The sequence below is a fragment of the Coprococcus sp. AM97-35 genome (genome assembly GCF_027697525.1).
Lineage (GTDB): Bacteria > Bacillota > Clostridia > Lachnospirales > Lachnospiraceae > Allocoprococcus > Allocoprococcus comes.
This window is the reverse complement of the sequence record NZ_JAQESL010000004.1, coordinates 95,816-209,809: the sequence shown is the minus strand read 5'-3', so window position 1 is coordinate 209,809 and position 113,994 is coordinate 95,816. Positions and strand designations below refer to the sequence as shown.

The following is a 113,994-nucleotide window of genomic DNA, read 5'->3' as shown; positions in this document are numbered from 1 at the left end:
GGACTTCCGGAGTATGTTGATTTCAAAGAAATCATTGAACCACTTCGTGATCTCTTCAAAGATGAAGTCCGCAAGGCAGGTCTTGAACTTGGACTTCCGGAGAAGCTTGTATTCCGTCAGCCATTCCCGGGACCGGGACTTGGAATCCGTATCATCGGAGAAGTAACGGCTGAAAAAGTACGGATCGTACAGGATGCAGATGCAATTTATAGAGAAGAGATTGCAAACGCGGGACTTGACCGCAGCATCGGACAATATTTTGCAGCCCTGACCAACATGAGAAGCGTTGGTGTTATGGGTGACGAGAGAACTTACGATTATGCAGTTGCACTTCGTGCAGTGAATACGGTAGATTTTATGACTGCTGAGGCAGCGAAGATTCCGTATGAAGTACTTGATAAAGTAATGAGCAGAATTATCAATGAAGTTCGTGGGGTTAACAGAGTATTCTATGATCTGACGAGTAAACCGCCGGGAACGATAGAGTTCGAATAGTTGACGCTGGGCTACAAAGCCTGTAACCACGGGGCTTTGCGGCTTTGGGTGTTTGAAATTGCATTATCATTGCATTTTTATATTTCTTTGTGATACATTGCAGTATGCTGATTACTGGTATAATTAGCAATACTTTGAGAAGCTGACTGGTAGCTGAGAACCCCGGTCAGCTTCTTTGCAATCTCAATATTGGTGTTTGGATACAGATGACCATAAGTTCCTAGTGTCGTCTGTATTTTTTCATGTCCAAGACGCTCTTTAATCAGCAGTGGATTTTCGCCCATGCTGATAAGCAGGGAAGCATGCGAATGTCTCAGGGCATGAATTTTGATTCTGTGGACACCAGCTAAATTTGCCAATTTCTCTAATGCTCTTGGAAGCGTTGTTTTGCTGGTGGGTGTACTGTTATAACTCAGTACGAATCCACAATTTGGTAAAACCTTTGCCTGGACCGCCTTCCATTCTTGTAATTCCTTGATGGTATCAGCATCAATATAAATGGTACGGTTGCTTGCCTGCGTCTTAGGTTCAACGAATTTGTAGTCATTCATTGTTTTATAGTACAGTGTTTTACTAATAATCAGCATACCTGTTTCAAAATCAATATCATCCCACTGTAAGGCGGCAGCCTCTCCAATACGCATTCCAGTCATAAATAAAAGCCAGAACGAGATGAAGAGATAGTGCTCGTAGTAGTCACCTTTGTACAGCAGGGATATTACCTTCTGAAACTCCTCCAAAGTCCAGAAGTCGATCTTTACTTTTTTAGATTTGATATTGCCGATCATGCGGGCAGGATTCTTCTTTGCAAGTCCGAGGATAATCGCCCGGTCAAAAGCTAAACATAACATTCCCTGAACAATGCGTACATAGTTTGGACTGAATTGTTTTGCCAACTTGAGCTGCCAGGTCTGTACATTTATCGCTTCTATTTCGGACACTTTCTTCTTGTAGAAATAGGCAAAGTGTTTTTGAATGGTCGAGTAACGATTCTTGTAGGTACTTTCTTTCACCTGAGTTTTGTACCACGGAAGATAGATTTCTTCAATAAACTTTTTGAAGGTAATGTCTTCCTTCTTATCAGCTAATTCTTCCGTTGATGCAAGAATCAATTTGGAATACTCGGCACGGGCTTCTTTTTTTGTTGAGAATCCGCTGCGGTATTTTTGAATCTGTTTTCCGGTTACAGGATGATATCCGAGGTTGGCTCGAAAATAATAAGTGCCGTTTTCTGCTTTTTTAATTGGATCTTTTGCCATGATTTCACTCCTTACTAAAATGCAAAAAGCACGATCATTCTTGCTTATCGGGCAAAGTAATCCCTAATAATTCTTCAACGGCTTCTTTTGGAACCCTGTCTAATTTTCTGGATTGATAATAGGTATGCCCCTTTTCTACCATAAGTTCCTTTGCTTTTTTGATAATATCAGCAGCAAAGGAAGGACCGTAGCCTAATTCAATCAAATCCCTTTTTGTTACAGTTATCATGAATCTCCTTTCCACAGACAGGGAATCAACTTGATACCTGTCTATTATTATATCAAATTTTGAGTAAAAGTTCTCTAATAAAAGCGCTATAAGCTAAAATCCCAAAAGTCTATGTTATTCTTTCAGAAGCCAGTTCCTATGCCCGTTCCGGCCACGTAAAACGGTGTTACTTTGTAACTATTAAGCTGCAGGCGTGCGAAGATGCAAACTATCTGCAGTCACCTATATCAATCTCCCGAAAGATTTCTTTTGTTTTCAAGGTACGGCGAATGGATATATTACCCATTCAATTAAGGAATAGGGGGCTTTTCTTTAAGATTGAAAAATTTTAAGAAAAAATGATAAAAATAAAAGCTGCCTTGATTTGGCAGCCACGGAAATCTATTTGCGTTTTAGAGCCAGACGATTCAGCATGGAAATGAGCGCAAGCATATCCTCGTCATCGAGTTGTTTCATCAGATCAGTTGCTTTGTCAATCAGAGGAAGATTGTGCAGCTCTGAATCGAAGAACTGTTGAGGAGTGACTTCCAGATAGTCACAGATATCCAGAAAGCTCTGCATGGTAGGCAGAGAACGTCCGGAAGTGAGGGACTGGATGTAGCTTTTATTTTTGCCAAGATCCAGACTCATCTGATATTCAGATACATTTTTCTTTAAACGCAGTTCGCTGATGCGTTCTCCAATAAAGTTTTTATCCATACATTTACACCTCTCTTCCACATTTTAAACTATTTACTTACAGCAAATTACGGAATAAAATAGAGATATATTTGAAATATAGTGATTATTCCGTAATATAACCGTAATTTACTAAAATGATACAAAAAAAGAAATTATGGATGATAGAAAATGGATTTTGGGGTATGATGATAGCAAAGGAAGTGGATGTCTGTGCGGATTATAGGAAATGAGCAGGAAATTGAATGGGCGAAGGAAGCACTGCGGAATCAATGTAACGATTGTCCCTACTTGGACTGCTGTAATGAAAAGGCGAAAGAGGAGTCAAAGCAGTGTGGAACGGTTCGGTTTGGCTGCCGGGAGTATCTGAAAGAGAAGATTGAATTCGTAGTAGAAAAATAGATGTAGTATTTTGAACAAATATAAACACCATATATAGTATAAGCCTGAATTGACATGAGGAATATCTTGTGCTAGTATACTGATATAGTTTATTTTATGCACACCCTTTTTGGGGAGTTTCGGGATTCATAAGAATCTCCAAACTTACGGGAAACAGCAGGAGCTGATTCCTGGCATAAGTAGTTTATGTTTGTAGTGAGTGTCACGGTATGCCTTTTTTGGCTGCGTGGCACTTTTGTTTTTTCAGGAAGAAACCAGACTTTTAAGAATGAACAGAGAAAAGACTCTCTTTTCATTCTTTTTTTGTGCTTACATTTAGGTTTCGGCATAGTTGCATGCCACAACCAGCTTCGGCTGTTGATGGATAAATATTATTTTAAGAAAGGTGGAATAAGAACATGAATGAAGCAAGAGTGTATGCAGATGGATTTGAGAGATCCTTTGCAGAAGTAAAAGATCTGCTGGAGTTTCTGGCAGAGAGAGGAAGAAATGCCAAATGGATCAGAAAGCCAACGAATACGTTACGGCTGGCACCACTGGAAAAGGAGGCTCAAAATCTGGATGCGGCAGATGCATCCATGGAAGAAATTTTGGAGGATACAGAGAAGAATACGCAGCTTATACTGAAAATGAGAGGAGAATCCTATCCGGTACGTGACTGTGCCATCCGCACCATTTTAAGCCGCGCAGGTGTCAATGGAGACGGGCTTCGCAAGCTGGATAAGGCAACATATGCGAAGGTAGTCAATTACTGCCTGCGGGTTGCAAAAGGGGATGCCCTGATTAAGATTGCGGACGGAAAGGTTTCCGCAGTACATGGCGGGGATAAACATGATTATTGCATCCTTGATATGAAAGCCATGTTTGAGACAACCTGCGAATATCTGAATCTGAATTTCAAAGGCAGTGTTTACATGGAGGGCTCTGGTATCTATGACCATTCCATTGTATCTGCCATGTGGAAGCTCGGAGGAAGTCAGGAACTTCTGGATACTTACCGAAAAGCACTGGATGCACACGGAATGGATGAGAAGATCCTGTCACCGGCACTTCGTTTTACCACATCTGACGTGGCAGCGAGCGGTGCAAATCTGTATCCGATGCTTTTGACAGACGGACCAAACGGCGTTATCAGTCTGGGAAGTCCAATCAAGCTGGCTCACGATAAAGGGGCAACGATTCTGGACTTCCGGAAAAATCTGGAGCAGGTATGCGCCCGCTATGTGGATGCGATGAAGAATCTTACTCAGCTTATGGACATTGAGATCCGTAATCCGGTGAACTGCCTGAAGCTGCTGATGAAGGAACTTGGCATTAAACAGAAGATCCGGAATGAGGTGGTGGAGCTATTTGTATCCCAGAACGGGGAAGGTGCCTGTACGGCACATGATCTTTATTATGCCATGAATGAAGCCTCCTTTTTTGCAGCCTGTGAAGGAATGTCCGGACAGGGCATCCTGAAGCTGGAGGAGGATATTACGAAGGCGCTTATAAAAGACTGGAAAAAATATGACGTTTATGGAGCAGTCAAATGTTAGGAGGAATTGGAATGAATAACAAAGCAGAGTATACACCGGAAAAGGTTGTGGATATCAGTAACCTGTCAAGAGAAGACTGGTTGGAATACCGCAAAAAAGGAATCGGCGGCAGTGATGTAGCGGCAATCATGGGGATCTCTCCATTTGCCACTATCCGGGATCTGTTTTACAACAAAACAGGTGTGCAGCCGGTCATTCAGGAGGAAGAGGAAAGCAACTGGGTTGCCAAGGAAGTCGGACACCGGCTGGAAGATCTGGTGGCAGAAATCTTTTCCAAAAAGACCGGACTGGAAGTATTTCCGGTACGTGTCATGTTCCGGCATCCATTATATCCGTTCATGCTTGCAGATGTGGATTTTTTTGTTCGTATGCCGGATGGGACATTTGCGATTCTGGAATGTAAAACCTGCAATTATAATGCGAAAGATAAGTGGGCTGATGAGGGTATTCCAGCTCATTATGTGCTGCAGGTAAGGCATTATCTGTCTGTGATGAATATGCAGAAAGCCTTTATCGCATGCCTGTATGGAAATAACGAGAATGAGTTTGTGTATCGCACCATTGAGCGTGATCTGATTGAGGAAGAAGACATCATTGATCAGGAAACGTATTTCTGGCAGGAACATGTATTGAAAAATGTAGTACCGCCGCATAACGGGAATTCCGATCTGGTTCTGGCAAATATCCGTAATTATGGTGGTTTTGCAGACAAATCTATTCCGGAAATTGTGCTTTCCGGTCTGGAATCAAAAAATCTTGAGAAGTATCTTACCCTTTCGGAGGAAAAGTCACAGTTGGAAAAACGGAAAAAGGAAATCGAAGCAGAACAGCGGGCAATCAGTGTTCCTTTTGTGGAACAGCTGGGGCAGGGCTGCAAGGCAGTGCTGGAGGACGGTACGAACCGTTACCGTATTACCTATAATCCGACCAGACGTACTTCGGTTGGGAAAGACCAGATGGAGAAGCTGAAAAACCAGCATCCGGATATCTATGAGGAATATACAAAAACAACGGAGAGCCGTACTTTCCGAATTAAGAAGGAGGCGGCGTAATGAGAAAACTAAATGAACGGATGCGGGTAAAAAGCTGGAGGGATATAAACAATGAGGTGCAGATTTAAACATAAGATTTTCCGGAATGAGGAGAATGGGTATACGATTGCCATATTCACCACACAGGATACGTCTGTCCCCCTGTCAGCCAGAGACAAATATCTGGCATCCCGGAATATCATCGGCTTCTCAGCGATTGGATTCGGTCTTCCGCTTACAGACGAGATTGAGCTTGAGATGGAAGGCAGATGGGAGAGCGGGGAGCATGGAACCCAGTATCAGGTGGAAAATTTCATGGAGGTTGTACCACGGACAAAGGAGGGTATCTTAGGATACCTTTCTTCCGGTGCAGTCAAAGGCATCGGTCCCAAGATGGCAGATACTATTTTCCGGAAGTTTGGGCTTCAGACGTTGGAAATCATGGAAAACAGTCCGAAAGAACTTTTAAAGATCCGTGGGATTTCCGAGAAGAAGCTTTCTGCTATTGTGGAGTCCTATGGAAAAAACCAGGTGTTCCGGGAACTGATGACGTTTCTGGCGCCTTTTAAGGTGACACCCAAAAAAGTGAATATGATTCTGAAGAAATTCGGAAATGAATCGGTGGATATTATCCGGCACCGCCCTTACATGCTGAGTGCAGTCAAAGGCTTCGGGTTTCTGACTGTGGATGCGATCGGAAGACAGTGCTGCTGTGCACTCAATGATCCCATGCGGATATCCGGGTGCATCGGACATATCATGAATCAGGCAATGAAAGATGGACATCTGTTTAAGCAGCGTCAGGAGGTTATCAGGGAAGCACTGGAAATGCTGAACCGGGATCTGCAGGTCATGGCAGTATCGGAGCAGGATGTCAGTCAGGTGCTTTACCGGCTGGTGCTGCAAAAAAGCATTGTAGTGGAGGAAGAACGGATCTATTCTATCCGGCAGTATGAAGAAGAAACGCAGACTGCTTCCATGATAGCGAGACGGCTTTTGGAAAAGCCGGTTCCGTTGTCCATTGAACTGGAGCTGGAAAAGGCACAGAAGACACTGGGGATCACGCTGTCAGAAACACAGAAACAGGCAGTGCGGATGGTGTTTGCACATCCCATCAGTATTATTACCGGAGGTCCCGGAACCGGAAAGACAACGGTTCTCAAGGTGATTCTCTATATCCATCAGGCGTTATGCAGGTCAGAGGTACAGCTTATGGCTCCGACCGGACGTGCGGCAAGACGTATGGTGGAGAGTACCGGCTGTGAAAATGCATCCACGATGCATCTGGCCCTGGGGCTTTTGGGAGATGATACGGATTTTGAACCGGATTTTGAGTACCTGTCTGCCGGATTTTTAAATGTAGATGAGGTGTCCATGGTGGACATGCATCTTGCCTATGAATTTTTCCGGCGGGTAAGCAGACATGCCAGAGTCCTTTTAGTCGGGGATAAGAACCAGCTCCCATCGGTAGGAGCCGGGGATGTGTTCCGGCAGATGATTGCCTGCGGGCTGATTCCGGTCACGGTACTGGATCTGGTTTACCGACAGGGCGCTTTGAGCAGCATCCCTTATAATGCAAAACTGATGCAGGAGAATAAGACTAATCTGAGCTTTGGGGAGGATTTTCAGTTCATTGCCTGCAAAGGAGCAGATGAGGCGGCAGAGATTGTCCGGAGGATTTATCTGGACGAGATTGCAAAAAACGGCATGGATCAGGTACAGATCCTGACTCCGTATCGGAAACGCAGTGCTGCCGGAGTGGATGAATTGAACAAATCTCTGGAGGATTTTGTAAATCCGCCAATCGCAGGGAAGAAGGAACTGCATATCGGCAGTCAGGTGTTCCGGGTTGGCGATAAGATTTTACAGAATAAAAATACCGAGATGGCGAGTAACGGCGATCTGGGCAAGATACTGGACTGTATCACGGATGAGGATGGAAATGCCAGGGCAGTGATCGGATTCCCGGACGGGCGGCAGGTGCAATATGAAGCTGACCAGATGGAAATGCTCGAACATGCCAACGCAACAACCATCCATAAGGCACAGGGTTCCGAATGTCCGGTTGTCATCATCCCTTGGGTAAAAGCCTTTTATATGATGCTGAAGCGCAATATTCTCTATACCGGAGTGACCAGAGCGAAAAGCAAGGTTTATCTGGTAGGGGAATGGGCTGCAGTCTGTCAGGCAATCCATACGGATGACAGCGGGACAAGGAACACCATTCTGAGTGAGCGGATCGTACAGTATTACGATCAGTATCAGAGTGAACAGAAACCGGAAATGGAGCAGTTAAAACTTGTTGTTTAAAAATATTTTTCAATTTTTGAAATAAGCGGACTATTACTCTTATATAGGGGAACGTCTGCTTTTCTAAATGAAAGGAGCAGAGAATGAAAGAATTATTGTATAAGAAATCAGAGGCAGTTGCCGCTTTAAACCGTGTGGATGGCTTCCATCCGATGGAACTGGCAAGAAAGATTGGAGAAGAAGGGCAGGAGGAGCAGCTTTATCTGGATGTGAAATACCGGAAGCTCTGGTTTCGTCTGGTCAATCCTGCAGGAAAGATCATCAGCCGGATTATCACTTTCACAGAGAATATGGCAGTTGTGGAAGCACGTATCTATCTGGATAAATGTGATCAGGAAGACAATTATGTAGCCAATTCCTTTTCACAGAAATTCCGGAGCGATGATCCGAAGTTTGGAGACAAATTTCTGGAAATGGCGGAAACAGCAGCCGTAGGAAGGGCATTATCGGATGCTGGATATGGTGTGCAGTTTGCGGATGTGGGAGAGGAAAATGATCCTGCACAGGTAGATGCCGGAATTCCATATCAGAATCCACAGATGCCGGATTCAGATGCCATGGCAAATGCTGCCATGTCGGATTCGGGTGTCATGCCAAAGGCGGCTATGCCAAATTATGGAGAGATGCCAGGCCAGTCGGAATATGCAGGTCAGCAGATGATGAATCAGTTCTATCAGCAGGCACAGGCGGCGGGAAGCACCATTTACCATGGCAGTGGACAAATGCCTGGCTACGGTTCCGCTCCGGCTGCCTCTACGCCGCCAAAGACCGGACAGATGCTGCAGGGAGCATTACAGAATCTGGATACGTCCCTTCCGGTAGAAGAACTGATGAAACACATGAACTATGAAATGGCAGTCGGGACTGTGATTCCGGGAAAGGGAAAATACGGCGGAAAGACCATGGGACAGGTGGCAGTTGAAAGCCCGTCAACGATCCAGTGGTTTGCCGAGCAATATTCCGGACCGAACAATCTGGTTCCGGCGGCAGCAAAGGTAATTTTACAAAAAGCAATGCCGATGGCTGGTTAAGGAAGAACCCCGCAGAGAGCTTTTTTCTGTGGGGGAAAGGAGGAAGAGACCGGGATGTATTATGATATGTCTGGGTTTGATTATGGAATACTGGATGTGGTGCAGGTGCTGCATCTCAGAAAGCGGCGGGGAAACTATTATGACTGCCCGTTTTGTGGAGAGACGCATGGAAAACTCAATATCAATGTGGAAAAGAATGTATTCCGGTGCAACCGCTGTGATGCGTCCGGGGGGATGCTGAAGCTTTATGCGGATTTGCACAATGTTACACTCTCCGAAGCAAATCAGCAGATCCGGGAAGCATTAGGAAAAGGAGAATACCGGACGGATTATATCAAAGCAACGCCGGTACAGGAAGAAAAGGCAACGGCAGAGCTTGCACCCATAGAGGAAATCCATCGGACGTATCAGAGAATGCTGTCCATGCTCACGCTTAACAGGAAGCATCAGGAGGATCTGCAAAGACGGGGATTAAAACCGGAACAGATCGAAGCACAGCGTTACCGGAGTGTCCCGCTGTTTGGAATGAAGAAGCTGGTCAAAAGGCTGGCAGAAGAAGGATATAGGGTGAAAGGCGTGCCGGGATTCTACCGGGATACAGACGGAAACTGGACGATTAACTTCAAAGCAGAAAACTCAGGAATCCTGATTCCCATAGTTTCTTTGGACGGGTTCATCCAGGGTTTTCAGATCCGGGTAGATCATGTGACTGACACGAAAAAATATATCTGGCTGTCCAGTGTCAATTATGACCAGGGAGTTTCCTCTGGAAGTCCGGTACATGTCATCGGTGATCTTCATGCTGAACGAGTCTATTTGACAGAAGGGGCGTTAAAAGGAACTATCGCCCATTATCTATCCAGTGCGACCTTTGTATGTGTTGCCGGAGTGAATCAGTATCGGAATTTAAAACCAGTGCTGGAACGGATGAAAGGTTATGGGATGAAACAGCTTTTGGAGGCGTATGACATGGATAAGAAGATGAAAGTAGCCTGTAATCATCATGACAGTAAGTGTGCGGTCTGTTTTGAGCGTTCCCCTGTTATCTGCCAGCATAAGGCGGAGAAACGGAGGATTATCCAGAACGGTTGCAATAAGGTCTATGAAATCTGCCGGGAGCTTTCCCTGCCGATGAACCGGATGGTCTGGGATATGGACGAGAGCGGGGAGTGGAACGGGAAACACAAGGGGATTGATGACTATTTAGCCGCCATCAAACAGAAGGAAGGAGCCGGGGCACAGACTTCGGCTCTTCCGAAAGGAGAATAATCATGAGAAAAAAAGGAAATACGGTTCTTGCAGGACTCATTATCTGCCTGTTGCTTGTTTTTCTCGCAGCGGCAGGAAAACTCTTTGGTGCTTATCTGAAGTATCAGAAAGGGGACGTAAGTTACGAGAAACTGCAGGAATATGTTCAGGAACCAGAGGAAGAAGAATCACCGGAGCCTGAGAAAGAAAAGGAGGAACCTAAGAATAGGTATCTGGAAATTGATTTTGCAGGTTTAAAAGCGGTTAATCCGGATGTCATAGCGTGGATTCAGATTCCGGCACTGGATATCAGTTATCCAGTGGTACAGGGGAAAGATAATGCATATTATCTTCATCACCTTTTTTCGGGAGAATCCAATATCAACGGGAGCATCTTTGTGGACTGCCATAATCAGCCGGACTTTACGGATCAGAATACGATCGTGTACGGGCATAATATGAAAAACGGGAGCATGTTCGGAACTCTGGATAAGTACCAAGACAAAGAGCTATTTGAACAACATCCGGAGTTTTATCTCTATTTGCCGGACAAGATCCTCAAGTATCGTATCTTTTCCTGCTATGCGGGAAGAACCGGAAGTGAGGGATATAGGTATCATTTCCCGGAAGCGGAAGATTTTCAGACGTTTCTGGATACGGTGTCTTCTTATAGGGATTATGATACCGGCACCGAGCTGTCGGCAACGGATCGGATAGTTACGCTGTCTACCTGTGTCAATTCCAGACGGAATTATCGCTATCTGGTACATGGAAAATTAAGCAGTGAGATCATCACAGAGGAATAAAAGAATCGTGCTGGTGTGAGAAGAAATTTCTTATGCCAGCTTTTATTATGGGAGGAAATGTAATGGGAACAGCATTGGTTATGGAACATGCAAACGCACTGGCACAGATGATAGTCAGTGAAAAGGACAAGTTATTTGATGAAAGAGTGGAGGCTCTTGTAAAACTTTATAGAAGGGCGGAATTTTATCTGAAGCAGGGATTTCTGGAGAGCATCGTCTGCGAGTTCCATCGGAAGAAAGTGGAAATGATTATGCAGGCGGAAACAAAAGGAGAGATTACGGAAATACTGAAGTTATCAAAACCGCATTTTGACGGGAAAAAATTTGTCTATACCTCTCCGTATGCTGTGGAAGAGGAAGAGCTTCTCCTTTGGTCTCTGACATCACTGCAAGGTCCACTCCGGGATGAAGGGTATCGAAGATATCGGGAATTATTTGAGAAGTGCCTGCCGGAGATGGCAGAAAAGATTCCGGCGTAGAACAATGGCATAACAAAGGAACGAAAAAACTATCTTTTATTTTACTGTAATTTCACTCTTTATTGAATCTGCAATACTTTACAAAGTTTTTTACGGAAAAATGCTTCGGATTAATATACTTAACACCAGTATCTATCAGCTTAAATTTTGAATAACCAAACACCAGTGTTTCATTATTCACAAAAATCGTCATCTATCCAGAAAGCAGGTAAAATATGTTCACAATAATCAGAGTATTTTCTGCATTCAATACATTCTTCATCTAAAGAATCTACGCCGACATAATGAATATGATAATCTACAGTATCGTTTACAAATCTTTCAAGGAAGATGTTCAAAACAAAGGCTACTCTATCATCACAATAAACATAACCAATTAAATTCTTATGAATGATACAGTAAACGAGATAAACACAGCGTGTATCAACGATGCAGTTGAAATTGTATCCAGATTAAAGCCTATTTATACTTTAAAGCATGCACGGAGACAGCAAGAAGACCTATTCCTGTACGGAAGAGGTCTTCCTGTCCTTATACTAAAGTTAATTGGTATGCTGAAGTCCCGCAAAAGCAACATTTAATTTACCTCCAGATTACCGCTTTTAAGAGATAGATAATCGGAACTTCCGCTAAGCAGATAGAAAAAATATTCCCCTTTTTCATCTGGTGAGAAACTATATTTTCCACTCAGTTCATCGAACACTTCTCCTTCATACATTATCCCGTCTTTTACATAACCGATAATCAAATCTTGGGATACTGTAATGTCTGATTTATATTTATCAAACGAAATGACTATATTATCTTTATCAGTTAGTTCCCATCCCTTTCCATTGTCTTGTGTAAGTACACAAAGTGAATTGTTGATTAGAATTATTTCTGGAATGATATACATTTCATCTGATTTATCAGTAGGAATCTCTACTATTGATGATGGTATGAAATTAGGCATCAGACTGCTTTTAACAATTCTGCTTTCAGGAAATTCTGATGAAGATTTGGCTAATTCCTCAATATCAACAACTTTCCCCTTTTCATTGGTATATACACCGTCTTTTAATATGATGTAGCTTCTATCATTGGTTTCTGTCCCGATTAAATGTCGATTGCTGTCATCAATTAAAGCCGATGTTAACAGATGACTGATTGCAGCATATACAGGCATACACAAAAACACTGAAACCACAGTTACAATAATTGCAGTTCTATAAGTGAACTTTAAAGGCTTATGTTTTGAAGCTGTTTTACAAAATACATTTTGACGTATCTTTTGTTTGGAATATTTTTTCAGTATTTTATTGCAATCATGAAAATACACTTCCTCAATAAAAGATTCATCAATTTCACTCATTAACTCATTCAAAGAAAATTTTACAGTCTTCATATCTAAATCCCTTCTTTTCCATTTTTAGTTTTAATTTTTTACGTCCGCGTAACAGTTTGGATTTTACTGTAGATTCTTTTAATCCGGTTTCTTCTGCTATTACAGCGATTGTCTTAGTGTAATAGTAGTACGAGATAAAACATTTTCTTTCGTCAACTGATAGTTCATATATGCTTTCTTTTAAGCATTTGATTACTTCTTCTTTTAACGGCCCGTATTCAATATGTTCGTTCGTTCCAACCTGAAACGCATCTTCGTAATTTTCAAAATGCATCTTAGAGGTTTTTCGTAATGCGTTTTTTGCCATGTTTCTTGCGATTGTTCCTAAATAGGGTTTGAATGTGCTGTAGTTATCTGTATCTCATTCCTTTAGATAACTATAAAACAACGAAGCCCGTTAGCCCTTGTGGTTAGCGGGTTTTCGCTGTTCTGTACTTGTTGCAAAATCCGCTTCGGTCAAATCTCGGTCAAATAATTTTCTAAAGAAATGTTGCACCTTTTCTATTCTCTTTCTTATTCTTGTTCTGATTATATGATTTCCTTATACAAATTCTGTAATTTATCCATTTCCGATTTTGCTTTATCATCTGTGACGTGCGTATACAAATCCAGTGTGATTGCTATGGAATAATGTCCGAGGAATCCTTGTACTACCTTTGCGTCAATCCCGGCTTCAAAACAACGCGTTGCAAAAGTATGACGAAGTGCATGTGGATAAAAATGCGGAATCGGTATAAACACTGTCTTGTTTTTCTCTGCCTGCTTTTTTCGTTCCTTATTGATAGATTTTTCTATCCAGTCTAACGTCACTTGAAAGGTGTGTTCTGTAATCGGTTTTCCGTTCTTTCCAACAAACACAAGATTTTCAAATCCCTCTAATGGTTGCCATTCACTAGCTGACAACTGCATTTCTTTCAACTGAATCCACTGACGTTTTAAAGCCTTATACACACTGTCCTGCATGGGAATCGTCCGTATACTGTTCTTTGTCTTTGGTGTCTGGTACTTGAATACATACTTCTTTGTTTCCTTATCTTTGATATACACCAACGTTTTATTTACAGAAATTTCCCGTTTCCGAAAATCTACATCATCCCATGTAAGCCCAAGCAGTTCTCCGCCACGCATTCCCGTTCCGAGTGCTACCTGTATGAGATTCTCGTGTATTCTCTCCTTTGCGTGTTCCAATACTTCCCGTTGTTCTTTCACAGTCAGTACCCGTATCTGTTTTGTCTTTGTTTTGGGAACTTCCACTCCTGCACATGGGTTGAATGTAAGAATCCTGTTATGCACTGCATATTTGAACATAGCATTGAGAATATTATACACATCCCGTATAGTCTTTGTGCTGTAATCATCATCTGCCATATTCTGAAGCAGACGTTCCAAAATAATCGGATTAAAATCTGCCACACGTTGTTTTCCTATCTGCTTCTTTATGTAACGTCTGTAAAAATCATCATAACGTACTTGTGTACTCTCCTTGATAGTCCGCTTCTTATGGGTATTCAGCCAGATATCAAACCATGTATCCAGAGTGATATTATCGCCCTTTCCTTTCAACCCATGCTTGACTTCATAGCGTAAATCTTCCATTTCTTGAACTAACTTTTTTAAGTCCGCATTATCTTTTGTATACGTTTCTCCTTTGTAATAAAACCGCCCTCTGTAAATTCCGCTTTTTCTCTGCATAATTCCCGGCGGTAATGGATTTCCTTTTAAGTCCTTGCCCAATCTGCACGCTCCTTTCCGTGCAAGGACTATCAGAACTGGTCTGACAGTATTATATGCTTATTTGTGTTTATACTGCAATTACTTCATATTTATTTTTCAGATTATGCCCTTCGTTTTTCTTCAAAAACTGGTCTAAAACCTCAGAGCGTATAAGAATCTTATTTCCAATCCTTATGACCGGAATCTTCTGCCATGTAATCAGCTTTCGCAGATTATTTCTTCCAATTCCCGTATACTCTGACGCTTCATTCACTGTAAGGGCTTTCTTTGTCTGTATCGTTTTCTGTGTATGTTCTGTCAAAGATTCTCCTTTCTTCTTCCCTCAAAAGGAAAGATTTTTTATAGTCCTCATATATGCGTTGTTGTTCTTCGTTCATCTGCCCCCGTTCTATTAGCTGGCGGATATAATCTCTGTTATCCAGTTTTCCGATTTTATCCATTAGCTTTAAAGAGGGCGAAACTGCTACGTTCAGCCACTGCCATGTTCGTTCCAGTGTCTTTTTCTCTGGATTCATGGTCAACTTTATCTTCCCTACATCCTGCATGAGTTCTTCCCACGGGGGATAAGTAGGATAAAGCCGTTTTCTTGTAACCGTGCTGTTTTCCGGCTTCTGTAAAAACCGCACTTTCTCGTTTAATACAGACAACGCAATCCGTGCCACATCCCTGTCTTTCAGAAGTTCTTCTACTAATCTGACCGCTTTTTTGTGCCGGAATCGAAGTTCATATCTGTTCCAGTCCGGGTTGAGTTCTTTTCCGAACTTTTCTGCCTGTTCATATCCCTTTTCATAGAATGTAATCCGAAAATCACTGTGTTTACTGCCGAGATATAGTGTTTTTCCCTGCGCTTCTATTTCATCCTCTTTCAGTCTATCAGAACGATTCTCTGCTGTATCACGCAACTGACTAGATATCAGCCCCTCGTTTTTCAGACGAATCAATTCCGGGATAGACAGATAAGGCTTTGTATCGTCGATTGCCAAGTCTATCCTCGGAAAATTCACCGGGTATCTGCAAACTCTTTCCAGAAAATCAAACCATGTTTCCTTATTCATCATAAGGAAATTTTCATAATTCCTGCACCCCGAACCACTCATAAGAATCTGAAATCCCTCATACTGTGCATTTCCTGTCGGTTTCAGAATCTTGATATTGTCAAATCTTGCTATCAGTTCGTGTCCAGCAATTCCTTTTTCCTTACCATGCAGTTCCATAAAACTCAGTGGAATCCGCAAGATATCTTCTATGATTATGAACACGTCTACACCTTTGACAGTAATCTGACACCAGTCAATCAGTGCTGTCAAATCTTCTTTCTGACGAGTTACCCCCCTGTTAGTATAGGGGGGTTCTGAAATTTTCATTACCTCTGTTATCATCATCCCTGCCTTTCGTAGTATGCCGTGGCTTTCGCCACGTTCCCGGAACTTCTCTACTCCCTTTGCTCCTTTCACGCTGTACGGAGCAGTCCGCAGAGAATTTCCGGGAACAGTCTCTACACGTTTCCTTTTCCGGTAACAACACGGATACCCTTGCAGGAGATTCTGTCCACCAATACCGGGAAGTTTCCTCTCTGCACATAAGGGGCATATACCGCTTCTTCTAGTTCTACCACTGTGTAAGGCTCTACCTTTGGAAGTTCTGTTGCTTCCAGACGGATATCTACGCTGTTTCCAAGTTTCATGCTTCCGAGGTGAAGTTTCAATGCTTCCACTTCCTCGGTTTTCTTCCGGGTTTCCTTATCATACTTGTAGCAGTAGTCTGCTCCCATGTAACGGAGTTCCCCGAACGCTTCTCTGACCTGTTCTTTTGTCAATGTAATCTGCATGCTACATTTCTCCTTTTTTGAAATCATGGTGAATGAGTGTCTGGTAAGTGTGACAAGTCCTTTTCATATCCACGTCTATATTTATTTCATTACTTTTCTCCTTACCTCTTAACCTCATCATAGACCTGTTTTTTCTTCTTGTCAACAATTATTTTACTTTTTCCCTTACTTTTTATTTTTGTATTTCAAACGCTTAACTATATCTTTTTATAACTTATTATAATTTTACCCTTACATTTATCCTTATCTTGTGTTATGATGAAAACAGAAACGAGGTGTGCATATGTTTGTGAATAAAGAAGCAGTAGGAAAACGAATTTTACAGATACGCAAGAAATACGGTTACAGTATGCAGAAGTTTGGGGAAATCATAGATAATGCCCCGAAAGGCTCTGTAAACAGTTGGGAAAAGGGTGTGAATCTTCCCAATGAGAAACGCTTGAAGCAGATTGCCACGTTGGGCAATATGACGCTGAATGAACTTCTGTATGGTTCATTTAAAGAATATGTAGATATGCTTATCACAGAAAAACTGGGGATTGAACTGCCGGAAGAATTTACCAGAACTTTCTATTCTCTTTTAGAGCAGAACGGATTTACCTACGGGGATGATATCGAGATTGTCCGGCTTGTAAACGGCTTTCTGACTTATCATAACCTTACAACAAAAGAAACCGCCATTTTCTATCAGCCAACTGCATACTCCGGCGATTATTTTGACGGTATCATACAAAAAGCGGATTCTTCCGTTCTGGTCTGCCGGGCATATGCAGATAAGGCAAACAACACCTTACATATCATTCCGGCTTTTGAGAATGGACAGACTGAGGAAGTAGCAGACTTCTTTCATGCACTGAAAAGCATAACCGCTCCACACAACAACAATTATTTCACTTCCGGCTTTCTGACACTCGGACTGGCATTGAGAGATTCCAAAGTAATTATCTATGGAATTGATGAAAAACAGGGAACAGCACAGGTAATCCCTTACGAATATGATTGCGAATCAGACGCTTATATCCAGAATGAACATCTGTCATATACCAGACAGGATAGCTTTTTCCGAGAAGCCACGAAAGAAGCGGTCTATTGGAAAATGCAATCCGACAGAAGTAACCCATAAGATAAACAAGAGGACTTGCAAGGTTTGTGACCTTTCAAGTCCTCTTATGTATCATGATGGTATTGGCTGTGTCCGTTCCGTAAAGGACTGCCCTACGGCGTCTCGGCTTCGCCTTGTTCCTTTACCTCACTAATAATAATGTTCTGATAGCAGAACTCTTACTTATACTTTTATCTTACTATTCTTTCAATTTTTACCGTTTCACCATCAATATTATACTTAAAAAAATAAAATTTAATAACATTTCCTTCTGATACTTGTTCTAGATCACCTTTACACTTAGTACAATCTAAACTAACTTTTGTCGTATCAAAAAATAGACTACTTTCTTCCTTCTCATTTAGTTCTATTAAAAGTGTATCAAAAGTTTTCTCTACAACAACCCCACTCAAATGAAACCAATGAGAATTATCATCTCCACTAGAACGCAACTCCATATTTTGACGATTCTCCTTAAAAACATTTCCTTTTACGCCAAGCACAATTAATACTATTGCAAGCAAAAGTATGATTAACAAAATCAATCGTTTCTTATCCATTAAATGTAGTCCCCGATATGTCTGTCCAACTATCAAAATCAAAATTCAAATAACGTACTGTATCCCCCCATCCATCAAATACCATCAATGTATGTACTGTATTTCCAGAATTATATGCTCGCAAAGTTGCATATCCCTCTGCTGCCATTGAATGCCCCGCACGTTCTCCAGTATCACTGCTAATTATACCACAATGGACAACTGCTATATCTCCTCTATCAATGCAATTAGTGAAAAAATTATAATTGGGACTATAGTCAGTATTTTGTGTTACAGAAACATTCTTTCCAGCACAAAAGTCCACAAATCCAGGTCCAATATTGCCAATAGTTGTTGAACCATATGTTATTCCTCCACTCTCCGATGAAACTGTCGTTCCTGTTGAATCCCAAATATCCATATAATCACCTGCAATATCTGTATAATCAACAGCATTATAATATGCACCACATGCTAATAATGCACTAACTGCACATGCATAATGTCCTGTTACACTTTCTATATACGGCTCATTAAAGGAAATAAATTCTTGAAGATGATTTGTTGAAACAAGCGTGTAGTTTTCATAAACTTCATCAATATCTAGCAAAACCTCATCCCAAGTAGCTGGGTCTTTTCCCCTACTCTCATTCAAGGACAGTACTGTTTTTTCTAATGTTTCACCATAATTCGTTCTAATCTTTCCCAAATTATCAACAATACCATATTCAAACGGAGCTATTTTATATATTTCAGAGGTATTTGCTTTTTCACTAAATACATTTGCTTCACTTTGATAAATCACCTCATATGGATTTGCTGAATTATTACCAAATGAGTATTCTGATATCAAAGATTCACACGTAGTATCAAAAACTACATATCCATATGGTTTGTTTTCTAAATTGTAATTTACAATATATCCAATAGCTTGACCTGTTGTATCATAAAATTTTCTCGGATTATTAGCAACAATATTGCTATTTTCTCCTATTCCCTTTGCAAAACGTTCTGCCATCTGTATCGCCAAATCATCCGTAACATTTACAACAGAAGTATTCTCCGATGCATGGACAGGAACTATTGACATAATAGTCAATATAAAGATTGTCAAAAGTGAAGCAAATCGTTTAAAAATTTTTCTCATAAATATCCTTCCTCCTTAGATTATATATTTACTTTAATATTATATCTTATTCCCTATTTTGTCTATATTTTTTTATGTTTATTTCAAATATTTCATTCTATTTTATTTTTATCAAACTATTTTCAAACAAATCCAAACAAAGAATCTCGGGGCAAATTTCGGTCAAATCAGGATAAATAAATATAACACTTTATATGTAAGTCAATTTTAAAAAAGCCTGTAATTCCGGGCTTTACAACACTTTGTAACACAATATAAACCAGTTCGATAATCCCTAAATCTGCACTGTAATTCCATAGAGCTACAAAAACATTAGACACGACCTCCTCCTTGTCTTCATATGGCAAAGCACTTCCAATAATATTCTCGACTATGTATACAACATATCTGTAGTATTTGTTCATACATATTTTTAAAGCGCGCTCATCTTTATTTTTTAGTTCGAGCATCAGTTGTTTCTCATCTATGTTAAATAACATGCTTCTACCTCATAAATTCAGTGAATACTATAGCAGTGGTTTAATAATGGGAATGTGTATTTTCAAAAAAGGGAACCGAGAAACCAAGTTAAAAAGCTTCAATTAAAATCAGGATAAGTACTCACCAGCACTTGAAATATTTTCCACTATTAAAATGTAATAGAAAATGATTTGATTGTAAAGGCATCAGAGAACAGATTAGTTACCATGCCGTAATAGTAATCTGTTGCCTGTGTCGTAAATCCTGAACGCAAACCACTTGCTGTAATCTCACGCACAAATTCTGATGAAGGTCCAGCTACGTATGCGCGTACTCTTGAACGATGAAAAGCAGAACGGCTCAAAGTGTAATTTATAGTTATGTATCTGCCGCTATTACAATAAAGTCCCATACTGTTATTTGATGGTGTTAATATGGCGACTTCGCCATTTTTCAATGTGATTCCGCGCCAAGTATATCGGGCATATGCATTTGGAATAACACCTTCTTCAACAACTTTCTGCAGGCTTTCGTCAGCAAACACAGTGTACTTCCATTCAATCATATTAGGGTCATCTGTAAGCGGCTCTGCTGCAAAAACATTAACACTTAGCGACAGCATCATAACGAGTGTTAGGATAAAACTGATTATTTTTTTATAAGCCTTCATATATGTACACGACTCCTTTCCAAGGTTCCCTTTGTAATAAGATACACAGTAAATATTGTAACGGTTGCATTTATTTAAAAAATTAAAAAAGATAATTTTTAATTTTTGTTTTTTGAATTTTTTGATTGGTAAAATAAGAAAATGGATTATAAAGAGTTGCACTCTAGGTACCTCCTACGTACAGAATAAGTATCAAATACAAAGGAGTGAAATCATTATGATTAAAAAATTAAGAGTAGCCGTGGATCACGGGAACCGGAACATGAAAACCTGTCATTTTATCTTTACCACAGGACTGACGGAACAGGATAAAAAGCCTGCCAGGGGAGAGAAGTATCTGAAATATCAGGGAAAGTATTATACCCTTAGTGAGAAGCGGATTCCGTACCAGAGGGACAAGACGCAGGACAGCCGGAACCGATTCTGGATTCTGACCTTATTTGCCATTGCAATGGAGCTGGAGCAGAAAAGCCAGATCCAGCCGGAGGATGTCATTCAGGTGGAACTCCCGATTGGGCTTCCGCCGAAGCATTTTGCAGAGCTTTGTGAGAGATATGAACGCTATTTCAAAGGGGACGGGAAGGTGCAGGAACTGTGCTTCAACGATAAAGTCTATCACCTCTGTATACAGAATGTAATGGCGTTTCCGCAGGATTATGCAGCCATGATGACGAGGATGATGGAAATCCGTGAGATTCCGAAAGTCGTAGGGATTGATATTGGCGGATTTACTTCTGATTATCTTCTGATGAGAAGTGGCAGACCGGATATGGATTATTGTGATTCTCTGGAAAAAGGTGTGATTACCATGTATAACGATATCATTTCCAGTATTAACAGTGAATATGACATGCTTCTGGAGGAGGCAGATATCGACAGTATCATCAAGGGAAAAACGCAGTATTATGAGGAAGCTGTTGTACAGGCAGTAGAAACCATGGTTCAGAATTTTGTTACCGATCTTCTGAACAGCATCCGAGAGCGGGGCATTGATACAAAATCTACTTATACGGTGTTTATCGGCGGCGGAGCAGTGCTTCTGGAACGATTTCTGGAGCAGGCAGACCGGTTGGGAAAACATACCTTTATCCGGGATATGAAAGCAAATGCCGATGGATATGATCTTTTGTATCGCATGACACAGGCTGGAGTGTGATTTTATGGGAAAGAAAAATCCGTTTGTATTCACTATTGGTTTTGATAAGTCGGATCCAGATCACGTGTATGTGACAGAACTTCTGAATACGACAGAGAAAAAAGCAAAACTGATCGTTGCGGCAATTCTGGCATATACGGGAAGAACGGATGAGACAGGTAATGGCAGTATAAGCATGGAACCGGATATGCTCCGGCCAATGATGCAGCAAATCATCCGGGAAGAAGTAAGAAAGGTATTGGAAGGGCAGGACGTTTCTAAGATAAATAGAGAAATGCCCACAGAAGTTGATTTGATGGAAGAAGAACCGCTGCGGATGGATCAGACTATGAGACAGAATGTAGTGGATGCTATCAGTGCATTTCGCAGGGCATAAAAAAGCAGGAGAGATACACATGCTTATGGCAGTGTACTCTCCTGTTCTTTGTATCAGAATGGGAATAGACAGAAAACTCACAGACTATTCACAGATTACTCACAGATTGTCTTTGTATAATGTGTAGATGATGAAGGATACGGGAGAGCCTTAACTTAGGTTCTTGAATCCATCCAGAAGTCCACGCAGTGTAGAAAGGGCAAGCTGTTTCTGCTCCTCCGGGCAGGAATTTAGTTCTGCCATGATTTGCTGCATGGTAGAATCCGGGTTCGTTTTCTGGTTAGAAAATATAGCATCTATGGAAATATGTAAGTAAGTTGCCAAGGCATAAAGTGTTTCCAACTGTGGATTGCCAATATAGTTTTCAATATCAGAGACAGTCCGTAAAGAAATCTTTGCCTGTTCCGCAAGGCTGTTTTGCGAAAGATTGCGGCGGAGACGTTCTTCCCTGACTGCATCTCCCAATAATTTTTTCACCATCTATATCACCTCACTTAATGCATATATTTTATCGTAGATTAACACTATACGAAATGCGTTAAAGTGCGTTATGATAAGCAGGATAACACATGCACAAATAGAGAAACATGGAAGTAAGTACGACAGACATGAATGGACAGCATAAGATAAAAGCCAAAGAGGAACTGAATCTGTTAAAAAAATCTTATCCATACAATGTGTCGGAGAGAAGTTAGAATATGCAGTATATGAGATACTATCATCGCATATCCTACACAATTACATAGAAAGAGAAGTATCGGCTGGACTACGAATAGAGTGGTCCAGCCTTTCTTTTTTTCGAAAAAATGAAGGCAGTGTCACGTTTTGTTGCCGCTCACCGCCATCCTCGGAATTTTTTGGAACGTGATAAAAAATTTCGGAGGATAAAACAAATGAACAAAAAAACATATACAGGATCAAAGATACAAAATCACTTTACAGCATATCTGATACAGTTTGTCCGTGGAAAACGACATGATTATCTGGAGAAGAAAATCCAGATGGCTGATGCAGAAGAACTGTTGGAGGATATTGGACAGATGGAGGCAAGAATTGTAATCGAAGAATTGCTGGAGAACCAAACGAGGGAGCAGCTTTTATTGCAGGAGGCACAGGGGAAATATCCAGAATGGAATAAGATGTCAGATGAAAGACTGATGAAAGCGCTTCATACGCTGCGGGATGAAGAACGGAAGCTGATTTACCAGCATGTGTTTGAAGAACGTACTTTTGAGGAAATGAGCAGGCTAAACGGGTTATCAGAGGAGCGATGCAAGGGTATTTATTATTATGCAATCCGGAAGATCCGCAAGGTGATGGGAGGTGAAAACTAATGAATTTTGAACGATTACTTTTAAAGGCAAAAGAAGGAAATGCAGATGCGGTACTGAAGATTTTAGAGATATATAAGCCGCTTTTAATTAAGAATGCGATTGTGAATGGCAGATTTGATGAAGATCTGTATCAGGAACTGGTAAGTACATTGCTTCAGTGTATCCAGAGATTCCAGATAATTGAGTAAGTTATCTTAAACAAAGGCTGCAATCACTCTCAGGGGAGTAACATCCTCTGGGAGTGATTGTTTTTTGAAGGGTGATATTGCCTCAGTTCGAAGCGGCAGACGGTGTTGATCTATTATGTTGCCTGATGCTTTAATGCTCTTTTGTTGTTGCCAGTTCTTTATGAAGATGTAGAGCCATAAACACAGTAACAATAGCAGAAATTACATCGGCAATCGGTTGTGCATATAGTATTCCATTTATGCCCCAGAATGATGGGAGCAACAGAATGATCGGAACAAAGCAAATACCTTGTCGGCAAGCCCCAAGAACGAATCCGGCGGTGCCTTTTCCAAGTGCAAGAAACAGAGAAGAATACACTGTGTAAAATCCAAATACGAAGAAGGAAAATCCATTTGCCATTAGCGATTTTTGACCTACAGAAATCATCTCTGTATTGCCTTCTGTAAATTGCGAAATAATCTGTGTGGAAAATAGGGCTATTGTCAATCCCACAACTACACAAAATATTGTTGACCATAAGATAGAAGTTTTAATTGCTTCCCTGAGCCGATCAAACTTTTTGGCACCATAGCTAAAGCCGGCAATTGGTTGGAAACCTTTTAAGAAGCCGAACACAACCAGAGTTCCCATTGAAGTGATTCTTGTAACAGCGCCCATTCCGGCGATAACAGCATCTCCATAGATATTAGCTTCCCGGTTTATGAATGCGATAGAAAGGCTTGTAAGAAGCTGGAAAGTCAATGTGGGTATACCGATTTTCAGAATTTCAGTTATGATCTGCTTAGAAGGACAAAATTCCTTAATGGAAAATGTAAAAGCGCTTTTTTTCTGTAATGCATAAATTAAATATACAAGAGTAGAAGCCATTTGAGAAATTGCTGTAGCGATTGCCGCACCAGCAACCCCCATGTCGAGAGTATAGATGAAAATAGGATCTAAACCAATATTCAATACAGCTCCTAATAATAATGCACACATAGTTGTTTTTGCGGCGCCTTCACTTGCAACGATATTGTTCATCGTTACATTAAATACATTGAAAATACATGAAATAACATAGATTCTTCCATAAGAAAGGGCGTATGGCATAATCGTGTCTGTTGCACCTAACATGGTTAAAATAGGTTTCAAAAAAATTGCAGTTCCGATAATAATAACTGCGCCAATACAAACACTGCTGTATAATGCAGTACTGGCGACTTTACTTGCAGCTTCCCTATCTCCTCGCCCTAAAAGTCTTGATAAGTAGGAGGCGGCACCATTGCCAAACATCAGACCTAAACCAACAACTACTTGTCCTAAAGGAAACGCAATGGAAATTGCACCCATTTGACTCTCGCCAAGTCCTCCTATGAAATAAGCATCCACCAAATTGTAGAGAGCGTTAATAAGCATACCAATCATTATCGGTATACCAAGAGCCATTAGTGCTTGGGGAACAGGTGCATTTCCTAATAAATCCATTTTGTTGTTATTCTTGTTCATTTCAAATACTCCTTTCAATTAAGAATATAAATTATAGTAGTATAAATTATAGTATACTACGTGAGAGAATACTACTATAATTTATAGTAGTTGTCAAGCGTGTATCCTGCAATTTCCTTGACAAGAGGTATAAAATCAAATACTATAAATTACAGTATATATAACCGTAAGTATTTTATAGCTTTCGTGGATATAGAAAGTGGGTGAACTATGGCTACAATAGATTTAATTGTGTTAGGAATATTGAAAAAGGAACCGATGGGAGCCTATGATATTCAAAAATTAGTGGAATATCGTAATATATCAAAATGGGTAAAAATCAGTACACCATCCATTTACAAAAAAGCAATTCAGTTGGAGGAAAAAGGCTTCATTAAAGGAGAAATTGTGAAAGAAGGTAAGATGCCTGAAAAAGCAGTTTATTCATTAACAGATGAAGGCGAAAAAGAATTTGTAAAGCTTATGATGGAAACAGCCTCTAAACCCATTCACTTTTTTTTAGATTTTAATGCAGTAATTGTAAATTTGGATAAGTTACCGCCTGAAAGTCAACAATCATGTATTGCCAGTATTGAGGAAAATATTGAAATATTAAAAACTTATCTGGAGGAAAATCTTCGAGAGAAAGAGAATGATCCGGAAATCCCTAAGACTGGTATGGCAGTATTGCAACAGCAGATAGTTTTGGCGGATGCTATTGAAAAATGGATTATTTCTCTAAAAAAAGACTTTTGATGAAGAAGTCACTAGCTGATTTCTTATTAGGTCTGCAGGATTGGGAAGAAACAGGGATGGATGCCGACCTATGTTCCGGCTTTGTAGCCAGAACATAGAAATTTTCTTAGTGGGGAATCTCCCTCAAACCCGGTGCTCCTTATATCCTGCAGATTAAACTTCAAATTTATACCCATATCCAACTACTGTTTTTATGTAATTCTTGTCGCTGGAATACTTTTTTATCTTCTTGCGTATTTGAAAAATAGTGTTTTCCACGGCGTGGAAATAACCATTTGCTTTTTCATGCCAAACTGCTTCATAAATCTGTTGTTTAGTAAAAGCCATCCCTGGATTAGAATATAGCATATAAAGTACATCAAATTCTTTTACAGAAAAGTTAATGTCTTTTCGTACTATTAAGCCGTAGGTCGTAAAGGTCTGCGACTTTAACTTTACCCGGAAAGGAGCTGCCACATATATAGGCAGTGCTGTAATTTTAACAGTAACGGTCACCAATCTATGGGGATGGCTTGTATATCCGGCTGAAATGCTAAAAAATCAGTGGTTCTTATTTATCACTTCACTCTGCCCCGGTAATTATGTGTTTGCCGTTTCTGGCTCTTGCAGCTATTGCGATTCTACTGGTCTATTACCAGACTATTTGCAGGTAAAGCATTGCTCTGGTTTTGAATTTGAGTTTTGGCAGTCTAATAATAGCATTTTAGATTAGCTGTGATAAGGTGAAACAGATTAGGAGGAAAGTAAATTGCATTACAAAGACAAAAACCTACAGATAGATATTCGCTGTCATACTGTTTTTATGAATGATCAAAAGATTGAATTGAGTCTGAAAGAATTTACGGTACTAAAATATCTAACAGAACATCCTGGCTGGGTATTCTCTCACGAGGAGATTTATCGTAATGTCTGGAAGGAAGAACCGATTGACTGTGCTAATGCGGTTATGTGCTGCATTAGCCAGCTTCGTAAAAAGTTAAAAGTAGATTCACGGAACTGGAATTACATCCGCACCGTCCGAGGTGTGGGCTATAAGTTTCAACCACTCTCAGGGGAGTAACATCCTCTGGGAGTTTTTTGTCATATTTGTTGCACTTTTCGGCTCTGGTACGTACAGAAATAGAAAAGAAACATATCCCAAAATGTATACATTTTAGAAGTACGTTCCGGAAAGAGGGATTATATTTCAAAAAGGTTACACACACAGTTTTGAAATATACCAATAAAAGTGTGGATATTTTGGGACATGGAAAGGAGAAATGTGGATGCAGATATATGGATATCACCGTACCAGTACAAAGGAGCAGCATCTTGACCGTGGCATACAGGAAATTGAGCGGTACTGTAACGAGTATGAGATGGCACTTACGAATATTTTTACGGATCAGGAGACAGGGAAGAATTTTAATCGTCCGAGATATACCGTTTTAGTGGAGGATGTCCTGCGGCCGGGAGATATTTTGATTGTTACAGAATTGGACAGACTGGGAAGAAACAAGTATGACACCATGCAACAGATCCAGCGGATTAAGAACATGGGAGTGCGGCTTATGGTTCTGGAACTGCCGACTACGCTTATGGATTTATCTGTGATGGATAATGCGATGGCAAGGATGATGCTGGAAACAATCAATAACATGATGCTGGAGCTTTATGCTTCTATGGCGCAGGCAGAGCTGGAGAAAAAGGAGAAGCGACAGCGGGAAGGGATAGAAGCGAAGAAATTGCGGGGCGAATGGGATGATTATGGAAGACCAAGTGTGATGAAGCAGGAAACTTTTGATGAGAACTTTCAAAGCGTAGTTTCTGGAGAAACGACACCTACACAGCTTCGTAAAAATTTGGGAATGACGCACTCAACTTTTTATCGCTATCGAAAAACTTTTTATGAAAAATACCCGGAACTTTCAAATTCTGCAAATTAAAGTCCTATTACTTATATAGACCAAAGAATTTCAGGAGGAAAGAAATATGAGTGAAAAGAGAATAGGTACTTTAATTTATGATCCATCAATGGGAAGATTTGATATCCGGTTTGGGATTGAATCTTATTATGGAGGTCTTCATTGCGGAGAATGTTTTGATGTGAAGGTAAAGGATGCATGGATTCCGGTTCGGATTGAAATGGATGAAGACTGGTATCTGGTAGGGCTTCCTAAGACGAGTCTCAGTGGACTGACGGTTCGAATGTAGGAGGAGCATATGATGGAAGCTAAAAAGAAATATGAAAAGCCGGCATTCCGATTGGTGACAGATTTGGGGAGTATTTTGGAATGTCTGTATGAGGTATATGGAACGGATGGAACGATGTTGATTGCTGGGAACAAGTTATCGGATACGGTAATCTATCCGTTTATCCGCATGATTAAAAAGAAATGCAAAGCAGTGGATGCGGAAAAGCTGAATCTGATGCTCTGGAAGATTTATATGGTAAGTTCGAGAAAAGAAGAATTTGTGACGGCTGCTAAGAAAGAGCTGCAGCCTTATTTGACCAAGAAAGATGAAAAACAGATTGACACCACATATGACACCACATATACTATAGATAGGAGGCATTAAAGATGTCGAAATGGGATAAACTATTGACAAGAATTTGCTCATTATCGAAAGACCTTCGTTTTGATGAACTAAGAAAAGTATTAGAAAGTTATGGATATGAGATAAATGCTCCGAGAAGTGGGAGCAGCCATTATACATTCCGTAAAGCGGGATGCCAGCCGATAACAATACCGAAACACGAACCAATCAAGAAAATTTATGTTGAAATGGTAAAGCAGATTGTAGAAAGTGAGGCGAAAAACGATGAAGACACTGAATGATTATTTGGCAATGTCCTATCGCATGGAAATTGTGGAAGATAAGGATGAAGGTGGATTTGTGGTTTCTTATCCGGAACTGCCGGGATGCATCACCTGTGGAGAGACGATAGAAAGGGCAGTTGAAAATGCAGCGGATGCAAAAAAAGCATGGTTAGAAGCTGCACTGGAAGAAGGGATTGAGATTCACGAACCGGGAAGCCTGGAAGAGTATTCGGGACAGTTTAAAATAAGGATGCCACGCAGCTTACACCGGGATCTGGCGGAACACTCAAAAAAAGAAGGCATCAGTATGAATCAATACTGTATATATCTTCTTTCAAAGAATGATGCGCTGTTAGTAAAATAAATATACAAGAATATAGATGAAAAGAGCCGTCCGGATGGGCGGCTCGAAGTATTCTTTCTTTGATTAAAAATGATATTGTTCTAGCAGATAGATAGGAAGTGTTTGTACGTTTCCAACGGTTCCGCCTTTGGTATCACCTTTCAGATATAGTAGTTTATTGGCCTTCCCCTGTTCCAATGCCTTCAAGGCAGTAGATGCAGTTCCCTTACCGGCTTTAACTTCAATCAGATAGCGGATGTGAGTTTTCAATGTCTGAGCTACAAAATCAATTTCACCACCTTTATAAGTAGCAAAAGCCGGTGTCTCAAAGATAATTTCTTCCGGGAATTCCTGGCGTTTGGACAAGTTAATGTAAACATAGTTTTCGTTCAATGAGCCATCCATAGTTGATACAGTAGCACCAGTTCTGGAGAGATAATAATATGCAACTCCAAGATCCATGAAGAAGCAGCGGCTTCCCGGTTTGAAATTCAAGATGTCCAGTTCTGTGATTTTGCCACAGAAACCGATGATTCCAGAATGGTAAAGCCAGTTGATAGCACGATAGCAGGTTGCTTTAGAAAGATTACTGGAGTAATTCTTTGTAACGAGCTTTTGCAGTTCTTCACTTATACTGTCCTCATCTAATCCTTTCTTTTCACGAAGCAGAATACGGCAGATGCTTAAAAAGATGTTGGTAAAAACACTAATATCTGTGATGTCATCAAAGTACCGCATAGATTCGTTTAAGAAAATGCGGATGATTCTAACAAGCTCTTTTTGAGCTGCTTCCACGTCTTTTGTGTTAAGGTATGTTTCCACAACCTTTGGATAGCCGCCAATCTGTCTATAGATGTCGTAAACATTCTTTAATTCGTCATATAGTTCCGGTACGGTGTCATCTGCATGATCCAGTGGAAGTGATAGATACTTCTGAAAAAGCTGGTCATCCAATGCTTCCAAAAACTCTTTAAAGGAAAGGGTATAAATACGGATACTGGTAATATCTCCACTGGAGAATTTGAATTCCGGTTCCAGTACACGTCCCAGATAACTTCCAGTTACAATGAAATGCGCTTGAAAATAGCGGGTAAATTCTCGGATACGGTTGAATATCTCTGAGGATTCCTGAATTTCATCAATAATGATGACTGTATCGTTGGTATCTTCAAAATCCGGATCGAAGAGTTTAAAAGCATCGTGAAGCGGCTGCTCCGGTCGTTTTGTACCGGGAGTCCAGTCTGTGGCTTTTTTGTAACATTCCATAAATTGTTTGCCGGACAAATCAAACAGGTTAATGTAGATCTTGTGCCTGAAGTTCTCATCCGCAAATTTATTGATAATATATGTTTTTCCGACCTGTCTGGCACCATTCACTTCCAAGGTGCTGTGGACGGTATCGTTTTTCCAATCCAGAAGCTGATCGTAAACTTTTCTTTTCAGATACATGGGAAATGCTCCTTTCTTTCAACTGTTCCTATTATATCAAAATATGAATGGATAATATAGAGGGTAATTTCTGATAAATGATGAATTGTCTAGTCTGAGCAGTTCTTCACGGGTATTCCGGTTTCTGTCATTACTTTTTCGTACTGAAGAAGCTGTTCCCAGGTCAGCCATTCCGGTTTCTGATCTGTGGGAAAACCATTCCATAATTCTTTCATACGGGCAATATGGTTTTGAACGCTATGATTGCATAGGATAGACGGACTGCGATTTCCGTAGCCCAGATAGTATTCACAGTCAGACTGTAATTTACTTAACATCCGGTACTCGAATTCATAGGAACTTCTTTGATACGGAGCCGGATGAAATGTGTACTCCTGCTGTATGGGATGGGAAGGTTCTCCATCAATATGGTTAAAAGATAAAGAATAAAGATTCGGTTCAGGCTCTTTGCCAAGGTCAATATCCTTCCACAACTTTCCGAATTGGTCCTTATATACCGGACAGGAAAAATCATCCATGCCAGTATACTCAAGCACTAATTTTGTTTTTGCATTTTCATTCATTCTATTAGACCATCCTTTCCTTTATTGCAGACATTGAGGTATATTATTGGGCGCTGTTTCTGCATTCCACTGCAGCTTCGCACGTACATCCATCAGGATGATTCCTAACTGGTTTTCTCCGCAGTTATTGACTTTGCCCCAGAAATAGTCACCCCAGTTGTTTCCTTCAATAAGTGTGGACTCTCCGGTTGCAAGAAGTTTATCCCGGAGTTCCGGGTTCTGCATGAATTTGCACATGCAGATTTCATACATGAGCCGGACTTTCACTTTTTCCCAGTCCGGGCGTAATGTAAGATCTCTGCCGAGTTTCTTTGCATCAGAAGGATTATGCATCCGAAAAATACAGAATTTGCGTTGCTCTCTCGCAGAGAGTGTTTTCTGCGCTTGAAAAGCAGCTTCATTATTTGCATAGGTTTGTCCCATGTAAGAGACCGGTGCCGGATAGAAATTGCTTAGAAAAGCATAATCTCCCCGAAATTCATTGATCTGTGTAGGTATACGCTTGCTTGTATTTGTTTGATTCATTATAAATTCCTCCTTTGTAAAAGAGGTGCGGCCTTTCAGCCACACCTCAAAATAATTCTCATCTATTGCAGAGATGGTTATGCAATCATCTCCAAAAATTCAGCTTCTGTAAGAATTGGAATACCAAGGCTCTGGGCTTTTGCCAGTTTGCTGCCGGCTTTTTCCCCGCAGATCAGGTAATCGGTTTTCTTTGTTACAGAGCTGCCAGGTTTGGCACCAAGCTCCAGAATCTTATCGTTGATACCGTCTCTGGTAAAATGCTCCAGTTTCCCTGTTGCTACGATGGTACATCCTGTAAATTTGTTTTCTTTTGTCATAATGGTCTCTTCCTTTCTTTGTTCAAATGTGAATTCGTTCTGTAAGTTTTTCCATAAATCAAGATTTGCTTCATCTGCAAACCAGGAATGGATGTTGTGATTTAAGATTTCGCCAAAATCCTCTAACTGAGTGAAGTCGTAATCTCCGACAGCCGCCTGTTCAAATGCAGTTAAATTTCCGGAAAATACGGTGTCCAGAATCCGGCTTTTGGTTCTGCCGATCATAGGAATATCCATGGAAACCAGATAGCGGACAAAGCTGGTCCTCCGGCTGGCGTTGATGGATTCCCACAAGCGGTCGAAAGATTTCTCACCATATCCGTCCAGTGCCACAATATCTTCCCGGTGTTCCTCCAGATGATAGATGTCCTGAAAAGAGTGCAGATAGCCCAGATTCAGGAATTTTTCTAAAGTGGCTTCTGACAGTCCTTCGATGTTCATTGCCTTCTTGCTGGCAAAATGGACAAACCTTCTTGTGATCTGGCTGTCGCACTGCGGATTATCACAATGCAGAGTTTCTACGGTGCGACCGTCGCTGGTCTTACGGCTGTAGGTTCTGGTTTTGGAACCACAGCAAGGGCAGACCGGAGGCGTGATGTCGGTATACCTTCCACGATCCAGATTATCCTCTATATGTGGGATGATCATGTTTCGTTTGGAAACAAGAATCCGGCATCCGGGTACAAGCTCCAGATTTTTGATAAAGGTCAGATTATGAAGGGAAGCTCTGGAAACATCACAGCCGTCAATCTCCACGGTATCGAAGATGCCGACCGGAGCAATCTCTCCGAATCTGGTCGGTGTCCATTCAATTTCACGCAAGAAAGTTTCGTAGGTATCATCCTCAAACTTATAGGCGAGGCCGTCCTTATAGTGGTGTCCGGTTTTTCCGCAGCTTTTGGAGTAGCTGAGACTGTCAAAAATCATGACAATGCCATCGATAGGAAGATGTAAATTTGCTGCTGTGGATACCAATTCCTGAATGAATTTCTCCGCATATTCTTTTGAAAGTCCGGTTCCTGAAATTGAGAAAAACGGGCAGTAACCAAAGCCCAGGTGTGTTAAACCTTCTAATTTGCAGGCTCTGCTGTCCGGGAAGGGAACATCCTCCATTCCTTCTAATACATTGAACGGAAGAAAGCGAACACAACGTCCGATACAGTTCTTCGGATCAAGACTTCGTACTGATCCGGAAGCAAAATTACGTCCGTTTTTATAAGGTTTTCCATTTCCATCACGCAGAGTATCTTTCAGACGTTCAAAATCATTGGTTGGTATAAAAGACTCACCGGTAATGACCAGACGTTCTTTGTGTGGAATGGTAAGCGGTACATTTAAAAATGCCGGGATATTGTGTGTAATATCTTCCCCCACTTCACCATCTCCACGGGTAGAAGCCTGAATCAGTCTGCCATCTTCGTAAATGAGTTTGGTAGTCAAACCGTCCAGTTTCAGCATAAAGAGAACTTCCTGTCCTTTCATGAAATCTAAAAGCTCTGAAATCAGTTTTGTTTTCTCAAGCGAGAGCAGTGGAATCGGATGGGTGACTTTGGCAAGTTCACTGACCGGATAATATCCAACCGTCTGTGTCGGAGAATTTGACAGGATGAAACCAGTCTGTTCCTCCAGTTCCTTCAGTTCGTCAAAGAGTCGGTCATACTCGGCATCAGATACCAGAGGGGCATCCTGATTGTAGTAGGCATGACGGTATTCATTGAGTTGTTTTACAAGATTCTTAATTCTTTTGACTGACATAGAGTCTCCTTTCTTTTGTGGCGTGCCAGTTCCGGAATCATTTGTTTCCGTAATCCTCCTTTCCCTGCGTTCAGGCATAAAAAAAGAGAATGACGCTTATGTTCATTCTCAAAATAGATGCAGTTTCCTGCAAAATAAAAAAAGCCAGAAGTCCCTGCTGCTTGTTGGGCATAGGAAAACTCCTGACTACGTTTCAAACCTAAACTGCGTGTGATAAATCCTTTCCGGATTGACACAAATAATTGATATAAGAACAGTATAACACTAGATGTAGTATATGTCAAATGAAATAGATTCCTCAATGAAGCTTTTGCCTTATGTTGATGACAAATTTGTCGGCTACAGGAATAAAAGCGTTCAGGATTTCAGATTTGCCCTAAGCGAAGGAATTCGTAGCCAGGTATTTTTTGCCACTTTCGTGGAGAAAGTCGAAAACCAGATAAAATCAATCTCTGTCATAAATGCCTCTAAACTGTTTTTACATCGTAGTGGTTATGCAAGTTCTAAATTTAAAAATAATTTTCACGAATAACTAACTTTTCTATATGCTGAATTGTCATAAAATATAGATTATTAAATTTGAAAGCAGATTGAAGGTGATAAACATGAGAAGTTATAAACGGTATACCAGGCGAAAGAGACTTTTGAAGCAAATCGCTGTGGTTGCTTTATCTCCTAATCGGGTATTCACGAAAGAACAGATCTATCAGCATATCTATGAGGAAGCGGAGTCAGAAGTGAATAACCGAATTTACGGTCTGATTAAGAACTTGAGAAAGAAAATAGAAGAAAATCCGGAAACACCGCACTACATAGAAACGATACGTGGTGTTGGTTATCGCTTTCGGGCATAAAAGGAGCCGTCCGGCAATGGGCGGCTCGAAGTGTTTCTCTTGTTGTTTATTTATTGTTTTTTTCGTTGTATACTGATAAAACGAGGTGATAAAAGTGGCATATAGAATTTTGATCGTGGATGATGACATCGAATTATTAAAGATGTTAAAGAACTATTTTGAAATCAAACGATATGATGTAATGATGGCAGAAGATGGCACAGATGCTTTGGAAAAAATCCATAAGAAACCGGATATTATCTTGCTGGACATCAATATGCCTAAAATAGACGGATTAGAAGTATGCAGACGTATCCGGGGCAAAGTAACTTGTCCCATTATCTTCCTGACGGCAAAAGTGGAGGAGCAGGACAGGGTAAACGGGCTTTTATCCGGTGGGGATGACTATATACTGAAGCCGTTTAGTCTGAAAGAACTGGATGCTCGTATTATTGCACATTTGAAGCGTGAGGAGCGTCATAAAGGGAAGTCTGAATACAGATTCCACGGAGACCTCAGTATTGATTATGGAGCAAAGAGGGTTCAGATCGGTGAAAATGATTTGGAGCTTACGAAGCTGGAATATGCAATCATTGAGTTTTTGTCCATGAATCCAGGACAGGTTTTTGACAGGGAGCGGATATACGAAAAGGTGTGTGGTTATGATGCGGAAGGTGACAGCCGTGTTGTTACGGAACTGATCCGGAGAGTGAGAAAGAAACTGGCGGAATATACGCAGACAGAATACATTGAGACAGTATGGGGGATGGGGTATCGATGGAAAAGATAAGAAATTTATCCTTGAAAAAGACAATGGTTTTATATACGATACTCAGCTTGATTGTCACTTTTTTTCTTTCTGTGTCAATTATTGAGATTGCCGGGCAGATACAGGAGGAGGTCTGGTGGAAGTACGTGGATCAGGACGAGTATTATCAGGCAATGAATGACCGCAATGAAAATTTTGAGGTAGTGGTACCGAGACCGAATCAGAGTAAAATGAGCAGAATGGACTGGCATATTTCAGAAACCTGTGATTTCCTTCAGACGTACGGAGTATTGCTTTTTTCTTTTGCCGGATGTGGAATTGCGGTCAGCCTGTTTTACAAAAATAAATTAAAGAGACCGATTCAGGAACTGAAGATGGCATCACAGATGATTGCGGAGGAAGATCTGGATTTTCATATGGCTTATGAGAACGAGGACGAGATGGGGATGCTGTGCAGGGAATTTGAAAGGATGCGTGGGCAGTTGGAAGAAAATAACCGTAGACTTTGGCAGATGATCGAAGATGAGCGGGTACTGCGTGCAGCGATTGCCCATGATATCCGCTCGCCGCTTGCAATCATGCGGGGATATCAGGAAATGCTTTTGGAATTTGTTCCGGAAGATATGCTTGATCAAGAGAAAATGATGGAGATGTTAAGGGGCGGTATGCTTCAGATTGAACGGATGAACCATTTTATTGATAGTATGAGGAAGATGACGAAATTGGAAGAACGGGAATTAAACTGTTCCGTGGTAGATATCCGGCAGTTGATAAACCAGATAGAAGCTCTGGCAGAAGTCGTGGTGGAAAAATCAGAAAAGAATTTTACAGTGACGACAGTGAGAGAATCTGAAATACTGACTGCGGATGAGGAAATCATCATGGAAGTAGCGGATAATCTGTTGGCTAACGCATTCCGCTATGCCAATCAGGAAGTTAGGCTGAAGCTGACAGTGACACCCCAATATCTGAAAATGAGTATCAGGGATGACGGAATTGGATTTCAGGAAAATATCGACAGGGTGACACAGGCGTTTTATCATGAGAATCCACAGGATGACTTAAAGCATTTTGGAATGGGTATGTATATCAGCCGTATCTACTGCGAACGGCATGGTGGGAAACTGCTGATAAAAAATGTAGCAGATGGCGGTGCGGAAGTTGAGGCAGTGTTTAAAAATTATGTATTAGAAGAACAACAGCAGAAATAAATGGCTGTTGTTTTTTTGTTGTGATTTGTAGGCTATGCTGTTTGTAGAAAAAAGAAAGGCGGGATGACTTATGAAAGCAATCATAAAAAGGAATCTGAAAAATTATCTTAAAAATCCGATATTCTGGATCGGTTTGATTGTTGTTTTAATCAGTATGTACCAGACACTTGCACCCTATCTGTCCATTCATTACGTGAAGTCGGATGAAACCTTCAGGAAGGTAAAAATGGCCTCCGATGGGGATGTTATGGAGGGATGTATTCCGGCAACACCGGATAAGGAGAGAGAACTGTGGGAGAAAGAGATTGTAAAGATACTTCAGGACACAGAGAATGGGTTTGGCATGTCGGAAGTAGAGGCGGAGGCAGTGATATCTGAGATGAAACAGATGAAGATTACGGAGGCGTGTCAGTATCTGAAAACGGAATACCACTTTAATGGTGCCAATTATGTGTATGAGGACGTTTCATGGTATCAGGGAAGCCCGGAGGAAGTCAACCGGTATATCAGAGAAAATCTTGAGAAACATCCATTCTCCTATTATTTCGGAAGAAAATTTACAGATTTTGCAAGCCTGCATATGGCATTCTTTGCAACGGTTCTGCTGGCGTTTTTATTTTTCCAGGATATGAGGAAAAATACTTATGAATTGCTGCACACCAAACCGATGACGGCTTTTCAATATATTGCCGGGAAAATAAGCAGTGGATTTCTCATTATGACGGCGGCACTGGTCATTATGAATATCGTATTTATCATTTTGTGTTACGCCACGGCAGTAAAATCAGGATTTGCTATGAACATACTGGATTTTGTTCAGAATTCGATCCTGTATGTCCTGCCGAACATCCTGATGATCTGCTGTGTGTATGCGGTTACAGCGCTGCTGTTTAAGAATCCGCTTCCAGCGGTTCCGGCGCTGGTTCTTTATATCATTTATTCTAATATGCTGACATGGGATAGCAAAGGACAGTGTCATGCAAGACCATTCTCTATTATGGTTCGATTTCCGGGGAATTTTTTTGAAACGGAATTGCCACATCAGGTATATCTCAATCAACTGCTTCTTGTGGCAGCATCCATACTGCTCATGTTTATAGCGGTGTGGATGTGGAAAAGGAGGAGAGTATATTGAAGAAAGAAGTAAAAATATGTATGCCATATTATAAAATTGCATATTCAATCGCTTTTGTTGTGATATTGAGTGCAATCCAGCCTGTTGTATATGCGAATGAAATCGGGCAGGCAGTAGAAAGAGCTGTTTCGCTTCTGGCAGTCGTTTTCTGTGCAGATACTTATCTGGTGGAAGTGCAGAGCAAACGCTCGGAAGTATTCTGCCTTTATAATCTAAAAAAGCAGGCAGGGGTAGTTTATAAAAGACTATTTGTGCAGGTAGCTTATCTGATTGGAATCAGTTTGTTGGCATATGGACTCTTTTATTGGCAGAAACCGGTGAATCTGACAGAAGAATTAGATGGCGGTGCCTTGTTTGGAATTTATTGTATTGCGATTCCCGGAACTGTTTTGTTTTGGAGTGTGCTTTCCGTAACTGTCAGCAATCTGGTTCGAAACAGATGGATTGGTATGGGTGTCGTGCTGCTTTTCTGGTTTTTCTCTATTTCCGGAAAGGCAACTCAGTTTTTGAAAAACTGGGGACCATTTTCCTACGGAACTTGTGATTTCGGTAAGCTGACAGAGTGGAGATGGCTTGGCGGGAAGGTGCTGTGCGTGGTATTTGCGGGGATGATGCTTGCATTTGTTCCTAAGATATTAAAGAAGAGAGGGTAAGATTATGAGTATAAGAATAGACGATTTAACAGTAACATTTAAAAATGGAGTGACAGCGGTAGATCATGTGGATCTGGAAATCCCACATGGGATATTTGGTCTGTTAGGTGAAAATGGTGCAGGAAAAACAACGTTGATGCGGGTGCTTACAACGGTGCTTGCACCCACAAGTGGAAAAGTTCTGTTAGATGGTACGCTATATTGCGAAGCAAATTACGAAAAGATACAGAAAAAGATTGGGTATCTGCCACAGGAAATTGATCTGTATCCGTCTTTGACTGTTCGAGAATGTCTGGAGTATATGGGAGATCTGGCTGGAATTGAGAAAAGAGAAAGCAAGAAAAGGATTGATTACTATCTGGAGAAGACCAGTCTTGCAGACCATCAGAAAAAGAAAATGCGGCAGCTTTCAGGTGGAATGAAGCGAAGAGTTGGATTAGTGCAGGCATTACTCCATGAGCCGGATTTTTTAATTGTGGATGAACCAACAACAGGGCTCGATCCGGAGGAACGCATCCGTATCCGTAATTTACTGGTAGATTTTGCAGAAGAACGCACCGTATTATTTTCAACGCATGTGGTGGAGGATCTGATGGCAACCTGTAATCAGCTTGCGGTTATGAAAAAAGGTAGATTCCTTTATACAGGAACAATGAGGGAATTATTGAATAAGGCAAGAGGGCATGTATGGGAATGCTGTACAGAGGACGAAAGCCTTGCAAGAGAATTAGAAAGAAAATATCATATTTCCAGTAAGCAGTATACGGAGGAAGGAATTAGATTAAGACTGTTAGGGGAGAATATGCCGTCAGAAAGTGGATGTATAGCTTGTGACGTAACTTTGGAAGATGCATATATCTATGTAACCAATCGATAAACATTGTTAATGAGGAGTGAAAGCTAAATGCTAAGAAAAGCAGGTGATGTTATGGGAAAGTGATGATTCTTACCATTTCTGATTCCGAAGAGGGAATCCTGAATAAAATTAAATCAGTTCTAGCCTGCGAAAGTACGTTAGAAGTTATGGAGATTACAAATTCTGAAAAGTTGACATTCCAAGGTTTGGAAATAGACCAGCTTCAGCGGAGCGTAATCAAAGATGGTAAGGTTGTGGAACTTACCAGACATGAATATGACCTGCTTTTTTATCTGGCCTTATCCCCCAATCGGGTATTTACAAAAGAACAGATTTACCAGCATATTTATGAGGATGTGGAGTCAGAAGTGGATAACCGTGTCTATGGGTTAGTCAAGAATCTGAGAAAGAAAATAGAAGAAAATCCGGAAGAACCGCACTACATAGAAACGATACGTGGTGTAGGCTACCGTTTTCGGGCATAAAAAGAGCCGTCCGATTGGGCGGCTCGAAGTATTTAAACAGCAGTTTTCTTCACTGCCTGTTTATAGTTACCGGTAGCATCGTAATCTCCAGAGAGGAGCAGATTCTGGCGAAATTGCTCCAGTTTGATCTTGAAGCGTTTCCCATCCTCAACAGTCGTAAGCATGGTAAGAGCTTCTAGCATTCCCTGAATATATCCGGTTAGCAGGTAATATCTGCAGGGTTCTTCCGATGGTGAGATATTGGACAGGGTTTCTTCCAGATGTTCCTGACGTTCCCTGAGCCATGCATCCCAGACATCCAGTTCCAAATCAGTCATGGTGTTCCTCCTTTAAATCTGATGATAATCGTCTTTGGTGTGGAGGGGAGAAGTTTCATGCACAAGCATTTTTCTGCTCCAGATCCAAATATGGATTTGTAAATTCAAAAATAATAAGTTCATCCGCATCGAACATGAGCTCCAACTCTTTTAGTGTAGCTGCTGGATATCCGCAATCTCTGAATCGTTCTAATACGTCTGTTTCCGTTTCAAATGGTTCACCGTCTTCCAGCTTTTCTCCGATTATTAAGCCACATGGAGTCAATAGGCTTTCTTCATATAAGCGGACACAATATCGGTCAGGGAAAAATAGGTGTGCTTCATCCGTGTTATAATAAATTCGTTCTCCAGGTTCTATGCTTTGCATCACAAAGGGAACATGATATGCAGCGGCTATCGCCTGATATGCTTCATAAAGTGGAGTCCATGCTGTCTCTAAAGAAAGTAGAATATACGTATCATTCCATTCCATGTAGCTGACATTTCCACGAAGAGATATTCCGGTGGAATCTATTTTCTTGTGGGAAAATAAATTGCCAATCCAGCATAAATCAGGATTCTGGTTCAGAATGATGTAGGTTTCCAGGTCCTCCCACAAGTCATATAGTCCTTCCGGATTTCCTTCTGTATAAAAGATCACATCATCACAGCAGATATTTGCCATTACACATCCACCTCCGTTCCAAAAGTTTCACCCATATTCTGGTTGGAAACCGTAAGGTTTACAGGGGATAAGGTGCCAGAGGCAAGCCATTGTTCGATTGCATCAATTACCTGCTCCAGCGTGTCGTTATAAGCCACATTGCAGTCTTCCAGTCGGAGAAACTGCAGGTATGCTTCATGAAGAAGGCTTGGATCATCACGCAGCGTTTCATATGGAAGGTTGCAGAGTCCGATTCTTTCCTCCAGACGTTCCATGGAGCGGCGGATGAAGTCGCAGGAAATAAATTGTTCCCGGTAGATGTTATAAGCAGCTTCAAGCTGGTCATAGGTCAAAATAAATGAGACTTTCTCGCAAGGATTAGATGGTTGTTCTTTCATGGTAAATTCCTCCATTCATACTATGATTGGCTGGTGGTACGGATTCTCTTTGTTCGGGAGTAAGATGTACCAGTAGTTTCCAGCGCAGGTCGATTTCTCGGTGAATCCAGGTATCATTTTCATAAACTTCATGTGTCAAAAAATTGTAAATTGTCGGTTCTTTTTCTATATCATCCAGATCTGCGACCAGACAAGTTGCCTGATTCACATAGGGCCAGAGTGCCTGTTCGACCATATGGCGTAGTTCCAGTATCAGAGGATATATCTGTCCTACATCATAGGTTTTGGACATGCAGGAGCTGATTTTCTTCAGCATCCCGGAAGTTTGTATCATCTGGTTGATGACGGTACATTGTTCCTCCACATCTGCATCCGGATTCAGGACCAGCCGGTGGAGCAGCACAGATTTTGCATAGGCAGAAGCGGTCAGGTTGATGTTTCTGACCAGTTCTTCATACGGCTGCTTATACTGTGTCTTCAGCACTTCCAGAGGCACATGTTCCCGGTTCTTCTTTAAGGTGGAGAGGAGCCCCGAAAGGCAGCTCTCCAGTTCTTCCATTCTTGTCAAGCACACATCGCCTCCAGCTCCATCGGAACACGGGTGTAGCTGAGACGGTAAATACTGTTGCAGGTCTCAAATACCACACCGTTTTCGGATACTTCCAGAATACTCTGCACCGGACTGGTAGCAAAGGTCTGGTTATAACTATAGATCCACGCCCGTTCTCCCAGATGGAGGGGCAGGGACAGGATTCCGGTGAGGACATATTCTTTCTTTTGGGTGGTGTGTAAGGTTATATTTGTATTCTTCATTGATTTCACGCTCCTTTCCTTACTTAATTTTGTTTGCAATTACGGCAGCGACCAGTTTAGCGCATCCCAATTCCATCTCGGATAAATGCTGTCCGGTTCTGGAACAGAGAAGAAGTGCCAGCGGCTCTCTGTCTTCCCTTAAAATCGGGAAAAAAGCACAAACCGGTTGACGGGTGTTGGATACCGGGTAGACAGGGCAGTTCTCAGCAGAGATCAGTTCCTGGCCGTCCGCAACCAATTCGGCGAGTTCTTCTGTAACGGGAGTGCCTTCCGGAAGATAGATGCCCGCAGATACGAGTATGTGAGCCTCACTGCAAATTGCGATACCACAGTGGATGACACTGTAGAGGACGGAAAGATAGGAAGCCATTTCCTCTTTTCCGTTTAAGTGGGTAGGGCATTTGCGTAAAAGTAGCTCCATTCCCACATTTTCCAGTTCCAGTGCATCTCCGTCTGAGAGCTTCATTTGTTTCCGGATTTCTGCAGGGATGACGATACGCCCCTGAGAGTCCATGGTCCGGATGAGTGCAATATTCATAACTAAAGTCTCCTTTCTTAAAAAGAGGAGAAGCAGTAAAGTACCGCTTCTCTTCTGAAAATTTAGGCAGCGTAAGGCGGAGCCTGTGCTGTCTGTTGCATTTGACTGTTCTGCTGGTCTGCCAGCATCCGTTTTCCGTTATTGATCAGTGATGCAGCAATCACCGTTTCCCAGTTGGAAATATAGGAATCCGTCCGCTTCAGAAGCGTGAACAGATCCATGTCGGTAAGCTGGATGGCTGTCGTCTTTTCGGACTGGAAGCTGCGTGGCTGCATGTAGGAACCACCGTTCTTATTCTGTGCTTTGATGCCTTTCCCATTTACAATCTGGATTTTCCATGGGCTTTTCATAGGCTGCCCTTTGGAATCATAGGGATGTCTGGAGATATAAAACATCTGGGCTGTGGAATAACCGTTCTGATCGGGATTGCCGTAGATCTTGCTCTGGCTCCATTCAAATTCCTGAAAACCGGAAGTGATCCGGGTTAAGAGGAACTGGATCTGTTCCGGTGCCAGGTTGAAACGGGTGATGATATTCCGGTCTCCGGTACCGTTGGAATAATCCTGAATGGTGATGCAGATTAAAGAATGTACTTTATGCCCGTTTTCCTGATATTCCCCTTTGGCATGTAGCTGTGCATAGTTGCCGAGTGGTGCGTAGCGGAGCCGGTCATAAAAGGCAATGAGTGCCCGGTCATTCTGGATCTTGCAGATCTGGTCGGTAATCCGGTTTTGATAAGTTTCATTCATGAGTATTCACCTTCCTTTATTTGAGATGCTGTTTGACAAGCTGTGCCATATTCTTTGGAAGCTCTTCCAGTTTCGTGATATCCAGGAATCCGTCCTTGTAAATCCTGCGGATATTTTCCTTATCGTCACCAATGGCAGCCGCAAACAGGATGACATCCCGTTTTTCGTATTCTTTCTTGATGCCCCGCAGATCTGCCTCTGCTTCCGTTCCGCTGTAGCCGTAATCGGCTGGCTGACCGTCAGAAATCAGGATCAGCAGCTTCTGAAGCTCCGGGCGTGTGCACAAATGCTCTGCTACGAAGCGGAGAGCTGCGCCGTCCCGGTTCCCGTTGCGGTCGCACATATCCATCAGCCGGTAACAGTCCTCATTGTCCACAGAATCAAATTCTGCATAGGAGTAAAGAGCAACGCCGCCTGCATCCGTGGAATGCCCGTAAATGGTGATAGGGATACCGAGGCTTTTACAGAAATCATAAAGGACAATGGCAGTCTTTCTTGCATGTGTCATCCGGTCACCCCAACCCATCGAACCACTCTCGTCAATCAGGAGGGCAACAGCCAGACGTTTTTCCTCTCCTGGAAGTCTGGTTCTGGTAAAGATGGTTCCGTCTGTCTTATAGAGAGCATGGGAGTCCAGACGTTTTCCAAACAGGAGATTCTTCTGCTTTCCGCCTTGCTGTTCTTCTTTCAAAAGCGGCAGGATGGTGCTTTGCAGCTTTTTGGAAGCCCGCAGGAGCGGGGGAGCAACTGTCTGGTATTCATTCTTCAGGTAATCGGAAACACTGGTCAGGCGATGGATGGTAACATGGATGCCTGCATGGGCATTGCCGTAATGAATATCATTGGCTGTTTTCTGCAGTTCCTCGGTCAGTTCCGTCTGACAGTCTTCCTGCACCTTTTCTGCAGCCACATCGTTCAAGATCCGGAACAGATCCTCTGCAGCATGCTCATAGCCGCTGCCCTGATACTGACTGACATAAGTGACGCCGGGGTTGTTTTCATCCAGAATGGTATTGGTCTTTGTAAGAGCGATGCGCCCGCCTTCTTCCGAAAGCACCTGTTTGGCTTCCTCTATAGCATCCTCTTTGGTACGTGGACCGGAAGGAGCATTGCCCTCATCATTCCCGCTTCCTTTTGGGGAAGCTGGTTTGATATTCTTTGGAATGGCACCGCTTTTTCCGGTCGGAAGAGGAGCGCCGCTGCTGACTTCATCCCCTAGAAGATCTTCCAGAGCATCGGCAGCGGAATCCTCGCCATGCATTTCCAATTCCTCCCGTGTTTTTTCGATGAGCGGCTGGATATAGTTCCAGGTCAGGGCTAAGAGCGCATTGGAAACCAGCATCCGGTCAGTGCCTTTTTCCGATTCCATTGCCGTATCCAGAAGATCGGTACAATCGGAAATGGTATCCAGATAATCCCCCTGATAGCCGGTGGGATTGTTGATGTTTCCGGTCCGGCAATAGGAAAGGATCAGGTTGGCAATGATGGAAAATGGCTGGTATTCTTTGTCAATTTGTTCCTGTATGGAAGGAATCTGTTCGGACATACGCAGGTTATTGAGTTCAATCCCCTGTCGGAAGGTGCCGTGGAATTCCTCACACATACGGTCTTCAATATGGATGTCTTCCAGAATGTTTTGAAAAGTTGCGGCGCATCGTGCCAGTGTCAGGCATCCGGCTTTGTCCTTTTCTTCTAACACTTCTTTGATCTCCTCCAGTGCTGTCTGATAAGCTGGAAGGGATAGCTCCGGCTCCTTCGGATAGAAGGAACCGTTTTCCAGACTCCTCAGATGAACAGCGTGGGCTGTGAAATCAGAATAGAGTAAGTGCCCCACTTCATGCCCGGTGAGCCCTGTCAGGCTCTGGGAACGTAAGAAACGGGTGGGGAAAGACTGGGTGATCGGGTTCGCTGCGTTGAGATGTACCTTATAATTGTCGGTATATGCAACGCCTGCCTGTTCGGAAATGTCCCAGTCCAGCAGTACCTGCAGTCCATACCGGTAACGTCCGGTAACGGCTCTGGCAAGGGAGGTCTGGTACTTCTGATAGGCAGCGGAGAGGAATAACTCCTCATCCGCAATGGAATCCTCTTTTGCCCGGATTAGTTTCTTTAAATTTCTTTGGCTGTGATTCACGTGATATTCTTCCTTTCTTTTCTTAGATTTTTTGTCAGCAGTTCCTCCATCGTGCAGCCGTAATACACAGCAAGGCGAAGGACGGCATAAGCCATCGGGGAGGAGTTTGCATTTTCATAATTCATAATGGTTTTCGGGGGAAGATTTAAGATTTTGGCAACTGCCTTTTGTGATAACTTCGGTGTTTTGGCTTGCCGGAGATAAGACAGATTATCTGCCAGATGCTTTCGGATCTGGGCTTCTGTGAGTGCTGCTTTTCTCATAGGCGTGTCCTACGCAGCAAGCACAGTATCCAGACAGCTTTCTTCCACTTCCGTACGGTTCTCAGCATCGGCAGAGGCAGAGGCAAGCACCGTGTAACGGGCCGCTTCCCGGATATCCCCGCAGACCATGTAGGACTGCACCCAGGAAATCAGCTCCCTCATGCCACAGCAGCCATCTGTAATGAGATTTTCCCGGCAGTAGACAGCCATGGATTTGACAATGCGTGTCATCAGACGTACCGTTTTTGCATCCTTGCATCCGGTAACAGCCATGGCACGTTCTACCTGTGTATCCTCATCCGGTTCATCCAGATCAATCACAAGGTTCATTCGGGAAATGACAGACTGGTTCATCTGTTTACAGCCTGCATAGTCATTGTTTGTGGTGATTACGATGGTCGTATCCGGATGACGGTGGATGGTTTCTCCGTTTGGAAGATATACGCTGTTACAGCGGTCTAAAAGGGAGTTAAGTCCAACCAGTACACCGGGATTAGCAATGACCGTAGGCTCCTGTATCTCAAGAATATACCCATAGCGGATGGCTTCGACTAGAGGCGTATCCACATACTGGAAGTTCTGTCCGGAGGTGTGTTCCTTATAATAGCTGTGCATTTCATCAAAAATCGTATCGATCAGCTTCTGGTAGGTGTCCTCGGCAGAAATTTCTTCATCATAGTTTCCGGTCAGCTTCTGATAGGCACCGGAGGGATCTAACTGGATTTCCTGAAAAGACGGGTACTGCCGCTGAAGCCGGGTGCGTTTTCCGTCCACATCCGGAAGAATCTGACCTAAAAGGTCGAATACCTCTGTATTTGCGGAACAGGTAATGCAGCGGTAAGGAAGGTGAAGTGCGGAAGCAATGGCTTTGGCTCCTTCGGTCTTTCCGGTACCTGCCGGTCCCCGTAAAAGAAAATTCCGCATCGGCTGTGTGGTATCCGTTGTCAGTTTTGCGTGTTCGCAGATCCGTTTGATTTCCGGAGGGATGATGTACCACTCTGCCAATGTCGGAACAGATACCTCCTCTTCCGGAGACAGCCTTCGGGATGCGGTCAGGATAAATTTCCCAACAAAATCATCTCTGGAAATGGCTGCCTGTGCTTTCTTAAATCCACTTCCTGGACGTAACACCTGAAAGTCTCCATGGAGCACTTCGGTTGGTGCATAGACCCCCTTCTGGATATTTAACGGTTTGATCAGCGACAATACGCCGTTTGCCGGAAGGTCAATCTTAACACCACCGGTCGGGAGACCTGATGCATAGCGGGTTCTCCGGTAAATGTTGTCGCAGAGAACGGCTGCTGTTTCCGCAGCGGCGTCCAGATCGGGATAACCGTTGTCCCGGTGCGCTTTTAATTCCTGATACTTTTCATTACACTCTTCATCTGCCAGAAAAACCGGCATCAGTGCGAACAGCAGAGCCGCACCGGACTGTTTGGAGTCTTTAAATTCGTATTTTTCCGGTGTGCTTTCCACATCCGGCGGAGGAGTATAGCAGCCTCCGTAAAACTTTCCGTTTAGCTGGTTGTAGACAACCACCTGAAGATCACCGGTTTTGCTCGGATATTCCGCCACAACAAAATTGTTGGATTGGGTACCGACCGCCCCAAGCTTTTCCGGCGGGGTACTGCCAACCGGGTTTTCCAGCTCCAGATAAGCAAGGACTGCCCGCAGGGTAGCTGCATGAAGCGTGGATTTTTTCCGTGGCTGAGTACAGTATTTGGATGCAATGTCATCAAAGATTGCATGGTCCGTATAATCCTCAAATGGTTCCGGGAGTTTGCGTTTGAACCCCCAGGTTGCTACGATGTTATTTGCCATGATTCGTTCCTCCTTCTTATGAGATCCAGGACAGTTCCAGTGCCTGCTCGGTCTCTTCTGTGGTCAATTCATCTTCAGTAAAAATCTCCGTCAATTCGCCCCAGTAATCTTTGGGCGGGAAATGTTCCAGCTTTCCCCGGACTTCCGGTTCAGTGCCGTTCAGAATATAGACATCTCCCTGCTCGTTGATAAACAGCTTTTCATAGCCCCTTGCCTGTAAGTCACCGACCAATTCCATCAGTAGCGGTTTCCCAATCAGGGAATACCATGATTTGGGATTAACGGCTGGTCTGGAATCCGGATTTCCTTCTGACGGTTCCTTTTTATGTAAGGATTCAATGGTCATCATCTGAAGCGTCAGACTGCCACGGGCATCCATGAGAATTTCCGCAAAATTATAACTTCCGGTATTCCGTGTGCGAATCCGTAATGGTTCCCCATCCAGTATCTGGGAGAGCGGTGGTTCTTTCACAAAATCCCATGTGGCATCCGGGAAGGCTTCCTTGAGCTTTCCGGTAATCTGGAATTTGATCTGTCTCCAGAGAATGGTTTCCAGATCAGGTGTTCCTTCCAGATGACGAGTTCTTTCTGGGCGTTTTCGTAGCTTATGCTCCCTGTTTTTCAGGCGTTCCGTGAAAAGCGGGAGAAGATAACTGAACAGCGTGACTCCGATACCGATCAGGGCAATGCCTGCAATCAGAAGCCGGTTGGCATCCTGTGGTACGAAAAGTGCTGCAAGAAACAGTACAAGCACGACAAACTGTAAGAATTTTTTTCGATTTGATTTTTTCATGAGCTGATTCCTTTCTGATTCATGATTCTTAGACAAGCCCGGAAGCTGGATGGGAAATCGCCGCTTCCGGACATGAAAAAGAGGAACTGCATCATCACAAAGATGATAAATGCAATTCCTCAACATAGGGTTCCTTGAGAGTTAATAGGGCAACTGGGATGCCATCTGTTCCGGCACATTTTGAAAGCCGTCAGTTGGCTGACTGCCCGGCATACCTCCGTAATTTGGCATTCCGGTATAACTGCCCTGCGGCGGGTAGCTGCTCTGTGGCTGACCGGTTCCGTTTGGCGGAGCCTGATACTGTCCGCCATTTGCAGGAGGCGTGTAGGCACCGTTAGCAGGAGCCATTCCCTGCTGTGGATAGCCGCCAGGCATTGCCTGATTCTGGTAGCTGCCATTGGGATTTCCCTGCATTGGGTAGCTGCCATTGCCGGCTGCACCGGGCGTTGCCGCACCACCATTCGGCTGGCTGTTCTGGTTTGCACCCGGATGTCCGGTATTGCTGTCAGAACGGTTGGATGGTACAAAGTGCCAGTCCTTGACATTGATCCTCGGACCGGCATTTGCCTGCCCCGCATTCTTTCCTTTCTGATAAATGAACGGATGAAGCTCCAGATCACCATAGATCATCAGCCCGGTTCCTTTCTTTACGCCTGCTTTTGCTAAGCGTTCTGCAAGGAACTTGTTAAAATAGCACTGATAGTAAATGGTTTCTTCCTTTCCATCCTGGCCTCGCTGTGAAACTGCAATGTCCAGAGAAACATATTCCGTACCGGAATTTTTTCCTTGCTGCATCTCAGGATCTCTTGTGGCCCTCCCTAAAATTGTTAAAATTGCTGACATAAAAATTCTCCTTTCTGCCTCTTTGGGCGTTAAAATAGATTAAAATAAAAAAAGTGCCATTATAGCACCGTATAAAACGGCAGTATAATGACACGATTTTCCAAACTTAAACTGCATATGCTTCTGGATGAATGGTCCAGACTCCCATGACGGGACAGCACAAAAACTTAAATACAAGATTATATTAACACAAGATATAGCATATGTCAAAAGAATTAGAACTATATATAGCATATGTAGACGAGGTGGAAGGATAATATCAAAAGAATTTTGGACATAGTTATAAAAGTGCAATATAATATTGTTTAAATCGGAAAATGGAAGGATGAGAAAAATGGAGCAGAAAAACAGAATTCTGATTGTAGAAGACGATACGGATATCAATAATCTTTTATATACGGCATTACAGAAAGCAGGGTATGAGACGGTACAGGCTTTTTCCGGGACGGAAGCGAGGATGCTGTTCCAGATGGATAAGGCGGGCTTTTCTTTGATTCTATTGGATCTGATGCTTCCGGGAATTTCAGGAGAAGAGGTGCTTGCCCAGATTCGGAAACAGGGCAATACGCCGGTTATTGTCCTGACAGCCAAAGACGGATTGGATGAAAAAATCGGGCTTCTTACCAGTGGGGCAGATGATTACATTACAAAACCGTTTGAGATACAGGAGGTGCTTGCCCGGATTCAGGTTCAGCTCCGCCATATGCAGCAGGAGCCGGAACATAAAAGCGTGTCATATAAAAACCTGGAACTGGACCGTGAGCGCTTTGAAGTCCGGATTGCCGGAGTGCTGCTTCCCAAAATTACAAAGCAGGAATTTGCAATTCTGGAGCTTTTACTGGAGCATCCGAAACAGGTCTTCAGCAAAGAAGAGATTTTTGAATATGCGTGGGATGAACACTATATGGGAGAGACAAAGACACTGGATGTACATATCAGCAATATCCGGAAAAAGATAAAAGCAGTAACGCAGGAGGAATATATTGATACCGTATGGGGAATCGGCTACCGTCTGCATTCTTAATCTTTACTCTTTTTTTACTATTTATTTGCGTTTGATTAGGATTTATCCGATATGATAACAGCAGATAAGAAAAGGAGATGAAAGCATTGAGTGAATTGTTATTAAGTACAAATGGATTGACGAAGCAGTATGGTCATCATAAGGCAGTGGATAAAGTAAACCTTCACATAAAAAAGGGTGCTATCTATGGATTTATCGGACGGAACGGTGCGGGAAAGACGACTTGCCTGAAGATGATCAGTGGACTTGCAAGACCGACAGCCGGAGAGATTGAGATGTTCGGGTGTAAAGGAAAAGAACTGGAGAGGATTCGTTCTCGTGTGGGGTGTCTGATTGAAGCACCGGGGCTGTATGGCAACATGAATGCATATACAAACCTGAAAATAAAATGTGAATTGTTTGGTATTCGGAAAAAGGGATACATCGAAGATATCTTAGAGACGGTCGGACTGGAAGGTGTCGGAAAGAAAAAAACGAAACATTTTTCCCTTGGAATGAAGCAGCGTCTCGGAATCGGGCTGGCACTGGTCGGGGAGCCGGATCTCCTGGTCCTTGATGAACCGATCAATGGGCTTGATCCCCAGGGAATTGCAGAGGTGCGTGATACCATACAGAGACTGCGAGATGAACGGAATATGACGATTTTGATATCCAGTCATATTTTAGAGGAATTATCTAAGATTGCAACGGATTATGGAATTATCCATAATGGAAGTCTTCTGCAGGAGCTGACAAGCGAAGAACTGATGAAACGCTGCAGTGAACGGATTGAAATAGAGTTAATCCATCCGGAGCAGGCAGTCCCGATTCTGGACAGAATGGGATTTACCAACTATCAGGTTACAGATAAGAGCCATATCCATATATTTGAACGATTGAATGAAAGCGCCAATGTCAATATGGAACTGGCAAAAGCAGGAATTTTGGTCAATGGAATTTCCATTACCAGTGAAGAACTGGAAACCTATTTCTTGAATCTGACAGGAGGGAATCAAAATGCTTAATATGATAAAAATGGATCTGTACCGGATGGTCCGGACAAAAAGTATGTATGTGGTATGGATTGTGATGGCGGCAGCTATATTCTTCTCCACATCCATGTCGAAACTGGATATTGATACGATGAACAAGGAAGCGGAACAACAGCAGACAGAAAGCATTGCAGAAACAGTGAAACCAGAAACCATCAATATGGGAATGTCCGTATTCCTGCCGACACAGCCGGGAGAAAAAGTAACGGTCTTTGATCAGGTATATGCAAACCTGCAGGCGAAGTTTGTGGCGTTGTTTCTGGTGATTTTTACAGTGCTGTTTTCCAGTGCAGATATAGGAAGCGGTTATATTAAAAATATCGGCGGGCAGGTAAGGAGCCGGAGAAACCTGATCTTTTCCAAAGCTTCCGTGTTGTTTGTGTATACGACTGTTACCATGCTGCTTTATTTCATCATTCAGATTATTGCACAGCAGATGTACTTCGGATATCTGGAGTGGGGGAATGGAAGCGAGTTGCTGAGATACTTTGGTATTCAGATTTTGCTTCATTATGCACTGGTACTAATCAGTATGGCGATTGCGGTGGTTTTGAACAGCAACGTGTTCAGCATGACGATTGTTATCTGCCTGTGCATGAATACCATGATTGTCTTATACGGAGTGATCAATCATTTGATCCAGAAGGCAGGTGTGGAGAATTTCCAGATTTTGAAATATACAGTGACAGGAAAGATTGCACTTTTATCCATGTCACCGACCAATAAGGAATGCCTGACAGCAGTTGTGATTGCGGCGGCGTTCGGAATCGTGGTTACATTACTGACAGCATGGGTATTCAGAAAGAGAGATATCTAAATGATAAAACTAGGGTTCGTGCTATTGATAGCAGTGATACTGGTACAAGGAATGTTATTTTGGAAATACCAGCGGCAGGTGAAAGACATCTGCCGCCAGTTGTCGTTTCTGATGAAGCACGACAGCAACATGCTGATTACCAGAGAAATGGATTTTGGAGGCATTGGTGAGTTGGCAGATGTTTTAAACGAATGGCTGGAACTGAAGCGAAGGGAAAAGAAGGAATACTTGAAGAAAGAGGAGATGATTTCGGATACATATACAAATCTCTCACATGATATCCGTACTCCTTTGACATCCCTTGACGGATATTTTCAGTTAATGGAAACCTGTGAAGACCAGGAAGAGCAGAGACGGTATATGAAGATCATACAGGAGAGAATCGGCAGCCTGAAAGAAATGCTGGAAGAATTATTTACTTTTACAAAACTTAAAAACGATTCTTTTCATCTGGAAATGTCATCCTGCTGTATCAACAAGATTTTGAAAGATACCATATTTTCCTACTACGATGAATGGACGGGCAGAGGAATTGAACCGGAGATACAGATTACAGATAAACTGCTGTTTATGAACGGAAATGAACAGGGAATCCAGAGAATTTTTCAGAATATCATAAAAAACGGACTGGATCACGGGGAGAAGAAAATCAGTATTTCACTGGAAGAAGTTGAAAACAACATCCGGATACAGATAAAAAATCAAGTATGTCATGTGGAAAAAATAAATGTAGATCAGGTGTTTGAACGGTTTTATAAAGCGGATGAAGCACGCAGTAAGACTTCCAGCGGTCTCGGCTTATCAATTGCGAAAGAGCTGGTACTTCGTATGGATGGGAAAATCAGCGCCCGGATAGAAGGGAATGAGTTCTGTGTGGAGATTGTGTTTCCAAAATAAAAGGAAAAATTTATATTAAAGCAAGTGAAAATGGGGAATGACTTTATATAGGTTTCATGGTAGAATTACAGTAGAAAGAGAAGAGTCACTCAGTCATTTGTTGTATGAAAGGATGAGTATAATGTATAAAGTAGAACTTAAATTTGATACAAGCAAGCTCGCTCCGGAAACGGTAAATCAGATGTGTGAACAGGCAGATCAGATTTTTGAGCAGGAGGATTTAAGCTGTGCAGTCAAAGCCCTTGGAAGCAGGATTTATCTTGACCGGGGACGCAAGCAGGACTATGGAAGATTCTGGGCAGCAATCTTTCAGTTGAAAAACTCCGTAGGAATTGCAGAGAATTTGTTAGAGTGTTTCTGGTATAACGGAACAGAAAAGGAGAACCTGATTACAGACTTTATAAGGAACTAACAGATGGACAGCTTACAGAGGAAAGGCATCAATTTTGACCTGAATACACAAGCACTAAAGGAATATTATCCGAAAGGTGACTGGCATAATGCATATGCGGATGTAAGGGACTTTTTTGAAGCAAACGGATTTGAGCATATTCAGGGATCGGGATATCATTCGGTGGAAGCAATGTCAGAAGCAAAAGCCATGGCAGTTATTTATCAGATGACAAAAGAATTTCCATGGCTCAATTATTGTGTGAATGTGTGTACCATATCAGATGTACCGGAACTGTTTGATATCTCGCATGTATTTGCCAGAGAAGCGGAACGGTTGGAAAAGAAAAATGCATGATTTGACAAATTATTTCCAATATGTTATATTCATCTCAAGCAAAAAAGGGAGTAGCTGAACGCCTTGAAAGAGGTGGTTTTGTAACCGACAACCGGTATCGAGAGATACCCGTAGCAAATGAGATAGCAAGACTTTTATTGTGGCAGAGGTCATGATAGGAGTCTTTTTTTATTATGAAATATAGAAAATCTGCCGCAATAGTCTGCTAAAAAGAAAGAGAGGATAAACGATGAGTAACGAAATGATGAAACGGGAAATGCAGGAAGCAGTACAGGCAGGGGAGCGGGCGCTTCAGAGCCTTTACGCAGCAAGGGATAAGTTGGGAAGTGCGAGAAACTGGGGCATTTTTGATATGCTTGGAGGAGGCTTTATCAGTGACTTTGTGAAGCATTCTAAAATGAATGACGCAGCTGCGTTGATGGAACAGGCGAAAAGCGATATTCAGCGTTTTCAGAGAGAATTAAGAGATGTGCAGGTTTCCTTGGATCTGCGCATGGAAATCGGCAGCTTCCTTTCCTTTGCGGATTTCTTTCTGGACGGGCTGGTGGCAGATTATATGGTGCAGAGCAAGATTGCAGATGCAAGAGAACAGGTGGATGATGCCATCAACCGGATAGAAAAGATACTTGCTGATGTGAAAAATCGGATGAATGGGGAGGTGTAGCATATGGGATGCCTGGGAAATGTGTTGTGGTTTGTGTTTGGCGGCGCAGTCAGTGGGCTGAGCTGGTGTCTGGCAGGTTGTCTCTGGTGTATTACCGTTGTGGGGATTCCGGTGGGGATGCAGTGTTTTAAATTTGCGGCGCTTAGTTTTTTCCCCTTTGGAAAAGAGGTGCAGTATGGTGGCGGAGCTGGTTCGTTCCTTTTGAATATCATCTGGCTGATTGTATCCGGTCTGCCTCTTGCACTGGAGCATCTGGCGTTGGGTACAGCTTTATGTGTGACGATTATCGGAATCCCGTTTGGTTTGCAGCAGTTTAAACTGGCGAAACTGGCATTGATGCCGTTTGGTGCGGAGGTGTATTAAGATGCGATTATTTGATAAAAGGACACCGCTTCAGAAGGAGTGGGAAAAGCTGGAAGTACAGGAGCAGAGATTCCTTCAGAAGCGTTCAGAGAAAAGGGAGAGCATTCTGAATCAGAAACTGGAGGAAAAGATACCGCCGAAACTTCAGAAAACATTGGATACCGCTTTTGCGAAGGCATTTGCTCTGATTTTCGAGAAAGGAACCGGGGTTATTGAAAAGACGTATCAGCGGACAAAACTGGAGCAGGATTATCAGGTGCGGCAGTATATGGCGGATGTAAAGCAGAATTCCAAATCCCTCCGCTCTTTTTCTAAAAAGGCAAGAGATACGGGAACAAAGAATTTACTGCTATCCGGTGTGTCTGGAATCGGGATGGGCGTATTGGGAATCGGTCTGCCGGATATTCCGGTATTTACAGGGATGATTTTAAAGAATATTTATGAGACTGCTCTGCAGTATGGATACAGCTATGAAAGCAGGGAAGAAAAATTTTTTATCTTATTATTGATCCGGGGAGCAGTATCCTATGGGGATACACTTTGTGAGATTGACGGGAAAGTAAATGAATTTATCAGAAACGGAATACTGCCGGAAGAGTATCAGGATAAGGAGCAGATCGAACAAACGGCGGGAGCTTTGTCAAAAGAGCTTCTGTATATGAAGTTCTTACAGGGAATTCCGGTGGTTGGTGCTGTAGGCGGAGCTTATGATGCAGTCTACATGAAACGGATCACAGAGTATGCAGAGCTGAAATACCGGCACAGGTATCTGGCGGGGCGGAAAAAGGCAGAGAATGGACAATTATGTAAAAGGTGTAAAAGTTATAGAGATATATGATGCCGCAAATAAGGAATTGCTGGTAAAGTATGATGATAAGCATAATATAGACAAGGTTATTTCTGATTTAAATATAAAATCATGGAAAGAGACAGAAAAAAGCATAGGTATGAACCCTAAATATACCATAAAATTTTATTGCGATACTACGAACCAAGATGAAGAAAAAGATATAAAAGAAATTACCCTTTATGAAAATGGGGAATATGCTACGATTTTTATTACTTCTCCTGGCGGAGTAAAACAAAACTATAAAACGAGCATTGATATTTCTGAATTGGTTATCTAATAATATTTGTGTAATGAGAATGAAAATCTAATTCTTTCAAGTTTAACTAAGACATTCCCGGAGCAAATGCTCATGGCATTGAAGCGGATACAAACACTATTGTTTGATAGAAATAAGAGAGGTTATTTATAATAAAATGAGCCGCCAGAACTGTAGGGGTGATGCAGTACGGGCGGCTCATTTTCTATCTAAACGGATGTATCCGGAAGTTCCGGCAGTTGATCGGTGAGTTCTTCATATCCGAGAATATCTCCGGCACATGGCATCGATTGCCCTGTTCCCTGCTGTGGTTTCCGGAAGTACAGCCGATACCGATGTCCCTCTAGGAGTTTGATATTCTTTTCCAGTGAGAAGGCGTATTCCTTTCCGTTATCACTGGCAAACCAATATTGCTGGTTTTTCCCGAAGAGTGTCTGTTCCCGTTTCGTGCAGCTTACGTCCAGTGACAGATAAGCATGTGTATGGATCAGGTGGTAGAAACTGAGTGCACGCAAGATGCTGCAGATTCCGATGAGGAGGCTCATGAGGATAAAGAGCCGGTCATGGGTGGCGATCCCGAAGATGCACCCAAAAAGTACACAGAAAAAGCCGATTGCACTGATGGCAACCAGCTTTGTGAAAAATGGTTTTGGCATAAGGTTCCTTCCTTTAACATGTATGAAATGTGATTTGTTTATTCAGGTACAAATTAGCAATAGCCTGCAGCACTGGATACTGGGTATGGTGAATCTGGACATCATCCACAAGTGTTTGGTAAGTTGTCTCCGGTTCTGTGTATAACTCATCCATAATATCCGATTCGTTGTGGATTACTTTTTCCTGCTCCATACTTGTGACAAGCTCAGCGGTCGTGAGGGATACCTTATCAGCCAGCTTCAGAATGGTATCTTCCATCGGTGAAGAGGGTTTCTTCTTTAAATATCTGCCAAACTCTTTTGCACCAATAGTTCCTTCCAGATAAAGCTGAACGCAGCCAAAGAGCCGGATGGGAAAGGTATCCTTCAAGGGAATAATGGTCAGACTGCCGAGAAGGCGATATAAGGCATCCACCCCTGTCAGTCCAATTCCGCTTACAACCAGACCGCGTAAGGAAAGTCGGTTCAGATAGTGTTGGAAGGATAAGCCTTTCGGACCTTCTTTCTGTATCTGGCGCAGGGTATAGGCATCCTGGAGTTCATGGAGCGTCAGAATCTGGAAGGCAAGACAGCTCCAGAGCAGCAGCTCGTCATCCGATAGTCCATATTCTTGTCCATCGTTGATTACAAGAGGAATGGATTTTCCGCCTGTCGTTTTTTGAAATTTTAAGGTTCCGACAGCAGTATAAAGTGTCAGCATAAAAGTTCCCTCCTTCAAGGTTAAGTCAGAAGTGCATAGAGTGCATCATCCTGCTGTAATAGTTTCCGTGCTTTGCTCTGCCATGCCCGTACACGATTGGCTGGTACTTGGTAGTGTTTTGCCAAGTCAAAGCTGGTATATCCCTGCTGTTGCAGATAGAGGGCTACAATTCCCTTCTGAATAGTTGAGGACTGTCCGGTGCCAAGCTGGGTTAAATGCTCAAGAAGCAAGGTCTGGTTTGTGTCCTTTTCCGGGTGAGTTGTTTGTGTATCCTCGTAGGAAAACAAATCACGATAATGGAGATGTTCATCTTCAGATGATGCTTCGTCCAGAGAACAGAGCATGGAGCGGTCACGGGCAATTTTCCGCCAGTAGTCAAAGATGGCATGACGGATGATAGTTTTGGCATAAGGCTGGAATGATCTTCCTTCCTCAAATCCGACAGCCGACCGGCACAAAGCCAGATATCCAATCTGACATAATTCCTGTTGTTCTTCCTCAGTTACATAGGCAGCGGTGCGGGTCATGGAACGAATCATGATCGGAACCAGATCCATGGATTTTTCCACCAGTTGTTTTTGCTTTTTATTTAGTGGTAAGGTCATCATCAATCACCGCCTTTCAGCTGGCTGCCCGGAGGCGGAAGGGAATATGGTTGTTCTTTAAAACATCTGCGGATTCCCGAATGAGCTGGTCGCACATATAGTTGCTGAACTGTCCGATGTGAGCCTGCTTATCTGTCAGACAGAACTTATCTGCCACCCAGCGATATGCTTCCGGTTTGGAAAGGATGCCCTGTTGCCAGATCTGATCGAAAATTCGATGTGCCTGAATCCGCTTTTGACGAAGCTCCCGGTTGGCGAGCGTTCCTTTTGGTATCTTGGTTCCCGGATGTACCCCGACATAGGAATTGCAGGATGGATAGTGGGAGCAGACATAAACCTGTCCGCCATGAGAATGCGTTCCATATACAAAGGATGCATCTCTTAATATTGCTGTTCCGCCGCAGTAAGGGCAGCGGATGATTTTTGGTTTCTTCATCTGTTTTCACCTCGCTTGTACATACACGATACGTAACGTGTACGTGAATAACCAGTACGTACTGTATACTTATATTGTAAGTAAGCAGGTGATGAATTCCCATAGGACGCAAGCGGATACTGATCCCAGATTCGGACTAAATGGCACGAATCCCCATTTTTCAGATGCCGGGATAGAAAATTGCTCGGATGAGCGGGAATAAGCCGCTGTCTGTGAAACGTGGATAATTAACCGGTGTAAAGATGAACTTCTCACAGAAAATCCGTAGCAGGAATAAGCTGATCAGTACCAGACAGAGCAGGTAAGTGTTCCTGCGCCTTCTGGTCCATGGCTTTTTCGGACGGAATTTCACATACAGGACAAAAATCATGGGAATAAATATCAGGTTCGTAAAGACCTGATCGATACATTGGATGATTGAAATTACGTTTAACATAGGCAGTGCCTCCTTTCTTTACATATCCTGTACGTATAAGAGCCTGAAAGTGCAACTTTTTGTTACCAGTCATATTGCTGGTTCTCCTGAAGCCGGAGCAGTGCCGGAATGGGACATGGCTTTAAAGGCAGCTTCTGAGCGGCCAGATAGGGCAGATAAAGCTCTGTAAAAGCAGCAATGCTCATGCTTCCGGTACATTCGGTTGGCTCCGGTATCCGGGGAAACAAAAGCGCTGCATCTGAAAGAGGGAGGATGCAGGGGCTTCCCGTTTCATCCGGATGGAATAAAAAGCCAGAGTTCTCACAGCTTTCCTGTGCGTTACAAGTGCGGCACCAGACGTAGATACAGGAGTGCCAGTTCCCTTCACAGAGGTTCAGAAAATGACGGATGTGCTTGGCATCTGTCTTGCAGTGGGGGTGTTTCATATTCATCACCTACTAAAGAAGCAGGCAGTTCCATGTGGGAGCTGCCTGCAGGAGTCTTCGTTATGAGTTACTGATGTTTCTTTTTGCGTTTGAAGTAAACGATGCCCAGGACACTTGCACCTGCAAGTGCAGCTATGGCGATTCCGGCATACAGGAGAAGCGGCGTCTCATCGCCGGTCTTTACAGGCGGAGCTACCGGAGGCGTCTCCGGTTCTTTCGGAAGCTCCGTCATGTGTACGGTCTGACCTTCATCCTTCAGATCCTCATGGGAAGCAATCTCATGCTCGGTTTTTCCGTCTGTATAGTAGAGCTTTTCAAAGACAACCACATCCTGTCCGGCAAGAGCAGAAGCGTCGAAGGTAAAGGTAACTTCCACAGAGCCGCCAGCTTTTTCTGCTTTAAATTCTGCCTGAGCGGTAACTGGTTTTCCGTCTTTTAACAAAGCCTCTCCGGTTTCCTTATTCATCAGGGTTCCGATGACTTTGTACTCAGATCCAGGCATCAGACCATGATAAGTGACCGTATCTACGATAGTCGCTTCCTTGGAAGCAGAGACATCCTGATCCCCGTCACTGCCGTCTTTGGCTGTGGTTTTGATTTCCGGGAAGTAGATGGTCTGGTTGGCATCTTTGATGTCCGCATGTACCGCTACTTCGTGATCTTCAAAAGTCATTGTTTCAAATGCCACGAGCGTTTTTCCGGAAAGTGCAGAGGCATCAAAGGTAAAGGAAAGCTCTACGCTGCCGTTAGCTTCTTCCGGAGTGAAACTTGTTTCTGCAGTCACAGCTTTGCCATCCACATCGAAAGGTTTTTCGGTTTCCGCATCCATGAGTGTTCCTGTCAGCTTGTACTCTTTGCCTGGGATCAGGTTTTTGTATTCCACAAGGTCTGTAAGTGTCAGTTCTTTTTCCGGTTTTGCATAGTGTGTGCCGGAAGCAGCATCTGTTGCAGTGGTTTTGATTTCCGGGAAGTAAATAGTCTGTCCTTCATCCGCAATGTCTGTGTGTACGGCAACTTCCTTGTCTTTGTAAGCCAGGGATTCAAAGACAACTACTGTTTTCCCTTTTAAGGAGCTGGCATCAAAGGTAAAGGTAACATCTACCGTACCAGCGGATTCTTTTGGCTTGAAGGATGCTTTTGCTGTCACCGGTTTTCCGTCTGCTTCGACTGGTTTCTTTGTTTCTTTATCTATCAGAGTTCCAGTCACTTCATATTTCTGGTTAGGAACCAGCCCCTTAAAGGAAACCGTATCCACCAGCGTGATTTCTTCCTTTGCACAGGAAATATTGGAGTTCGTGTCCGCATCTTTCGCAGTAGTCTTGATTTCCGGGAAATAGATGGTCTGGTCTTCATCGTTGATGTCGGTATGGACTGCAAGCTGCATCTCATCCTGATATAATTCCTCGAAGACAACGGTTGTTTTTCCCTTTAAGGAAGTTGCATCAAAGGTAAAGGTTACTTTGACGGAGCCGGAGGATTTCTTTGCAGTAAATTCAGTTTCAGAAATCACCGGTTTTTCATCCACAAGGATTGGTTCCCCGGTTTTTTTATCCATTAAGGTTCCAGTCAGTTTGTATTTCTGGCCCTTTTTCAGTCCTTCGTATTCCACAACGTCTTCAATCGTCACTTCTTTTGCCGGCTGGCTCATGTGTGTACCGGTCTCGGCATCCAGAGCAGTCGTGCCGATCTCAATGGCATCATCGGTCAGAGTTCCAACCTGTATCAGAACAGAATCCTTATAAACCTTGACTTCAAAGGTTAAAAGATCCATGCCTTTGTTGGAATCACAACGCTGTTCCGCCAGAGTGTAAGTATCGTAAATGAGAGCGCCTTTGGAATCATCCGGTTTGGAGGTGCCGAACCAGATGCCGTCTTCCGAAGACTCACCCCGGTTGGTATTTGCGGTATGTTTGTTCCATTTGGAGGAAGTGCTGGCATAACCGTTGGCATCTGTCACAATCACATGGCTTTCGCCTGTTGTTTTGGAAGTGATCTTAAATGGCACATTTGCCAGACGGTTCTGGCTGCCGTCAGCAATCTTGACAAATTCCAGATCCCCGCGGATGACCTGATTGGAGATGGAATTGTCTTTTGCAGTCAGTTCCACGATTTTTCCCTGTTCTGTGATGTCAAATTCTACAGAGATCTTTCCGCTGTTCAGATAACCGGAAGGTGCAGTTGTTTCATCCACACGGTAATGTCCGAATGGGAGAGCATCTTTTGCAGTTGCAGCAGAACCGGATTTATCGGCAGTAAGTGTAAGGACAACCTGATCTTTCGTGTAGGATGTTCCGTCTACTAATACCGGATTTTCATTTAACGTAGTGATCGCAAAGACAGTACCTTCCAAAGTGGCAGAACCCTGCGGTTTTGCTTCTCCGGTCTCGCTGTCACGTTTCTGGATCTTCACTCCGCCACGGATGACAGATTCTTCTATGGTAGAAGACTGGTATACCGAAACCATTTCCTGCTTACCGTCACCTGTAATTTTCTGTACGAAGACAGTTGGATTGAGCTGGTATCCGGCAGGGGCTTTGCTTTCCTGTACCGTTATGGTACCGAGCGGAAGACAGACGGTCTTGCCATCACTGGTATAGTAAAAGGCATCGCCGCTTACAAAGGAATCTTTGGTAAAATGCATCTTTCCGGAAACATCTGTTTTTAATACCCAGGTACGTGCCGGTTTCTTTCCAGCTTCCGCAGGATCACTGTCAGACTGCTCGGTATAGAACTTGACTGTAAATTCTGCGTTTGCAAGGGAAGCTGCTCCCTGTGGGGAGGCTTTCTTTGTTTCGGCATCCAGCTTTTCAAGCACCAGATTCATGGGATTATTCTGCGGAATATCTGTTACGTTTGCAGCAGAAGTCTGTTCTGCTTTTACAGTGACTTTGTGAGCTTTGGTGTCTACAATGTAGCCTTTGGAAGCAGAGAGCTCTTTTATGGTATAATCGCCTTCCTCCAGTTCGCCGGATCTGGCATACCCGTTTTCATCAGTGGTCAGTTTCTGGATGAGCTTCTCACCCTGATAGATCCCATACACAGCACCCTTTAAGCTGTAATTCGGATTCCCGTCCGATACGCTTCCGTTGGCAGAAGATTTTTTCAGTTCGATCCAGCCGTTTGGAACCTGATACCAGCTTCCGGCAATGGTCTGGCTGCCCTGTCCCGGAACGATGAATGCCCGGAAGCCTTCCGGCGGGTTCGGAAGTCCCTGAATGGCACTGGCTACTTCCAGTGCTTTATCAATATAGGACTGCGGGGCGCCATGGAAAGCTCCGGTGTCAGCGGAATTACCGGCATAGATGTAAGCGACAACCAGATGTCCGATGACATAGCTGTTATCATCACTCCAGCCACTGAAATATTTATCCTTGACGACTTTATCGTAGCCGTAACCGCCGTTTAAGTAGTAGAGCGCTTTTCTGAGCGGGGAGTTCTGGCTTAAAAGGTCATAGGAATAGGAACCAGAGGAAGGTGTTTTCTTCAGTGGTTCCACGCAGTAGGCAGTATTGCTCCCGTCAAAGCTCATGCGGGAGGTAAAATAGCTGCCGTAAGGGATATTGGCACCTGCCTTATAGCTGATGGTGCCGTCGGCTGCATGAACCGGAAAACTGCCGGAAAACAATGCGCCGACTGCGACAAGGACTGCCAGCAGCATAGCCAGCGTCCGTCTGGTATAGGATTTGTATGTCTGTAACATAAGTCTCCTCCTTCTTGAAGTTCAAATGAAAAGGGCAGCGTCAGTGCTGCCAAAAGTTACACAGCCTGTTTCTTCTGTTTCGCAAGGATTTCCAGAAGCTCCTGCCGATCTGTGGTAATCAGCTCCTTTTCCAGATTGGAAGCCTTAAATTCCACAGTGATGTTATTGTTGTTGGTTGAGATCAGACCGTTGCCCCGCTGGAAATGGGTGATGTTCATTACTTCTGTTTCCGATAGATGCAGGATAGTCTTCACCCGCTGTGCCTCTTCATCCTCCATGTTCAGGATAATCTTGGTCTTGCAGTTATTGATGATACCCTTGCCGTACTTCCCGTCATCCAGAGCAAAGAAGTCGTTTAAATCCTGTGTGGCAAAGATGCCGGCTCCGGAGTAAGCACGGATGATCTTGGCAATCTCCAGTACGAATTCCGCTGCAAGCCGGTTGCTGGATGCACCGATGAGCTGCCAGACCTCATCGACAAAGATGGCTTTCTCTTCGGTACGGTTTTCCTTCGCTTTATCCCAGACATAATCCAGGGCAACGAACATGCCGACCGTTAAAAGATCGCTGGAACCGGTCAGTTCGGAGATATCCAGTACCGTATATTTATTGGTCAGGTCCACATTGGTCTGCTGGTTAAAGGAAGAAGCAGAACCGTGAACCAGGCGGTTCAGGATATGAGCCAGACGTTTGGTATCCTCGCTTTCCAGCAGGACATTGTAGACATCCTCCAGAATGGGCATCTTTTTGTACTGCTCCGGATGCTGCGGATCTGTCAGGGATTCATTTTTATGTGTAATCCCTTTTCTGGCATAGGTTTTGATTAGGGCTTCATCCAGAAGCTGCTTCTCCTCATGGGACATATCCGGGATCAGCAGACTGAAGAAGATGTGAAGCCTTTGGATCTTGCCTGCCAGTGCGGAGGCATCCAGTGTCGGTCCGTCCAGCAGTTCATTTACAGAATTGTCTACCTTCCGGATTTCCATGATGTTGATACAGTTCTTACTGGCAGGAGAAATCTGGATAAATTCTCCGCCGACATTCCTTGCAGCCCGGTAAAATTCGTGTCCCTTTAGCGGAGCGATGATGAACACCTGGATGCCTTTTCTTCGCATCCTTAGTGCCATGGTCTGCATGGTGAAGGTCTTTCCTGCTCCCGAACAGCCTAAGATACAGATGTTGCTGTTCTTGTACTGCCTGGAATCAAAGATATCCGCAATGACCAGGGAATTGTTATGCTTGTTTACCCCAAAGAGGATTCCGTTATCATCGCAGATACTGTAGCTGACGAAGGGATAGCAGCTTGCCGCCCCGGAAGTCAGTACGTTCCGCTTGGACAGCTTAAAAAGCTTCTTGTCCAGATTTGCCAGCGGCAGAGAGGATAAAAATCCCTGCTCCTGTAAAAAGTAGCAGGAGTGTAAGTTCATATCCTGCGAGATCAGGAGCTTTTTCATTTCCTGAATCCGCCACTGCAGTTCTTCCAACGTGGAAGCAGTAATGGTGATGAGAAGATTCATGTAATAGAAATCTTCGTTGTTGGCAAGTCCCTGCTTCAGAAAATATCCGGAGCGGATGGCAGAATCCAGATCGTCATAATCAGTGTTGGTATCGGACGCATCCTTTAATTTGGAACGGTTGATACGGATCTGCTGACCGAGACGCTGCTGAATCTTGTCCTTTGGCTGTTTCTGGAGAAAGAAATCAATATCAATCCCTTCCCCGGCATTGACAAGGAGTGACAGCCATCCGGGAGTTACCCGGTTTTTGTAGCCGTCAGACGGCACAAGCAGGTAGGAATGGTAAAGCCCATTGATCTGCACATAATGGGAGTGCTTGAAATCCACACTTTCCGGTGCGAGAAACTCGTTGATCCGGATGTGATCCAGTTCCTCCATGCGATTTTCCTTTGTATAGGCGGACAGTACAGTGCTGATCCGGTTCGAAAGCGGAACCTCCGTACAAAGGGTACGGTTTAAAAGGGTGTAGAGAACATCCGTAGTAAATTCATCCTCATTGTCATGGGAGACCACTTCATTCCCGCACTGGTATAGAAAGGTTTTGGCGGTCTGGGAGGCTGTCTCAAGAGCAGCAAGGATTTCCCGTTCCTCTTCCTTTCGGTTTGCGTTGAATGGTTCATATTCAAAGATCAGAAAGAACCGTCTGGATACTGCTTCTCTGGAACTTAAGTTCTGGACAAACTGGATGTAGTCACGCTGCAGTTCCTGACAGTGGGGATCGGTTTCCCGCTCCAGCTCCAGCTGGGACTGCTCCAGATGCTTATTGATGTCTGCTTTTTTGGAGATCATCTTGATCTGGAGTTTGACAGGGCTGATCTTTAAGTAACTGATAAAGCTGTAGATAATGCCCTGCTGTTCCCTGGCACTTCGAAGCAGAAAGTTGATTGGTTCAATCTCCAGGATCTTCACGTACCGTCCGTCTGTGGTATAGACGATTCCGTTTGCGATTTTTTCCACCGGAAGATAATCCTCCAAGGTCTGGTCTTTCTTTCGCTTTTTCCGGGAAACGGGTTTTGACGTGGCAGATGAGGTGTCCTCCTTGGAAACCACCTTTTTTTTCTGCTCTTTTTTTGCAGCCCGCTTTTCGGAAACTGCCCGTTTTTCTTCCTCCTTTCGTCTCCGGGCTTCCGTTTTTTTCTGTATTTTTATCTGTTTCGCCGCCTCTTTTTTCTGTCGGCTGGCTTCTTTCTGCTCCCACTTCAGATAACGGATATCTTCCTTTGCCTGTTTTTTGATGCCCCGCTTGGTGGAGGTATCAAACTGCCGGTGTTCTTTTTTTTTACTTTTTGGCGGAGCTGGTGCGTCCGGTTCAGACTGTGGGGGAGCCGATGCCATTACTTTGGAAGGCTCTGCCATTTTTTCTGCTTTCCGGTGTTTCTTTGTCTTTGGCTCTTTGAAACGTGGTTTCCTGCGTGGCTTTCCTTCCGGAAGACTGTCGGACCTCCAGATTACCCTGCGGTTCACTACAAAACGCAGGGCATTCATCAAAAAGGCAGTGATGCTCTCCCCGCCGATTCCAATCAGGGCTACCATTGCCGCTGGAAGTGCGGTCATGCAGAGAATGATGATGCGGGCAGTCAGGGACAGCGGCAGGTGGAAAACAGGGATACCGATTGCCAGGGAAAGAACAATGCTTTCTATGGCATTGCGGATGTCAAAAGTTCCGTTTAGGATCTTGCCTTTCTCAATGAAGTTGGAAGGGATAAAGGAAACCGGTGTTTCTTCTGGCTGTGTCATGGCTGCACCTCCTTTTTCGTATCTTTCGCATCTTCGGAAGGCACAGAGGCACTGCCGGATTCTGTGTCCGGAGCTTCCGGGCTGTCAGAAGTATCCGGATACCCGCCTTCCTGCAGGTGTTCAATGTCCTGCGAAGTCAGGGACGGCAGGGAATCATCGGTTTGCTTTTCGTAAACAGTCGTATCTGCAGAGACCTGTACCCCGTCTTCTCCAAATAAAAACACACCCGTCGGGGTGTGATAGGTAACCGGAAGCGTATCCTGATCGGAAAGTGAAAACATCAGGCAGACGGTTGTTTCGGTAGGGTAGCTGGTTTTTTCCGGCAGGAAGGTGATGCTTGTCTGTTCTTTTTTGACATACTCTTTTAGGTAGACAGGAAACTGCCCTTTGAGAGAAGCAATCTGGCTGTCGGAGAAAAATGCTTTTAAAGCATCAAAATCCAGATATTCCGGCATGGGGGTATCAGAATTTGTTTCTGTTGTTTCCTTTGCCGGTTCCCTGCCTTTGTTTCCGGAAGCTTCTTTTTTCTGGCTTTTCCAGAAACTGGGGAGAACCAGTCCGGCAAGCAGCAGAAACAGCATCAGAAAAATGGAAAGAATCACTTTTGTTCTGTTCATAATGGCTCCTTTATTTTTTGTCGAAGATCCAGTAGGCATTTGCCGTAGCATGGATTTCCGACATCATATCAAATTCACGGTTAATATAGTTCTTTGCGTCACTGTCATTGGGATCATTGACCAGTACCTTGCCGTTTGCCGTAACACCTCGGAGTACGATGAAGTGTCCGCCGCTGGTGAAAAGTCCTGCCCGCTGAGAGGAGATGACCGGACAGCCTTCGGAGAGTGCCTGAAGTACCGTATTGGCATTGCTGGTCTGTGTGACGCTGCCACAGCCGAAATGACTGGCTGCAGCCTGAAAGTAGCTCCAGTAGGTTCCAACTCCCGGCTTGTAATAGGAATTCCCGCACCATGCCACCGCATCCGGAGGGGTAATGGTATTCCCGGTCAGGTAGCTGGCGATCATGGCAAAGCTGGTAGGCCCGCAGCCGGAAGATGCGATGGAGCCGCCGCCATAAGGAATGTTCCCGTAATCGGTCTGGAGATAGTGCGGAATCTGCATTCCGTTTGCCGGATAGCTTCCGCCGGTATTGGTAATCTGATAATACCGGAGAACATGCTCCACATATTCCTTGTCCCCATACCGGTCATAATGCCAGTTCGGACGGGCACACATCATATCCGAATAAGCAATGGCGTTTTCTTTGGTATAACCGCCGTCACGTTCCATTGCCCAGTCGATATAGCCGGAGCCGTAATTGTAACCCTGAAGCGCCAGCTTGATGCGGTCCAGGTCGGTAGGTCCGGTACATCCTGCTTTATCCAGTGCATACTTTAATTCCTGAATCCCACATTCGATGGAATAAGCAGGATCGGTGATGCCGTTGGGGACATGGGGGTATTTCTTATTAAAGCCGCCTTCTGCCGCCTGCATGGGATCGCTTCCACGCCCGCCGCTTTCCTGCATCATGACTGCCATGAGGAGTTCCACATAAGCTTCCATGCCGTATTTCTGTGCGACCTGCTGGATGGTAGCCCGGTAAGCCAGCACCTCATCGCTGACACCTACCGCCATGGCAAGACCGGAAGCGGAGCCGCCAAAGAACATGGTCAGGTTTTCCACATAACTGTCTGCCGTTTTTTTCTGCTTATCGGTCAGATGAAAGACGTGATCTGCAAAGTAGGCATCTCCGGCATAGCTGACCGTGTAGGTATGGCGGGTAAAAGTAACCTTTCTGGGTGGTGCATTTTCCTCTTCCGCCGGAACTTCCACCGTGGCCGTTTCTGAAGTAACGTCATAAGAAAAAAGCCCGTCCTCGTTTTCCCGGATCAGGCTTTTGAGTTTGCTGATATTTATATTTTTATAGTCATCCTGGCTGGCACAAAACTGTGCGATGAGCTGGTTCGCATTTACGATGATACTGGAAGCGTAAGGATCGCTGATAGAGGCAGTATCTCCTTCCGGGAGTCTGGCAATTTCCGCATTGATCTTAGCAAGCAGTGCATCATGGCTTTCCTGAAGCACCTCCACGATTGCCTGATTGGAAGCCCGGATATTTTCACTGATTACCGTGTTGCTGGTCAGTGCTCCGGTATTTTCAGAGAGGTCTCCGAAGACGAGTCCCGGAAGCATGACAAGGAACAGAATGGGAAGCATCAGTACACCGCCGACGGCTGCTCCAGTTTTCGCAAGGGTGCGCCTGTGCCGGAATACTGTACCGATGACAGCAAGAGGACTGCCCATCAAGGCTGTTTTTGGCATGTTACATACGCTCCTTTCGCTGTGGGGCTGGCGGCAGTTTCTGGACAATGGATTCATTGTAGGCTACTTTGCCGCTGCCGGAAGTATATGGTGTTTTTTCGACCGTATCCTGTGCATACTGCTTGTACCAGGTGGAACCATCCACGGACTGTACCGTAGAGTAGGAGCCCTGAGTAGGAGCTGCATACTGGTCGGCATGGTACAGGGCAAAATCCCGGTTTCCGGAGCTTCCGGTTTCGGTACCGGTGATCCTTCCGCCACCGATTTCTACATTATCATAGGAAGAACCGCCGCCCGGATTGATGCCCATATAGGAAGTAAAGGCTTTCTGTGCGTCTGCTCCCTTGATGGAACCTACCTGACCGTAATTTCCCTGTGCAATGTTGCTGATGACCTGATTGGCAAAGTCTCCGCCTTTGTTCAGGGATGACTGGTAGAGCATGTTTCCGATACTGCTGTGTTCGGTATAACCGGTTGCGGAATTGACCGCTTCTCTTTGTACCTGTCTTCCCACTGCCCCGGCAAGCCCGCCGGATAGGAAGCTTCCTGCGACAGCCGCACTTCCGGGAGAAGAGGCTTTGTGGTAGCCGCCACCACCATGGGAACGCATGGAACCGGTCAGGCTCCGTCCTGCAATCAGAAGTTCAGCCATCATGTTTCCTCCGGTATTGCCGACATTGATGCCAAGCGATGCCAGAAAAGAATCAATTTTCTGGGATACCTTTAAAAAGGCAATGGCACACAGGAACCAGACGAAGACATTTCCGGTTACCGCTTCCTTTCCCTGACTGGCAACTGCCGCTTCCACGTCTGCTTCCGTAAGCTCCGCTGCAAAGACCGGCATGGAGCAAAACAGTACCAGACAGGCAGTTAGTACCAGGAATGGTATGAGTTTCTTTCTAAGTTTCATTTTGGTCCTCCTTTCTTATAGGGATAACGGATTGGCAAGGAAGGTGCCGACCATAGAAGTAAACAGCCGCAGGCACCACGCATTCATCAGAAGCAAAAAGAACTGGCCGCCAAGCATCCGGCACCAGCTTTTGAAGATATTTCCGGTTGACTGGCTGGCACCCATGGAAAAAGCTGCCGGGGCTGTGTAGACCAGTACCCCCAGAAGAATATAGCGTTCTGCCGCTTCAAAGAGCAGTTTGATGTAGTTCCACGCCAGAATCAGTACCAGAATCAGTGCAATGATGGCTACCGCCCCATTTGCACAGACTCCCAGGATGACTGTGACTACGGAGTTAAAATCCGCAAATTTTAAAGGCGGCAGGTCTTCCGTCAGAATCCAGTTGTACGGTGTTCCTGAAATCTTCAGGAGCAGATCCACAATATCTTTCGCATAGAAGGTGAGAAAGATAAAGAGGAAGGAACGGATGGACAGCTTAATGGGATCTTCCGCTTCGATACCGGCTCCCATAAAGTAATTTTTAAAGAGCTGCCATACCCAGTTTAAGAGGATCAGCCCGATGCCCAGTGCCAGAAAGACCTGATACATGGTCTCGGCAGCAGGAAAGTAGCGAAGAAACGTATCCATGGAACAGCCCAGAGCACCGAGGACTGAAGTGGTGATCAGATCCAGAATGTTCATGACCTGTTCGGCAATCCATTCCACGATTCCGTCAAGTATTCCCATAGTGGCATCTCCTTTCGTCTATCCGTTCCATTTTCCGCCTGCAAAGAACGGGGTGATGTAAGCCATGATAAAGCCAAGCCCGTTTAAGATCGCCCAGGTAATGACGATACGCTTGAGCCATGCACGTGATTCGTCCACGGTTTTTCCGCTTTTGGAAAAATTCATCATCAGAAGGGCAACCGATGCCGTTACGACTGCAGCAATGGTGGAAATGAGGATAATCTGGTTATAGACATCCTTCATGATCTCATTGGCTTTGGTCCAGATGGTAGCGGCAAAAACCGGCTGTGTGTATCCGCAGAGGACTGTGACAGCCAGAAATGCAGCATACAGGCATCTGCCATAATTGACATGCCGTTTTGTGTCCGGCGGAGCGTTTTTCAGTTTGTGTTTCACGTAAAAGTACCTCCTTTTTATAAGAGCGGCAGGAGAATTACCTCCCCTGCCTTTGCTTATGGTTTTCCTGCCTCAAGAAAGGACGCAGCCCGGTCAATGCAGGCTGCGTCCTAAATCAAAGTATGAAATTGTAAAGATCCTCCTATCTTACAGAAAAAACGCAGCTTATTTGCCGCAGGAGAGGCTTCCCATACGGCAGTGCTGCGTTTCGTTCTGCATATAATTTTGACAATATCAATTTTAACATGGGTAAATTACCGCTACAATCGCAGGACTGTGCCAGTTACAGACGATGGAGTGCCAAAAATGTGACCAACGCTAAAAGCGTTATAAATGCAATCCTTATGGATACTGTAAGCGTGATTTGCAACCAATTATACTGGATTTACATGACTAATGCTTTAAGCGTTAGTGAATACTGGAAGGAGGAGGTGTGCGTGTGAAAGGAATGGGAAAGGCAATCCGCAGGTACAGGGAAGAGGCAGGAATTACGCAGGAGAGACTGGCTGAACTGGTGGATATCAGTACCAACCATCTGGGTGCGATTGAGCGGGAAGTGAAAACACCTACGATGGAAACATTTGTAAAGCTGTTGAATGTATTAGGTGCGGAACCGAATGAAGTGCTGAAGGAAGTGATTCCTCTTACCAGAATGGAACATACTTCTGTAGTGGAAGGAAAGCTGGAAAGGCTCACACCGAAGAAGCAGGAAAGCGTGCTTCGGATGTTGGATGTGATAATTGAAGAGATGATGAAATAGAAGCTGTCTGCGAAATTGCCGCAGGCAGTTTTTTTGAAAGCTGTATATGCAATAAAACACATAAAAATATGCGATTTATGATGAAAGTGATTGCAAGATTTGATATAGTAATCCTAAAAGCATTATAAAACTAATTCTTAAAGGATGACTATAATATGAAAAAGGGATATGTGGGATTATTGGCATGTGCGTCAGGAATTCTGATCGGACTTGGAATCAGCCGGCTGGATCTGACAGGTTATCTTGAAAAAACACAGGAGCAGGAATATCACCCGGTAGAAAGAAAGGTGCCTGAATCAGTAGAAAGCAAGCTGAAAGATCCAAAACAGTGCTGGCTGTGTGGAAGCGATGAACGGAGTATGATGGATTATTTCCGGAAGTTTGACGATCTGGGAGTGATCTGTACCAATCACTGGTATGTGATGGATATGCATATCCGGAATCATGATGAGGACGGGAATCTTACCGGCCCGCAGGGAAACGGGCATATGGGTTATACCGGGACAGGAGAAGGCGGCTGCTTTTTCCATACGGAGCAGATGTCGGATTACGGGATTTCCGAAGTATCGGTGGATTACGGGGAAGATAGTATCTTCGATGTGAAAAAAGTACAGAACCATCTGTGTCAGGAATGCCTGGATAAGCTGGTGGAAAGCATGGAGGTATTCTGTGAGGAAACGCAAAAACCCAAGCCCCGTGATCTGGTACTGGTGGATTTTCAGACATTGGAGCTGTACGCCATTCAGGAGCATAATGCGGGATACTTTATCCGGGATTATTATGTGGAAATTGAGTCGGAGGAAGATGGGGTGGAAGTAAAGGCATTTTACTGCCCGAAGCTTAATAACGGGAAAAAGGATGGAGAATAAATTGAGGTTTGCATTGGTGAGGAGTATAATGTAAGTACGTGTTATGTATTGGAAAAACTTGAATTTAGCAGAAAGAAGGATTGTTATGAAATTTATCAATACTAGAAAATTCACATGGATAATTTGTATAATAGGATTTTTGCTTGCTCTTGTAAGTATATTTTTCTTACCGAGTATTATTCCAGTACATTTTGCAAATGGGATTGCGGATGATTATGGAAGAAAAATACAAATATTTTTATTTCCTATATTACAAGTGCTTATCACTTTTTTGACTGGACGAGAAAAAGTAAAATATTGCCTGACACATTCAAAAACTTTCTTAACGGACATTCAGTTTAATTGGATGATAGATGGTGTACTTTTATTGGTAATGTTTGCAGAAATATGGGTTATCTATGCTTCATTTGCATAGAAATACTTGCATAACAATTTACATTTGATTGAGCAGATAAAAATGATTTGAGGTGGTAGCAATGAAAAAGCGATTGGGAATCATAGCCGGAATTTTAGGAATTGTATTGGCAGTCATTGGCATTGTACTGAAGCAGAAAGAAAACACAGCCGTTTCTGTTATTGGTGGTGCGGATGGCCCGACTTCTATTTTCATAGCAGGGAAGTTAAATGTTGATAATTTTATTTTTATGATTGTAGTTGGAATTATTTTATTGATTTTGGCAGGAGTTATTTTTTACAAACGTAAGCATTAAGTTACAGTTTTTTAGACTGTGTATGGCGGAAGAACCGGGAAAGTGTAGATATATCATGGGGATTTTGGAAAAAAATAAAAAAAGTAAGGGTACAGCGTTTGTCTATGATGAGAATAATGATTACTATAAGATGGAAATAAACGGGATTGAATTTGTCTGTGACAGTATACATTCCGATTATGAGAAGCATGCAGTTGAACTGGCACAGGCGTATGAGAAAAGGCTGCCGGATATCGTGGATTATCTTATGCCGGATATAAAGGAGATGTTTGGAATTACAAATCCAGATGTAATAGCAAACTCACTAGGAAAGCCGAGTATAGATTTGGATAGAGGAACACTGACTTATCTGGAGCACACAATGGACAGCCTACATATTATTGAAATGGAATTTGACGGTATCTTCACGGCATTCTATAACTCCTGTATTGATGGATAGGACTTTAGTAACATAGAGCTGCAGTTGTCTACAGCTTTTATCCAGACTTCGGATGTTACAGAGAAGCAATCAGAAATGGATTGATCGATTTCTGAAGCAGTATCCGGTGAAATCCTTGAACATATGAAGGAAAAGTATGTATGTTAATTTTATTTTTATTGTAGACAAAAGATAGGACTGATATGATAAAAGAACAGGTTATTACAAATAGAGGTGGAGTATTTGATGCAGAAAATATTATTACTGGAGGATGACTTGAATCTAAATCGGGGAATTGCCCTGTTACTTTCACGGGAAGGGTATGAGGTTCGTCAGGTTTATACAATAAAGGAAGCAAAAGAAGCATTTCAAAAAGGAGATTATGCTCTTGTTATCAGCGATATTACATTGCCGGATGGTACAGGACTGGATTTTGGAAGGATGGTACGTGCAGGTGGAGATACATATCTTATCTATCTTACGGCTTTGGATCAGGAAATAGATATTGTAAATGGTTATGATACAGGGGCAGATGATTATATTACCAAACCATTTTCACTGATGGCTTTGGTGTCGAAGGTGAACGCATTGATGAGACGGCTTTCTAAGGTACAGGCACAGATTATGTCTTCCGGAGAGATTACGGTGCATATGAAAACGATGCAGGTGTATAAAGGGGATGAACCAGTTACTTTAAGTAAGAAAGAATTCTCTCTGTTGCTGTATCTCTGGGAGAATGCAGGACAGATTGTTTCAAAAGAAAGTATCCTGGAGCATGTATGGGATATAGACGGTCAATTTGTCGATGATAATACGGTTACTGTCAATATAAGCAGACTGAAGAATAAACTTGGAACAGAAGAGATAGCGAATGTGAGAGGACTGGGATATATATGGACCGGAAAGGTAAACAAAAATTAAAACGGTATTTTATCGTATATGTAATCTTTGCAGTATTTTTTACAGTAGGAATGTATCTGATAACAAAGTATGAGGAAAATGCGAAAGCAACGCAGATAGCACTGCTCCTTGCAGAACATCCTGAACTGGAAGGGGAAATAGTTGCAATCTGGGAAAAGTCAGGAACAGTAGATTTTATAAGAGACCGGGACGATCAGAAGATAGAAAGAGTCGTACAGATGCTGGAAGAAACTTATGGTTATCACTCAGGGAGTGGATCTTCAGATGTGGTTATAAGGATTATCTGGGGAATTGGATTACTAGTGGGAGTCATAGTATGTAGCCTGTTCTTGTACCTGGACCGAAGAAAAAACTGGAGCAGATACGGTGATGAGGAACAATTACAGCAATTATATGAATGTCTGCAGGAATTCAGAAAAGGAAAATTCCAAACATATCCTGAAGAAACATCAGAATCGGAACAATGGTTAAAGGTGTGGGAATCTGTAAAGGAGCTGGGGCAATATTTCGAAGATTTGAAGGAACGTCTGGAGCAGGAAGAAAATGGTACGAAGAGTCTGATTACAGATATTTCCCATCAGTTGAAGACTCCGCTTGCATCACTCCGGATGAGTCATGAGCTGGTGGCAGAAAATCGGGTTACAGGAGAAGAACAGAGGGAGTTTCTGGAGCAGGAATCACAGGAACTTACCAAACTGGAACAGCTCTTGAATGAACTGGTAAATCTTTCAAGGCTGGAAACACATATGATCCAGATACATTCGCTTCATGAAAGCCTGAAGAAAACGCTAACAGAGGCTGTCAGTCAGATTTATATGAAGGCAAGAGGAAAAGATATTTCCATTCAGGTGGAGATGGATGATGATATAGTTGTGAACCATGATTCAAAATGGACGGTAGAAGCATTAACGAATATCCTTGAGAATGCAGTCAAATATTCACCGGAACATACAACGATTACAGTGAGGACGCAGGAGCTAGCAAGCAATGTGCTTATTGAAGTAGAAGATGAAGGAATGGGCATTCCTGCGGAGGAACTGCATAAGATCTATCAGAGATTTTACCGGGGAAGGAAAGCAAAGGAACAGGTAAAAGACGGAGCGGGTGTCGGTCTGTATCTTGCCAGAAAGATCATAGAAGAACAGGGGGGGACAATAGCAGCCAAAAGAAAGGCTGAGAAAGGTATGATATTTAAAGTGACACTGCCGCTCATAATAGGAGAATAGTCGGAACCCTTACAAAACTGTTATGGTTGTTGTAAGGGTTTTGTAATGCAGGAATGTTATAGTAGGGGTATGAAATGGAAAGGGGACTTGAAGATATGAGTAGTATTTTAAAAGTAGAAGATCTAGTAAAGTATTATGGAGAAGGCGAGAATCAGGTGAGAGCCGTGGATCATACAAGTTTACAGATAGAGAGAGGCAAGTTTACAGCTATCGTAGGACGTTCCGGCTCCGGAAAATCTACACTTCTGCATCTGATTGGAGGGCTTGACAGACCGGATTCCGGCAAAGTATGGATTGATGGAACCGATATCTATTCTCGAAAAGATGATAAACTGGCACAGTTTCGAAGAAAGAAGATAGGATTTATCTTTCAGGATTTTAATCTGATTCCATCGCTGAATGTGTGGGAGAATATCGTTCTTCCGCTGGGACTTGATAATCGCAAGGTAAAGCCGCGGGAAGTGGAAGATATTCTCAAAAAAATCGGACTGCAGGATAAGAAAGATGCGATGCCGTCTGCTTTGTCTGGTGGACAGAAACAGAGAACTGCGATAGCCAGGGCATTGGTGACAAGACCGGCGATAATTTTGGCGGATGAGCCGACTGGAAACCTTGATTCCCAGACTGAGCTAGAGGTTATGAGCCTATTGAAAAGCTGCGTGTCGGATTTCGGGCAGACGCTTATCATGATTACCCATGATGAAACGATTGCCCAGATGGCGGATGAAATGATTATCATTGAAGATGGCAAGGCGGTGAGAAGATAATGAAGATGACGACCAGAGTTGCATATTGCAATATGCGGCATTATAAGAGCAAAAACATACTGATTGGAATTGCCATTATCCTGACAACATTACTGCTGTTCGTAATCCCATCAATCGGAAAAGATATGGTGGAAGTGAACTTTGCGGTAATCAATAAGATTTATCCAACATGGCATGCCCTTTATCGGAACGTGGACGAGAGTACAGTTATGAAACTGGCGGCACATCATGATGTGAAAACTTACGGACTCCGCAGCGATGCGGGGTACATGAATCTGGAAGATGCGACGGTTTCCATGATGTATATGGACAGAACAGGGATGGAACTTTATAAAGTGAAGCTGAAAGAGGGGCAACTTCCGCAGAAAGAAAATGATATTGTGGTTTCAAAAGGAATACTGGAAGCATTAGGACAGAATGGGAAAATCGGTGACACTATCACAGTACCTTATCAGATTCTGAAAGATGACGGACTGGATTATACGAAGGAGAAAGACTTTCGAATCTGTGGTTTTTTAGCAGATAATGAGAGCAGCAAAGAACAAAAACAATATACATCATTGGTTTCAGAGGCCTTTCTGAAAGCGGAGATACCGGTAGAACAGGTGAAATATCGGTTTTTACTTCAGGTGAATGGACAGAAAGGAAATACGACTGCAGATTATACAGAGACGATACAGAATATTGCCAGACAGTTCGGGATTTCCGAGGATGACATGAATATTAATAAAGAGTATCTTGCAGCAAATTATGTGGATCCGGCTACAATTCCGGTGATTGTAGGAATCATGCTTATTGTTGTATTGGCGGGCATTATCACAATTTATAGTGTTTATTATGTATCTATGAACCAGAGGGTTCGGGAATTTGGAAAGTTAAAGGCAATCGGGGCTACGAAACGGCAGCTTAGACAAATCGTACTAAGAGAGGGAATGGGAGTGGCGTTGTTTGCCATTCCGATAGGACTTTTGATCGGAACAGTTGCTGTGAAAGTTGTACTTCTCCAGTTTGTAGAACATGCAAAGGATTCAAACGTACTTATAACAGAGGCATACAAGGTTGTAGCTAAAGGAGAAGTCCAACTTTATTATTGGTGGATTTATCTGTTGGCAATTGCAGTGACTCTGTGTACAGTGTATCTGTCACTGATGAAGCCTATGCGTATGGCGGCGAAGGTATCAGAAATAGAAGCTATGCGTTACCAGGGAGGCAGTAAGCGACAGAAAAGCAGCAGGAAGGGATATCAATTTCTGAATATCGGACGACTGACCAAGAGAAATCTTGCAGAGAATAAAAAGAAGAGTACTATCACGATTGTATCTATGGCCGTTACCGGAATATTTGTCATGATGGTAGCAACGGTGCTGTCTTGTGCAAATCCGATGGAAAGTGCAAAGAGTTCGATTGTGGGGCAATATGAGATTTCTCCAATTGTGGAATCCGGGAATAAAGAGCATCCTGAATATGAATGGGCGGAGGTTCAAAAGAATAATCCATTAAATGAAGGACTAAAGCAGCAGATAGAGGAGCTTGACGGTGTTGAGCGGGTAGATGTGTTTACCGCGTTGAAGGTATCAGGAGGACCTTTTGAAGAAAAAATTGGAACCGAATTTATCAATGGAGTGCCGGAAGAATACGCAGAAGAGCTGAAAAAAGGAATCACTGAAGGCAATGTCACATACGAGGAATTGAAATCCGGGGATAAAGTGATTCTGGACCGCGCGCTACTTCACTGGTATCCAGATATTAAAGTGGGAGATAAGCTGAAACTCAATATTCATGATGGAGATAATACCTTTCAAAAAGAGATTGAAGTGGCAGCAATTGGTGAATATGGAACAGGTCTGACAAACTATAACTGTCTTATCATGGCAAAAGAAGGGGCAGAGAAACTTACCATAAATAATTCTTCCAGCTATTTTCAGGTGATTGCAGATAAGGATTATGATGAGGCACTGGAAGCATCTCTACAGGCTATTGTGGATGGATCAGGCAGACTGCAGATGCGTACCTGGAAGAATGAGTACGATACATGGGAAAATGCCATACAGATGACTAGAGGTGCATGTTATGCATTTATCATCATTCTGGCAGCAATCAGCATTATGAACTTGATTAACACAATGATCAATAGTGTCCATGTGCGAAAAAAGGAGCTTGGCATGATGCAGGCAATCGGAATGTCGGACCGTCAGTTGATGAAGATGCTCCAGTTGGAAGGTATATTCTATACAGTAGGCACTCTTATTATCAGTATCGGAGTGGGAAGTCTTGCAGGATATCCGTTGTTTTTATATGCAAAGCGTACAGGAATGTTTGATATCAGCACATACCATTATCCGGTAACAGCAGCTATTATTATAATTTTAACATTGTTTGTGATACAGATGTTATTGGCAATATTCATTGCAAAGTCAGTAAGGAAAGATTCATTGATAGAGAGAATTCGTTTCAGTGAGTAAGAATATAAATTTCTGATGTTTAATGCAGATACTAATCAATGTCATAATAAAAAGGGGGACTTGATTTCTCAAATCCCCCAGTGTATAATGAACTCAAGAAAGGTATTCAGATGCAAAATCTGATGCCCTCAGTTAAATTTTATATTCTATGTATAAGTCATAGCATCCAAAACTTTCCTAGGGTCGTGGATGCTATTTCTTATTATGTCGATCTATATAAGTCAAAGCCGCAAAAATTACCAATAGTAAAGTCAATACTTCCATTGTATTCATGGGCATCACCCTCCTTGGATACTAGAGGGCAAAATCGAAATGCATCCGTCTTTCCGGTTCAGTAATACCGAATCAGTATAACACGTTACCGTTTTCAGTACAATAAGGTAATGGTCTGAAAAATACTTTATTCTGTCACCTTATGTAGCTGTATCGTGAGTATTTGCTGGACTAATTGGTGCTGTATATGAAAAAAAGCTATTTAAAAATAAGGTGGAAGCCTTATATGGTCTGCTTGATGATGCGGGTGATGATGCCGAGGGCAACATTACGCTCTTCATCAATATGCGTCACCACAAAGGATACCTGATCCTTTTTCCCGACTGTCCGGCTGTCATAGCAGGAGTGGGCAATGGCATTGACACCGATGGAGAGCCGGACAAAGACGGTGCCTTTATGGATGTCTTCCACAGTTCCGGCGTATTTTCCCTGAATCTTACATTTTTTCATGTTTTCCTTGCTGGTGTTGCCTTCCACACTTTTGACATCTGCGTGGACAATGACCTGCTCCGGTGAGTCTGCCCGCACATCCAGGATGCGTACCAGGATGTGATCGCCTACCTGGAAGCGTTCTCTGGCATCACCCATCCAGTCGAAGGACAGGTCTCTGGCAAGAATGGAGGTTTCCACACCGAAAATTTCTGCCCGGACTACCTTTTCCGCAACAGCAATGACTCTTGCCTGCACGATACGGTCTTCATAAACTTTCGGCATTCCGGAAGCATCTTTATCCAGATAGAAGATCTGGCGTTTCTTCAGCATCGCTTCTTTCCGGCTGGCGACAATGCTGCGTGTCTTCGGATCTAATCCCTTAATCAGAAAATCAATCTCACATCCAAGCATATTGTTGAGGATTTTGTTCTGCCGCAGAGCAAGCTCCCCATAATCGTGTGCTTCATCCTGCATGAGATGGATCATCATCTCAGTTACTGGGATGACAGTACGGAAATCCTTGTAGTAAACCACGGCAATGAGGCTGCCGTTTTCTGTTTTCTCGATACCGCCAAGCATTCCGGTTAAGATCCGGCGGGTACGGTAGGCATTCTGGATCTCATGCCAGGTAAGGTCTGAAATGGACTGGGCTGTTTCCAGCTTCGCATCGGAATCCAGAGTTAAAATAGGTGTGTTGGTTGTTTCGTTTGGCATCATAGTGTCTCCTTTCAAATTATGACATGATAGAATCTTTATCTAAAGGAACCATGTCTGTGTGATCCGAATAGTTATCTGCTGAGAAGTCATCCGGGAAATCGTGATAGCCAGGTTCCTGATAAACGCTTTGCTGGTCAAAGTGCGGTTCAGCTTTTTTCTTTTTCTGCTTTCCATAAGAAGCGGTTTTTTTCGGGTGGGAAGCAGGAATAGTTGGAGTGTACGTATATTCTTCACTACATGCTCCTTTTCTCCATTCCGGAATATGTTCGGAAGCCTTCCGGGGAATGAGTTTTTGGGCATCCGGGTGCAGGGTGTAATCGTATTTTTCTACCTGCAGTACCTTCTGACCACGCAGGATAATCAGTGCAGTATCCAGCGGGAGCCGCAGGATCTCATCCGGAGTTAAGAGCTTTCGTTTCCCGATGGATCTGGTCTGGCGGTATTCCGGTGTATAATCGGATACCCTCCAGCTATTTAATTGTTTGGCTTCGCTGCTGACACCAACGGTCACATCACCGGAGCGGTTAGAGATAAATGTAGCAGTTACCTCATCCGTACAGCCTAAAAATAGCTGAGTGTCGCAGTTCCCGATGATTTCCTGCCATTGGTTTAAGGGATACCGGTTCTGCATCTGAGGCAGGTTTTGGAAAATGCAGGAAATACTGAGGTTTCGACTTCGGATCACGGAAATCTTTTTGTTGAGCGATAGGATTGCTCCCGTATTCGCCAGCTCATCAGCCAGGATATGTACCGGAACCGGCAGTTTTCCATCTTCCCCATAGGTGTCTGCATAACGGACCAGTTTGATAAATACGAAGGTCATAAACAGGGAAGAAAGAAAATCAAAAGTGCTGTCTTGATCCGAAGTGATGCAGAAGTATGCACATTTTTCTTTTCCCGGCAGCGTCAGGTTGATCTCATCATAGGAAGTGATCTGGCGGATCAGCTTGTTCTGGAATACCTGAAGTCTGGAACCGAGTCCGATGATGACGCCGGAACGTACCGTGTCACTTGCCTGCTTATAGATGCAGTAGGGGACTTTTGCCGGATGGGAGACCGGAAGCAGGTCAAAGAGGCTGTTCAGTTCTTTTTCCGAACTCATGGTCAGGAGTTTGTATACCTGTCCGATATTCTTTGCCTCCGGTGGGAATCCCTGATCCACATAGAGAATCAGAGCTTTTAATAAGTTCATCTCGGCATTGTCCCAGAAGTGATCGCCTTTGGCAGAACCGGTATTCTGGATGATGACATCAGCAAATACCTGTGCCATGGTTTCCTGTCCGCCAATTTCACCCAGACAATTCCAACTATCCGAGTTTTCCGGGTTTACAAGATTAAAGGATTTCACGATATATCCGGCATTCTCAAGGTAAGTGGCTGTACTTTCGTACAATTCCGATTTTGGATCGGTGATGATGAGGCTTTCCCCGCGGGCAACACACTGGAAGATCATGTTGCGTGCAAAGGCCCGGCTTTTCATGGAACCGCTGGCACCGTAAACGGCAATATTCCGGTTCATGCGGGTATCCTTCGGGAGACAAACGGCTTTTCCGTTCAGTTTTCCAAGAATGGTTCCCTTGTGTTTCTTGACATCATTCGTAAGCTCCAGTACCTGATGCATTTCCTCCAAAGTCATAAAACCGGAAGTCCCATAGGTTCCCTTTGTGGAATAATTCAGGTTCCGGCCCCGGTCTGTTATTTCCCCGTTTCGGTCAAATCCCATACGCATGAGAAGGAAGGTCAGGAGTCCAAAAGCTGCCAGACATAGAAAAATCCCATACAGATTGTACGGGAAAGCAGTCAGGGCATCCAGACAGGCGAGCGGGTGCGGGGAGGGGATCTGCGGGGCAGTTCCGTTTCCGGCAAAATTGCCGGCAGATTCCCAGGTCTGATAGTTGCGGATAAATTGAGCAACATAGCCTCCTGCATAGAGGGTGCAGAAGGTGATCGGAAGCATATAAATGAGCTTCCACCATTTACGGTTCATGTAAAAACCCCCTTTTGAATTTGCAAAGGTCAATACTGGAGAAATGGATTGTGGCAGTTAAGTATTTTTTCAGGACCGGAATCTGAAAATCGAAACAGATCAGGTTCCCGGATCTGCCGTATACATTTAAGCCGGTATTGAACCGGTTGATTCGCTGCATGTCAAAATCATAAGCAAGAAGGATGGGGTTCCCGGAAGCATCCGTGGCATCATGTTCCAGTGGAATTGAATCGCTGCGGCAGCCCAGATCGGACAGCAGGAGGTTGTCCAGCTTTTCCATGATCTCAGGGTGAACCAGCAGTTTTAAAAGCACTTCCCCTTCCGGAGTATTGGGAAGGTAATGGAAATGCTCGAAGGAGGTGTCCAGCATAAACAGGCTCTTTTTGTAGCCTCCGGTACTGGTAAACAGCCGGAAAGCCATTTCCATGTCGGTTCCGGTCATGATTGCCCGGATCTGTGGATGTCCGTTGTAAGGGTAGCCTTGCAGGTAATGCTGCAGGAAGGCGTTTAAGCGGACTTCCGTTCGATATTCCCATTTCAGGACTCCGTTTCCCGTGTTATAAAGGACATAGACACATTGCGGTGCCATCAGGATGCCCATGCTGCGGGAGTTCCTAATCTTCGTGGTCTCCGGGCCCAATTCCTTAATTTCTCTGGAAGCGTAAAAAAGAGGAAGGCTTCGCATACCGATGGAACCAGCTTCGCGGTGATTACAGAAGATGTCAGGTTTTACATCCGGATAAAAGGGAATCCCGGCATGAAGGAGTGTCAGATACGTTTCGGCTTTCTGATGTAAGCGGATACGTCGGGATACTTCACTTCGGATGAGGTTCGTCTCGGTATTGCCGGTCAGATAGCACTGGAAGCGTAGCGGCGAGACAGATAACAGCATCTCTTTCGCAGCTTTTGTAAGACGGTAGCCTCTGAGAGCATCCCGGTAGTGGGTACGGATGAGGTGTTCCGCCTTCAAATCCGTAATGAGTTTTTCCGCATAGGAGGCACTTGGGATGAGTCTGTTTAGCTGGTCTGCGGGAAATTCCCCGCACATCCCTATCATTTCCAGTAAGCGGTATTTCGTAGTGTCAGGTCTTATCAAATAAGCATCACCTCAATTCAGTTCTTACCCATGCAAGCCTATACTTGGGTAAATCTCCGGTGGTTTGGAGATAAAAAAAGCAAGAAAACAAAGTTCCCTGCGGTGGTTCTTACCGATGTCGGATTTCTGCCTGAGAAGTCAGGAGATTTTCCGACATGCTTTCGTGATGATTTTTCTGGTTCTGCAGCCATTTCGGAAAGTCAGCTTTTTCCATAACCGATACCAGTGTACAGTCCTTTAAGCCAAGCTGTGTCGTGTAGTAGGAATCACAGAAAAAGCCGCTGTCATCTGTCAGAACATAAGTACAAAGTGTATCCAGAATCTGTTTAAACTCCAGATTGTCATAATCCCGGATACGTCTTTGAGGAAGTTCCCTGTCATATATTTGACTGAAACATATCACGCAGTCACGATAGAGGGGCAGGGCATTTTGTTTTACATACTCCCGAAGCATATAATTAAGCGGTTCATGGAGAAATGCAGTGTTTGTGTGGACTCTTCGTTTCGGAAGCAGTCCGGGAAGCGTAATGGTGAGAATCCCCTGCTGTTCTGCAATCCGCATTCCCTGTGCATCTGCCACTTTGGGAAGATAAGCTGCTTGATTTGGGGAGAGAGCCGGACAGACAAGGTTACGCATCTGGCAGGCAATCCGCTCCGCCCGAAGAGCAGCACTGACGCTCAGTTCCTCAAAATTTTTATCATAATTCTGGATATCAGTGACCTTCAGAGCGTAAACGGTATTCGTCAGTTTTTGCAGCTCCCCTTCCAGTTTTTCAAGCCGCTGGTAAATGGTTGGTGTATTTTGCGTCATAATAACCTACTTTCTCATGTAGTAACTGACAGCACCGGATTCATTTACAAGGCAGTAAGCGGCTACATCATCAATGGTGATTTTGGCAGCCTGGCTTTCGGATTCTAAGACAATCAGGCGTTTGGAACCATGTGATGGGATACTTTCCATCACATGATTGATCAGAGCCTCCTGTTCTTCACCGATATAGATGATTTCGTATTGTTCATCTTGCGAAAAGAAATTGAGCTTGATTGGAAATTCGCCACTGGTGTGGTATACAACACCTTTCTTAAAATCCAGCAGTACCCAGAAGCATGTAATTATAGCATAGTCAGGATTCTCAGCAGACTGCTGGCTGTCACAAAGAAGGTCATGCTCTTTATCGTAAATGATGCGCCCTTGTTTGATGAGGCTGGTAATCAATGACTTGATAGACTGCTCATGTCGGGAGAAAAGTTGTAAAACCTGGTCATACCTCAGAGTATGGTAAGTGGTAATGAACCGTAAGAGCTTGGCTCCCTCTCCTTGATAGATTTCGTTCCTTGTTTTCATGATTGACTCCCTTCTATATATAATAGGAAACTTTATACATATGGCTGTACGTACAGGATACGTTTGGTATTGTAAGTATAGTGTACGTACAAAGTACATAGAACCTGCTGTCAGCGATTGAATTTACAGGTACAAAAAAAGCACCATCTATGGGTGCTGGAAATAAGGAAAACTATAAGCAATACCTATTGTAGCATGGGTAATTTTACGCTTCAATCGCAGAAGCAGGTCATTTCTGTGCCATTTTCACTGGTTGGCATAAAAAAAGCAGGAAACCATTTTGATTCCCTGCATGGTGTATTGTTGTGCTTTTGTGTAGTTCTAATGATTACTTGTCTTTATAAAATGCTTCGAAAGCTTGTGCGAAGAATTCGGCTGTACCATTGCCGTATTTTTCATCTATCATAGGTTTGATTTTTTCATTACGGTAATATTGAGCCTGTGCAACCATCAGACCGTGTTCTTTCTTTATCTGTGAAAGTTGTTTCATAAGAAAACCGTATTCGGAAACAAGTTCTCTTACTTCAGAAGAATCTGGTGAACATACTTTTTTAGCTGCTAATTTGTATAAAAGATTGTCAAATTGTTGGTTGTAACTTTCTGCAGCCTCTTTGCTAATAGGATTGTTGGCAACAGACAGGAATTGCTCTTTTCCTCCATACCACTCAACAACTTTAGCATAGCCTTTCTGCATTTCTTCTGATGAAACTGTCTTAATATAATGCTTTTTCCATTCTTCAATGCTTCCAAACTCTTTTACAGCAAGTTCTTTCATATTGTCAGGCATATGTTCAAACATAGTTTGGAACATTTCTTCAACTTCCGTTTTACTAAAAATCGCAAAATCCATTTTATTCTCTCCTTTCAGGATATCATCAATGCTGGCAATCAGATGTTCCATACATTCTTTCTTTGCTACCAACATTTTTCTCTGCATTTGCAAGATCTGGTTCCTTTCAAGAGCAGGATTCTCCAGAACAGCTTTGATTTCTTTCAAAGGAATGTCAAACTCACGGAAAAACAGAATCTGCTGTAATATTTCCAATGCCCTATCGTCATAAAGCCGGTATCCCGCATCACTTTTTTGTGTTGGTTTTAAAAGCCCGATTTCATCGTAATAGTGAAGCGTGCGAACGCTGATACCTGTAAGTTCTGATATTTCTTTGACTGTCCTCATAGTTGCTGACCTCCTGTTCCTGATAAGATAACTGTACGCTATGACGTTCCGTGAGAGTCAATATATATTTTGCATTTTTTAGTATAACATTTTTATGATATTACGAAAAGCCGAGGAGATAGGCGATATGTATTACTCTGGAAAGAACTTGTTGAGCGTATCCAATGTCTCTTTTGCAGTAAATCCCCAAAGGATGGTACTGAGTGCTTCAATCGCAGCCCTGCGTTTCCGGTAATAGGTGCGGTAGGAAATATTGGTGATGTGGTGAGCCAGCTTATCCAATATCTCATCTGTATTTTTCATTTCCTGTGGAGAGAGAAAAGCGTAGTAGAGAATCCAGTAATACTGTTCCCCATGCTTGTGATTGTTCCGGAGGAGATCGATGGATGATTCCAAAAGCTTCAGCATCTGGTTGCTTCTGGCAATACTTTTTGCCCGTTGTTCGATGTCGCTTCCGGTAAGATCAGCCCCGGCAGCATAGATGGAGTCCAGAAATTTGTCGATGTCATTGTCGTATTGGAGCTTAAACTGGTGCTCCATCTGGTGTACGACTACCTTCAGGCTGTAGGTTGCATCCCGGTATCTGCGTAAAAACTGATAGGTGTCGTGAAAACGTGGATCTTCTTCGGGTGAAGGAAATCCCTGTGTATTGCGGTTTGCCATGTCTATTCCCCCCCTTTCAGTGCAGAAGGCTCTGCCACGGCAGGCATCTTTTGGGCAGACTCATCCCCTGGACTTACGGACAACTCAAACCGATAAGCGGCATTTCCGTAGGGACAGATAATATTTAGAGTAAATGTATTAAATATATCTTTGCAGGCTGATAATGGAGATAATATATAGCGGGTTTTGGAGCAGTGGCAACATGGAATCCCTTGTGAATCCAATAGTTCTGCGACTTTTTGCACGATAAATTTCATGTGTGAATCTGGAACGCAGGAATCATTTTTTGTAACGGTGATTTGTGAGTCTGTGACAGTTTCTGAAACGCTAACAGAAGCAGAATCCTCAATAGTGATTTCTTCAGGTACATGGATTGGTAATTGCATCTTCATAGCGATCTCCTCCTTGTCAATCATAACGTCGCTGATATTAAACATCACGGACAGGTAATTGTTGAGATAAATTACGCTTCCGTGTTTTCCTGTAAATGAGATAAGTGTAATGTATTCTTTTTCCTCCAGTTTCTTCAAGAGTCGTGATACCGATGCCTTTGACAGACTCCACCTTTCACCCAGTTCATTAAAGCTGGTAAGGGGATTTCCGGTATTATCCCGGTAATAGACAATGGGACCGGAATCAGATCCCAGGACAGAGGAATCGTTGTAAACTGCATGAATCCACAGATCCAGAATAACATCCATTTCCGAGCATTTTCCAATGCCAATTAGTTCGTGAACTTTGGCAATCGGGAAAAAGAAAAACCCTGTATCTTTTTTACAGGGATAGTTGTATTCCAATACGGTATTGTCTTTGGGCCAGTCTGATATTTTGAATTTGACCAGGCGGTTTTTGCCGAGAAGAGAGTAGGTAATGTAATTCTGCTCTTCAAAAAATCGAAGGATGGACAACGCTTGATGTTGGAAACGGCAGCGAAACCATTCCTGAAGATCTGTGACTGTGCAGATCCACTCTCCTGGACCAATGGTATAGGTAATGTGTTCCATCCGGCGGTAGGATGTGCGGTAATTTGCATAGGAGCATAATACCAGATAATAAAAAAGAAAAGAGCCCCCGGTAGTTCGGATGCTCTTGGTAGTGATTAAAGTTTGTATGAAGTCACGGTAAATGCGACAGCGTGGAAATTCCACGATTTGTTTGAGTTCTAATTTGTAATTCATGGTGATCTTCCTTTCAAAGTATATTTAATTGTAATCGGACTTTTCATAGTGTTGGTATCAAGAAGAAGCCGATGGAAGTATAGCAAGTAGTCGTGTCACTCATTGCATTTTTATTGCATTTTTAAAATTTAGATTATGTGGCTATGTTGCTCTTAACTGGTTAAAAAGCCTTTAAAATCGTCTATATGCGTTAATACTCCGTACTGTCTGTCTGGAGTTTGAATAGTTGAAGCTGAGCTGTAAAGCCTTTGTTTACAAGGGTTTTACAGCTTTTCCTTTATAGGATTGCATTTTCATTGCATTATTTTTCTTCAACTGCTCTGTGATAGATTGCTGTATGTTGATTGCTGGTATAATTAGCAATGCTTTCAGTAGCAGATTGTACTTGTAATATTCCAGTCAGCTTTTTAGCAACTTCAAGATTCGTATTTGGATACAGATGACCATAAGGGCCGAGTGTTGGCTGTAGTTTTTCATGTCCTAAACGTTCCTTGATAAGTAAAGGATTTTCGCCCATGCTGATAAGCAATGAAGCGTGTGAATGTCGCAAGGCATGAATTTTAATACGATGAACACCTGCTAAATTTGACAACTTTTCCAAAGCTCTGGGAAGCGTTGTTTTACTGGTTGGAGTTCCGTTATAACTTAGTACAAGTGGACAATCGGGAAGAACCTGTTGCTGAACACTTTGCCAAGCCTTTAGCTCATTGAGTGTATCTGAATCAATATAAATAGTACGGATACTTGCCTGTGTTTTCGGCTCAACGAATTTATAGTCCGTCATTGTTCGGTAATATAATGTTTTGGTAATGCTAAGCAAGCCTGTTTCAAAATCTATGTCTGACCAATGTAATGCTGACGCTTCGCCAATTCGCATACCAGTCATAAATAATAACCAGAACGATATAAACAGATAATGTTCATAATAGTCTTTCTTACAGAGTAAGGAAATAACCTTTTGAAATTCTTCTAATGTCCAGAAATCAACTTTGGTTTTCTTGCTTTTGATATTGCCTATCATACGAGAAGGATTTTTCTTCGCAATTCCAAGAACAATAGCTCTGTCAAATGCGATAGAAAGCATTCCCTGTACGATACGAATGTAATTAGGGCTAAAATCTTTTGCAAGTTTCAACTGCCAGTTTTGAACATGGATAGGTTCGATTTCGTCTGTTTCCATTTTGTAGAAATAGGAAAAATGTTTCTTGATGGTAGTAGCACGATTAAGATAAGTGCTTTCTTTTACCTGTGTTTTATACCATGGCAGGTAGGTTTCCTCTATAAATTGCTGAAAAGAAACGCCATCTTTTTTTGTTGTTAATTCTTCGGTAGAAGCTAACACCAGTTTTGAATATTCTTCCTTTGCTTCTTTTTTCGTTCTGAATCCACTTCGGTATTTCTGTATCTGTTTTCCGGTAATGGGATTGTAGCCTAAATTAGCTCTGAAATAATAAGTTCCGTTATCTGCTTTCTTAATAGGGTCTTTTGCCATGATTTCACTCCTTACATGATATGCAAGAAGTACAATCAATCGTTTGTGTCTGATAATGTAATCCCTAATAATTCTTCCACGGCTTCTTTGGGTACTCTGTCCAATTTACGGGATTGGTAATAAGTATGCCCTTTTTCAATCATAAGTTTTTTTGCTTTTCTTATGATGTCTGCCGAGAAAGAAGTTCCATAACCTAGTGCTATGAGGTCTTTTTTTGTTACGGTAATCATAATCCTCCTTTCCATAGACCAGATAAGGAAATCTCAATATCTTGTCTATCAGTATATCAAATGATGAGCAAAAAAGCTCTATTAAGATGATTTTTTCTTGCAAAATCGTTGTTAGATAGTTTTACAAGCAATCAGACGGCTTCGGCAAGCTCCGCTGGTATCTCAACCATTCCCATTCCTGTGGGCTGAACCGTGTCATACGGGTGTATCATTATCCTGTGTTGCAGGTCATGGCAGAACGACTTTTCCAACGGTCGCTCCCAGATCATTGCATGAATCGCTATCTCCCGATTGGAAAAGTCACGGCGTACAACCTCTGATGGCTCACTGCAAGCACAAACGTATCTGACTGCTTTATTCACTTGTCAAAGAACTGTTAGGCTCTTGTCAGCCTGTATCAATTCATTTTTACAAATGGACTGATACAGAATGATAAAAAAAAGCGGAACAGGAAAGAGGGGAGTTTATTAAATCATGCTCCGCTCAAATATTACTTAATGTTCGTCTATTTCAAATTCACATATCATTTTCAAAAGGGCTTCTCTGATACGTCCCTTTAATTCCATATCAACCACAATGTATACGTTGCCGTATTCATCGTAAAACGAGCGTAAACAGCATTTTGATATATAGGCTTCATAGAACAGCAACAGCTTTTCTATGGCGTTTTCGTTACCGTCCACGGCTGATGATATGAGAAAAAATGATGGAAGTGTGTGTTGCTTATTCTTCATTTGTTTTCTTCTCCTTTAACTGCTTTCTGATTTCTTCAAGTGAATTTCTTCTGTGCCTATATGATGTGCTTCGGTTGATATTCAGCTTTTCGCCTATCTCCGAATCGCTCATATCCAAGAAGAAAAACATCAATACAATGTTCCGGCTTTGCTCCGGCAACTGTTTCAGTGCTTCTGCAAGTTCTTCATCAAGTACACGGATTTCTGTACCGCACACATCGAACGTTGTATATTCACTTTCGTAATCGTCCCATACAATCAATTTCTCAACAACAATCTCTGGAAGCTCACAAAAGGATACTTCCTTTGCCTGTCGTCTGGCTAATTCCTTGCGGTAGTTACGGACAATGCCTTTCACAACCTTTTTGAGCTTACAGTCAAACTGACATTGTATTGTCTTTTGGAAGTCTGATGGTTTCAAAATCACACCCCCCTTCCGCGATGAAGTGAAAAGTATGTATCCCTCTTTCCGCACCATATCTGTACGGCAAGGTGTGATTTGTTGCAGGATTGAAAAAAATTTTTGTAAATATGAAAACAGCCTATTTGCATCAATAACAAATAGACTGTTTTTAAAACATCTGATATATGAGTTTTTAATTCATGTTCAAGGACTGATGATGTACTAAGAAAAAAATGGAATAAATTCGGTTGTTGGTATAGACTGCCTGTTTTACTTAGAATCACAAATTGCTCCTTGACCAGAGCAATCCTGTGAAAATAGAAAAAGGACAGCTCTGGTTATACCAAAACCGTCCCTATATTTTTGGACATTATAAAAGAGATTACCCACAGAACGGTTTTTTTTATTTACCGAACTAGGTAATACTTTATTTGAATTTATAGTGCATATAATATGAGTTTTTAATACATTCTAATCGCACAACATGAAGTATAAACTCATGCTAGGTGATTAAAAATGAGAAAAAAGAAAGATACACACAGCTTTGATTTTCGTCCTTTAGGACTGGCAATCAGAGAAGCCAGAGAGAAAGCAGGGCTTTCCAGAAATGATTTAGGCGATAAAGTCTTTTACGGAGAACGTCATATCGCAGATATTGAAAATATCGAAAAACACCTTAGCTTTCAGTTATTCCATGATTTAGTTACAATGTTCAATATATCTGTTGACGAGTATTTCTATCCAGCGAAGAATGTTGAGAAAAACACAGCCCGCCGTCAGATAGATTCGTCACTTGATTTATTGAGTGATAATGAATTAAAAATCATTCAAGGTACGATTGACGGTATCTTGAACAGCAGAGAGAATAAGAAGTGATTTGCTTCTTGTTTTCTCTGTTTTCCTATACAGATTCTTCAACATTTATTTGTTGATCTGCTCCGCAGGCAACAAATAAGAGCCGACTATCCTTATTTCTTTATCGTAAATTTACTTGTTACACAGTAATGAAAAAAGCCAATAGTTTGTAACTGAACTTTACAAACTATTGACTTTACATTTTGATGTCCACTCTTCAATGAATTATCATACGAATATATCTTCAATACTTTATAATTCAAGAGTAATAATAAGGCTATTGGCATGTACTTTTGCAACAATATTTCCGCCAAGAATGGCAACAAGTGTTTTTACTACCGCAAGTCCCAATCCTGTACTTCCATTATGTCTTGATTTATCACCTGTATAAAAACGGTCAAAAAGTCGATTGCAATCAATTTCTGAACTGTCACTCATTGGATTTTCAATGGTAAATATAATATTATTATTTTCTTTCTCCATAAGTGTTATTTTTATCGTTCCAACAGAATACTTAATTGCATTTGTCAACAGATTTTGTAAAATTCGTTCTACCATATTTTTATCAGAATATACGTATATTGAATAATCTGGGAGATTTATTTCGGGTAAAATATTCTCCTTTTCTAATGCAACGGCATTTTCCGTAATTAAATTTATTAACATATTAGATATATTAAACTTTTCTTTTTCTGGAACTGTCTGCTGTTCCTCCAAAATAGAAAGGTCATAGAATGTTTCTACCAATTCTTTCATTTTTTCGGCTTTGCTAAAAATCACTTTTACACGCTGTGCTTGACTGGATTCCCAATTTTCTTTTTGCAATAATTGTAAATGACCAAGAATGACTGTAAGAGGTGTACGCAAATCATGTGATATATTAGCAACAGATTCTTTTAAATACTCTTCATTGCGTAATACGCCTGCAACAGCCTGTCGTTGTCTGATATTATATTGATTCAATATACCAGCCAGTCTTTCTAAATCTTTATCAATCAACGAAATGTCTAACATCTGCTGTGAATTTCCAGAATTCAATTCATTAACTTGATCCGCAAGATTACGGATTTGTTTTTTTAATTGAATATATCGAAATAGCAGCATTACTAAAAATATTGTTATGATAATTAAAATCCATTCTATGTTAGACATTTTCTCCACCTATTTAAAATCACATTTACAAAATTTTATCCACGAAAGCAATACCAATATACCAGACCATATACATCCTACTAAAATAGCTATCGGTTGAAAAAAGGTTTTCATGCTGACAACGATTCTGATTTGATAAGTAGGTAAAAAACCGACTGGTAATCTCAACATCATTCCATAGCCAAGATATAAGCTAAGACCAAAAATAATAATTGCTGTAACCGAGGTTGCTTTTACAGCATCCTGTAAATAGCAACAAATAAGTATTGCAATTAGAAATATCGCACTATTAAGCAGACAAGAATAAATGATTGCTTTTATAATATTGTAAAAAAACATTCCCACGTCTGCAACACCAAAGCGTCCAAATTCCCTTATGCACCCTGAAACTGGATAGACAAGAGCCATAAGATTAAAAGCAATTAAATACGATATTATTTTACTTGTAAAAATTTGTTTTCTGGAATGTCCAGCACTGACCTCTAAGTTTATTGTTCTCTTAGAAAATTCCTGTCCTAAAATCAATGCAAGTATAGCCGATATGATGATAAGAAGAAACGTAGAATCATACACCATTCCATTAAAAATATCAGCAAGAGAAGAAGCAATTTCTTCTGTCGGTCCCATGACCTCTGTAACATAAGTATCTGCTGTAAAAAATCCTAAAATAAATATTCCAATCATACCACACCAGTAAATAGAATTATGTAACAACTGATATTTTTCCAGTTTTAATAATTTATCCATAAAAAACACCTCCGGTTATTTCAAGTCTGTATGTAAAAAAGCACTACCTGCAATGAAATATAAAATAAAATTCCATAAAAAATCTACAAACAAGCAAAAGTTTGTCGAATAGACTTTTTGCAATGAAATTAACCTAAGTTGTCCCATTGGTATTATTCTGCTGATTATTTGTGCAGATTCACTGTTCAGCAAAAAAATCATAACAAAAAATAAAACCATTGAAACTGTCAGTGTTTTCCCCATATCACGAAAAATAAAAGCAAAAAACATCGGTAATGCACACAGTGTTATCATGGCAAACAGAGTTAGTAAAACCATAGTATATGTGCTATCATTCCAAAAAAGTTTTTCTCCAATATAAAATTGACTAATAATTCCATGTACAAATAATGGAAATACCAGAATGATAATACAACCTATTTGAGATACAATTAACTTTACTCTAAATATAGAACTTCTTTTATGTCCGGCAGTAATATAAGTATTTAAAGTTCTTCCACTAAAATCACTTCCAATGAACAATGCTATAAACACTATACTCAAAAAATAGAGTAACGGAATATTGTATAATGATGCCATAATTAAGTTTGAAGAGCGTTCTTTACTATCTAACAGCAATATGCTACTTAAAAGGAGATTGAATATTCCAATTCCCCAAAAATACCAACTGTGAAACAACTTATATAACTCAGTTTTTAGGAGATTTGACATCTTTTGTTCCTCCTATTTTGCTCAAAAAATAGTCCTCCAAAGTATCGCCAGATACAGAAAGTCCTGTTACAAGAATGTGCGATTCTGCCAAAGCAGACGCAACTGTCTCTAAATCATTCAAATAATCATACAAACGAATTATGCCATCTGGCATTAGTTTAAAGTTATCTGTATGAAGATTCTCTTCCAAAACCAGAACCGTTTTCTGAACATCTGTTGTTTTAATTGCTATATGTCGTTTACACCGTTCATTTAATTCATAATCAGAAATCTCTTCTACAATTTTTCCATGGTCAATCAGAATAAATTCTGATGCTGTTTGATACAATTCTTCTAAGATATGGCTTGAAACCAAAATGGTCATACCATATTCTTTATTCAAAATTTTTAATAAATTTCTGATTTCTACAATTCCAGCAGGGTCAAGACCATTGATAGGCTCGTCTAAAATCAATAGTTCTGGTGTATTTAAAAGTGCAATCGCTATCCCCAATCGTTGACGCATACCTAATGAAAAATTGCGGACACTCTTTTTACCTGTATCTTGCAATCCAACCATATCTAATGTCCTTTTAATAACTGATTTATCTGGTATGCCTCGTTGAATACGCTGTACTTCCATATTTTGATAGGCAGTCATTGACGGGAATAGAGCAGGCGTTTCAATCATACTTCCAATTCGTTTACGCTGTTTCTGCAATTCTTCTGTTCCAGAATTTCCCCATAAAGAAAGTGTACCACTTGTTGGAAACGCAAGCCCTGTGACTAATCTTAAAAAAGTAGTCTTACCTGCTCCGTTTTGACCAATAAATCCATAAATTTTTCCTTTTTTTATTTGTAAATTTATGTGGTCTAATGCTAATGTTTGTTTATATTCTTTGGTTAAAGACTTTGCTTCTAAAATAATTGAACTCATATCCCAAACCTCCTTTACTTAAACCAGTATAACGGGCAATTTTAAAGAATTTCTTAAATCGTAATGAGAAAAGTTAAAAAAATAATAAAGCTAAGGAACGTTTAATCCTTAGCTTTATGTAGGCGGTAGCCAATGCCCCAAACAGTATCAATAAATTCTGTATCAGAGCATATCGCTTTTAATTTATTGCGTAAATTACTGATATGAACATTAAGTGTATTATCCTCAGCAATATATTCTGTATCCCAAACACTTTGAAAAAGATTCGATTTTGAAAATACTTTATCTGGATATTTCATCAACAATTCTAAAATGCCAAATTCTTTAGCGGTTAAGGATAATTCTATTCCATTCAAAAATGCTGTATTTTTCTCTAGGTCTAAAGTCAGATTGTTATATTGCAAACATTCTGCCTGGCTATTTTGAAATTGTACTCTTCGCAGATTACTTTCAATTCTGGCAAGCACTTCTTCCATATCAAAAGGTTTTGTGATATAATCGTCTGCTCCCAGACGAAGCAAGTCGATTTTATTTTGTGTAGTTTCTTTCGCTGAAATAATAATAACAGGTATCGTAAATTTCTTGCGTACATCAGATAAAATAATATCACCACTCCGATAAGGAAGCATAATATCAAGTATAATCAAATCAATTTTTTCTTTATTCAAAAAATCCAGAACATGAAGTCCATCATATTGGCAATGCACAGCATATCCTTTTTCTTTTAGAAAATCAGCCAATAACGCATTTATTTCTAAATCATCTTCAATAATCAATATTTTATTCATTAGCCTACCTCATTCCTGCAATGCTACTTTCCCATTATACATTTAAGGTTGTATTTCCTCAATACCATTGCAACCAATTATATGAGAGGGATTCTTATTTTGTCAATCTAATTGTAAGCAGAATAGTATAGATTGAATAAACAATTATCATACTATTCTGCTGTAACATTTATTCTACAATCTTCCAGTTATCGTCCTTATGAAGCACAAGCTCATACTGTGAGATTTGCGTCATTTTCGACTTGTTATCCAGATACTTTACGGACACGCTGACTTTGAGGTTGTCGCCGTCTTTGGTAAAGACAGGGTTTACCAGTTCCGAAAATACATAGTCGCCGGATACAGGAGCAAGCACACCGTCTTTGACATAGTAGGCAAGTTCCTTTTCCGTAGCTGTCGGATAGAGCTTAAAGAATGTTTCCAAGAAAGCGGTAGCGTCCTTAACTGTGTCGGAACTGACACTGACATCGGCTTCCTGTGCTTTCGGTTCATACTTTGATTTCTGTACCGCCGGAGCAAGGGTAGGATTTTGGGTAATGACCATTGCACCGTCTTTATCTACATGAACGGTCACGGTATAGTTTTCTGTGACTGCCTGTGTCTGTTCTCCCTCTTTTACCTGCTGATCTACTTCGTAGGCAACGGTAAAATCGTCCGTTCCAGATTGTTCTACATTCCAGACCAGCACATTTGTAACAGTCGCACTGGTTGGTATGTCCGTTCTGATGGTATCGGCATTCAAGTCCTGCAATTCTTTGGTAAGGTATTTACTGATTTCCGCTGTCCTCGCTTCAATGGCTTCCTTGCTGGTATCCCATGAGTAGTAGGCTTTTGCAAAGTTCTTGACGAAATTCTCAATCCCATTGGTATCGTTCAATCTTAGCTGAATGATTTCTTTTTCATGTACCGTGTGTGTGTTAATAGCGGTAAAATTCTTATACACACCAAAGCTGGTGCTTGCTAAAAGCACCGCCCACAACAGCAGGACAGATTTCTTATGTGTCCCGACTTTCATGGTACGCACTTTCTTATTCGTAGGTGCTTTCTCTGTTTTTTCTTTCTTCTTAAACATATTTCAAGTCCTTTCTATTGTTTGATTCTTCCGGCACAAATGATGTGCTGTTGCCAGTAGGCAGAGGTCAAATCAGTATAGCCGATTGGATTTCCGGCATGATACATCTGATTGTTTCCTACATAGATTCCTACATGGGTTACATAGTCGCTGGTATTATAAGTGGAATGGAAAAAGACCAAATCACCAGCCTGTGCCTGTGACAATGGGATATGCTGGGTTGCGTCATACTGTGCCTGTGCGGTTCGTGGCAAGCTGATTCCGGCTTTTCCGTAGCACCATTGAGTAAGACCAAGACCAGAACAGTCAAAAGAAGTGTTTGGATTACTGCCACCGTAGACATATTTCCAGCTTTGATACTTTGACGCTTCATTCATAACCGCTTGTACCGTTTCGTTGCTGAACTGTTTTATGTTCAGATATTGGTTGACCAGCTCCACATAGAACATGTTCCCGTAGTTATAAAGCCAGCCACCATTTTTACTGACCGCTATCGGGTTCGTATAGGTCACTTTTGTACCGCCAGATTTATTCTTTGCGAAATTCTCCGCAAGATTGAAGCTGTGCTTTTTTCCGTTCTTCGCCACATAGTCTGCATAGCCACCACCATAGTTATAAGACTGAATGACCACGTTAATGTCATTCATGCCTTTGGCTTTACAGGAAGAAAGCAGGGAAGCAAAATATTTACACCCCTGCTTTATGGATTCTTCTGTACTTAATGAGTTTGGCGGTAATCCCAGACTTTCGCTGGACTGCATGACATCGGTAGCTGTACCGCCACTTTCCACCTGTATGATGGAAAGCAGGACGTTCACATACTCCGAGATACCGTTTTCTCTGGCGTATTTTTCCACCATCGGCTGATGTTTGAGGACATCGGCTGACAGGTTCATGCCGGAATAGACAGGCGAATAGCTGTTTGAACTGTCGTCATCTTCGCCGGAAATCAATATCCCGAAAAAGAGGATGATGGAGAAAAGGACTGGAAATATCGTACCTATGATAAGGATACGTTTTAATCTCATTTCTTCCGTTCTTTCTCTGGTTGCTTCGTAACAGTCTTACGATTCTGTTTTTGGTTGACCTGTTTCTGTATGGTTGTTTTCTTTTGATTACTTCTGGATTTCGCTACATTCGGCTGGTTTGTTCTGGTAACACCTTTGACCTGTTGTTCCTGTCTGATATTGGTTCGGACAGTTTCTTTTCCAGCCTTGACTTCTGCATTTTTTATCACAGGAGAAGTAGCAGGACGCTTCATATCTGGCTTTGTAACTGTATCGGTCGGTGCAGGTTTTGGAACAGGTGTGGCAACAGGGCGTTCATGGCTTCTGGTAGCTCCGGCTGTCGCTGATCCATTCGCATGAACATTCTGTCTTGCTTCCTGTGCTTTCTGTAATTCCTGCTTTTTCTGTGAGATATTTTCCCTGTGCAGGTTACGTTTCTGTGTACGCTGTTCCTGTCGGTTTTCCCGTTCTTCCACAACGCAAAAGACAAATGGAGCAAATGCCTCAAGGAAGTATTCACGAAAGACTGGCCTGGGGTGCCCGAAAAAGTGAGATGGAGAATCAACAGCGTAAGAAAAATAAAACAAAAAACAGAGGAATGGAGAGATAAGACAATGAAAAAGCACATTTATGATGAAAGTAATGGATTAAGCTATACACTGCATGGAGATTATTACCTGCCGGATCTGGCAGTGAATGAGGAAGAACCGACCTATGGTAAATATGGAATGCTGCGGAAACAGTTCTTGAAAGAGAGGGTATATATGTGAGTCGAAAGGGTAGTTGAAAGGCTGCTCTTTACAAAGATGAAAATAAAAATTGCTGAAAAGGTATGAGTTTTGTAGTGTAAAACTCTTTTGACATTGTGTTTTCCGTTAAGTAAAATATCTTTGATAGACAGATAATGAAAAAATGATTATTCTTGGCTCAGATCAAGAGAACAAATTACTTGCGAAGGGAGGAAATTATATGGAGCTGAGTATACAGATAAAAAAATACCGAACAGAGCTTCATCTATCACAGGAGGAATTGGCAGAAAAGGTATATGTAACAAGACAGACAATTTCTAATTGGGAAAACGAAAAGAGTTATCCTGATATTCATAGCTTGTTACTTCTTAGTTCATTGTTTAATGTATCTCTCGATCAATTAATTAAAGGAGATATAGAGAAAATGAAAGAAATTATTAGCGAGCAAGAAATTAAAAAGTTTAATTATTATGGTTCCATCTATACAGTTCATTTGGCCGTGTTGATTATATCGGCAGTACCTTTGTTTATGTGGCTCGGAAGGTATGCGTATATTCCGTTTGGAATTTTATTTATTATTACACAGTACTGGGCGTTAAAGGTTGAAAAACTAAAAAAGAAAAATGATATACAAACCTATAAGGAAATTGTTGCATTTACGGAGGGAAAAAAATTGGATGAACTTCATAAGGCAGTTGAAGTGGGAAAACGTCCTTATCAAAATATATTAAAGGTTATTATCAGTGCGGGTGTTACAGCGATGATTTGCTTCTTAATTGGAGTACTGATGCACGTATTCTTGAATTAATTAAATTTAAGGATATTTTGATTTGTAGAATTATAAAATAGAGCATTTTTCTCGCAGATTTTAACCGATAGTTAAGAAATCGAAGCCATAATTAAACGAAGGCTCAATTGTAAACACATATTAGAAATACTATAATGAGAATATAAACAGGAGGTAGGAACAATGCAAATTGGTGAGAAGATAAAAAACTATCGGAAAACTGCGGGATTAACACAAGAACAGGTGGCGGATTATTTGGACGTTTCTACTCCTGCGGTAAATAAATGGGAAAAAGGAGTTTCCCATAGTTAAAGATACCACACCAAATATGATGAACCCACGCTTATACACTACCAGCTATAATAAACCGCAAGGACAGCAATTTGATACTGCTGTCCTTTCTTTTATAAAATTGCAGTACACAGAAAAAAGCTGTAAAATGATAAATATATTTGTCCTTGTAACAATTCTCGGACATTTGCCTGTTATACTATTTGCAAAAAGAAAAGGAAGTGAGGATATGAAGCAGATTTTAATTGTCGAGGACGACAGTTTTTTGAATAAGATGTTGGCCTATAACCTGACCGCAGACGGCTACGGCGTGACTTCTGCCCTAAACGCCAGAACCGCAGCCGAAGCCATACGCCAGCGGGAATTTGACTTAGTGCTGCTGGACATCAACCTGCCGGACGGCAACGGTTTTGAGCTGTGCAAACTGATAAAGCCCCAGCACCCGGACACCATTGTGATTTTCCTGACCGCTAACGATCAGGAGAGCGACCAGATACGGGGCTATGAGGTGGGCGCGGTGGACTACATCACAAAGCCCTTTGTGATCGGGGCCTTGCAGCGAAAAATCAAAGCCATGTTCGCCATGCTGGAACACCACAAACCGGCCAAGGACATTTACGACGACGGGCGGCTGTTTCTGGACTTCTCGGAGCAGACGGCTTCCTTAAACGGCAAGCCCCTGACCCTATCCCCGATGGAGTACAAAATGCTGAACCTGTTCCGTAAAAATCCCCGGCAAGTGCTGACCCGTGGGCAGCTTTTGGAAAAGCTGTGGGATATAGACGAGAAGTTTGTGGACGAACACACCCTGACAACCTCCATCAGCCGGATTCGGAGTAAGATCGAATCCGACGGCGGCGCGCCCTACATCAAAACTGTTTACGGCATGGGCTATCAATGGACGGGAGGCGAGGCAAAATGAAGTTGCAAAACCTCTCGGTAAAGCGGCTGTTTGGCCGGGTAGCAATGGGGCTTGTCCTTTCCATGTCCGGGATCACCATAGCCCTGTTTCTTGTGACAAAACAGACGGCGGTGCTGCTGACGGGCGGGGCGCTGCTGCTGTGCGCCCTTGTGGGGATTTTTGTACTGACGCAGGCGTTTGGAAAGCGGCTGTCGCAGTTTACCGCTGACCTATGCCAGACTTTAGACCACATGATCGCCGGAAATGAAGCGCCCCAGCGGCCAGAGGACAGCGAAACCCAGCTTGCCAGAATTGGACACCGGCTGGCAAGGCTCTATCAGATCATGCAGGAGAACCGCCGCCGGGTGGACGAGGAACGGCAGGAGTTACAGACCCTTGTATCGGATATTTCCCATCAAGTGAAAACGCCGGTAAGCAATCTGAAAATGGCGACGGACACCCTGCTGGAAAAGCCTATGACCGAGGCGGAGCGCACCGACTTTATCCGGGGAATCCGCAGCCAGACGGATAAACTGGACTTTCTCTTTCAGGCCCTTGTGAAAACCTCCCGGCTGGAAACAGGCGTGATCCAGTTGGATAAGAAATCGGGCCGCCTCTTTGATACTGTGGCGCAGGCCATGAGTGGGATCGTGTATGCAGCGGAGAAAAAGGAAATCGCCGTGTCTGTGGACTGCCCGGAGGATTTGACCGTTTCCCATGACAGCAAGTGGACATCCGAAGCCCTCTTTAACCTGCTGGACAATGCGGTGAAGTACACCCCGGCAGGCGGGAAAATCGCTGTGTCGGTGGTGCTGTGGGAAATGTATGTGGAGATCAAAGTGACCGACACTGGCAAAGGAATTTCTGAAAGCAATCAGGCCGCTATCTTCCGGCGCTTCTATCGTGAGGAAGAAGTACACGAACAGCAGGGCGTGGGCATTGGCCTGTATCTGGCCCGCGAGATCGTAACGCGACAGGGCGGCTATATCAAAGTGGTTTCGGAGCCGGGCAAGGGTTCGGAATTTTCCATTATGCTGCCGACTAAATAAAGCACACTTATAACAGGAGAAAACACCATGAAAAAAATCAATTTTTGCAAAGCAACAACAATCATCTTAATAATCAATGTTATTTTATCTATTGTTTTATTTTTCGTTGTTCCTGATAATATAGCAATTCAATGGGTAGGTACAACCCCCAGCAATGCAGTAGATTCTTACTATATATTTTTGGTGCCGATATTGTCAGTACTCTTTGCTTTTGCTGGAAAACCTATTTTTACAATGTTCCTGTTTAGATTGTGGAATAGAACTAACGAGCATTTAGTGACATACTTAAATTTGTGTCTGCAAGTTGTATTTCTTACTTGTGAAATCTATATCGGATTATATAACCTATGTAATTTTAATTTTGCCATTAGTATAATTCTCATTGTGGAACTTATGATAGATGTGGTGATTGGATTGAAATTATTTCACAATCAATCTATCTAAAAGATCGTGTAGTATGTTTCGGCGGACGGCCATTTCCGGCTGCCCGCCGTAAATTTTTTTGAAATGTCCGAGCGTTGTAACATTTCACCCCGATTTTCAATGAAATTTTTTGGCCGCTGTAACATTTCACGGACATTTGGGTTTTACAATACCCTTATCAAATATGGAGGTGATACAACTATGACATGGCCTTTTGAGAATGACACCAGCGCCATTGTAAAGAAATTAGCAAAACGCAATGTATCTTCAAATCGTATTTTTTGCTTTTTTAATGTTTTGACCATTGCGCTGGCAATTAGTTTGATTGTGGGAATCTCCTTATTCCAACAAGGCAGCAAAATTAGTGAACAAAAGATTTTGAATCAAATGCAGCAAGCTACCATCGGGGGGCTTACAGCAGAACAGATAGAAGTTCTGAAAAAAGAACCTGATCTTGAAGATATTGTACCCTATAAGCATAGTGATAGTTTTCTGATGGATGGGATCAAATTTGAAGCGGTTTATATGCCGACTGGTTTTGGAATTATAAAATCCTATGAATTAGTCAGTGGAACCTGTCCAGAACAGTACAATGAAATTGTAATTGATAAAAATGTTCAATTAGAGCTGGGGTATCAGCTAAATATAGGAGATACCATCACTTTACCAACGGCGGGGAGTAAAACAGAGGATTTCATCATTACTGGTTTTACTGATAATGTGGAAACAGGAACATTTTACTTTTATGTCTCCCCAGCGTATGCAGAACAGGGTGTGTTATTATCGGATATTCCATATAGTGCCTTGATTCGTGTAAATGGTGCCACGGAAATGGGACTTATTGATTTTGAGAATACAGTATATCGTCTGGCTTTATCCCAAGACATAAGCAGGAACCAACTTTATTTTAATAGCAAATTCTGTTCCTCACTTATTAGTGGATCAGGAATGGGAGGTGTTCTTTTAGCTACTCTTTTTATTGCATTTTCAAGCGGAATTGTCATATACAGTGTGTTCTACCTTTCGGTATCAAATCAAGTATCGCAGATTGGACAGCTCAAAACTATTGGCATGACAGAAAAACAAATTAAGCGGATGATTCGTAAAGAAGGGTATCGTTTCTGCCTGTTCGGAATACCTGCCGGTATTACAGTAGGTATCATATTTGCATATTTGTTAGAGCCGAATGGAATAACGATTATCAATGCCATAGCCACAAGTATTTTAGCAATAATATTAGGCATTATCATCGTACAAATTTCCGTATACAAGCCCGCACAAATAGCTTCAAATATTTCCCCTATTGAAGCAACAAAATATGTTGGAAACGATCCAGAACTAAAAGAAAGTAGAGTGCAGAATAGGAAAAATCATATTCGGCTCTCACCGTATTCTTTAGCCGTATTGAGCGAAAAGCAGAATCGAAAAAAACACAATCTGACGATTGCCTCGCTTGCAATCGGCGGGATTTTATTTATGGTTGGAGCCACTTTTATATCATCATGGAATCCAGATTCCTTTGCAAGAATGGGGAATTTGGAAGATGGAGAATATTATATTACGATTAACCACAATACATTAGTCAACCCGAAACCGTATGGTATTTCGGAGTATCAAGTTAATACGCCTTTTTCACAAGAACTCATGGAAGAATTGCAACAAATCCCGGAAGTTAAAGAGATTTATGCTACGGAGAGAACCGCAGCCATTATTGAGTATCACGATGAACAATTAGAAATTCCCATTATTCCGATTACGCCTGATAATCAGGAGGAAATTTTGAAAACGCTTCCTGTTGATTGGACATACGAAACATTGGTGAAACAAGACGCTATGGTTATATTAGGAACAAGCGTACAGAAAGAAGTCTATCATGCTTGCCCGTCAATAGGAGAAAAAGTGACATTACGATGGTTTGATGGGGCTGAACACAGCATAGATATTTTGATTGCCGGTACTTCCGAAAAAAGTATGAATGAGGGCTTTTATCTCCCCAAAGAAACCATAGAAAAGTTGTGGGGCGATATGGATTTAACAGCTTCCTTAACTTTGTCCGTACCTGAATATGAAAAAGTGGGTAAATCAGTAGAAAGCAAATTAAATAATATACTGTCCCGACACCCTGATTTGGTAATGGAAACCTTACAAGAGGTAAAAGCATCTTCGGCAAATACGATTCATAATACCAGCGTACAAGTTTATGGGGTATCTGCCTTTGTCATTATGTTTAGCATTTTTAATCTGACAAACACCTTGATTAGTCGTATCAGTACAAGGAGAAAAGAATTTGGAATATTGGAATCTATCGGTATGACAAAAAAACAGATAAAGAAAATGCTGCTGCATGAAAGTGTCTTACTGATTATTCCATGCTTGATTATTACGGTTGTGGCAGGAACCTTGATGGGTTATTTGTTAGTACGGATATTGTCTGCGAATGGATTAACTTATTTTCAATATACTTTTCCTTTTATTCCATTACTGATTTACGGTGTCTGCTTAATAATAACACCTATTATAATTTCTGCTATCTGTCTAAAAATTCAATGCAGAAATTCGTTGGTGGAACGGATCAAAATGGCAGACTGATTTTGAAATGTCCGAGCGTTGTAACATTTCACCCCGATTTTCAATGAAATTTTTTGGCCGCTGTAACATTTCGCGGACATTTGGGTTTTACAATACCCTTATCAACAAAAGTGAGGAGGCGACGCAATGGAACTGACCCCGACATTGATTTTGAATCTGGTGCTGCTGATCGTCCCGCCCGTTGCCATTGTGCTGGTGTTCCGGCAATGGCTGGCCCGGCACATCCGCTGGACGGTTGCCTTGACTGCTCTCTGTGATGTTCTCCTATTTTGGGATGAACTGTTCTACTATGAGAGCTTCGGCCTGTTCGCTGTGCTGATTCTGGTGCAGTTGGCGGCCACCGGCGCAGCAGCGTTCCGCATTTACAACAAACAAAAAAAGGATTGAATTTTATGAGCATTTTACAGACTATCGACCTGAAAAAGTATTACGGCACAGAGCCGAACATCACCCGCGCCCTTGACGGTGTGAACTTCTCCGTGGAGGACGGCGAATTTGTGGCCGTTGTGGGAACCTCCGGCAGCGGCAAGTCTACCCTGCTTCACATGATGGGCGGGCTGGACACCCCTACTTCTGGCAATGTGATTGTCCGGGACAAAGAACTGTCGAAGATGAACGACGAACAGCTTACCATCTTTCGCCGCCGCAACATCGGCTTTATCTTCCAGAACTATAACCTTGTTCCGATCCTGAATGTGTATGAGAACATCGTCCTGCCGGTGGAGCTGGACGGGGACACGGTGGATCAGAAGTTTTTGGACGAGATCGTTCACCTGCTGGGACTGGAAGATAAACTGAAAAATATGCCGAACAATCTTTCTGGCGGACAGCAGCAGCGTGTGGCTATCGCCCGGGCCTTGATCACCAAACCGGCTATTGTGCTGGCCGACGAGCCCACCGGCAACCTTGACAGCAAGACCAGCGCCGAGGTGCTGGGGCTGATCAAGCGTACCAGTGCGGAGTTCCGACAAACCGTTGTGATGATCACCCACAACAACGACATTGCCCGCCTTGCCGATCGGATCGTCCGCATTGAGGACGGTAAGATCGTGGAGTAAGGAGGTGGCAGGCTATGACATGGCCTTTTGAAAATGATACCAGCGGCATTGTAAAGCGCATATCAAACCGCAGTATATCGACAAATCGAAAAAGAAATATCTTTATTGTTTTGACGATTGTACTTGCCAGCGCATTGCTATCTGCTATTGTACTCTATGGCTTTGGGGTTATGCAGGAAACGCAAAACCGCAACCAAAAAACAGCGCAGATTATGTATCATGCGATTTCTGAACAACAGGGACAGGAACTATACAAGCAAGAAGAAATTGCGTGGGTTGGAGAATTTTTCAACGCATTTTCTGAACAGGTAAACCATTCAACCGTGAACTTTACTTATGCAAATGCAGATATGCTAACATCCCAAAGTATGCCCTATTCGGGAGATTTACCAGCTTCGGAGAATGAAATTGTAGTGCAGGAATCCTTTTTGGATAGTTTGGGCTATTCAAATGAATTGGGACAGACAATTCAAATCCCCTTTTCTGACGGCACTACCCATGATTTCAAATTGACGGGAATCTTAGATGTGAAAACCGGCGATATTGGGCGCTATACAGCCATTATATCGAAAGAATTAGTAAGACAGCAGTATGGCGACGGAGGCATGATTGATTATTACATTGGGCTGAAAGGCGCTCAAAACATGAGCGAGGAAGAAGCCACCAACTATGCAAACACTCTGGCGCAGCAATTAAAAATTTCCGATGATAATGTGATTGTCCGTTCCACATATTTTAACTTAAAGGACGAAAATCACGGAAGCGATATGCTGTTCTATTTCTTGATCGGTTTTGTAACTTTCATTGGTTCCGGCATTGTGATCTATTCGATTTTTTATATTTCAGTAGCAAGCAGTATCCGTAACTATGGACAGCTTCGCACAATCGGAACTACAAAACGACAGATCAAAAAGATGGTTTACCGCGAGGGGAAATTACTTGCTGCCATTGCTATCCCGATTGGTTTGGTTATTGGAAATGTGATTGGGTACTTCCTGATTCCTGCCGGTTGGTACTGGCTGACTACTTTATGTGTGACGGTCGGGGTTGGCCTTTTTGCATTTATTATTGTGATGATTGCCATTCATACTCCTGTAAAAAGAGCTGCGGCAGTATCTCCGCTGGAAGCATTGCGATATTCCGATTATCAGGGGAAAATGAAAGAAAGTTCCGTGTTGCACCGTAAAATAACGCCTGCTTCACTTGCTAAAATGAATCTGTCCAGACAAAAGGCAAAGTCCACTTTAACAATACTTTCTCTTTCACTCGGCGGAGTATTGGTTGTATTGATTTCGACAATGTTAGTTTCCTATGATGGCGTTGCAGAGGCAAGAGGCAGGGCTTTCTCTGTCGGTGAATTTAACATTCAGCTCAACGCAAATCAATCGTGGGACACTGCTGGTATTTCTTTGTCTGGATTGCAGCAAAAGAATTTTCTAAATGCCGATTTTATAAATGCAGTAGAATCTATTGATGGCGTTACAGGAATCAAGCACTGGTATTACACGGACGCAGAATATCGTGTAAATGGTAATTCTGGAAAATGGATTCAGGGCTTTTGCCGAGATGAACAGCAGAATTTGGAGAAAGAGCGAATTGCGGGAACGACTGATTATGATGAACTGGTGGCAGGCAATGGAATTGTCTTGCTTCAAGAGCGTGCCGATCTCTATGATATTGAGGCTGCGTTGGGTGATACCGTCGAAGTGGACTATAAAACCGAATCCGGCCAAATTCGCACAAAGGCCTATACCGTCATGGGCATTGTAAACGAATATTCTTACTCCGGCTTCTCAAAATGCTTTGCGCTTCCGGAGCAGTTTATGAATGAAGCGACCGGGATAGATTGCACAGGTACGATTTCCGTAATTACCGATATGAAAAAATATGATACGGTAGAAGCTGCATTAAATCAACTGATAGACGGAAATAGCGATTTGGTTATGGAAACCATAAAAGAAAGTATCACTTATTATAGCGGACTTCAACAACTTTCTTTCGGGGTATTGTTGATCGTGGCTGTTATTGTTGTGTGCTTTTCTTTAATCAACCTTGTCAATACGACAATCACAAACTTCTTATCCCGTAGGCAGGAAATTGGAATGTTACAGGCGATTGGTTTGAGTAAAAAGCAGCTTATCAAAATGCTGTGCTATGAGGGGTTAATGTATTCAGTTTTTGCTACGCTGGTAACATTGGTTTTGGGGACTGGACTGGGCTTCCTATCCGTACAGGTCGTTGTGAAAACGATGAATCCATACTTTTACTATTCATTTCCGTGGCTGATCGTATTGATATATTTAGCAATCCTGCTGATTGTGCAATTCACCTTGATTTCTTACACAACTGGAAATCTGAAAAAGCAATCTCTTGTTGAGCAAATCAGGACGATGGAATAACCGTATGGGATCGGCGGGGCGGCATGTGCTGCCCCGCTTTTTTCGCCATTTCTCAAAGAAATTTTTGAAATGTCCGAGCTTTGTAACAATTCGGCCTGTTTTTCTGTCGAAATCAAAGGCACCTCGGACATTTATAGTTCTTCCAAAAGTTTGATGATAATATTACCATTCATGGAAGAAGCAATCTGTTATTGCAATAATGCGAAATTGACGATAGAAAGTTTTTCATATCTCGGTCAGCTCAACAATTACATTACTCTGCTGATACAGCCAGTCCGTAAATTCTTTCGGGCTGGCCGTTCCTGTTTTTACAGCCTTTTTTCTCTGTAAGGCTTCTTTCTTAAAGTCGGAAAAGGAAGCCTGTATTTTTTCCAGACGGTCAGCCGGAAAGCCTGCGGTATTTTTTACCCGGTTTATTTTGTTGCGCCAGTTCTGGCATTCATTTTTATAAAGCAGGTCATAGTTATTTTCTCTTGACCTCTCGTCAAATTCCCGCTTGTTTTGAAGCGCCTGTGCTTTTCGGCACTTGTCGCTGCACAGCTCATACCGCTGGCTCTTTGCCAGAAAATATTTTCCACAGACCTTGCACCGCCGGAAGCAAAGCCCCCAGTCATTCAGCCTGTTCAGATAATAGGTAATCAACGGGTAGAGGGACGCATAGGCAGACACACATTCTTCTGTGCGCCGGTTGTCCGGGAACCAGAGGTCAAGCCGGGTATCTTCTGACGGTGCGCCTTTGAAATAAAGGCTGCCAGCTTGAAATTGTTTCGGTTTTCCTGTCTCCCTGTCAAAGCTCATGGTTTCGTTTTGGAATACCCCGGTCAGTCTGCTCATTTTATCCATGAAGCGGTCACAGGCAGCGTTACGGTCACGGGGTTCTCTGGCAAGCAGATAGCTGTTCCAGATACGGAACGCCACATACATTTTCAGAGGGTCGTTGCTAAGATATTTCTCCCAAAGAAATTCGCTTGCCGCCTGCTCCAGCTCCGGCTGTTTCCATCGGTTGGAGTGGAGAGCTTGCCGCAGCGGAGAAAGCCCGTATAAGTTCCAGTCTCTGTCCGTGTCACGCTCAAAGTTTATCAAAAAAGTTCCCAGTGGGCGTGTCATATCACAAAGCACCTCTGCGTTTTGGCTCCCGTTCAGACGGAAGCGGATCTGCTGTTCTTCCCCAATCAAAATCCGCTCTTTCATTTTCTTCCTGTCCAGCGTCAGGACAAACAAAATCCTCTCAAAACATGGCTCATGCCGTATAAACTGATTCTCCATCCCTATCCCCTGCCTTTGTTTATGGTAATTATATAATTCAGTTATATCCGTTACACTCATGGTATCGCAGAATCATTGTTTTGTCAAGGATAGTACGCTATGATGATTGCGGTTGGTAATTTCGTACCGCACAGTACCTTGACAAGTGAATGACCGTCCAAAAGGGATATGACCGGCAGGAGAAGTGACGCATTCGGCGCACCAATGCAGGGAAACACCGCAGGAATGGGGCAGGAAAACGGCTTTTGGGGAGAACGGCAACAGGAAGCATTTTAACCTATTTGATTTATGGGAGGAACAGAATGAACGATAAAAAGAGATTGAACAGCTACGAGGATTTACCGCTGGTTCTGGATGTGGCGGACATTCAGCGGATTATGGGAATTTCAAGAGCGAGCGCCTATGAGCTGGTACACACACCCGGCTTTCCAGCGTTCCGCAGGGGCAGACTTATCAAGGTCAGCAAAATTGCTTTCTTTGAATGGATGGCAAAAGGCTCCGAAACCGTACCGGGAAGCGACAAATAAGCGTGAGGTATCATTCCCTGACTTGCAATACTGCCGCACTTTCCAAAGGGGCATACAGAGGGAAAAAAACTTAAAAATGATACCGAGACGCTACATCAAAACAGCCTATCTGCGTACATCAGATAGAAACGGAGAAAGGAGCCGGTTATGGCAAGAATGAGTAACAAGCGGCGGTTGGAATGGTCTTTCTTCTTAAATGACCGCAGCCGTATCACTTACAACGAACTGTGCCGGAAATGCCAACACGAATGTAAACAGAGCTTCCGGGCGGTTGTGGTTGACTGCCCGAAGTATCTTTCCAAGCGTTCCAAGAAAAAGGACAAGACTGCCGGAAACGGCAAAATCCCTTAGGAACTAAGGGCGCACTTCTATACATAGTCTAAAGACCATGTATCGTGCGTCCTGCGGAGCTTACCTCTGCCGCTGATAAAATCAGCAATCCGAGGTCTGCGTTCGCTTCGCTCCGACAAGGTGGCTACACCCCCTTGCGCCGCTAAAGCGGCTATCCCCTGTGTACCCGCCGCAAAGAGAAATCCGCTCTGCGGTTTTCCCTTTTCATCGGGTTTTATAGAAGCACTGACACACGGACTGTCTGCGGATGGTCTTTCTTTATCTTATCAGCAAAGGATGTGAGAACATGGAAAAATCTTTGGAACAGTTGAAGCAGGAATATGAAAAAACCACTGTCCTGCTGGAACAGGAAAAACGGAAAATGCAGCGTTTGAAAAACCGGCAGGCGTATCTGGAAAGCGGTTCCCGGAAACAGAGGACGCACCGGCTGATTACCCGTGGGGCAGCTATTGAGAGCATTGCACCACAGACAAAGGAGCTATCCGAAGCGGAATTTTATTCCCTCATGGAAAGCATTTTGAATCTGCCGCAGGCGGAGCATTTCATCCGGTCTGCCACAGAGAACCACGCCCGTATTTCCGGGCAGGAGAAAGGCGGTGACTAAGGATAGCACTTTATCATTTTTCAATCGCACAGATCAAGCGCAGCGCCGGTCAGAGCGCCATTGCCAGCGCAGCCTATCGAGCCGGGGAGCGTCTTTACAGCAGCTACTATGGAGAAGTCAGCGACTACACCAAAAAGGGCGGCGTGATCGCTTCGGAAATCATGCTGCCGCCCCATGCGCCGGAAATATATCTTGACCGGGCGACCCTCTGGAATGCTGTGGAGAACTGCGAGAAACATCCAAAAGCACAGCTTGCCTATTCCTTTGATATTGCCATGCAGAATGAATTGACGCTGGAAGAAAACATGGAGCTGGCGAGGAAGTTCGTACAGGAGCAGTTTGTGACAAAAGGCATGATTGCCGACCTTGCTTTTCACAGCCCGGAGAAAGAGGACGGCGGCATCCCTAACCCGCATTTTCATGTGATGACAACCATGCGCCCTTTGAACCCGGATGGCACATGGGGACAAAAACAGCGTCGGGAATATCTTCTTGATGAAGATGGAAACCGAATCCGGGATAAAAACGGCGATTATATGTTTAACGCTGTCCATACAACAGACTGGCATGAGCCGGAAACGCTGGAACACTGGCGGGAGCAGTGGGCGGCTGCCGTTAATACAAAATTTGAGGAAAAAGGGCTGGATGTGCGTATCGACCACCGTTCCTATGTGCGGCAGGGGCTTGACCTGATACCTACTGTCCACGAGGGAGCTAATGTCCGGCAGATGGAAGCAAAGGGCATCCGCACCGAGAAAGGGGAACTGAACCGCTGGATTAAAGCCACCAACCGGCTCATGCAGGATGTGAGGAAGAAGATCAAAGCCCTGTTTGTCTGGATGGCAGAGGTAAAAGAAGAACTTTCCAAACCGCAGACACCGAGCCTTGCCGACCTGTTGATCGCTTATTACAACCAGCGCAACGCAGGGGCATGGAGCAATAAAGCCAGAACCGGAAACTTAAAGCAGTTTGCCGAAGCCGTCAATTATCTGACGGAAAACAAGCTGCTCACATTAGAGGATTTGCAGGAGCGTCTTTCCTCTGTCAACGAAGAATTTGAAGCGTTAAGCGACTCCATGAAAAAGAAATCTGCCCGGATAAAGGAATTGCAGGAATTGATACGGGAGGGCGAGAATTACCAGCGGCTAAAACCTGTTCATACGGAATTGAACAATATCAAGTTTAAGAAACAGAGGGAGAAATTTGAAACATCCCACGATGCGGAGTTACGGCTGTTTTATGCCGCCCGCCGTATTTTGAAAGAAAAACTGGACGGAAAACCCATTGCCCTGAAAGCATGGAAACAGGAATACGCACAGTTAAAAACAGAGTATGCCGAACTGTCTCCGCAGCACAAGCCACTCCGGGAGGAAGTCATACGGCTACGGCAGGTGCAGAACGCCGTAGATACCGCACTGCGCCGGAGGGAGCAGCCACAGGCAGTACAGAGAAAGAAACATGAGATGGAGCTATGATATAACCGGCAGCTTTACCGCTACCAGTATTTTTATGGAGGGAGCATTTGAATGTATTTGAAGCGGTGAAACAGTCTGTTACCACCCGGCAGGCTGCTTCATTCTATGGAATCCGGGTGGGGAGAAACGGCATGGTCTGCTGTCCATTCCACAATGACCGCACGCCCAGCATGAAAGTGGACAGCCGCTTTTACTGCTTCGGCTGCGGGGCTTCCGGGGATGTGATCGACTTTGCCGCTTTGCTGCATGGATTGGGGAAACGGGAAGCTGCGGTCAGGCTTGCGGAGGACTTCGGCGTTTCCTATGAGAAATCCGGCAATGCGCCGCCAGATAGGAAGCGTCACAACAGGTCACAGCCCCGACAAAAATCAGCGGAGCAGAGATTTCAGGAAACGGAACGGTATTGTTTCCGGGTGCTATGCGATTATCTGCGCCTGCTGGAGCATTGGAAAACAGCACACGCCCCACAGCCGCAGGATGCCATCTGGCATCCTCTTTTTGTGGAAGCGTTGCAGAGGATAAGCTACACAGAATACCTTTTGGATATTTTGTTATACGGAGAAATAGAAGAAAAAGCGGCATTGATCGCCGCACAGGGAAAGGAGGTGTTGCGGCTTGAACAGCGAATTTCAGAGCTTGCCGCCGGAAACGCAGGAAGCGGTCAAAAGGACGATGGACACAATGGAACCGGCGCAGACACCGGCAGAAATCCGGGAAACATTAGAGGGGACGCAGAAAGGCGGCGTGAAGAACAGCATCCGAAACTGCCTGACGGTGTTCCAGCGTGACCCTCTGTTTCGCGGGGCGCTGCGCCTGAACCTTTTGACGGAGCAGATTGACATTGTGAAGCCGCTGGGCTGGGAGCGCACCAGTACCACGCTGACCGACATGGACATGAACTACCTGCTTTTGTATCTGGAAGAAAATTACGGGCTTACCAGCGAGAAAAAGGTGCAGAGCGCCATCAAGATTGTTGCCAATGAAAACCGCTACCATCCAGTCAGGGATTACCTGAACAGCCTGCAATGGGACGGCACAGAGCGCATCCGTTACGCCCTGCATCACTTTCTGGGAGCCGATACGGACGAATACACCTATGAAGCCTTGAAACTGTTCCTGATGGGAGCCATCCGGCGGGTATTCAGACCGGGGAGCAAGTTTGAGGTCATGCTCTGTCTGGTTGGTGGTCAGGGAGCCGGGAAATCTACCTTTTTCCGGCTGCTGGCAGGCAGGGACGAATGGTTTTCAGACGATTTGAAAAAGCTGGACGATGAAAATGTGTACCGCAAGCTGCAAGGGCATTGGATTATCGAGATGTCGGAGATGATTGCCACAGCCAACGCCAAGAGTATTGAGGAAATCAAGTCATTCTTAAGCCGCCAGAAAGAAACCTACAAAGTGCCGTATGAGACACATCCGGCAGACCGGCTGCGGCAATGTGTATTTGGAGGGACGACCAACCGGCAGGACTTTTTGCCCCGTGACCGCACCGGCAACCGGCGCTTTCTCCCCGTGACGGTGTACCCGGAACGGGCGGAGGTTCACATACTGGACGATGAAGCGGCGGCGAGGGCGTATATCGAACAGATGTGGGCGGAAGCCATGACGGTTTATCGCAGTGGGAAGTATAAGCTGTCATTCAGCATGGAAATGAACCGATACCTGAACGCCCACCAGCAGGACTTTATGCAGGAAGACACACAGGCCGGCATGATCTACGCCTATTTGGAGGACTACACTGGCGACAGGGTATGTTCCAAGCAGCTTTATGAGGAAGCGCTGGGGAACTTAAATTCCCCGGCAGACTGGGAGACACGGGCAATCTGCGAGATTATGAATACCGGCATTGCGGGCGGCATCATACAGGGCTGGGTAGCCTACAAAAGCCCGAAGCGGTATAAGAAATACGGTTCTCAAAAAGGCTGGGAGCGTGTCAACCAAGCTCCGCCGGAGGGGGACGGTTTTCAGGAAATCACGGAAGAAGAAGCCCGGCAAATGGAACTTCCATTCTGAAAAGCCACCGGTTGACAGTTTGGTTGACGCTTTGGTTGACGCTTTGGTTGACAGCCGGTTGACGGGGAAAAGCCTGATATTTGGGGCATTTCTCTCCTTTGTCAACCATGTCAACCAAGAAATCAAAGAAAAAGTAAAAAGTAATAATAGAGCGCCTATGGATTGTTTTCAAAGTCTTTTCTGCCGGTTGACACGGTTTGGTTGACACGGAGACAGTCTGCGGCTGTACACCTGTCTGACATTCCCTTGTCGGGCATATTTCATTTATGGAGGTAACTGCCTATGGCAAAAAGCAAAAACGAGAGCAATAACAAAAACAGCGGCACCCTGCTTACCGAAAAAGACGGCACCCAGTATTTTGTCATGGGGAAAGTCCGTATCAAGGTATCGGAGCATTTCGCACAGGATGGGAAGCCGCTTGACAGCCTGCTGGAAGATGTGATCCAGCACGCTGCCGCCGCTTCCTGAAAAAATACGGAATAACGACTGTCAATCAGCCCACGCTTATGATATACTTGTACCAGCGAGTATTGTATAAGC

The 113,994-nt window shown here is 43.0% G+C and carries 129 protein-coding genes and 3 pseudogenes (1 of these 132 running past the window's edge); 66 read left to right on the top strand and 66 right to left on the bottom strand.

Annotated elements, in window-relative coordinates:
• Positions 1-495, top strand: partial view of a glutamine-hydrolyzing GMP synthase gene (gene guaA, locus PG840_RS06010; RefSeq protein ID WP_117558786.1) — the final stretch only. 1,053 nt of this gene lie to the left of the window's left edge; 495 of the gene's 1,548 nt are visible here — the last part of the coding sequence; its start codon lies beyond the left edge, outside the window; the stop codon is at positions 493-495.
• 77 nt (positions 496-572) lie between these two features.
• Here guaA and PG840_RS06005 read toward each other — a convergent pair whose 3' ends face one another.
• The 3 genes from PG840_RS06005 to PG840_RS05995 all read right to left on the bottom strand — a co-directional run bounded on the left by PG840_RS06005 (position 573) and on the right by PG840_RS05995 (position 2,682).
• A complete protein-coding gene (locus PG840_RS06005; protein WP_005333347.1) occupies positions 573-1,754 on the bottom strand; it encodes a site-specific integrase in 1,182 nt (393 codons plus the stop codon).
• Positions 1,755-1,788: 34 nt separating this feature from the next.
• Positions 1,789-1,983 carry a DUF3173 domain-containing protein gene (locus tag PG840_RS06000; RefSeq protein WP_005333349.1) on the bottom strand — a complete coding sequence of 65 codons (195 nt, stop codon included), beginning with the start codon at positions 1,981-1,983 and terminating at the stop codon, positions 1,789-1,791.
• A gap of 381 nt (positions 1,984-2,364) precedes the next feature.
• Complete coding sequence (locus PG840_RS05995; RefSeq protein WP_005333350.1) at positions 2,365-2,682, bottom strand: helix-turn-helix domain-containing protein; 318 nt, start codon at positions 2,680-2,682, stop codon at positions 2,365-2,367.
• A 192-nt stretch (positions 2,683-2,874) separates the two neighbouring features.
• Here PG840_RS05995 and PG840_RS05990 point away from each other — a divergent pair, with 192 nt between their 5' ends.
• From PG840_RS05990 to PG840_RS05955, 8 genes are all read left to right on the top strand, one after another.
• Positions 2,875-3,063, top strand: a complete 189-nt coding sequence (locus tag PG840_RS05990) for a 2-ketoisovalerate ferredoxin oxidoreductase (protein ID WP_425458801.1) — start codon at positions 2,875-2,877, stop codon at positions 3,061-3,063.
• A 398-nt stretch (positions 3,064-3,461) separates the two neighbouring features.
• Entirely contained in the window at positions 3,462-4,601 is a 1,140-nt protein-coding gene (locus PG840_RS05985; protein ID WP_117887977.1) for a transposase, read from the top strand.
• Positions 4,595-5,653, top strand: coding sequence for a YqaJ viral recombinase family nuclease (locus tag PG840_RS05980; protein ID WP_005333354.1), 1,059 nt, complete (start codon positions 4,595-4,597; stop codon positions 5,651-5,653). The genes PG840_RS05985 and PG840_RS05980 overlap by 7 nt, the downstream gene beginning before the upstream one ends.
• A gap of 51 nt (positions 5,654-5,704) precedes the next feature.
• Entirely contained in the window at positions 5,705-7,942 is a 2,238-nt protein-coding gene (recD2, locus tag PG840_RS05975; protein WP_118427047.1) for an SF1B family DNA helicase RecD2, read from the top strand.
• A gap of 83 nt (positions 7,943-8,025) precedes the next feature.
• Positions 8,026-8,973 carry a hypothetical protein gene (locus PG840_RS05970; RefSeq protein WP_117887979.1) on the top strand — a complete coding sequence of 316 codons (948 nt, stop codon included), beginning with the start codon at positions 8,026-8,028 and terminating at the stop codon, positions 8,971-8,973.
• Between the two features lie 54 nt (positions 8,974-9,027).
• Positions 9,028-10,242: a CHC2 zinc finger domain-containing protein gene (locus tag PG840_RS05965; RefSeq protein WP_117887980.1), complete on the top strand. Its 1,215-nt coding sequence runs from the start codon at positions 9,028-9,030 to the stop codon at positions 10,240-10,242.
• A 2-nt stretch (positions 10,243-10,244) separates the two neighbouring features.
• Positions 10,245-11,027, top strand: coding sequence for a class B sortase (gene srtB, locus PG840_RS05960; protein WP_117887981.1), 783 nt, complete (start codon positions 10,245-10,247; stop codon positions 11,025-11,027).
• Between the two features lie 62 nt (positions 11,028-11,089).
• The gene (locus tag PG840_RS05955) at positions 11,090-11,506 is read left to right on the top strand and encodes a hypothetical protein (RefSeq protein ID WP_020436703.1); all 417 of its coding nucleotides are present in this window, start codon (positions 11,090-11,092) and stop codon (positions 11,504-11,506) included.
• Between the two features lie 577 nt (positions 11,507-12,083).
• Here PG840_RS05955 and PG840_RS05950 read toward each other — a convergent pair.
• From PG840_RS05950 to PG840_RS05925, 6 genes and pseudogenes are all read right to left on the bottom strand, one after another.
• Positions 12,084-12,890, bottom strand: coding sequence for a hypothetical protein (locus PG840_RS05950; RefSeq protein ID WP_005333388.1), 807 nt, complete (start codon positions 12,888-12,890; stop codon positions 12,084-12,086).
• Positions 12,862-13,224, bottom strand: a pseudogene (locus PG840_RS05945) (RNA polymerase sigma factor); the annotation flags it as partial. The pseudogene PG840_RS05945 and the gene PG840_RS05950, both read right to left, overlap by 29 nt.
• Positions 13,225-13,418: 194 nt before the next feature.
• Complete coding sequence (locus PG840_RS05940; RefSeq protein ID WP_009244191.1) at positions 13,419-14,624, bottom strand: tyrosine-type recombinase/integrase; 1,206 nt, start codon at positions 14,622-14,624, stop codon at positions 13,419-13,421.
• 67 nt (positions 14,625-14,691) lie between these two features.
• Positions 14,692-14,877: a helix-turn-helix domain-containing protein gene (locus tag PG840_RS05935; protein WP_004844108.1), complete on the bottom strand. Its 186-nt coding sequence runs from the start codon at positions 14,875-14,877 to the stop codon at positions 14,692-14,694.
• Positions 14,870-15,988, bottom strand: coding sequence for a replication initiation factor domain-containing protein (locus tag PG840_RS05930; protein ID WP_242853877.1), 1,119 nt, complete (start codon positions 15,986-15,988; stop codon positions 14,870-14,872). Before PG840_RS05930 ends, PG840_RS05935 begins: the two co-directional genes overlap by 8 nt.
• 131 nt (positions 15,989-16,119) lie before the next feature.
• Positions 16,120-16,452, bottom strand: a complete 333-nt coding sequence (locus PG840_RS05925; protein WP_009244196.1) for a hypothetical protein — start codon at positions 16,450-16,452, stop codon at positions 16,120-16,122.
• A gap of 283 nt (positions 16,453-16,735) precedes the next feature.
• On the opposite strand from PG840_RS05925, the gene PG840_RS05920 reads away from it, so the two are divergent.
• Complete coding sequence (locus PG840_RS05920; RefSeq protein ID WP_004844111.1) at positions 16,736-17,575, top strand: helix-turn-helix domain-containing protein; 840 nt, start codon at positions 16,736-16,738, stop codon at positions 17,573-17,575.
• A gap of 170 nt (positions 17,576-17,745) precedes the next feature.
• Here the strand turns inward: PG840_RS05920 and PG840_RS05915 are convergent, their stop codons facing one another.
• The 4 genes from PG840_RS05915 to PG840_RS05900 form a co-directional block, all read right to left on the bottom strand.
• The gene (locus tag PG840_RS05915) at positions 17,746-18,114 is read right to left on the bottom strand and encodes a hypothetical protein (protein WP_004844112.1); all 369 of its coding nucleotides are present in this window, start codon (positions 18,112-18,114) and stop codon (positions 17,746-17,748) included.
• A complete protein-coding gene (locus PG840_RS05910) occupies positions 18,107-19,240 on the bottom strand; it encodes a hypothetical protein (RefSeq protein ID WP_004844113.1) in 1,134 nt (377 codons plus the stop codon). The genes PG840_RS05915 and PG840_RS05910 overlap by 8 nt, the downstream gene beginning before the upstream one ends.
• A gap of 167 nt (positions 19,241-19,407) precedes the next feature.
• Positions 19,408-19,719 carry a hypothetical protein gene (locus PG840_RS05905; protein WP_109215048.1) on the bottom strand — a complete coding sequence of 104 codons (312 nt, stop codon included), beginning with the start codon at positions 19,717-19,719 and terminating at the stop codon, positions 19,408-19,410.
• 149 nt (positions 19,720-19,868) lie between these two features.
• A complete protein-coding gene (locus tag PG840_RS05900) occupies positions 19,869-20,369 on the bottom strand; it encodes a hypothetical protein (protein ID WP_270613419.1) in 501 nt (166 codons plus the stop codon).
• 217 nt (positions 20,370-20,586) lie between these two features.
• Between PG840_RS05900 and PG840_RS05895 the strand changes: the two genes are divergently transcribed.
• Entirely contained in the window at positions 20,587-21,525 is a 939-nt protein-coding gene (locus tag PG840_RS05895; protein WP_020436706.1) for a ParM/StbA family protein, read from the top strand.
• 4 nt (positions 21,526-21,529) lie between these two features.
• Entirely contained in the window at positions 21,530-21,901 is a 372-nt protein-coding gene (locus tag PG840_RS05890) for a hypothetical protein (protein WP_005333400.1), read from the top strand.
• A 150-nt stretch (positions 21,902-22,051) separates the two neighbouring features.
• Here the strand turns inward: PG840_RS05890 and PG840_RS05885 are convergent, their stop codons facing one another.
• On the bottom strand, positions 22,052-22,381 hold the full coding sequence (locus tag PG840_RS05885) for a helix-turn-helix transcriptional regulator (protein ID WP_005333402.1): 330 nt from the start codon (positions 22,379-22,381) through the stop codon (positions 22,052-22,054).
• Between the two features lie 413 nt (positions 22,382-22,794).
• Between PG840_RS05885 and PG840_RS05880 the strand changes: the two genes are divergently transcribed.
• Together PG840_RS05880 and PG840_RS05875 are read left to right on the top strand one after the other, a co-directional pair.
• Positions 22,795-23,235 (top strand): sigma factor-like helix-turn-helix DNA-binding protein, encoded by a 441-nt coding sequence (locus PG840_RS05880; RefSeq protein WP_023921559.1) that lies wholly within the window; start codon positions 22,795-22,797, stop codon positions 23,233-23,235.
• Positions 23,235-23,423 (top strand): helix-turn-helix domain-containing protein, encoded by a 189-nt coding sequence (locus tag PG840_RS05875; protein ID WP_005333406.1) that lies wholly within the window; start codon positions 23,235-23,237, stop codon positions 23,421-23,423. Before PG840_RS05880 ends, PG840_RS05875 begins: the two co-directional genes overlap by 1 nt.
• Before the next feature lie 130 nt (positions 23,424-23,553).
• Here PG840_RS05875 and PG840_RS05870 read toward each other — a convergent pair whose 3' ends face one another.
• On the bottom strand, positions 23,554-24,909 hold the full coding sequence (locus tag PG840_RS05870; protein ID WP_005333407.1) for an MATE family efflux transporter: 1,356 nt from the start codon (positions 24,907-24,909) through the stop codon (positions 23,554-23,556).
• 210 nt (positions 24,910-25,119) lie between these two features.
• Here PG840_RS05870 and PG840_RS05865 point away from each other — a divergent pair, with 210 nt between their 5' ends.
• Complete coding sequence (locus tag PG840_RS05865) at positions 25,120-25,644, top strand: PadR family transcriptional regulator (RefSeq protein WP_005333410.1); 525 nt, start codon at positions 25,120-25,122, stop codon at positions 25,642-25,644.
• Between the two features lie 153 nt (positions 25,645-25,797).
• Here PG840_RS05865 and PG840_RS16920 read toward each other — a convergent pair whose 3' ends face one another.
• Positions 25,798-26,100: a winged helix-turn-helix domain-containing protein gene (locus PG840_RS16920; protein WP_226861513.1), complete on the bottom strand. Its 303-nt coding sequence runs from the start codon at positions 26,098-26,100 to the stop codon at positions 25,798-25,800.
• Positions 26,101-26,392: 292 nt separating this feature from the next.
• On the opposite strand from PG840_RS16920, the gene PG840_RS05855 reads away from it, so the two are divergent.
• The 6 genes from PG840_RS05855 to PG840_RS05830 all read left to right on the top strand — a co-directional run bounded on the left by PG840_RS05855 (position 26,393) and on the right by PG840_RS05830 (position 28,809).
• Positions 26,393-26,704 (top strand): winged helix-turn-helix domain-containing protein, encoded by a 312-nt coding sequence (locus tag PG840_RS05855; protein WP_023921561.1) that lies wholly within the window; start codon positions 26,393-26,395, stop codon positions 26,702-26,704.
• Between the two features lie 205 nt (positions 26,705-26,909).
• Entirely contained in the window at positions 26,910-27,569 is a 660-nt protein-coding gene (locus PG840_RS05850) for a recombinase family protein (RefSeq protein ID WP_118709376.1), read from the top strand.
• Between the two features lie 46 nt (positions 27,570-27,615).
• Positions 27,616-27,837 carry a DUF5348 domain-containing protein gene (locus PG840_RS05845; RefSeq protein ID WP_005333419.1) on the top strand — a complete coding sequence of 74 codons (222 nt, stop codon included), beginning with the start codon at positions 27,616-27,618 and terminating at the stop codon, positions 27,835-27,837.
• A 9-nt stretch (positions 27,838-27,846) separates the two neighbouring features.
• Positions 27,847-28,203, top strand: a complete 357-nt coding sequence (locus PG840_RS05840; RefSeq protein ID WP_005333420.1) for a hypothetical protein — start codon at positions 27,847-27,849, stop codon at positions 28,201-28,203.
• Between the two features lie 2 nt (positions 28,204-28,205).
• Positions 28,206-28,463 (top strand): type II toxin-antitoxin system HicA family toxin, encoded by a 258-nt coding sequence (locus PG840_RS05835; protein ID WP_005333422.1) that lies wholly within the window; start codon positions 28,206-28,208, stop codon positions 28,461-28,463.
• The gene (locus PG840_RS05830) at positions 28,447-28,809 is read left to right on the top strand and encodes a type II toxin-antitoxin system HicB family antitoxin (RefSeq protein ID WP_005333424.1); all 363 of its coding nucleotides are present in this window, start codon (positions 28,447-28,449) and stop codon (positions 28,807-28,809) included. The genes PG840_RS05835 and PG840_RS05830 overlap by 17 nt, the downstream gene beginning before the upstream one ends.
• Before the next feature lie 63 nt (positions 28,810-28,872).
• Here the strand turns inward: PG840_RS05830 and PG840_RS05825 are convergent, their stop codons facing one another.
• The 4 genes from PG840_RS05825 to ligA all read right to left on the bottom strand — a co-directional run bounded on the left by PG840_RS05825 (position 28,873) and on the right by ligA (position 33,397).
• Positions 28,873-30,237 (bottom strand): ATP-binding protein, encoded by a 1,365-nt coding sequence (locus PG840_RS05825; protein ID WP_005333425.1) that lies wholly within the window; start codon positions 30,235-30,237, stop codon positions 28,873-28,875.
• Positions 30,238-30,326: 89 nt separating this feature from the next.
• Positions 30,327-30,800, bottom strand: coding sequence for an LPD11 domain-containing protein (locus PG840_RS05820; RefSeq protein ID WP_005333427.1), 474 nt, complete (start codon positions 30,798-30,800; stop codon positions 30,327-30,329).
• A 21-nt stretch (positions 30,801-30,821) separates the two neighbouring features.
• Positions 30,822-31,325 carry an NADAR family protein gene (locus PG840_RS05815; RefSeq protein WP_023921566.1) on the bottom strand — a complete coding sequence of 168 codons (504 nt, stop codon included), beginning with the start codon at positions 31,323-31,325 and terminating at the stop codon, positions 30,822-30,824.
• 77 nt (positions 31,326-31,402) lie between these two features.
• Complete coding sequence (gene ligA, locus PG840_RS05810) at positions 31,403-33,397, bottom strand: NAD-dependent DNA ligase LigA (protein ID WP_040015507.1); 1,995 nt, start codon at positions 33,395-33,397, stop codon at positions 31,403-31,405.
• Between the two features lie 277 nt (positions 33,398-33,674).
• Between ligA and PG840_RS05805 the strand changes: the two genes are divergently transcribed.
• The 8 genes from PG840_RS05805 (at position 33,675) to PG840_RS05770 (ending at position 39,339) form a co-directional block, all read left to right on the top strand.
• Complete coding sequence (locus PG840_RS05805; protein WP_005333435.1) at positions 33,675-33,929, top strand: hypothetical protein; 255 nt, start codon at positions 33,675-33,677, stop codon at positions 33,927-33,929.
• 73 nt (positions 33,930-34,002) lie between these two features.
• On the top strand, positions 34,003-34,251 hold the full coding sequence (locus PG840_RS05800; RefSeq protein ID WP_005333437.1) for a winged helix-turn-helix domain-containing protein: 249 nt from the start codon (positions 34,003-34,005) through the stop codon (positions 34,249-34,251).
• Positions 34,252-34,345: 94 nt separating this feature from the next.
• Positions 34,346-35,020: a response regulator transcription factor gene (locus tag PG840_RS05795; RefSeq protein ID WP_023921570.1), complete on the top strand. Its 675-nt coding sequence runs from the start codon at positions 34,346-34,348 to the stop codon at positions 35,018-35,020.
• The gene (locus PG840_RS05790) at positions 35,008-36,210 is read left to right on the top strand and encodes a HAMP domain-containing sensor histidine kinase (protein ID WP_055155762.1); all 1,203 of its coding nucleotides are present in this window, start codon (positions 35,008-35,010) and stop codon (positions 36,208-36,210) included. The genes PG840_RS05795 and PG840_RS05790 overlap by 13 nt, the downstream gene beginning before the upstream one ends.
• 70 nt (positions 36,211-36,280) lie before the next feature.
• The gene (locus PG840_RS05785; RefSeq protein ID WP_005333443.1) at positions 36,281-37,345 is read left to right on the top strand and encodes an ABC transporter permease; all 1,065 of its coding nucleotides are present in this window, start codon (positions 36,281-36,283) and stop codon (positions 37,343-37,345) included.
• Positions 37,342-37,998 carry a hypothetical protein gene (locus PG840_RS05780; protein WP_022415113.1) on the top strand — a complete coding sequence of 219 codons (657 nt, stop codon included), beginning with the start codon at positions 37,342-37,344 and terminating at the stop codon, positions 37,996-37,998. Before PG840_RS05785 ends, PG840_RS05780 begins: the two co-directional genes overlap by 4 nt.
• Positions 37,999-38,002: 4 nt before the next feature.
• A complete protein-coding gene (locus PG840_RS05775) occupies positions 38,003-38,875 on the top strand; it encodes an ABC transporter ATP-binding protein (protein WP_005333452.1) in 873 nt (290 codons plus the stop codon).
• Between the two features lie 62 nt (positions 38,876-38,937).
• Positions 38,938-39,339, top strand: a complete 402-nt coding sequence (locus PG840_RS05770; protein ID WP_005333454.1) for a winged helix-turn-helix domain-containing protein — start codon at positions 38,938-38,940, stop codon at positions 39,337-39,339.
• 32 nt (positions 39,340-39,371) lie between these two features.
• On the opposite strand, the gene PG840_RS05765 is transcribed toward PG840_RS05770, so the two are convergent.
• The 12 genes from PG840_RS05765 to PG840_RS05710 form a co-directional block, all read right to left on the bottom strand.
• The gene (locus PG840_RS05765; protein WP_005333456.1) at positions 39,372-39,656 is read right to left on the bottom strand and encodes a hypothetical protein; all 285 of its coding nucleotides are present in this window, start codon (positions 39,654-39,656) and stop codon (positions 39,372-39,374) included.
• 55 nt (positions 39,657-39,711) lie between these two features.
• The gene (locus PG840_RS05760) at positions 39,712-40,320 is read right to left on the bottom strand and encodes a hypothetical protein (RefSeq protein WP_005333458.1); all 609 of its coding nucleotides are present in this window, start codon (positions 40,318-40,320) and stop codon (positions 39,712-39,714) included.
• On the bottom strand, positions 40,320-40,697 hold the full coding sequence (locus PG840_RS05755) for a hypothetical protein (RefSeq protein ID WP_005333460.1): 378 nt from the start codon (positions 40,695-40,697) through the stop codon (positions 40,320-40,322). Before PG840_RS05755 ends, PG840_RS05760 begins: the two co-directional genes overlap by 1 nt.
• Positions 40,678-41,256, bottom strand: a complete 579-nt coding sequence (locus PG840_RS05750; RefSeq protein ID WP_005333462.1) for a hypothetical protein — start codon at positions 41,254-41,256, stop codon at positions 40,678-40,680. The genes PG840_RS05755 and PG840_RS05750 overlap by 20 nt, the downstream gene beginning before the upstream one ends.
• A gap of 5 nt (positions 41,257-41,261) precedes the next feature.
• The gene (locus PG840_RS05745; protein ID WP_005333464.1) at positions 41,262-41,510 is read right to left on the bottom strand and encodes a hypothetical protein; all 249 of its coding nucleotides are present in this window, start codon (positions 41,508-41,510) and stop codon (positions 41,262-41,264) included.
• A 19-nt stretch (positions 41,511-41,529) separates the two neighbouring features.
• Entirely contained in the window at positions 41,530-42,048 is a 519-nt protein-coding gene (locus PG840_RS05740) for an AbrB/MazE/SpoVT family DNA-binding domain-containing protein (protein ID WP_005333466.1), read from the bottom strand.
• Positions 42,049-42,110: 62 nt separating this feature from the next.
• A complete protein-coding gene (locus tag PG840_RS05735; protein WP_005333468.1) occupies positions 42,111-42,797 on the bottom strand; it encodes a hypothetical protein in 687 nt (228 codons plus the stop codon).
• Between the two features lie 16 nt (positions 42,798-42,813).
• On the bottom strand, positions 42,814-44,931 hold the full coding sequence (locus PG840_RS05730) for a vWA domain-containing protein (RefSeq protein WP_005333469.1): 2,118 nt from the start codon (positions 44,929-44,931) through the stop codon (positions 42,814-42,816).
• Entirely contained in the window at positions 44,928-45,194 is a 267-nt protein-coding gene (locus PG840_RS05725; protein ID WP_270613418.1) for a helix-turn-helix domain-containing protein, read from the bottom strand. The genes PG840_RS05730 and PG840_RS05725 overlap by 4 nt, the downstream gene beginning before the upstream one ends.
• 9 nt (positions 45,195-45,203) lie before the next feature.
• The gene (locus PG840_RS05720) at positions 45,204-47,015 is read right to left on the bottom strand and encodes an AAA family ATPase (protein WP_005333473.1); all 1,812 of its coding nucleotides are present in this window, start codon (positions 47,013-47,015) and stop codon (positions 45,204-45,206) included.
• Positions 47,016-47,031: 16 nt separating this feature from the next.
• Positions 47,032-47,808: a hypothetical protein gene (locus PG840_RS05715; RefSeq protein WP_022415111.1), complete on the bottom strand. Its 777-nt coding sequence runs from the start codon at positions 47,806-47,808 to the stop codon at positions 47,032-47,034.
• A 141-nt stretch (positions 47,809-47,949) separates the two neighbouring features.
• A complete protein-coding gene (locus PG840_RS05710) occupies positions 47,950-48,651 on the bottom strand; it encodes a single-stranded DNA-binding protein (RefSeq protein WP_005333477.1) in 702 nt (233 codons plus the stop codon).
• 325 nt (positions 48,652-48,976) lie between these two features.
• Between PG840_RS05710 and PG840_RS05705 the strand changes: the two genes are divergently transcribed.
• From PG840_RS05705 to PG840_RS05660, 10 genes are all read left to right on the top strand, one after another.
• Complete coding sequence (locus PG840_RS05705; protein WP_005333481.1) at positions 48,977-49,675, top strand: response regulator transcription factor; 699 nt, start codon at positions 48,977-48,979, stop codon at positions 49,673-49,675.
• A 77-nt stretch (positions 49,676-49,752) separates the two neighbouring features.
• Entirely contained in the window at positions 49,753-50,679 is a 927-nt protein-coding gene (locus PG840_RS05700; RefSeq protein WP_008373911.1) for an ABC transporter ATP-binding protein, read from the top strand.
• Positions 50,672-51,523, top strand: a complete 852-nt coding sequence (locus PG840_RS05695; protein WP_008373910.1) for an ABC transporter permease — start codon at positions 50,672-50,674, stop codon at positions 51,521-51,523. Before PG840_RS05700 ends, PG840_RS05695 begins: the two co-directional genes overlap by 8 nt.
• Positions 51,524-52,420, top strand: a complete 897-nt coding sequence (locus PG840_RS05690) for a sensor histidine kinase (RefSeq protein ID WP_005333486.1) — start codon at positions 51,524-51,526, stop codon at positions 52,418-52,420. It abuts the gene before it with no gap.
• Between the two features lie 121 nt (positions 52,421-52,541).
• Positions 52,542-52,832, top strand: a complete 291-nt coding sequence (locus PG840_RS05685; RefSeq protein ID WP_022415108.1) for a hypothetical protein — start codon at positions 52,542-52,544, stop codon at positions 52,830-52,832.
• A 3-nt stretch (positions 52,833-52,835) separates the two neighbouring features.
• Positions 52,836-53,168, top strand: coding sequence for a hypothetical protein (locus PG840_RS05680; protein WP_005333489.1), 333 nt, complete (start codon positions 52,836-52,838; stop codon positions 53,166-53,168).
• Positions 53,169-53,397: 229 nt separating this feature from the next.
• Complete coding sequence (locus tag PG840_RS05675; protein WP_005333491.1) at positions 53,398-53,832, top strand: hypothetical protein; 435 nt, start codon at positions 53,398-53,400, stop codon at positions 53,830-53,832.
• A gap of 3 nt (positions 53,833-53,835) precedes the next feature.
• Positions 53,836-54,195 (top strand): YccF domain-containing protein, encoded by a 360-nt coding sequence (locus PG840_RS05670; RefSeq protein ID WP_005333494.1) that lies wholly within the window; start codon positions 53,836-53,838, stop codon positions 54,193-54,195.
• A 1-nt stretch (position 54,196) separates the two neighbouring features.
• Positions 54,197-55,033 (top strand): EcsC family protein, encoded by an 837-nt coding sequence (locus tag PG840_RS05665; protein WP_270613417.1) that lies wholly within the window; start codon positions 54,197-54,199, stop codon positions 55,031-55,033.
• Complete coding sequence (locus PG840_RS05660; protein WP_118452429.1) at positions 54,990-55,322, top strand: DUF5301 domain-containing protein; 333 nt, start codon at positions 54,990-54,992, stop codon at positions 55,320-55,322. Before PG840_RS05665 ends, PG840_RS05660 begins: the two co-directional genes overlap by 44 nt.
• 188 nt (positions 55,323-55,510) lie before the next feature.
• Here PG840_RS05660 and PG840_RS05655 read toward each other — a convergent pair whose 3' ends face one another.
• From PG840_RS05655 to PG840_RS05595, 13 genes are all read right to left on the bottom strand, one after another.
• Positions 55,511-55,957, bottom strand: coding sequence for a hypothetical protein (locus PG840_RS05655; protein WP_005333500.1), 447 nt, complete (start codon positions 55,955-55,957; stop codon positions 55,511-55,513).
• Positions 55,958-55,970: 13 nt separating this feature from the next.
• Positions 55,971-56,657: a hypothetical protein gene (locus tag PG840_RS05650; RefSeq protein ID WP_005333502.1), complete on the bottom strand. Its 687-nt coding sequence runs from the start codon at positions 56,655-56,657 to the stop codon at positions 55,971-55,973.
• Between the two features lie 20 nt (positions 56,658-56,677).
• Positions 56,678-57,265: a sigma-70 family RNA polymerase sigma factor gene (locus PG840_RS05645; RefSeq protein ID WP_005333504.1), complete on the bottom strand. Its 588-nt coding sequence runs from the start codon at positions 57,263-57,265 to the stop codon at positions 56,678-56,680.
• 13 nt (positions 57,266-57,278) lie between these two features.
• The gene (locus tag PG840_RS05640; RefSeq protein WP_005333505.1) at positions 57,279-57,698 is read right to left on the bottom strand and encodes a DUF3268 family zinc-finger domain-containing protein; all 420 of its coding nucleotides are present in this window, start codon (positions 57,696-57,698) and stop codon (positions 57,279-57,281) included.
• Positions 57,699-57,858: 160 nt separating this feature from the next.
• Positions 57,859-58,134 (bottom strand): hypothetical protein, encoded by a 276-nt coding sequence (locus tag PG840_RS05635; RefSeq protein ID WP_008373818.1) that lies wholly within the window; start codon positions 58,132-58,134, stop codon positions 57,859-57,861.
• Positions 58,135-58,196: 62 nt separating this feature from the next.
• Positions 58,197-58,559, bottom strand: coding sequence for a hypothetical protein (locus tag PG840_RS05630; protein ID WP_040015509.1), 363 nt, complete (start codon positions 58,557-58,559; stop codon positions 58,197-58,199).
• A 67-nt stretch (positions 58,560-58,626) separates the two neighbouring features.
• Entirely contained in the window at positions 58,627-62,259 is a 3,633-nt protein-coding gene (locus PG840_RS05625; RefSeq protein WP_023921579.1) for a VaFE repeat-containing surface-anchored protein, read from the bottom strand.
• Positions 62,260-62,315: 56 nt separating this feature from the next.
• On the bottom strand, positions 62,316-65,513 hold the full coding sequence (locus tag PG840_RS05620; protein WP_023921581.1) for a TraG/VirB4 family ATPase: 3,198 nt from the start codon (positions 65,511-65,513) through the stop codon (positions 62,316-62,318).
• Positions 65,510-66,130 (bottom strand): DUF5038 domain-containing protein, encoded by a 621-nt coding sequence (locus PG840_RS05615; RefSeq protein WP_023921583.1) that lies wholly within the window; start codon positions 66,128-66,130, stop codon positions 65,510-65,512. The genes PG840_RS05620 and PG840_RS05615 overlap by 4 nt, the downstream gene beginning before the upstream one ends.
• Before the next feature lie 10 nt (positions 66,131-66,140).
• Positions 66,141-67,832 carry a lysozyme family protein gene (locus PG840_RS05610; protein WP_005333517.1) on the bottom strand — a complete coding sequence of 564 codons (1,692 nt, stop codon included), beginning with the start codon at positions 67,830-67,832 and terminating at the stop codon, positions 66,141-66,143.
• 1 nt (position 67,833) lies between these two features.
• Positions 67,834-68,742, bottom strand: coding sequence for a hypothetical protein (locus PG840_RS05605; RefSeq protein ID WP_005333520.1), 909 nt, complete (start codon positions 68,740-68,742; stop codon positions 67,834-67,836).
• Between the two features lie 15 nt (positions 68,743-68,757).
• Positions 68,758-69,468: a hypothetical protein gene (locus PG840_RS05600; protein WP_005333522.1), complete on the bottom strand. Its 711-nt coding sequence runs from the start codon at positions 69,466-69,468 to the stop codon at positions 68,758-68,760.
• An 18-nt stretch (positions 69,469-69,486) separates the two neighbouring features.
• Entirely contained in the window at positions 69,487-69,864 is a 378-nt protein-coding gene (locus tag PG840_RS05595) for a hypothetical protein (RefSeq protein WP_005333524.1), read from the bottom strand.
• 448 nt (positions 69,865-70,312) lie between these two features.
• Here PG840_RS05595 and PG840_RS05590 point away from each other — a divergent pair, with 448 nt between their 5' ends.
• The 9 genes from PG840_RS05590 (at position 70,313) to PG840_RS05550 (ending at position 77,997) form a co-directional block, all read left to right on the top strand.
• Positions 70,313-70,624: a helix-turn-helix domain-containing protein gene (locus PG840_RS05590; RefSeq protein ID WP_179960461.1), complete on the top strand. Its 312-nt coding sequence runs from the start codon at positions 70,313-70,315 to the stop codon at positions 70,622-70,624.
• 155 nt (positions 70,625-70,779) lie between these two features.
• On the top strand, positions 70,780-71,493 hold the full coding sequence (locus PG840_RS05585; protein ID WP_005333529.1) for a hypothetical protein: 714 nt from the start codon (positions 70,780-70,782) through the stop codon (positions 71,491-71,493).
• An 85-nt stretch (positions 71,494-71,578) separates the two neighbouring features.
• Positions 71,579-71,908 (top strand): DUF1648 domain-containing protein, encoded by a 330-nt coding sequence (locus PG840_RS05580; protein ID WP_022415592.1) that lies wholly within the window; start codon positions 71,579-71,581, stop codon positions 71,906-71,908.
• 61 nt (positions 71,909-71,969) lie between these two features.
• Positions 71,970-72,203 carry an LPXTG cell wall anchor domain-containing protein gene (locus PG840_RS05575; RefSeq protein ID WP_117470884.1) on the top strand — a complete coding sequence of 78 codons (234 nt, stop codon included), beginning with the start codon at positions 71,970-71,972 and terminating at the stop codon, positions 72,201-72,203.
• 55 nt (positions 72,204-72,258) lie between these two features.
• On the top strand, positions 72,259-72,642 hold the full coding sequence (locus tag PG840_RS05570; RefSeq protein ID WP_226850873.1) for a hypothetical protein: 384 nt from the start codon (positions 72,259-72,261) through the stop codon (positions 72,640-72,642).
• Positions 72,643-72,867: 225 nt separating this feature from the next.
• Positions 72,868-73,542, top strand: a complete 675-nt coding sequence (locus PG840_RS05565) for a response regulator transcription factor (protein ID WP_005333533.1) — start codon at positions 72,868-72,870, stop codon at positions 73,540-73,542.
• Positions 73,515-74,768, top strand: coding sequence for a sensor histidine kinase (locus tag PG840_RS05560; protein WP_005333534.1), 1,254 nt, complete (start codon positions 73,515-73,517; stop codon positions 74,766-74,768). The genes PG840_RS05565 and PG840_RS05560 overlap by 28 nt, the downstream gene beginning before the upstream one ends.
• Before the next feature lie 95 nt (positions 74,769-74,863).
• Entirely contained in the window at positions 74,864-75,535 is a 672-nt protein-coding gene (locus tag PG840_RS05555; protein ID WP_172676439.1) for an ABC transporter ATP-binding protein, read from the top strand.
• A gap of 5 nt (positions 75,536-75,540) precedes the next feature.
• The gene (locus PG840_RS05550) at positions 75,541-77,997 is read left to right on the top strand and encodes an ABC transporter permease (protein ID WP_227338367.1); all 2,457 of its coding nucleotides are present in this window, start codon (positions 75,541-75,543) and stop codon (positions 77,995-77,997) included.
• Positions 77,998-78,492: 495 nt separating this feature from the next.
• Here the strand turns inward: PG840_RS05550 and PG840_RS05545 are convergent, their stop codons facing one another.
• The 12 genes from PG840_RS05545 to PG840_RS05490 form a co-directional block, all read right to left on the bottom strand.
• Complete coding sequence (locus tag PG840_RS05545) at positions 78,493-79,419, bottom strand: S1 RNA-binding domain-containing protein (RefSeq protein WP_005333538.1); 927 nt, start codon at positions 79,417-79,419, stop codon at positions 78,493-78,495.
• A gap of 16 nt (positions 79,420-79,435) precedes the next feature.
• Positions 79,436-81,406, bottom strand: a complete 1,971-nt coding sequence (locus PG840_RS05540; RefSeq protein WP_022415647.1) for a VirD4-like conjugal transfer protein, CD1115 family — start codon at positions 81,404-81,406, stop codon at positions 79,436-79,438.
• The gene (locus PG840_RS05535) at positions 81,396-82,502 is read right to left on the bottom strand and encodes a hypothetical protein (protein ID WP_022415648.1); all 1,107 of its coding nucleotides are present in this window, start codon (positions 82,500-82,502) and stop codon (positions 81,396-81,398) included. The genes PG840_RS05540 and PG840_RS05535 overlap by 11 nt, the downstream gene beginning before the upstream one ends.
• A gap of 109 nt (positions 82,503-82,611) precedes the next feature.
• Complete coding sequence (locus PG840_RS05530) at positions 82,612-83,313, bottom strand: DUF6100 family protein (RefSeq protein ID WP_117470885.1); 702 nt, start codon at positions 83,311-83,313, stop codon at positions 82,612-82,614.
• A 6-nt stretch (positions 83,314-83,319) separates the two neighbouring features.
• The gene (locus PG840_RS05525; protein WP_005333543.1) at positions 83,320-83,847 is read right to left on the bottom strand and encodes a DUF5697 family protein; all 528 of its coding nucleotides are present in this window, start codon (positions 83,845-83,847) and stop codon (positions 83,320-83,322) included.
• 328 nt (positions 83,848-84,175) lie between these two features.
• Positions 84,176-85,024, bottom strand: a complete 849-nt coding sequence (locus PG840_RS05520) for a MerR family transcriptional regulator (RefSeq protein WP_270613416.1) — start codon at positions 85,022-85,024, stop codon at positions 84,176-84,178.
• Between the two features lie 132 nt (positions 85,025-85,156).
• Positions 85,157-85,687 (bottom strand): hypothetical protein, encoded by a 531-nt coding sequence (locus PG840_RS05515; protein ID WP_005333547.1) that lies wholly within the window; start codon positions 85,685-85,687, stop codon positions 85,157-85,159.
• 2 nt (positions 85,688-85,689) lie between these two features.
• Complete coding sequence (locus PG840_RS05510; RefSeq protein WP_023921589.1) at positions 85,690-86,865, bottom strand: MarR family transcriptional regulator; 1,176 nt, start codon at positions 86,863-86,865, stop codon at positions 85,690-85,692.
• A 301-nt stretch (positions 86,866-87,166) separates the two neighbouring features.
• On the bottom strand, positions 87,167-88,357 hold the full coding sequence (locus tag PG840_RS05505) for a site-specific integrase (RefSeq protein ID WP_270613415.1): 1,191 nt from the start codon (positions 88,355-88,357) through the stop codon (positions 87,167-87,169).
• Positions 88,358-88,392: 35 nt separating this feature from the next.
• Positions 88,393-88,587: a DUF3173 domain-containing protein gene (locus tag PG840_RS05500; RefSeq protein WP_009265203.1), complete on the bottom strand. Its 195-nt coding sequence runs from the start codon at positions 88,585-88,587 to the stop codon at positions 88,393-88,395.
• Between the two features lie 494 nt (positions 88,588-89,081).
• Positions 89,082-89,321, bottom strand: a complete 240-nt coding sequence (locus tag PG840_RS05495; RefSeq protein ID WP_270613414.1) for a helix-turn-helix domain-containing protein — start codon at positions 89,319-89,321, stop codon at positions 89,082-89,084.
• Entirely contained in the window at positions 89,311-89,742 is a 432-nt protein-coding gene (locus PG840_RS05490; RefSeq protein ID WP_044925118.1) for an RNA polymerase sigma factor, read from the bottom strand. Before PG840_RS05490 ends, PG840_RS05495 begins: the two co-directional genes overlap by 11 nt.
• A 498-nt stretch (positions 89,743-90,240) precedes the next feature.
• Between PG840_RS05490 and PG840_RS05485 the strand changes: the two genes are divergently transcribed.
• Complete coding sequence (locus PG840_RS05485; protein ID WP_270613413.1) at positions 90,241-90,600, top strand: helix-turn-helix transcriptional regulator; 360 nt, start codon at positions 90,241-90,243, stop codon at positions 90,598-90,600.
• Positions 90,601-90,831: 231 nt separating this feature from the next.
• Here the strand turns inward: PG840_RS05485 and PG840_RS05480 are convergent, their stop codons facing one another.
• The 8 genes from PG840_RS05480 to PG840_RS05445 all read right to left on the bottom strand — a co-directional run bounded on the left by PG840_RS05480 (position 90,832) and on the right by PG840_RS05445 (position 97,448).
• Entirely contained in the window at positions 90,832-91,731 is a 900-nt protein-coding gene (locus tag PG840_RS05480; RefSeq protein WP_117836369.1) for a sensor histidine kinase, read from the bottom strand.
• 9 nt (positions 91,732-91,740) lie between these two features.
• Positions 91,741-92,478, bottom strand: a complete 738-nt coding sequence (locus tag PG840_RS05475) for an ABC transporter permease (RefSeq protein ID WP_173824819.1) — start codon at positions 92,476-92,478, stop codon at positions 91,741-91,743.
• Positions 92,479-92,493: 15 nt separating this feature from the next.
• Entirely contained in the window at positions 92,494-93,189 is a 696-nt protein-coding gene (locus tag PG840_RS05470; protein WP_055165788.1) for an ABC transporter permease, read from the bottom strand.
• Positions 93,167-94,105 (bottom strand): ABC transporter ATP-binding protein, encoded by a 939-nt coding sequence (locus tag PG840_RS05465; protein ID WP_118218374.1) that lies wholly within the window; start codon positions 94,103-94,105, stop codon positions 93,167-93,169. Before PG840_RS05465 ends, PG840_RS05470 begins: the two co-directional genes overlap by 23 nt.
• Positions 94,106-94,206: 101 nt before the next feature.
• The gene (locus tag PG840_RS05460) at positions 94,207-94,893 is read right to left on the bottom strand and encodes a response regulator transcription factor (RefSeq protein ID WP_270613412.1); all 687 of its coding nucleotides are present in this window, start codon (positions 94,891-94,893) and stop codon (positions 94,207-94,209) included.
• 169 nt (positions 94,894-95,062) lie between these two features.
• A complete protein-coding gene (locus PG840_RS05455) occupies positions 95,063-95,965 on the bottom strand; it encodes a conjugal transfer protein (RefSeq protein ID WP_270613411.1) in 903 nt (300 codons plus the stop codon).
• Positions 95,966-95,979: 14 nt separating this feature from the next.
• The gene (locus tag PG840_RS05450; protein WP_270613410.1) at positions 95,980-96,993 is read right to left on the bottom strand and encodes a bifunctional lytic transglycosylase/C40 family peptidase; all 1,014 of its coding nucleotides are present in this window, start codon (positions 96,991-96,993) and stop codon (positions 95,980-95,982) included.
• Complete coding sequence (locus PG840_RS05445; protein ID WP_270613409.1) at positions 96,990-97,448, bottom strand: hypothetical protein; 459 nt, start codon at positions 97,446-97,448, stop codon at positions 96,990-96,992. Before PG840_RS05445 ends, PG840_RS05450 begins: the two co-directional genes overlap by 4 nt.
• Before the next feature lie 138 nt (positions 97,449-97,586).
• Between PG840_RS05445 and PG840_RS05440 the strand changes: the two are divergent.
• From PG840_RS05440 to PG840_RS05395, 10 genes and pseudogenes are all read left to right on the top strand, one after another.
• Positions 97,587-97,727: pseudogene (locus PG840_RS05440) on the top strand (TnpV protein); the annotation flags it as partial.
• A gap of 214 nt (positions 97,728-97,941) precedes the next feature.
• The gene (locus PG840_RS05435) at positions 97,942-98,529 is read left to right on the top strand and encodes a helix-turn-helix transcriptional regulator (RefSeq protein WP_248005109.1); all 588 of its coding nucleotides are present in this window, start codon (positions 97,942-97,944) and stop codon (positions 98,527-98,529) included.
• 162 nt (positions 98,530-98,691) lie between these two features.
• A pseudogene (locus tag PG840_RS05430) lies at positions 98,692-98,805 on the top strand (helix-turn-helix domain-containing protein); the annotation flags it as partial.
• A gap of 223 nt (positions 98,806-99,028) precedes the next feature.
• Positions 99,029-99,721 carry a response regulator transcription factor gene (locus PG840_RS05425; RefSeq protein WP_055158531.1) on the top strand — a complete coding sequence of 231 codons (693 nt, stop codon included), beginning with the start codon at positions 99,029-99,031 and terminating at the stop codon, positions 99,719-99,721.
• Positions 99,718-100,749: a sensor histidine kinase gene (locus PG840_RS05420; protein ID WP_270613408.1), complete on the top strand. Its 1,032-nt coding sequence runs from the start codon at positions 99,718-99,720 to the stop codon at positions 100,747-100,749. The genes PG840_RS05425 and PG840_RS05420 overlap by 4 nt, the downstream gene beginning before the upstream one ends.
• A 27-nt stretch (positions 100,750-100,776) precedes the next feature.
• Positions 100,777-101,193, top strand: coding sequence for a hypothetical protein (locus PG840_RS05415; protein WP_005362406.1), 417 nt, complete (start codon positions 100,777-100,779; stop codon positions 101,191-101,193).
• Positions 101,194-101,373: 180 nt separating this feature from the next.
• A complete protein-coding gene (locus PG840_RS05410; protein WP_090141176.1) occupies positions 101,374-103,761 on the top strand; it encodes an ABC transporter permease in 2,388 nt (795 codons plus the stop codon).
• Between the two features lie 126 nt (positions 103,762-103,887).
• Positions 103,888-104,148: a hypothetical protein gene (locus PG840_RS05405; RefSeq protein WP_270613407.1), complete on the top strand. Its 261-nt coding sequence runs from the start codon at positions 103,888-103,890 to the stop codon at positions 104,146-104,148.
• Between the two features lie 5 nt (positions 104,149-104,153).
• Positions 104,154-104,819 carry an ABC transporter ATP-binding protein gene (locus PG840_RS05400; RefSeq protein ID WP_002586598.1) on the top strand — a complete coding sequence of 222 codons (666 nt, stop codon included), beginning with the start codon at positions 104,154-104,156 and terminating at the stop codon, positions 104,817-104,819.
• 14 nt (positions 104,820-104,833) lie between these two features.
• Entirely contained in the window at positions 104,834-107,218 is a 2,385-nt protein-coding gene (locus PG840_RS05395) for an ABC transporter permease (RefSeq protein WP_270613406.1), read from the top strand.
• Between the two features lie 225 nt (positions 107,219-107,443).
• On the opposite strand, the gene PG840_RS05390 is transcribed toward PG840_RS05395, so the two are convergent.
• Positions 107,444-108,484 (bottom strand): DUF6076 domain-containing protein, encoded by a 1,041-nt coding sequence (locus tag PG840_RS05390; RefSeq protein WP_008816376.1) that lies wholly within the window; start codon positions 108,482-108,484, stop codon positions 107,444-107,446.
• Between the two features lie 302 nt (positions 108,485-108,786).
• Here PG840_RS05390 and PG840_RS05385 point away from each other — a divergent pair, with 302 nt between their 5' ends.
• The 7 genes from PG840_RS05385 to PG840_RS05355 all read left to right on the top strand — a co-directional run bounded on the left by PG840_RS05385 (position 108,787) and on the right by PG840_RS05355 (position 113,922).
• A complete protein-coding gene (locus PG840_RS05385) occupies positions 108,787-109,011 on the top strand; it encodes a helix-turn-helix domain-containing protein (RefSeq protein WP_005362423.1) in 225 nt (74 codons plus the stop codon).
• A 147-nt stretch (positions 109,012-109,158) separates the two neighbouring features.
• Positions 109,159-109,362: a hypothetical protein gene (locus PG840_RS05380; protein WP_004614949.1), complete on the top strand. Its 204-nt coding sequence runs from the start codon at positions 109,159-109,161 to the stop codon at positions 109,360-109,362.
• Between the two features lie 286 nt (positions 109,363-109,648).
• Positions 109,649-109,966 (top strand): DUF3847 domain-containing protein, encoded by a 318-nt coding sequence (locus PG840_RS05375; protein ID WP_008816380.1) that lies wholly within the window; start codon positions 109,649-109,651, stop codon positions 109,964-109,966.
• A gap of 2 nt (positions 109,967-109,968) precedes the next feature.
• Positions 109,969-111,441, top strand: a complete 1,473-nt coding sequence (gene mobQ, locus PG840_RS05370; protein WP_074104019.1) for a MobQ family relaxase — start codon at positions 109,969-109,971, stop codon at positions 111,439-111,441.
• Positions 111,442-111,488: 47 nt separating this feature from the next.
• Positions 111,489-112,229 carry a CHC2 zinc finger domain-containing protein gene (locus tag PG840_RS05365; RefSeq protein WP_014079457.1) on the top strand — a complete coding sequence of 247 codons (741 nt, stop codon included), beginning with the start codon at positions 111,489-111,491 and terminating at the stop codon, positions 112,227-112,229.
• Positions 112,114-113,454, top strand: a complete 1,341-nt coding sequence (locus tag PG840_RS05360) for a virulence-associated E family protein (protein ID WP_009321442.1) — start codon at positions 112,114-112,116, stop codon at positions 113,452-113,454. Before PG840_RS05365 ends, PG840_RS05360 begins: the two co-directional genes overlap by 116 nt.
• 282 nt (positions 113,455-113,736) lie before the next feature.
• Positions 113,737-113,922: a hypothetical protein gene (locus PG840_RS05355; RefSeq protein WP_004849804.1), complete on the top strand. Its 186-nt coding sequence runs from the start codon at positions 113,737-113,739 to the stop codon at positions 113,920-113,922.
• Positions 113,923-113,994 lie beyond the last annotated feature (72 nt).

Coding starts and splice junctions, on each gene's coding strand:
- PG840_RS06005 (WP_005333347.1), bottom strand. CDS start 1,754: ATGGCAAAAGATCCAATTAAAAAAGCAGAAAACGGCACTTATTATTTT.
- PG840_RS06000 (WP_005333349.1), bottom strand. CDS start 1,983: ATGATAACTGTAACAAAAAGGGATTTGATTGAATTAGGCTACGGTCCT.
- PG840_RS05995 (WP_005333350.1), bottom strand. CDS start 2,682: ATGGATAAAAACTTTATTGGAGAACGCATCAGCGAACTGCGTTTAAAG.
- PG840_RS05985 (WP_117887977.1), top strand. CDS start 3,462: ATGAATGAAGCAAGAGTGTATGCAGATGGATTTGAGAGATCCTTTGCA.
- PG840_RS05980 (WP_005333354.1), top strand. CDS start 4,595: ATGTTAGGAGGAATTGGAATGAATAACAAAGCAGAGTATACACCGGAA.
- recD2 (WP_118427047.1), top strand. CDS start 5,705: ATGAGGTGCAGATTTAAACATAAGATTTTCCGGAATGAGGAGAATGGG.
- PG840_RS05970 (WP_117887979.1), top strand. CDS start 8,026: ATGAAAGAATTATTGTATAAGAAATCAGAGGCAGTTGCCGCTTTAAAC.
- PG840_RS05965 (WP_117887980.1), top strand. CDS start 9,028: ATGTATTATGATATGTCTGGGTTTGATTATGGAATACTGGATGTGGTG.
- srtB (WP_117887981.1), top strand. CDS start 10,245: ATGAGAAAAAAAGGAAATACGGTTCTTGCAGGACTCATTATCTGCCTG.
- PG840_RS05955 (WP_020436703.1), top strand. CDS start 11,090: ATGGGAACAGCATTGGTTATGGAACATGCAAACGCACTGGCACAGATG.
- PG840_RS05950 (WP_005333388.1), bottom strand. CDS start 12,890: ATGAAGACTGTAAAATTTTCTTTGAATGAGTTAATGAGTGAAATTGAT.
- PG840_RS05930 (WP_242853877.1), bottom strand. CDS start 15,988: ATGAAAATTTCAGAACCCCCCTATACTAACAGGGGGGTAACTCGTCAG.
- PG840_RS05925 (WP_009244196.1), bottom strand. CDS start 16,452: ATGCAGATTACATTGACAAAAGAACAGGTCAGAGAAGCGTTCGGGGAA.
- PG840_RS05920 (WP_004844111.1), top strand. CDS start 16,736: ATGTTTGTGAATAAAGAAGCAGTAGGAAAACGAATTTTACAGATACGC.
- PG840_RS05915 (WP_004844112.1), bottom strand. CDS start 18,114: ATGGATAAGAAACGATTGATTTTGTTAATCATACTTTTGCTTGCAATA.
- PG840_RS05910 (WP_004844113.1), bottom strand. CDS start 19,240: ATGAGAAAAATTTTTAAACGATTTGCTTCACTTTTGACAATCTTTATA.
- PG840_RS05905 (WP_109215048.1), bottom strand. CDS start 19,719: ATGTTATTTAACATAGATGAGAAACAACTGATGCTCGAACTAAAAAAT.
- PG840_RS05900 (WP_270613419.1), bottom strand. CDS start 20,369: ATGAAGGCTTATAAAAAAATAATCAGTTTTATCCTAACACTCGTTATG.
- PG840_RS05895 (WP_020436706.1), top strand. CDS start 20,587: ATGATTAAAAAATTAAGAGTAGCCGTGGATCACGGGAACCGGAACATG.
- PG840_RS05890 (WP_005333400.1), top strand. CDS start 21,530: ATGGGAAAGAAAAATCCGTTTGTATTCACTATTGGTTTTGATAAGTCG.
- PG840_RS05885 (WP_005333402.1), bottom strand. CDS start 22,381: ATGGTGAAAAAATTATTGGGAGATGCAGTCAGGGAAGAACGTCTCCGC.
- PG840_RS05880 (WP_023921559.1), top strand. CDS start 22,795: ATGAACAAAAAAACATATACAGGATCAAAGATACAAAATCACTTTACA.
- PG840_RS05875 (WP_005333406.1), top strand. CDS start 23,235: ATGAATTTTGAACGATTACTTTTAAAGGCAAAAGAAGGAAATGCAGAT.
- PG840_RS05870 (WP_005333407.1), bottom strand. CDS start 24,909: ATGAACAAGAATAACAACAAAATGGATTTATTAGGAAATGCACCTGTT.
- PG840_RS05865 (WP_005333410.1), top strand. CDS start 25,120: ATGGCTACAATAGATTTAATTGTGTTAGGAATATTGAAAAAGGAACCG.
- PG840_RS05850 (WP_118709376.1), top strand. CDS start 26,910: ATGCAGATATATGGATATCACCGTACCAGTACAAAGGAGCAGCATCTT.
- PG840_RS05845 (WP_005333419.1), top strand. CDS start 27,616: ATGAGTGAAAAGAGAATAGGTACTTTAATTTATGATCCATCAATGGGA.
- PG840_RS05840 (WP_005333420.1), top strand. CDS start 27,847: ATGATGGAAGCTAAAAAGAAATATGAAAAGCCGGCATTCCGATTGGTG.
- PG840_RS05835 (WP_005333422.1), top strand. CDS start 28,206: ATGTCGAAATGGGATAAACTATTGACAAGAATTTGCTCATTATCGAAA.
- PG840_RS05830 (WP_005333424.1), top strand. CDS start 28,447: ATGAAGACACTGAATGATTATTTGGCAATGTCCTATCGCATGGAAATT.
- PG840_RS05825 (WP_005333425.1), bottom strand. CDS start 30,237: ATGTATCTGAAAAGAAAAGTTTACGATCAGCTTCTGGATTGGAAAAAC.
- PG840_RS05820 (WP_005333427.1), bottom strand. CDS start 30,800: ATGAATGAAAATGCAAAAACAAAATTAGTGCTTGAGTATACTGGCATG.
- PG840_RS05815 (WP_023921566.1), bottom strand. CDS start 31,325: ATGAATCAAACAAATACAAGCAAGCGTATACCTACACAGATCAATGAA.
- ligA (WP_040015507.1), bottom strand. CDS start 33,397: ATGTCAGTCAAAAGAATTAAGAATCTTGTAAAACAACTCAATGAATAC.
- PG840_RS05805 (WP_005333435.1), top strand. CDS start 33,675: ATGTCAAATGAAATAGATTCCTCAATGAAGCTTTTGCCTTATGTTGAT.
- PG840_RS05800 (WP_005333437.1), top strand. CDS start 34,003: ATGAGAAGTTATAAACGGTATACCAGGCGAAAGAGACTTTTGAAGCAA.
- PG840_RS05790 (WP_055155762.1), top strand. CDS start 35,008: ATGGAAAAGATAAGAAATTTATCCTTGAAAAAGACAATGGTTTTATAT.
- PG840_RS05785 (WP_005333443.1), top strand. CDS start 36,281: ATGAAAGCAATCATAAAAAGGAATCTGAAAAATTATCTTAAAAATCCG.
- PG840_RS05775 (WP_005333452.1), top strand. CDS start 38,003: ATGAGTATAAGAATAGACGATTTAACAGTAACATTTAAAAATGGAGTG.
- PG840_RS05770 (WP_005333454.1), top strand. CDS start 38,938: ATGATTCTTACCATTTCTGATTCCGAAGAGGGAATCCTGAATAAAATT.
- PG840_RS05765 (WP_005333456.1), bottom strand. CDS start 39,656: ATGACTGATTTGGAACTGGATGTCTGGGATGCATGGCTCAGGGAACGT.
- PG840_RS05760 (WP_005333458.1), bottom strand. CDS start 40,320: ATGGCAAATATCTGCTGTGATGATGTGATCTTTTATACAGAAGGAAAT.
- PG840_RS05755 (WP_005333460.1), bottom strand. CDS start 40,697: ATGAAAGAACAACCATCTAATCCTTGCGAGAAAGTCTCATTTATTTTG.
- PG840_RS05750 (WP_005333462.1), bottom strand. CDS start 41,256: ATGGAAGAACTGGAGAGCTGCCTTTCGGGGCTCCTCTCCACCTTAAAG.
- PG840_RS05745 (WP_005333464.1), bottom strand. CDS start 41,510: ATGAAGAATACAAATATAACCTTACACACCACCCAAAAGAAAGAATAT.
- PG840_RS05740 (WP_005333466.1), bottom strand. CDS start 42,048: ATGAATATTGCACTCATCCGGACCATGGACTCTCAGGGGCGTATCGTC.
- PG840_RS05735 (WP_005333468.1), bottom strand. CDS start 42,797: ATGAATGAAACTTATCAAAACCGGATTACCGACCAGATCTGCAAGATC.
- PG840_RS05725 (WP_270613418.1), bottom strand. CDS start 45,194: ATGAGAAAAGCAGCACTCACAGAAGCCCAGATCCGAAAGCATCTGGCA.
- PG840_RS05720 (WP_005333473.1), bottom strand. CDS start 47,015: ATGGCAAATAACATCGTAGCAACCTGGGGGTTCAAACGCAAACTCCCG.
- PG840_RS05715 (WP_022415111.1), bottom strand. CDS start 47,808: ATGAAAAAATCAAATCGAAAAAAATTCTTACAGTTTGTCGTGCTTGTA.
- PG840_RS05710 (WP_005333477.1), bottom strand. CDS start 48,651: ATGTCAGCAATTTTAACAATTTTAGGGAGGGCCACAAGAGATCCTGAG.
- PG840_RS05705 (WP_005333481.1), top strand. CDS start 48,977: ATGAGAAAAATGGAGCAGAAAAACAGAATTCTGATTGTAGAAGACGAT.
- PG840_RS05700 (WP_008373911.1), top strand. CDS start 49,753: ATGAAAGCATTGAGTGAATTGTTATTAAGTACAAATGGATTGACGAAG.
- PG840_RS05695 (WP_008373910.1), top strand. CDS start 50,672: ATGCTTAATATGATAAAAATGGATCTGTACCGGATGGTCCGGACAAAA.
- PG840_RS05690 (WP_005333486.1), top strand. CDS start 51,524: ATGATAAAACTAGGGTTCGTGCTATTGATAGCAGTGATACTGGTACAA.
- PG840_RS05685 (WP_022415108.1), top strand. CDS start 52,542: ATGTATAAAGTAGAACTTAAATTTGATACAAGCAAGCTCGCTCCGGAA.
- PG840_RS05680 (WP_005333489.1), top strand. CDS start 52,836: ATGGACAGCTTACAGAGGAAAGGCATCAATTTTGACCTGAATACACAA.
- PG840_RS05675 (WP_005333491.1), top strand. CDS start 53,398: ATGAGTAACGAAATGATGAAACGGGAAATGCAGGAAGCAGTACAGGCA.
- PG840_RS05670 (WP_005333494.1), top strand. CDS start 53,836: ATGGGATGCCTGGGAAATGTGTTGTGGTTTGTGTTTGGCGGCGCAGTC.
- PG840_RS05665 (WP_270613417.1), top strand. CDS start 54,197: ATGCGATTATTTGATAAAAGGACACCGCTTCAGAAGGAGTGGGAAAAG.
- PG840_RS05660 (WP_118452429.1), top strand. CDS start 54,990: ATGGACAATTATGTAAAAGGTGTAAAAGTTATAGAGATATATGATGCC.
- PG840_RS05655 (WP_005333500.1), bottom strand. CDS start 55,957: ATGCCAAAACCATTTTTCACAAAGCTGGTTGCCATCAGTGCAATCGGC.
- PG840_RS05650 (WP_005333502.1), bottom strand. CDS start 56,657: ATGCTGACACTTTATACTGCTGTCGGAACCTTAAAATTTCAAAAAACG.
- PG840_RS05645 (WP_005333504.1), bottom strand. CDS start 57,265: ATGATGACCTTACCACTAAATAAAAAGCAAAAACAACTGGTGGAAAAA.
- PG840_RS05640 (WP_005333505.1), bottom strand. CDS start 57,698: ATGAAGAAACCAAAAATCATCCGCTGCCCTTACTGCGGCGGAACAGCA.
- PG840_RS05635 (WP_008373818.1), bottom strand. CDS start 58,134: ATGTTAAACGTAATTTCAATCATCCAATGTATCGATCAGGTCTTTACG.
- PG840_RS05630 (WP_040015509.1), bottom strand. CDS start 58,559: ATGAAACACCCCCACTGCAAGACAGATGCCAAGCACATCCGTCATTTT.
- PG840_RS05625 (WP_023921579.1), bottom strand. CDS start 62,259: ATGTTACAGACATACAAATCCTATACCAGACGGACGCTGGCTATGCTG.
- PG840_RS05620 (WP_023921581.1), bottom strand. CDS start 65,513: ATGACACAGCCAGAAGAAACACCGGTTTCCTTTATCCCTTCCAACTTC.
- PG840_RS05615 (WP_023921583.1), bottom strand. CDS start 66,130: ATGAACAGAACAAAAGTGATTCTTTCCATTTTTCTGATGCTGTTTCTG.
- PG840_RS05610 (WP_005333517.1), bottom strand. CDS start 67,832: ATGCCAAAAACAGCCTTGATGGGCAGTCCTCTTGCTGTCATCGGTACA.
- PG840_RS05605 (WP_005333520.1), bottom strand. CDS start 68,742: ATGAAACTTAGAAAGAAACTCATACCATTCCTGGTACTAACTGCCTGT.
- PG840_RS05600 (WP_005333522.1), bottom strand. CDS start 69,468: ATGGGAATACTTGACGGAATCGTGGAATGGATTGCCGAACAGGTCATG.
- PG840_RS05590 (WP_179960461.1), top strand. CDS start 70,313: ATGGGAAAGGCAATCCGCAGGTACAGGGAAGAGGCAGGAATTACGCAG.
- PG840_RS05585 (WP_005333529.1), top strand. CDS start 70,780: ATGAAAAAGGGATATGTGGGATTATTGGCATGTGCGTCAGGAATTCTG.
- PG840_RS05580 (WP_022415592.1), top strand. CDS start 71,579: ATGAAATTTATCAATACTAGAAAATTCACATGGATAATTTGTATAATA.
- PG840_RS05575 (WP_117470884.1), top strand. CDS start 71,970: ATGAAAAAGCGATTGGGAATCATAGCCGGAATTTTAGGAATTGTATTG.
- PG840_RS05570 (WP_226850873.1), top strand. CDS start 72,259: ATGGGGATTTTGGAAAAAAATAAAAAAAGTAAGGGTACAGCGTTTGTC.
- PG840_RS05565 (WP_005333533.1), top strand. CDS start 72,868: ATGCAGAAAATATTATTACTGGAGGATGACTTGAATCTAAATCGGGGA.
- PG840_RS05560 (WP_005333534.1), top strand. CDS start 73,515: ATGGACCGGAAAGGTAAACAAAAATTAAAACGGTATTTTATCGTATAT.
- PG840_RS05555 (WP_172676439.1), top strand. CDS start 74,864: ATGAGTAGTATTTTAAAAGTAGAAGATCTAGTAAAGTATTATGGAGAA.
- PG840_RS05550 (WP_227338367.1), top strand. CDS start 75,541: ATGACGACCAGAGTTGCATATTGCAATATGCGGCATTATAAGAGCAAA.
- PG840_RS05545 (WP_005333538.1), bottom strand. CDS start 79,419: ATGATGCCAAACGAAACAACCAACACACCTATTTTAACTCTGGATTCC.
- PG840_RS05540 (WP_022415647.1), bottom strand. CDS start 81,406: ATGAACCGTAAATGGTGGAAGCTCATTTATATGCTTCCGATCACCTTC.
- PG840_RS05530 (WP_117470885.1), bottom strand. CDS start 83,313: ATGACGCAAAATACACCAACCATTTACCAGCGGCTTGAAAAACTGGAA.
- PG840_RS05525 (WP_005333543.1), bottom strand. CDS start 83,847: ATGAAAACAAGGAACGAAATCTATCAAGGAGAGGGAGCCAAGCTCTTA.
- PG840_RS05520 (WP_270613416.1), bottom strand. CDS start 85,024: ATGAGGACAGTCAAAGAAATATCAGAACTTACAGGTATCAGCGTTCGC.
- PG840_RS05515 (WP_005333547.1), bottom strand. CDS start 85,687: ATGGCAAACCGCAATACACAGGGATTTCCTTCACCCGAAGAAGATCCA.
- PG840_RS05510 (WP_023921589.1), bottom strand. CDS start 86,865: ATGAATTACAAATTAGAACTCAAACAAATCGTGGAATTTCCACGCTGT.
- PG840_RS05505 (WP_270613415.1), bottom strand. CDS start 88,357: ATGGCAAAAGACCCTATTAAGAAAGCAGATAACGGAACTTATTATTTC.
- PG840_RS05500 (WP_009265203.1), bottom strand. CDS start 88,587: ATGATTACCGTAACAAAAAAAGACCTCATAGCACTAGGTTATGGAACT.
- PG840_RS05495 (WP_270613414.1), bottom strand. CDS start 89,321: ATGAAGAATAAGCAACACACACTTCCATCATTTTTTCTCATATCATCA.
- PG840_RS05485 (WP_270613413.1), top strand. CDS start 90,241: ATGAGAAAAAAGAAAGATACACACAGCTTTGATTTTCGTCCTTTAGGA.
- PG840_RS05480 (WP_117836369.1), bottom strand. CDS start 91,731: ATGTCTAACATAGAATGGATTTTAATTATCATAACAATATTTTTAGTA.
- PG840_RS05475 (WP_173824819.1), bottom strand. CDS start 92,478: ATGGATAAATTATTAAAACTGGAAAAATATCAGTTGTTACATAATTCT.
- PG840_RS05470 (WP_055165788.1), bottom strand. CDS start 93,189: ATGTCAAATCTCCTAAAAACTGAGTTATATAAGTTGTTTCACAGTTGG.
- PG840_RS05465 (WP_118218374.1), bottom strand. CDS start 94,105: ATGAGTTCAATTATTTTAGAAGCAAAGTCTTTAACCAAAGAATATAAA.
- PG840_RS05460 (WP_270613412.1), bottom strand. CDS start 94,893: ATGAATAAAATATTGATTATTGAAGATGATTTAGAAATAAATGCGTTA.
- PG840_RS05455 (WP_270613411.1), bottom strand. CDS start 95,965: ATGTTTAAGAAGAAAGAAAAAACAGAGAAAGCACCTACGAATAAGAAA.
- PG840_RS05450 (WP_270613410.1), bottom strand. CDS start 96,993: ATGAGATTAAAACGTATCCTTATCATAGGTACGATATTTCCAGTCCTT.
- PG840_RS05435 (WP_248005109.1), top strand. CDS start 97,942: ATGGAGCTGAGTATACAGATAAAAAAATACCGAACAGAGCTTCATCTA.
- PG840_RS05425 (WP_055158531.1), top strand. CDS start 99,029: ATGAAGCAGATTTTAATTGTCGAGGACGACAGTTTTTTGAATAAGATG.
- PG840_RS05420 (WP_270613408.1), top strand. CDS start 99,718: ATGAAGTTGCAAAACCTCTCGGTAAAGCGGCTGTTTGGCCGGGTAGCA.
- PG840_RS05415 (WP_005362406.1), top strand. CDS start 100,777: ATGAAAAAAATCAATTTTTGCAAAGCAACAACAATCATCTTAATAATC.
- PG840_RS05410 (WP_090141176.1), top strand. CDS start 101,374: ATGACATGGCCTTTTGAGAATGACACCAGCGCCATTGTAAAGAAATTA.
- PG840_RS05405 (WP_270613407.1), top strand. CDS start 103,888: ATGGAACTGACCCCGACATTGATTTTGAATCTGGTGCTGCTGATCGTC.
- PG840_RS05400 (WP_002586598.1), top strand. CDS start 104,154: ATGAGCATTTTACAGACTATCGACCTGAAAAAGTATTACGGCACAGAG.
- PG840_RS05395 (WP_270613406.1), top strand. CDS start 104,834: ATGACATGGCCTTTTGAAAATGATACCAGCGGCATTGTAAAGCGCATA.
- PG840_RS05390 (WP_008816376.1), bottom strand. CDS start 108,484: ATGGAGAATCAGTTTATACGGCATGAGCCATGTTTTGAGAGGATTTTG.
- PG840_RS05385 (WP_005362423.1), top strand. CDS start 108,787: ATGAACGATAAAAAGAGATTGAACAGCTACGAGGATTTACCGCTGGTT.
- PG840_RS05380 (WP_004614949.1), top strand. CDS start 109,159: ATGGCAAGAATGAGTAACAAGCGGCGGTTGGAATGGTCTTTCTTCTTA.
- PG840_RS05375 (WP_008816380.1), top strand. CDS start 109,649: ATGGAAAAATCTTTGGAACAGTTGAAGCAGGAATATGAAAAAACCACT.
- PG840_RS05360 (WP_009321442.1), top strand. CDS start 112,114: ATGGACACAATGGAACCGGCGCAGACACCGGCAGAAATCCGGGAAACA.
- PG840_RS05355 (WP_004849804.1), top strand. CDS start 113,737: ATGGCAAAAAGCAAAAACGAGAGCAATAACAAAAACAGCGGCACCCTG.